General features: G+C 43.2%; 97 protein-coding genes, 4 tRNA genes and 1 other RNA gene (1 of these 102 running past the window's edge). 43 read left to right on the top strand and 59 right to left on the bottom strand.

What is annotated here, in order from left to right; all coding sequences use genetic code 11:
* The 30 genes from AC19MV_RS07560 to gmk all read right to left on the bottom strand — a co-directional run.
* Nucleotides 1–126 carry the beginning of a hypothetical protein gene (locus AC19MV_RS07560; protein WP_498306751.1) on the bottom strand. 645 nt of this gene lie to the left of the window's left edge, so the window shows 126 of its 771 coding nt (coding positions 1–126); its start codon is at nt 124–126; its stop codon lies beyond the left edge, outside the window.
* Nucleotides 127–156: 30 nt separating this feature from the next.
* Nucleotides 157–1383: a beta-ketoacyl-ACP synthase gene (locus tag AC19MV_RS07555; RefSeq protein ID WP_498306749.1), complete on the bottom strand. Its 1227-nt coding sequence runs from the start codon at nt 1381–1383 to the stop codon at nt 157–159.
* Complete coding sequence (locus AC19MV_RS07550) at nt 1380–2105, bottom strand: 3-ketoacyl-ACP reductase FabG2 (protein WP_498306748.1); 726 nt, start codon at nt 2103–2105, stop codon at nt 1380–1382. Before AC19MV_RS07550 ends, AC19MV_RS07555 begins: the two co-directional genes overlap by 4 nt.
* 29 nt (nt 2106–2134) lie before the next feature.
* Entirely contained in the window at nt 2135–2635 is a 501-nt protein-coding gene (locus AC19MV_RS07545) for a hotdog family protein (RefSeq protein WP_432400493.1), read from the bottom strand.
* A 4-nt stretch (nt 2636–2639) separates the two neighbouring features.
* A complete protein-coding gene (locus AC19MV_RS07540) occupies nt 2640–3872 on the bottom strand; it encodes a beta-ketoacyl-[acyl-carrier-protein] synthase family protein (protein ID WP_498306747.1) in 1233 nt (410 codons plus the stop codon).
* Between the two features lie 26 nt (nt 3873–3898).
* Nucleotides 3899–4498, bottom strand: a complete 600-nt coding sequence (locus AC19MV_RS07535) for a DUF3261 domain-containing protein (protein ID WP_498306745.1) — start codon at nt 4496–4498, stop codon at nt 3899–3901.
* Entirely contained in the window at nt 4488–5750 is a 1263-nt protein-coding gene (locus AC19MV_RS07530) for an NAD(P)/FAD-dependent oxidoreductase (RefSeq protein ID WP_498306743.1), read from the bottom strand. The genes AC19MV_RS07535 and AC19MV_RS07530 overlap by 11 nt, the downstream gene beginning before the upstream one ends.
* Nucleotides 5751–8150 (bottom strand): MMPL family transporter, encoded by a 2400-nt coding sequence (locus AC19MV_RS07525; protein WP_498306741.1) that lies wholly within the window; start codon nt 8148–8150, stop codon nt 5751–5753. It abuts the gene before it with no gap.
* On the bottom strand, nt 8150–8980 hold the full coding sequence (locus tag AC19MV_RS07520) for an outer membrane lipoprotein carrier protein LolA (protein ID WP_498306739.1): 831 nt from the start codon (nt 8978–8980) through the stop codon (nt 8150–8152). Before AC19MV_RS07520 ends, AC19MV_RS07525 begins: the two co-directional genes overlap by 1 nt.
* On the bottom strand, nt 8971–9411 hold the full coding sequence (locus tag AC19MV_RS07515) for an acyl-CoA thioesterase (protein ID WP_498306737.1): 441 nt from the start codon (nt 9409–9411) through the stop codon (nt 8971–8973). Before AC19MV_RS07515 ends, AC19MV_RS07520 begins: the two co-directional genes overlap by 10 nt.
* Complete coding sequence (locus tag AC19MV_RS07510; RefSeq protein WP_498306735.1) at nt 9412–10971, bottom strand: HAL/PAL/TAL family ammonia-lyase; 1560 nt, start codon at nt 10969–10971, stop codon at nt 9412–9414. It abuts the gene before it with no gap.
* Nucleotides 10972–10975: 4 nt separating this feature from the next.
* Nucleotides 10976–12766 (bottom strand): glycosyltransferase family 2 protein, encoded by a 1791-nt coding sequence (locus AC19MV_RS07505; protein WP_498306733.1) that lies wholly within the window; start codon nt 12764–12766, stop codon nt 10976–10978.
* On the bottom strand, nt 12763–13149 hold the full coding sequence (locus tag AC19MV_RS07500; protein WP_498306731.1) for an ApeI family dehydratase: 387 nt from the start codon (nt 13147–13149) through the stop codon (nt 12763–12765). Before AC19MV_RS07500 ends, AC19MV_RS07505 begins: the two co-directional genes overlap by 4 nt.
* The gene (locus AC19MV_RS07495; protein ID WP_498306730.1) at nt 13142–14509 is read right to left on the bottom strand and encodes an AMP-binding protein; all 1368 of its coding nucleotides are present in this window, start codon (nt 14507–14509) and stop codon (nt 13142–13144) included. Before AC19MV_RS07495 ends, AC19MV_RS07500 begins: the two co-directional genes overlap by 8 nt.
* Nucleotides 14502–15053, bottom strand: a complete 552-nt coding sequence (locus tag AC19MV_RS07490; RefSeq protein ID WP_498306728.1) for a COG4648 family protein — start codon at nt 15051–15053, stop codon at nt 14502–14504. Before AC19MV_RS07490 ends, AC19MV_RS07495 begins: the two co-directional genes overlap by 8 nt.
* Complete coding sequence (locus AC19MV_RS07485) at nt 15053–15301, bottom strand: acyl carrier protein (protein ID WP_188957476.1); 249 nt, start codon at nt 15299–15301, stop codon at nt 15053–15055. The genes AC19MV_RS07490 and AC19MV_RS07485 overlap by 1 nt, the downstream gene beginning before the upstream one ends.
* An 8-nt stretch (nt 15302–15309) precedes the next feature.
* A complete protein-coding gene (locus AC19MV_RS07480) occupies nt 15310–15564 on the bottom strand; it encodes a phosphopantetheine-binding protein (RefSeq protein ID WP_160051926.1) in 255 nt (84 codons plus the stop codon).
* The gene (locus AC19MV_RS07475; RefSeq protein WP_432400469.1) at nt 15542–16435 is read right to left on the bottom strand and encodes a lysophospholipid acyltransferase family protein; all 894 of its coding nucleotides are present in this window, start codon (nt 16433–16435) and stop codon (nt 15542–15544) included. The genes AC19MV_RS07480 and AC19MV_RS07475 overlap by 23 nt, the downstream gene beginning before the upstream one ends.
* Nucleotides 16428–17159, bottom strand: a complete 732-nt coding sequence (locus tag AC19MV_RS07470) for a beta-ketoacyl synthase chain length factor (RefSeq protein ID WP_498306726.1) — start codon at nt 17157–17159, stop codon at nt 16428–16430. The genes AC19MV_RS07475 and AC19MV_RS07470 overlap by 8 nt, the downstream gene beginning before the upstream one ends.
* 244 nt (nt 17160–17403) lie before the next feature.
* Nucleotides 17404–18300 (bottom strand): DUF3014 domain-containing protein, encoded by an 897-nt coding sequence (locus tag AC19MV_RS07465; RefSeq protein ID WP_498306724.1) that lies wholly within the window; start codon nt 18298–18300, stop codon nt 17404–17406.
* A 143-nt stretch (nt 18301–18443) separates the two neighbouring features.
* Nucleotides 18444–20519, bottom strand: a complete 2076-nt coding sequence (recG, locus tag AC19MV_RS07460; protein ID WP_498306722.1) for an ATP-dependent DNA helicase RecG — start codon at nt 20517–20519, stop codon at nt 18444–18446.
* Nucleotides 20520–20650: 131 nt separating this feature from the next.
* Nucleotides 20651–21250 (bottom strand): response regulator transcription factor, encoded by a 600-nt coding sequence (locus AC19MV_RS07455; RefSeq protein WP_498306720.1) that lies wholly within the window; start codon nt 21248–21250, stop codon nt 20651–20653.
* Complete coding sequence (locus AC19MV_RS07450; protein ID WP_498306718.1) at nt 21247–22338, bottom strand: sensor histidine kinase; 1092 nt, start codon at nt 22336–22338, stop codon at nt 21247–21249. Before AC19MV_RS07450 ends, AC19MV_RS07455 begins: the two co-directional genes overlap by 4 nt.
* 57 nt (nt 22339–22395) lie before the next feature.
* Nucleotides 22396–23076 carry a tetratricopeptide repeat protein gene (locus AC19MV_RS07445; protein ID WP_498306717.1) on the bottom strand — a complete coding sequence of 227 codons (681 nt, stop codon included), beginning with the start codon at nt 23074–23076 and terminating at the stop codon, nt 22396–22398.
* A 192-nt stretch (nt 23077–23268) separates the two neighbouring features.
* Complete coding sequence (locus tag AC19MV_RS07440; RefSeq protein WP_432400455.1) at nt 23269–24198, bottom strand: calcium/sodium antiporter; 930 nt, start codon at nt 24196–24198, stop codon at nt 23269–23271.
* 142 nt (nt 24199–24340) lie between these two features.
* Nucleotides 24341–25996: an AMP-binding protein gene (locus AC19MV_RS07435; protein WP_432400453.1), complete on the bottom strand. Its 1656-nt coding sequence runs from the start codon at nt 25994–25996 to the stop codon at nt 24341–24343.
* 411 nt (nt 25997–26407) lie between these two features.
* Nucleotides 26408–26791 carry a RidA family protein gene (locus AC19MV_RS07430; protein WP_432400451.1) on the bottom strand — a complete coding sequence of 128 codons (384 nt, stop codon included), beginning with the start codon at nt 26789–26791 and terminating at the stop codon, nt 26408–26410.
* A 29-nt stretch (nt 26792–26820) separates the two neighbouring features.
* Nucleotides 26821–28929 carry a bifunctional GTP diphosphokinase/guanosine-3',5'-bis pyrophosphate 3'-pyrophosphohydrolase gene (gene spoT, locus AC19MV_RS07425; protein WP_498306716.1) on the bottom strand — a complete coding sequence of 703 codons (2109 nt, stop codon included), beginning with the start codon at nt 28927–28929 and terminating at the stop codon, nt 26821–26823.
* 13 nt (nt 28930–28942) lie between these two features.
* Entirely contained in the window at nt 28943–29221 is a 279-nt protein-coding gene (rpoZ, locus tag AC19MV_RS07420) for a DNA-directed RNA polymerase subunit omega (protein ID WP_188957460.1), read from the bottom strand.
* 60 nt (nt 29222–29281) lie between these two features.
* Nucleotides 29282–29905, bottom strand: coding sequence for a guanylate kinase (gmk, locus tag AC19MV_RS07415; RefSeq protein ID WP_432400447.1), 624 nt, complete (start codon nt 29903–29905; stop codon nt 29282–29284).
* 368 nt (nt 29906–30273) lie between these two features.
* Here gmk and AC19MV_RS07410 point away from each other — a divergent pair, with 368 nt between their 5' ends.
* From AC19MV_RS07410 to yjjG, 3 genes are all read left to right on the top strand, one after another.
* Nucleotides 30274–31566 (top strand): hypothetical protein, encoded by a 1293-nt coding sequence (locus AC19MV_RS07410; RefSeq protein WP_498306714.1) that lies wholly within the window; start codon nt 30274–30276, stop codon nt 31564–31566.
* Nucleotides 31567–31679: 113 nt separating this feature from the next.
* Nucleotides 31680–32747, top strand: coding sequence for a phosphotransferase enzyme family protein (locus AC19MV_RS07405; protein WP_498306712.1), 1068 nt, complete (start codon nt 31680–31682; stop codon nt 32745–32747).
* Between the two features lie 160 nt (nt 32748–32907).
* Nucleotides 32908–33600: a pyrimidine 5'-nucleotidase gene (yjjG, locus tag AC19MV_RS07400; protein ID WP_498306710.1), complete on the top strand. Its 693-nt coding sequence runs from the start codon at nt 32908–32910 to the stop codon at nt 33598–33600.
* A gap of 117 nt (nt 33601–33717) precedes the next feature.
* Here the strand turns inward: yjjG and AC19MV_RS07395 are convergent, their stop codons facing one another.
* Nucleotides 33718–36312 carry a penicillin-binding protein 1A gene (locus tag AC19MV_RS07395; protein ID WP_432400439.1) on the bottom strand — a complete coding sequence of 865 codons (2595 nt, stop codon included), beginning with the start codon at nt 36310–36312 and terminating at the stop codon, nt 33718–33720.
* Between the two features lie 188 nt (nt 36313–36500).
* Between AC19MV_RS07395 and AC19MV_RS07390 the strand changes: the two genes are divergently transcribed.
* The 9 genes from AC19MV_RS07390 to AC19MV_RS07350 all read left to right on the top strand — a co-directional run bounded on the left by AC19MV_RS07390 (nt 36501) and on the right by AC19MV_RS07350 (nt 45612).
* Nucleotides 36501–37580 carry a pilus assembly protein PilM gene (locus AC19MV_RS07390; protein WP_432400437.1) on the top strand — a complete coding sequence of 360 codons (1080 nt, stop codon included), beginning with the start codon at nt 36501–36503 and terminating at the stop codon, nt 37578–37580.
* The gene (locus tag AC19MV_RS07385) at nt 37568–38152 is read left to right on the top strand and encodes a PilN domain-containing protein (RefSeq protein ID WP_498298240.1); all 585 of its coding nucleotides are present in this window, start codon (nt 37568–37570) and stop codon (nt 38150–38152) included. Before AC19MV_RS07390 ends, AC19MV_RS07385 begins: the two co-directional genes overlap by 13 nt.
* The gene (locus AC19MV_RS07380) at nt 38149–38763 is read left to right on the top strand and encodes a type IV pilus inner membrane component PilO (RefSeq protein WP_432400433.1); all 615 of its coding nucleotides are present in this window, start codon (nt 38149–38151) and stop codon (nt 38761–38763) included. Before AC19MV_RS07385 ends, AC19MV_RS07380 begins: the two co-directional genes overlap by 4 nt.
* On the top strand, nt 38763–39281 hold the full coding sequence (locus tag AC19MV_RS07375; protein ID WP_432400431.1) for a pilus assembly protein PilP: 519 nt from the start codon (nt 38763–38765) through the stop codon (nt 39279–39281). The genes AC19MV_RS07380 and AC19MV_RS07375 overlap by 1 nt, the downstream gene beginning before the upstream one ends.
* 21 nt (nt 39282–39302) lie before the next feature.
* Nucleotides 39303–41348 carry a type IV pilus secretin PilQ gene (locus AC19MV_RS07370; RefSeq protein ID WP_498306708.1) on the top strand — a complete coding sequence of 682 codons (2046 nt, stop codon included), beginning with the start codon at nt 39303–39305 and terminating at the stop codon, nt 41346–41348.
* Between the two features lie 281 nt (nt 41349–41629).
* A complete protein-coding gene (aroK, locus tag AC19MV_RS07365) occupies nt 41630–42145 on the top strand; it encodes a shikimate kinase AroK (RefSeq protein WP_011635865.1) in 516 nt (171 codons plus the stop codon).
* A gap of 9 nt (nt 42146–42154) precedes the next feature.
* Nucleotides 42155–43231: a 3-dehydroquinate synthase gene (gene aroB, locus AC19MV_RS07360; RefSeq protein ID WP_498298246.1), complete on the top strand. Its 1077-nt coding sequence runs from the start codon at nt 42155–42157 to the stop codon at nt 43229–43231.
* A gap of 19 nt (nt 43232–43250) precedes the next feature.
* A complete protein-coding gene (locus AC19MV_RS07355; RefSeq protein ID WP_498306706.1) occupies nt 43251–44645 on the top strand; it encodes an ATP-binding protein in 1395 nt (464 codons plus the stop codon).
* A gap of 130 nt (nt 44646–44775) precedes the next feature.
* Nucleotides 44776–45612: a Dam family site-specific DNA-(adenine-N6)-methyltransferase gene (locus tag AC19MV_RS07350; RefSeq protein WP_498306704.1), complete on the top strand. Its 837-nt coding sequence runs from the start codon at nt 44776–44778 to the stop codon at nt 45610–45612.
* A 26-nt stretch (nt 45613–45638) separates the two neighbouring features.
* Here AC19MV_RS07350 and AC19MV_RS07345 read toward each other — a convergent pair whose 3' ends face one another.
* Both AC19MV_RS07345 and AC19MV_RS07340 read right to left on the bottom strand, forming a co-directional pair.
* Nucleotides 45639–45818: a DUF2970 domain-containing protein gene (locus tag AC19MV_RS07345; RefSeq protein ID WP_432400421.1), complete on the bottom strand. Its 180-nt coding sequence runs from the start codon at nt 45816–45818 to the stop codon at nt 45639–45641.
* A 5-nt stretch (nt 45819–45823) separates the two neighbouring features.
* The gene (locus AC19MV_RS07340; RefSeq protein ID WP_498298252.1) at nt 45824–46195 is read right to left on the bottom strand and encodes a hypothetical protein; all 372 of its coding nucleotides are present in this window, start codon (nt 46193–46195) and stop codon (nt 45824–45826) included.
* Nucleotides 46196–46616: 421 nt separating this feature from the next.
* On the opposite strand from AC19MV_RS07340, the gene rpe reads away from it, so the two are divergent.
* From rpe to trpS, 3 genes are read left to right on the top strand one after another with little or no spacing between them, the layout of a single operon-like run.
* The gene (gene rpe, locus AC19MV_RS07335; protein WP_432400417.1) at nt 46617–47285 is read left to right on the top strand and encodes a ribulose-phosphate 3-epimerase; all 669 of its coding nucleotides are present in this window, start codon (nt 46617–46619) and stop codon (nt 47283–47285) included.
* 31 nt (nt 47286–47316) lie between these two features.
* A complete protein-coding gene (locus AC19MV_RS07330) occupies nt 47317–48009 on the top strand; it encodes a phosphoglycolate phosphatase (protein ID WP_498306702.1) in 693 nt (230 codons plus the stop codon).
* Between the two features lie 37 nt (nt 48010–48046).
* Nucleotides 48047–49045 carry a tryptophan--tRNA ligase gene (trpS, locus tag AC19MV_RS07325; RefSeq protein WP_432400413.1) on the top strand — a complete coding sequence of 333 codons (999 nt, stop codon included), beginning with the start codon at nt 48047–48049 and terminating at the stop codon, nt 49043–49045.
* Between the two features lie 109 nt (nt 49046–49154).
* Here trpS and AC19MV_RS07320 read toward each other — a convergent pair whose 3' ends face one another.
* From AC19MV_RS07320 to AC19MV_RS07305, 4 genes are all read right to left on the bottom strand, one after another.
* Nucleotides 49155–49724, bottom strand: coding sequence for a BON domain-containing protein (locus AC19MV_RS07320; protein WP_498306700.1), 570 nt, complete (start codon nt 49722–49724; stop codon nt 49155–49157).
* The gene (locus AC19MV_RS07315) at nt 49724–50317 is read right to left on the bottom strand and encodes a phosphoheptose isomerase (protein ID WP_124017505.1); all 594 of its coding nucleotides are present in this window, start codon (nt 50315–50317) and stop codon (nt 49724–49726) included. The genes AC19MV_RS07320 and AC19MV_RS07315 overlap by 1 nt, the downstream gene beginning before the upstream one ends.
* 126 nt (nt 50318–50443) lie before the next feature.
* Nucleotides 50444–50770 carry a YraN family protein gene (locus AC19MV_RS07310; RefSeq protein ID WP_498298262.1) on the bottom strand — a complete coding sequence of 109 codons (327 nt, stop codon included), beginning with the start codon at nt 50768–50770 and terminating at the stop codon, nt 50444–50446.
* Nucleotides 50767–52599: a penicillin-binding protein activator gene (locus tag AC19MV_RS07305; protein WP_432400407.1), complete on the bottom strand. Its 1833-nt coding sequence runs from the start codon at nt 52597–52599 to the stop codon at nt 50767–50769. Before AC19MV_RS07305 ends, AC19MV_RS07310 begins: the two co-directional genes overlap by 4 nt.
* 89 nt (nt 52600–52688) lie before the next feature.
* On the opposite strand from AC19MV_RS07305, the gene rsmI reads away from it, so the two are divergent.
* From rsmI to AC19MV_RS07290, 3 genes are all read left to right on the top strand, one after another.
* A complete protein-coding gene (rsmI, locus tag AC19MV_RS07300) occupies nt 52689–53531 on the top strand; it encodes a 16S rRNA (cytidine(1402)-2'-O)-methyltransferase (RefSeq protein WP_432400405.1) in 843 nt (280 codons plus the stop codon).
* 54 nt (nt 53532–53585) lie between these two features.
* Nucleotides 53586–53954: RNase P RNA component class A (rnpB, locus tag AC19MV_RS07295), an RNA gene on the top strand.
* Between the two features lie 536 nt (nt 53955–54490).
* The gene (locus tag AC19MV_RS07290) at nt 54491–56626 is read left to right on the top strand and encodes a TonB-dependent siderophore receptor (protein WP_498306698.1); all 2136 of its coding nucleotides are present in this window, start codon (nt 54491–54493) and stop codon (nt 56624–56626) included.
* A 108-nt stretch (nt 56627–56734) separates the two neighbouring features.
* Here the strand turns inward: AC19MV_RS07290 and AC19MV_RS07285 are convergent, their stop codons facing one another.
* From AC19MV_RS07285 to AC19MV_RS07275, 3 genes are all read right to left on the bottom strand, one after another.
* The gene (locus tag AC19MV_RS07285; protein WP_498306696.1) at nt 56735–58870 is read right to left on the bottom strand and encodes a TonB-dependent receptor; all 2136 of its coding nucleotides are present in this window, start codon (nt 58868–58870) and stop codon (nt 56735–56737) included.
* A gap of 167 nt (nt 58871–59037) precedes the next feature.
* On the bottom strand, nt 59038–60684 hold the full coding sequence (locus AC19MV_RS07280) for a ShlB/FhaC/HecB family hemolysin secretion/activation protein (RefSeq protein WP_498306694.1): 1647 nt from the start codon (nt 60682–60684) through the stop codon (nt 59038–59040).
* A 491-nt stretch (nt 60685–61175) separates the two neighbouring features.
* On the bottom strand, nt 61176–62396 hold the full coding sequence (locus tag AC19MV_RS07275; RefSeq protein ID WP_498298270.1) for a threonine/serine exporter family protein: 1221 nt from the start codon (nt 62394–62396) through the stop codon (nt 61176–61178).
* 173 nt (nt 62397–62569) lie between these two features.
* Here AC19MV_RS07275 and AC19MV_RS07270 point away from each other — a divergent pair, with 173 nt between their 5' ends.
* The 3 genes from AC19MV_RS07270 (at nt 62570) to AC19MV_RS07260 (ending at nt 66223) form a co-directional block, all read left to right on the top strand.
* On the top strand, nt 62570–62965 hold the full coding sequence (locus tag AC19MV_RS07270; RefSeq protein ID WP_498306693.1) for an MAPEG family protein: 396 nt from the start codon (nt 62570–62572) through the stop codon (nt 62963–62965).
* A gap of 200 nt (nt 62966–63165) precedes the next feature.
* Nucleotides 63166–65469 (top strand): YgiQ family radical SAM protein, encoded by a 2304-nt coding sequence (locus tag AC19MV_RS07265; protein WP_498306691.1) that lies wholly within the window; start codon nt 63166–63168, stop codon nt 65467–65469.
* A 151-nt stretch (nt 65470–65620) separates the two neighbouring features.
* Nucleotides 65621–66223, top strand: coding sequence for a hypothetical protein (locus AC19MV_RS07260; RefSeq protein ID WP_498298276.1), 603 nt, complete (start codon nt 65621–65623; stop codon nt 66221–66223).
* Between the two features lie 363 nt (nt 66224–66586).
* Here AC19MV_RS07260 and AC19MV_RS07255 read toward each other — a convergent pair whose 3' ends face one another.
* A complete protein-coding gene (locus AC19MV_RS07255; RefSeq protein ID WP_498306689.1) occupies nt 66587–66835 on the bottom strand; it encodes a hypothetical protein in 249 nt (82 codons plus the stop codon).
* 75 nt (nt 66836–66910) lie between these two features.
* Here AC19MV_RS07255 and AC19MV_RS07250 point away from each other — a divergent pair, with 75 nt between their 5' ends.
* Entirely contained in the window at nt 66911–67510 is a 600-nt protein-coding gene (locus AC19MV_RS07250; RefSeq protein WP_498306687.1) for a pentapeptide repeat-containing protein, read from the top strand.
* Between the two features lie 527 nt (nt 67511–68037).
* On the opposite strand, the gene AC19MV_RS07245 is transcribed toward AC19MV_RS07250, so the two are convergent.
* Both AC19MV_RS07245 and AC19MV_RS07240 read right to left on the bottom strand, forming a co-directional pair.
* Nucleotides 68038–68619, bottom strand: coding sequence for a YSC84-related protein (locus tag AC19MV_RS07245; RefSeq protein WP_432400391.1), 582 nt, complete (start codon nt 68617–68619; stop codon nt 68038–68040).
* A gap of 176 nt (nt 68620–68795) precedes the next feature.
* Nucleotides 68796–69197 (bottom strand): nitrous oxide-stimulated promoter family protein, encoded by a 402-nt coding sequence (locus AC19MV_RS07240; protein WP_498306686.1) that lies wholly within the window; start codon nt 69195–69197, stop codon nt 68796–68798.
* A gap of 366 nt (nt 69198–69563) precedes the next feature.
* Here AC19MV_RS07240 and AC19MV_RS07235 point away from each other — a divergent pair, with 366 nt between their 5' ends.
* From AC19MV_RS07235 to AC19MV_RS07205, 7 genes are all read left to right on the top strand, one after another.
* On the top strand, nt 69564–70496 hold the full coding sequence (locus AC19MV_RS07235) for a hypothetical protein (protein ID WP_498306684.1): 933 nt from the start codon (nt 69564–69566) through the stop codon (nt 70494–70496).
* Between the two features lie 144 nt (nt 70497–70640).
* Complete coding sequence (locus AC19MV_RS07230) at nt 70641–70982, top strand: hypothetical protein (RefSeq protein WP_498306682.1); 342 nt, start codon at nt 70641–70643, stop codon at nt 70980–70982.
* Nucleotides 70972–72441, top strand: coding sequence for a protein adenylyltransferase SelO (locus tag AC19MV_RS07225; RefSeq protein ID WP_498306681.1), 1470 nt, complete (start codon nt 70972–70974; stop codon nt 72439–72441). The genes AC19MV_RS07230 and AC19MV_RS07225 overlap by 11 nt, the downstream gene beginning before the upstream one ends.
* Nucleotides 72442–72467: 26 nt before the next feature.
* Nucleotides 72468–72788 carry a DUF3630 family protein gene (locus tag AC19MV_RS07220; protein ID WP_498306679.1) on the top strand — a complete coding sequence of 107 codons (321 nt, stop codon included), beginning with the start codon at nt 72468–72470 and terminating at the stop codon, nt 72786–72788.
* Nucleotides 72781–73782 carry a serine/threonine protein kinase gene (locus AC19MV_RS07215; protein ID WP_432400385.1) on the top strand — a complete coding sequence of 334 codons (1002 nt, stop codon included), beginning with the start codon at nt 72781–72783 and terminating at the stop codon, nt 73780–73782. Before AC19MV_RS07220 ends, AC19MV_RS07215 begins: the two co-directional genes overlap by 8 nt.
* Nucleotides 73783–73922: 140 nt before the next feature.
* Nucleotides 73923–74540, top strand: a complete 618-nt coding sequence (locus AC19MV_RS07210) for a thiol:disulfide interchange protein DsbA/DsbL (protein ID WP_432400384.1) — start codon at nt 73923–73925, stop codon at nt 74538–74540.
* A 513-nt stretch (nt 74541–75053) separates the two neighbouring features.
* Complete coding sequence (locus AC19MV_RS07205; protein WP_188959125.1) at nt 75054–75266, top strand: DUF1107 family protein; 213 nt, start codon at nt 75054–75056, stop codon at nt 75264–75266.
* Between the two features lie 10 nt (nt 75267–75276).
* On the opposite strand, the gene AC19MV_RS07200 is transcribed toward AC19MV_RS07205, so the two are convergent.
* A complete protein-coding gene (locus AC19MV_RS07200; protein WP_432400383.1) occupies nt 75277–75498 on the bottom strand; it encodes a cell division protein ZapB in 222 nt (73 codons plus the stop codon).
* Nucleotides 75499–75670: 172 nt separating this feature from the next.
* Here AC19MV_RS07200 and AC19MV_RS07195 point away from each other — a divergent pair, with 172 nt between their 5' ends.
* Both AC19MV_RS07195 and AC19MV_RS07190 read left to right on the top strand, forming a co-directional pair.
* Complete coding sequence (locus tag AC19MV_RS07195) at nt 75671–76024, top strand: RidA family protein (RefSeq protein WP_498306677.1); 354 nt, start codon at nt 75671–75673, stop codon at nt 76022–76024.
* 256 nt (nt 76025–76280) lie between these two features.
* Nucleotides 76281–77372 carry a branched-chain amino acid aminotransferase gene (locus tag AC19MV_RS07190; protein WP_498306675.1) on the top strand — a complete coding sequence of 364 codons (1092 nt, stop codon included), beginning with the start codon at nt 76281–76283 and terminating at the stop codon, nt 77370–77372.
* Nucleotides 77373–77430: 58 nt separating this feature from the next.
* Here AC19MV_RS07190 and AC19MV_RS07185 read toward each other — a convergent pair whose 3' ends face one another.
* The 5 genes from AC19MV_RS07185 to AC19MV_RS07165 form a co-directional block, all read right to left on the bottom strand.
* On the bottom strand, nt 77431–81903 hold the full coding sequence (locus tag AC19MV_RS07185) for an EAL domain-containing protein (protein ID WP_498306673.1): 4473 nt from the start codon (nt 81901–81903) through the stop codon (nt 77431–77433).
* Between the two features lie 241 nt (nt 81904–82144).
* Nucleotides 82145–83050: a 1-acylglycerol-3-phosphate O-acyltransferase, YihG family gene (gene yihG, locus AC19MV_RS07180; RefSeq protein WP_498306671.1), complete on the bottom strand. Its 906-nt coding sequence runs from the start codon at nt 83048–83050 to the stop codon at nt 82145–82147.
* Nucleotides 83051–83056: 6 nt separating this feature from the next.
* Nucleotides 83057–83953, bottom strand: a complete 897-nt coding sequence (gene yihG, locus AC19MV_RS07175; protein ID WP_498306670.1) for a 1-acylglycerol-3-phosphate O-acyltransferase, YihG family — start codon at nt 83951–83953, stop codon at nt 83057–83059.
* A gap of 80 nt (nt 83954–84033) precedes the next feature.
* A complete protein-coding gene (locus AC19MV_RS07170) occupies nt 84034–85557 on the bottom strand; it encodes a YifB family Mg chelatase-like AAA ATPase (RefSeq protein ID WP_498306669.1) in 1524 nt (507 codons plus the stop codon).
* Between the two features lie 88 nt (nt 85558–85645).
* On the bottom strand, nt 85646–85792 hold the full coding sequence (locus AC19MV_RS07165) for a hypothetical protein (RefSeq protein WP_498306668.1): 147 nt from the start codon (nt 85790–85792) through the stop codon (nt 85646–85648).
* A 233-nt stretch (nt 85793–86025) separates the two neighbouring features.
* Here AC19MV_RS07165 and paeA point away from each other — a divergent pair, with 233 nt between their 5' ends.
* Entirely contained in the window at nt 86026–87333 is a 1308-nt protein-coding gene (paeA, locus tag AC19MV_RS07160) for a polyamine export protein PaeA (RefSeq protein WP_498306667.1), read from the top strand.
* Nucleotides 87334–87370: 37 nt separating this feature from the next.
* On the opposite strand, the gene ilvY is transcribed toward paeA, so the two are convergent.
* Entirely contained in the window at nt 87371–88243 is an 873-nt protein-coding gene (ilvY, locus tag AC19MV_RS07155; RefSeq protein ID WP_498306665.1) for an HTH-type transcriptional activator IlvY, read from the bottom strand.
* 189 nt (nt 88244–88432) lie between these two features.
* Between ilvY and ilvC the strand changes: the two genes are divergently transcribed.
* From ilvC to AC19MV_RS07125, 6 genes are all read left to right on the top strand, one after another.
* Nucleotides 88433–89914 (top strand): ketol-acid reductoisomerase, encoded by a 1482-nt coding sequence (gene ilvC, locus AC19MV_RS07150; protein WP_498306664.1) that lies wholly within the window; start codon nt 88433–88435, stop codon nt 89912–89914.
* Between the two features lie 578 nt (nt 89915–90492).
* A complete protein-coding gene (gene ilvG / locus AC19MV_RS07145; protein WP_498306662.1) occupies nt 90493–92178 on the top strand; it encodes an acetolactate synthase 2 catalytic subunit in 1686 nt (561 codons plus the stop codon).
* Entirely contained in the window at nt 92175–92432 is a 258-nt protein-coding gene (ilvM, locus tag AC19MV_RS07140) for an acetolactate synthase 2 small subunit (protein ID WP_432400371.1), read from the top strand. Before ilvG ends, ilvM begins: the two co-directional genes overlap by 4 nt.
* A 79-nt stretch (nt 92433–92511) precedes the next feature.
* Nucleotides 92512–94371: a dihydroxy-acid dehydratase gene (gene ilvD, locus AC19MV_RS07135; protein WP_498298303.1), complete on the top strand. Its 1860-nt coding sequence runs from the start codon at nt 92512–92514 to the stop codon at nt 94369–94371.
* Between the two features lies 1 nt (nt 94372).
* Nucleotides 94373–95938, top strand: coding sequence for a threonine ammonia-lyase, biosynthetic (gene ilvA, locus AC19MV_RS07130; RefSeq protein ID WP_432400369.1), 1566 nt, complete (start codon nt 94373–94375; stop codon nt 95936–95938).
* 522 nt (nt 95939–96460) lie between these two features.
* Nucleotides 96461–97603 carry a pyridoxal-phosphate-dependent aminotransferase family protein gene (locus AC19MV_RS07125; RefSeq protein WP_498298305.1) on the top strand — a complete coding sequence of 381 codons (1143 nt, stop codon included), beginning with the start codon at nt 96461–96463 and terminating at the stop codon, nt 97601–97603.
* A 102-nt stretch (nt 97604–97705) separates the two neighbouring features.
* Here AC19MV_RS07125 and ubiK read toward each other — a convergent pair whose 3' ends face one another.
* Nucleotides 97706–97954 (bottom strand): ubiquinone biosynthesis accessory factor UbiK, encoded by a 249-nt coding sequence (ubiK, locus tag AC19MV_RS07120; protein WP_432400367.1) that lies wholly within the window; start codon nt 97952–97954, stop codon nt 97706–97708.
* A gap of 140 nt (nt 97955–98094) precedes the next feature.
* Between ubiK and rep the strand changes: the two genes are divergently transcribed.
* Complete coding sequence (gene rep / locus AC19MV_RS07115) at nt 98095–100107, top strand: DNA helicase Rep (RefSeq protein WP_432400366.1); 2013 nt, start codon at nt 98095–98097, stop codon at nt 100105–100107.
* A gap of 92 nt (nt 100108–100199) precedes the next feature.
* Here rep and AC19MV_RS07110 read toward each other — a convergent pair whose 3' ends face one another.
* Nucleotides 100200–102824: a diguanylate cyclase domain-containing protein gene (locus tag AC19MV_RS07110; RefSeq protein ID WP_498306661.1), complete on the bottom strand. Its 2625-nt coding sequence runs from the start codon at nt 102822–102824 to the stop codon at nt 100200–100202.
* Between the two features lie 252 nt (nt 102825–103076).
* Between AC19MV_RS07110 and AC19MV_RS07105 the strand changes: the two genes are divergently transcribed.
* The 4 genes from AC19MV_RS07105 to AC19MV_RS07090 all read left to right on the top strand — a co-directional run bounded on the left by AC19MV_RS07105 (nt 103077) and on the right by AC19MV_RS07090 (nt 103515).
* Nucleotides 103077–103153: transfer RNA gene (locus AC19MV_RS07105), tRNA-Arg, on the top strand.
* Nucleotides 103154–103203: 50 nt separating this feature from the next.
* A tRNA-His gene (locus tag AC19MV_RS07100) sits at nt 103204–103279 on the top strand.
* Nucleotides 103280–103300: 21 nt separating this feature from the next.
* Nucleotides 103301–103377 (top strand) — tRNA-Pro (locus tag AC19MV_RS07095).
* 61 nt (nt 103378–103438) lie between these two features.
* Nucleotides 103439–103515, top strand: a tRNA-Pro gene (locus AC19MV_RS07090).
* A gap of 272 nt (nt 103516–103787) precedes the next feature.
* On the opposite strand, the gene AC19MV_RS07085 is transcribed toward AC19MV_RS07090, so the two are convergent.
* The 7 genes from AC19MV_RS07085 to AC19MV_RS07055 all read right to left on the bottom strand — a co-directional run.
* Nucleotides 103788–105710, bottom strand: a complete 1923-nt coding sequence (locus AC19MV_RS07085; RefSeq protein ID WP_498306659.1) for a bifunctional diguanylate cyclase/phosphodiesterase — start codon at nt 105708–105710, stop codon at nt 103788–103790.
* Between the two features lie 7 nt (nt 105711–105717).
* Nucleotides 105718–106368 carry a transglutaminase-like cysteine peptidase gene (locus AC19MV_RS07080; RefSeq protein WP_432400363.1) on the bottom strand — a complete coding sequence of 217 codons (651 nt, stop codon included), beginning with the start codon at nt 106366–106368 and terminating at the stop codon, nt 105718–105720.
* An 85-nt stretch (nt 106369–106453) separates the two neighbouring features.
* Nucleotides 106454–107059: an OmpA family protein gene (locus tag AC19MV_RS07075; protein WP_498306658.1), complete on the bottom strand. Its 606-nt coding sequence runs from the start codon at nt 107057–107059 to the stop codon at nt 106454–106456.
* Nucleotides 107059–108411 carry a TolC family outer membrane protein gene (locus AC19MV_RS07070; RefSeq protein WP_498306962.1) on the bottom strand — a complete coding sequence of 451 codons (1353 nt, stop codon included), beginning with the start codon at nt 108409–108411 and terminating at the stop codon, nt 107059–107061. Before AC19MV_RS07070 ends, AC19MV_RS07075 begins: the two co-directional genes overlap by 1 nt.
* 78 nt (nt 108412–108489) lie before the next feature.
* Nucleotides 108490–109872, bottom strand: a complete 1383-nt coding sequence (locus tag AC19MV_RS07065) for an HlyD family type I secretion periplasmic adaptor subunit (RefSeq protein WP_498306656.1) — start codon at nt 109870–109872, stop codon at nt 108490–108492.
* Nucleotides 109869–112046 carry a type I secretion system permease/ATPase gene (locus AC19MV_RS07060; protein ID WP_498306654.1) on the bottom strand — a complete coding sequence of 726 codons (2178 nt, stop codon included), beginning with the start codon at nt 112044–112046 and terminating at the stop codon, nt 109869–109871. Before AC19MV_RS07060 ends, AC19MV_RS07065 begins: the two co-directional genes overlap by 4 nt.
* Before the next feature lie 85 nt (nt 112047–112131).
* A partial coding sequence (locus AC19MV_RS07055) for a beta strand repeat-containing protein (protein ID WP_498306652.1) occupies nt 112132–115343 on the bottom strand: 3212 nt, incomplete at its 5' end.

Raw genomic sequence — 115343 nt, 5'->3', positions numbered from 1 at the left:
CGCCTGATATTGCTGTTCTTGTACGATGGGTTCTTGTGCGCTGACTAACGGGGTGAATAACGAACTCAATAATCCTACGGCCATCAGTAATCCGCTGATTGCCATGTTGCTTACATTTTTTGTCATGCTATGTCCTTTTATCATGTGAGTTATTTCTTAGTTCCAGCGTTTAAAAATCAGTGAAGTATTGATGCCACCAAAGGCAAAGTTGTTGCTCATGATGTATTGGGTATCAAGTTGGCGAATATCGCCTTTGATATAATCCAACTTGCCGCATTCAGGGTCAATTTCATTGAGGTTTAATGTTGGTGCAAACCAGCCTTCATTCATCATTTGGATACTGGTCCATGCTTCGAGTGAGCCACAGGCGCCAAGCGTGTGGCCGGTATAGCTTTTAAGTGATGAAATCGGCGTATTTGCACCAAAAACAGCATGCGTTGCTGCGGTTTCGGCAATGTCACCGCGGTCTGTAGCAGTACCGTGCGCGCTGATGTAACCAATGTCTTGCGGCGACAGCTTAGCGTCTTTTAACGCTAAACGTATGGCCACTTCCATTGTGTGTGCATTGGGTTGAGTCACATGTTGGCCGTCAGAGTTGGTGCCAAAGCCAACAAGCTCAGCATAGATTGTTGCCCCGCGAGCTTGAGCGTGTTCTAACTCTTCGAGTATTAACGTACAGGCTCCTTCTCCTATGACTAAACCATCACGCTGACTGTCAAATGGGCGTGGGGTTTGTTCGGGAGTATCATTTTGAGTGCTGGTAGCAAATAAGGTATCAAATACCACCGCTTCTGTTGGGCATAGCTCTTCACCGCCGCCGGCTAACATAATGGTTTGCATACCATATTTAATCGCTTCGTAAGCATAACCTATGCCCTGGCTGGCAGAGGTGCAGGCACTGCTTGTGGTATGAATACGACCTTGTAAGCCAAAAAACACCCCAATATTTACCGCCGTAGTGTGGGCCATCATTTTGATATAGCTGGTGGCGGTCAGTCCCGACATTTCACCGGTTTTAAGCATGTCACCAAAGCCCATAATCGGTTCAGTACTGCCGGTAGATGAGCCATAAGCGACTCCTACCTGGCCTGAGCTCAATACCGGGTCATTTAACAACCCTGCGTCTTCTAACGCCAGCTCGCTTGCGCGGGTTGCCATGAGTGACACCCGGCCCATTGAACGGATTTTTTTACGTGAGTAATGCGATGGTACTGTAAAGTCACGCACGGGCGCCGCGAGGCGAGTGTTTAAGTCAGGATAGCGATCCCACTCGTCCATGCGAATAACACAATTATGCTTGGCTAATAAACTGGCTTTAATCTGTTGCCAGTCCTGACCGAGAGCAGAAATACCGCCCATACCTGTGACGACTACGCGCTTCATATCATGCCTCCATTGACCGAAATCACTTGGCGGGTGATGTATGCAGCATCATCAGACAATAAAAAGTTTGCCAGACCGGCTATTTCATTGGGTTTCCCCATGCGTTTCATTGGTACCATTTGGTTGACTAAATCGGTTGGGAAATCACTCACCATGTCGGTTTCGATTAACCCTGGAGCAATGCAATTCACGGTGATTTTGCGTTTGGCTAACTCAAGTGACAATGCTTTTGTTGCACCAATAATGCCTGCTTTAGAGGCGCTGTAATTGACTTGGCCGCGATTACCGGCAATACCCGAAACCGATGCGAGGGTAATAATGCGTCCACCTTTACGGGCTTGTACCATTGGCATGATGGTTGGGTGTATCACATTGTAAAAACCGTCTAAATTGGTGTGGATAACACTGTCCCATTCGTTTTCGGTCATGGCGGGGAAGGCGGTATCACGGTTTATGCCGGCATTTAAAATAACCCCGTAATAAGCACCATGCTCGGCAATATCGGCTTCAATAGCTTGCTTTGCGGCAGGACGATCGCCGATATCAAACTGCAATACAGAGACATTGACGCCAAGGTTGGTGAGTATTTGCTGCACTTCAGCCGCAGCGTTATGGTTGCTGTGAAAGTGCAGCGCAATATCAAAACCATTTTCGGCTAATTTAATGGCAATGGCCTTGCCGATCCCCCGGCTTGAGCCGGTAATTAATACTCTGTTAGTCACAAGTCTCTCCATGATGTGCTGTTTTATTATTATGAGTTGCTAGGTTCTGTTTGGTTTTCGTTAATATAGGCTTGAGTGTTTAGTGGTTGAAACACATTGACGTTTGCCGAGGCGACCACATGGTTTTGATGAAATATTTGGCAATCAAATACCGCTAAACCAGAAGGCTCTTGATAAAGGCGGCTCACCTTGGTGTGATAGGTTTGCCCAAGGATAAAATGGCCTATGTGCATCTGTAATTTACGGCTTCCCAGTAAAAAACCGACGCGTACTTTGTCACCCTTTAACTTGGCTTCAACGCCTGCTAATGCTGCAATGCTCTGCGCCATGTATTCAATGCCGACGTAATTGGGCACACCATTGATTGTGTTGTCAAAGTAAGCGCTTGCTTCGCTAATATGGATAGCCGTAAGCAGAGTGTCGGGTTGATGTTCGAGTAGCTTATCAATCAAAATCATTGGCGCTCGATGCGGCACAAACTCGCTGATATCGTGGCCTAATAGCGTGGCGTCAGCAATAAGGGTCGACATGGTTTTAGGCATCCTTTTTACAAAAAATAACGCTGGCGTTGCTGCCACCAAAGGCAAATGAGTTACTCATAATGTAGTTGAGTGACTTTGCTGGTTGTGAATTAGGTAGCGGTGAATTGGCGTGCTGTGAAGCGTTGGCGCTCACTAAGGGTATGCTTGGGTCGTTATTGTCAGCGTGACCGTCCCATATATGAGGGGGCAACTGTTGAAGATAATTATGTGGGCTGAGCAGTAAATAACAAAATGCTACCTCAATGGCGCCAGCAGCACCCAAAGTGTGGCCTGTTAAGGGTTTGGTTGAGCTACACGGCGGTAATGCTGGGCTAAATACCTTGGTGATTGCGCGTGATTCCATGGCATCGTTTTTTGGGGTGGCAGTGCCGTGCAAATTAACATAATCGATTTGTTCTGGCTGAATATTTGCCGCGGCTAATGCGCTATTCATGGCTGCAATGGCGCCTAAGCCTTCAGGATGCGGCGCTGAAATATGGTGGGCATCAGCAGATTCGCCTATGCCCGCGAGCATGACGTCGCTTTGGCCACGCGTTAAGGTAAATAGCGCAGCGCCCTCACCAATATTAATGCCGTCGCGGTTTAGGCTAAACGGATTACAATGTGCTTTAGCAATAGACTCTAGCGAATTAAATCCATTTACGGTTAATTGGCATAAACTGTCGACGCCGCCGACGATAACCATGTCACACAAGTTTGCGAGCAGTAATCGTTGTGCGCTGGCAAACACTTTGGCACTTGATGAACACGCGGTCGACACAGTGTAGCAAGGGCCTTCGAGTTCAAATAACTGCTTGAGGTAGTCGCTAGTGCTGCCCAGTTCTTGTTGTGAGTAATGGTAACTCGGTGGAAAGTGACCATGTTCGAGTTGATAGGCTAATGCCGCTTCACCTTTGGAAATTCCCGATGTACTCGTGCCTAATACTACGCCAATTCTATCAGCTCCATACCTGGCTTTTGCCTCGTTTACTGTATGAGTTATTTGCATTGCTGCAGTGTTAAGTAAACGATTATTTCGGCAAGCAAACAACTGTAAATGCTCGGGAATATCAATAAGGCTGTCATCATTTACGCTACCGACAATCGTTGGGCCGCTAAACAATAAATCATCACGGTATTGCATGGCACTGGTGTCGCCATTGACCAAGCGCTGCAACACTGTTTCAGGCGAGTTGCCTAACGGCGTACAAAGTCCGATATGGGTTATTGCTATTCGGTTATTCATATTGTGTGCTCAGTCTTTGTCATTGGTTACTCGAGTGGCGTGATGTGCAACAAAATGTCGGCTGATTTGATGGTGACGCTAATATTTGCTTGCCACGGGTTGAGATCACTATAGCTGATACTGATCTGCTCGCCATCGGCATCGATTAACTGTTTGCATAATGCACTTGCGCAAGGTGTATCCAGCAACTGAGCACCTGAGAGTTGTTTATTGACTTGCTCCGAAGACCAGTAGACAAGCTGCATGATGGCCATTAAGTACTCAGCATTAAAGGCATCGCCTAACAAGTTACTTTGCTCACTTTGCAAGGTGTGGCCATCGTACACCAGGGTAAACAATGCCTGGCCTAAAGGCGCGAGCCCCACTAAGGTCATACGCTGTGAGGTGAGCTCTAATTGAGTCAGTAATTCATGATTATCTTGGCCGCGGTTCATGCTGATCATTTGGCTTAGACTGATCTCGCTTTGGGTATTTAGGGGCGTCACGGTGGGCGCTAGGCAATATTGAGCCTGACTGGTTATCGCCATACAGGTTTGTCGGGTAAATTGTTGGCTACAACTTGCCAATGCGCACAGCAAAAACACTGCGCCAATCACCCCGATAGCACGACTATGATTAAGCAACATCTAACTCCCGACATAACTCAACGATGGTATTAAGGCGACGCTCTGATTCTTTAACAAAAGGATTTTTAGTGTCCCATGCGTAGCCTGCCAAAATAGAGCAAATCATTTGTTTAATATTGTTGTTCGCCTGTTGATAAAAAATCACATCTTGAAAACGGCCGTCATACCAGGCTTGAACATAAGTTCTAAAGGTATTAACCCCAAGCATTAACGGCTCAGCGTAATCCGCTTGCCAATCGACAGTTTCGCCTTTGAGCTGCTTATCAAGAGTTGCGCACGCCATGGCGGCCGACTGCATTGCAATAGTGACCCCAGATGAAAATACTGGGTCAAGAAACTCACCCGCATTACCCAATAAAGCAAACTTGTTTGTGGCAAGTGTGGTCACATTGGCCGAGTAACCCTGGAGCGTTGCACAGGGTTGCACTACTTTAGCATTAACAAGTAAACGCTTTAAATCGGGTTCCTGCGCAATAATAGTCAGCAACTGTTGCTCCAGGCTACCACTTAAATGCGCTAATAAATGGGGCTCGCCGACAACACCAATAGAGCAGCGGTTATTGCTAAAGGGAATGAGCCAATACCAAATGTCTTTATGTTCGGGATGAACACTGATGAGGATTTTATTGCGATCAAATTCGCTGTCGCTAATGTTATCTTCAATATGGGTAAAGATAGCGCTGCGTGACGGTAAATTTGATGGTCGTTCAAGGTTTAATAACCGGGGCAATACTCGGCCAAAGCCGCTGGCATCGACAATAAACTTGGCATTGATTTGGTAATGCTGACCTTGTTCATTAGTAATTTGCAGTGTGGGCTCAGCGCTTATATCGACCGAATCAACCTGATGACCAAAGCGAATGTCGACGCCCTGGCTGATGGCGGTGTCGGCCAGTAATTTATCAAATTGGCCGCGCTGAACTTGAAACGTGGTGCCCGGGCCTGGAGTGAACTTATCGGTAAAGTCGAATGTGGTGTAACGGCCTTGATGACGAAATGCGGCGCCATTTTTAAATTGAAAGCCAGCCTGATTAACCGCATCTAGCATACCGGCTTGTTCAATAAATTGCATACAGCAAGGCAGTAAACTCTCACCGATAGAAAAGCGCGGGAACTGTTGCTTCTCAACCACCACAACCTTATGACCTTGTTGGCGTAATAAGCTGGCAGCTATCGCGCCAGAGGGGCCGGCACCAATAATGGCGACGTCGACGTCCATGTTGCTGAGTGTGCTTGTTTGACTGCTTAACATTTACAGTGACTTCCTTGTAAAAAATGAGATAAACGGCGCTAATAGAAAAGCAAAACTGATGCCAAATAAAAGCGTTAGGCCGAAAAAGTGAATCGCATGGGTTTGGCTCAGTGCCAGTAAACCAAAGGCTAATAAGGTTGAGCAGGCCGACATAAATATTGCCATCATCACCCCATGGTTGGTGTGCTTGGCTTCGGCAAAAAATAAGCTGTAATCAATACCAATACCCAGCACTAAAATAAAGGCTAAGGCATGAAATAAGCTAATGCTTGAGCCAACTAAGCCCAAACAAGCCAAAGTAAGTAACACGGCAAATGCCGGTACCGCAACAATGGCAAGCGCCAGTTTAATGCCATATTTAATGCTAAAAACAATACTGGCAAGCGCAAACACCCACATTAACAACTGAAACGTCAGTTGGCGATACTGGCCCATAATGTTGGATATATCGCCAACCTTATCAATCACTCTGACTTGCCCTAAAGGCCAACTCTGGTTTGTGAGTCGCTGGGTTAACGAGGGCAGAGAATGAATGCCACCTAGTAATACAATTGCACCAAATTGTGTCGTATTGTCAGCGCTTGCAACATCACCCAACCACAAGGCTTTTAAGTCATCATTGGCGTGCTTAAGCACAGTTTGAGGTGTGAGCCATGCTGAGTTAGCCAGATTAAGCTCGGCCATTAAACTGGCCTTTATGCTGTCATCTAGGCCCATTTGCTCAATGATTTCAGCCAGGTGTTGTTGGTAAAGCTGTTGCTGTAGCTGGTAGTGATGCTGCTGACGTACCATGCTCGGCATAAAGCGGCTGATGCTAACCGCTTGATCTATTTCATTGTTTGAAATAGCGGTCTCTAATACTGGGGTTAGTTGCTCAAGTGTTTGCAGTAAGTCTTGTTCATTGGCGCTACTGACTAAAATAAATTGGTTATCTGTGCCGCCGCTGAGCAATTGTCTCAGCTGGTTTTCTTCAGTGGTTATCGCCTCTGGGCTCTGCTGCAATTGACGAATGTCATCGTTGGCGGTGAGTTGCGATACCCCGAAAAACAGCATCATTAACACACCAACAGGCAGCAGCATTAATACGACTTTTTGTACCGGTTTTGTTGGGATAAATACGCGGTATAGCCAGCTTAAATAAGCGTGAGCAAACCCAAGCCCTCGAGTCTGTTTTAGTGACTGATTACCCAAAAGCGGAAATATTAAAAGCAAGGTGAGATACGCGCCAATTAAGCCCGCTGCGCAAAATACCGCGACTTGTTGCATCCCTGGGAAAGGCGTAAAACCAATGGCGATAAATGCACTTGCGCTGGTGGCTAATGCGAGTGTTAGCGCAGGGAAAATACGTTTGATGGTGTCAGTGGCTGTGTCATTAGGGTGTGCTTGTTTTTCGCAATAAAAATGAAAGCTGTAATCAATGGCCACGCCAATTAAGCTGGTGCCAAACACCAATGTCAGTAAATGCAATTCACCAAATAGACTTAGGGTGGCGACAAAAGCAAACACGACGCCAGTGGTTAAGGTGAGTACCGCGGCTACTAATGGCATCACTGAGCGAAATGCCAATAACACCAATAATACAATGCCCAGCATGGAGATTAAGCCGATTCTGCTGATCTCTTGTTTGGCTGATTCGGTTGCGGCGATAGCATGAAACAATGCCCCAGCCTTGAGAACGCGGATTTGCGGATACTGTTGAGTTATCTGACTAAAAGCAGATTGTAGTGCAAGCATTTGTTGTTGCTGAGCAGTAGGGCTAAACGCGCTGTCACGACCTTTGGCCATAACAATTGCGGCGACTCCGCTATCCGTATCGGTGAGTAAAATACCCTGTTGGCTACGAAGTTTGCTATTCGGTGACAGCGCCAACAAGTTTGCTGGAAACAATAACAGCGGGTCGCTCGCTAACAGTTGGCTGTTAGCAAAACCAAAGGCGCTATACAGCTGGCTTTGCGCGGCGGCCAATAACTCATGCCAGTTATCTGTTTCTAGCGCATGTGTTTGCTCGAGAGTGAGTAAACTAAAGCGATGCTCAAAATACACTTTGGCTAACTCTTCTAACAGATTATCAGCGCCGCTTCGAATGGCGATAAACGGTTGTGATGACTGGCTTTGTAATGAGGTTATTACCTGCTGAGCCGCACTAATGGCCTGGTTGTCGTTCTCTGCTATCAGTGCAATATATACTTGATTCGCCAGCCTCTTTTCGACGGTATCTAATGCTGTTTCGGTGAGTTTGTCTTGTTGTAAATGTGGCAGCATGGCCAAAATATCAGTTTGGATCCGCGCGCCTTGCTGCCATTGCCAAGCGCCGCTAATTAACATGGCAAGCAGCAATAACAACCATACCGCAAAGCGGCTTTTGGCTGAGGTTAATGCATTAAACGGGTTGCGAGGCATTACTGAGCTAACTCACTGTTTAGGCTAAATAGTGCAAGTTCGCTGTCGCTAAGCGGGCCATGTTCAGTATTGGTAAATTGTATATAGGTGTAGTCGCTGATATCCGTTTGCTGGCTGGTCATGATGAGTGAGCGAATGTGAGTGTCACCACTGAGGGTAATGTTACCCATAGCAGCATGCACTTGCGGATCTTTTGCTTGTAAGCCGAGTTGCCATAGCTCGCCCGTTTTTTCTTCGACCATAAATAACGCAAAGTCAGCGTGTAGCGCTTCAATGTCGCCTGCCATTATGGCCTGCAATAAACGTGGCAGTTGCTGCGCGATAGGATTGCCGCTGGCTGCTGCGCTGAGTCGTTGCACTTTTCCCTGACTGTTTTGCTGAATTAACTGCTGACCTTTAAGCACCATTAAACTGTTAAAGGGTTTAAGTTGTTGCCAAACTAAGCCTTGTGTAGGGCTGAAAATAAACCGACCCTGGCTTTGCAATGGTTTTTTGAGCACCGCTAAATGGCGTTGTTGTATGAACTGTCCGCGGGTATCGGCTTGTAAATTCAGTTGCTGCGCTAACGCCTTAAGGGCTGAAGAGCTAGCCGGTTGTTGGTACAAACTGTTAATTTGCGCTAATTGAGCCTTTGTCAGTTGAGCCTCATCCTCTTGAGCCTTATCGTCAGTATGGGCTTGTGTAGATGAACTCTGTGACTGCGCACTTTCAATATTGTTGTCAGCATTGTTATCAGCAGCTACGGGTGCCGGGTTTGCGCTTACATTGGCAACTAGAGTGCTCCAGCAAAGTAGGAGACTTGTTAGCAATAGCGCCTTAATTACTGGCATAAGGCTTGGCTCTCATCTAATAACGGACGAATTTTTTGCTGAAACACCTCTGGCGTTACAAAGCATAACTCCTGAGTGGCAATCTCTACTGCAGCTTGAATGGTATAACCTTTGGTTATACGTGCATTGGTTTGGGCATCGACAATTTGGTAGTTAATTCGCAAACGGTTTTCCCACTCAACAATGGCGGCAATCACTTTGACTTTTTGATCAAAGGTGCTGCTTTTAACATATTTAACCTGTACGTCGACAATCGGCCAGGCATAGCCTGATTCCAGCATAGTGCGATAGTTATAACCGAGTTTATCGAGTAATAGACAGCGTACAACTTCAAAATAGCGCAGGTAATTACCGTGCCAAGTAATGCCCATGGAGTCGACATCGTGAAACGGGATCACCATTTCCATTTCGGTCAGCAGTAAACCTTTCATTTAGCACACCTCCCATTGACCGAGTTGAATTTTTTCAACCGTTTGGCGCAGTACTGATTCTAAAGGACGGTCTTCAGTGAGCAGCTCGCAATCGTTGCTCACTTGCTCAAGGGTTTTAGCGAGCGACGGGGTTAATGACTGCGGATCTAACTCTTGCTGTATCACCCGCAGTTGGATCCCCTGGCTCATGGCTAATAAGGCCGCTGCTGCCACTTGTTCTGTTAGTTGTAGTACGCGCATGCAATCTCGCGCGGCAATGGTGCCCATGCTGACTTTGTCTTGATTATGGCACTCTGTAGAGCGCGAAAACACACTGGCAGGCATGGTGTTTTTTAATGCTTCAGCAGTCCAGGCCGACACGCCGATTTGTACCGCTTTAAAGCCGTGATTAATGGCGCGGCGCTCACCCGTTGCTGCCGATAAATTAGCCGGTAAACCATTATTAAATTTCGGGTCCATCACTAATGCCATTTGGCGATCAATTAAATCGGCTATATTGGCCACGGCGTTTTTCATCGCATCCATAGCAAAGGCTATATGCCCGCCATAAAAGTGGCCGCCATGAAGTATGTGTTCGCCTTCAGCATCCACAATCGGGTTGTCGTTGGCACTGTTGAGTTCGGTTTCAATAAACTGGCGCATAAACGGCAGAGCATCTTGTAACACCCCGATAATATGCGGTGCACAGCGGATTGAGTAACGGTCTTGTAGACGGTCGGAATTACGCGGATGAGTGCGATGGTTTAAGTCTTCACGGATCCAACTGGCAATTTGGTTTTGCCCTGGGTGAGGTTTGGCGGCAAATAAAATCTCGTCAAAATGGTTAGCATTACCTTTAAGGGTTAACGACGCCATCGCAGTTATACGACTTGATAAACGGCTCAAATATTGCGATCTGTCATAGGCTAAACACGCCAGTGCTGTCATGACGGCAGTGCCGTTCATTAATGCGAGGCCTTCTTTAGGGCGCAACCTCAATGGCATCATGCCAAGTTGTAAATACACATCTTTAGTGGCTTGGCGTTTACCTTGGTACATGACCTCGCGCTCGCCCACTAATACTGCAGCAAGGTAAGACAATGGCGTTAAATCACCACTGGCACCAACCGAGCCTTCCTGGGGAATGATGGGGGTAATGTCGTTGTTTAATAGCCACTCAATACGTTGCAATAATAGATAACTCACCCCAGATTTACCCACAGCCAATGAGTTTAGGCGGCATGCCATAATGGCGCGTGATTGCATTGGGCTAAAACTATCGCCTAAGCCACAGCCATGAAAACGGGTTAAATGCAGTGGTAATTCGTGGACTAAATCTAAGCTTACATTGACGGTGCAAGAGTCACCATAGCCGGTGGTGACGCCATAAACTACGCCCTCTTCATGTAACAAACTGTCAATGAAACGAGCGCCTTTTTGAATATATTCAACGTAGTCAGCGGTGTCAGTGAGCTTAACTTGGGCGCCTTTGGCGACAGCAACAATTTGTTCAAGGCTGAGATAGTGTTGACCAAAATGCACAGTGTTATCGGTAGCGTCTGTTGAAGATGTGTGGCTCATGAGATTATCTGTCCTGACTGGGTAATGGGGTTGCGCTTGAGTGTGAATGCTGGTTATTACGGATGACCAGCTCGTCTTTGCGCCAAAAATCGAAAAAGTTAAACCACTGCATCGGCGCGAGTTGCGCAAAATGGGCTAAACGCTGGCTATATTGGCTCATGGCAGCCGTTAAGCGTGCAGTTCTGCCTGAGCGAGGGCCTTTGAGCGTGTCACTTAAGTGCTCAACATGGACTTGATAACGGCCATGTTGGCGAATACAAAATAACGTATAAACCGGACAATCTAATAAACTGGCCAAAATAAATGGCCCTTGCGGGAAAGCAGCGTCCTGGCCTAAAAAAGGTAAATAAGTCACGCGACCCTGGCTACTTGATGAGGTGCGGTCGGCTGCAATTACCACTATTTCGCCCTGATCAATTTTTTGTTGTAACAACATCGCAGTGCTGGGGTCGAGCTCATTTACATGGATTAAATTCAGGCTACTTTGCGGATTAAGTTGCTGCATGACTTTATTAAAGTTCTCAGCATGTTGGGTCAGAACCATCACATTTACTTTGACTTTTTGCTGGTGGATGGAGATAGCGCGGCACAGTTCCATATTGCCTAAATGCGACACAATCAATACCGCACCGCGCCCCGTTTCCACTTGTTCAGCCAGAATGTGACGGTCGTTAAAGTCGACTTGCGCTAAGTTAATTCTGTCGCACCAGGCATCTATTCGGTCGAGAGCGGCATTACCAAAAGCAAAAAAATGCCTAAGGCTGTCACGCCAACCTACTGGACGGTTTAACTGTGGATGATTGGGCTGTTGCTGTTGTACTCGGTGTAAAAAATCTAATGATGCATCACGAGCCGTTTTACCAGTAAGGAAAAAGTAACAAATCACCGGATACATAATAGCGCGGCACAACCAATGTCCACCAAGGCGATAGCATTGGGCTAAAAATTTAATACCCCAAAAGCTGCCGCGCTCGGTCATGGCAGACCAATGCTTAGTTGTAGCTTGAGTTGACTGGTTTTCTTGATTAGGCTGGTTTGAACCTTGTGTTGTTGAGTCATTTTTTGCTAAATGTGGTTTAGCGATAATGCCTGGCAAGCGGGCTAACATGCCGAAAAACAGCTTGGTGTGCATCCAACTAATACGCACATTGTCTCTTACGCCTTGGAAGTGGCTAATGCCATCTTCTGGGTAAATGACTTTGGTTGGCACATGCACCACGGGCGTACCTTGCCAGTACAGTTTCACCATGACTTCAATGTCAAAGTCCATGCGCTCACCCAGCGCCTGTTGGCTAAACAGCTGCTCGGTAGGCGCAAGCGGATACACTCTAAAACCACACATAGAATCTTGAATATCAAAGCTGAGAGTTTCTACCCACACCCAAAAATGGGTAATGTAACGGCCATATAAGCGACCTTTGGGCACCGACTCATCATATTGCGGTTGGCCTGAAATCAACGCGCGAGGATGTTGCTCGCTGGTGGATATCATCAAGGGTATGTCGGCTAAATTATGTTGGCCGTCGGCATCAACTTGCAATGCATGGCTAAAGCCATCGCGGTGCGCTTGGCGTAAGCCGCTCATTACCGCGGCGCCTTTACCTCGATTGTAAGGATGTTGAATTAAAGTCACCCAGCTAAACTTATCCGCTAATGCTTGGAGCACGTAACGGGTTTGATCGTCACTGCCGTCGTCGACCAAATAACAAGGCAACTGGTATTGAGCCAAATCGGTTAAGGTTTTTTCTATCGCGATATGGTGGTTGTAATTGGGGATCACTAACGCCAGTGTCATGAGTCACTCTCAGTATTCATGTCGGTATTAATGGCGGTGTTAAAGGCAATTCGACCAGAAGCAAAACGTTTGTCGCCATCACGGTAACTGAAAATCAGTTTCGACTTGTGTGCTTGATGTTCAATGACTAAATCAACGTAGGTGTTAGGCAAGATTAGTTGCTGAAATTTAAGCACTTCGAGTGTGGCGACATTGGCACTATAGCCAAAGACGTTACAGCCTAGTTTTACAGCCCAATCCAGCTGTGTCACACCCGGCAAAACGGCCTGTTCAGGGAAGTGGCCATCAAAAAAAGCCAAGTCGCCACTAATGAACAAGCGCCAATGGCATTGTTCACCTTCGACATGTTGATGAATAATTTGCGGTAATTCGGATTTAATCATGAATAAATAAAGCTGCTATATCGGCTGAAGTGCGTTTACCCTGGCTGTTAAGCGGCAAGGTTTTAGGGTAGCGCCAACGCTTAGGCAAAGTGATGCGCTCAAATTGGCTGAGTAAGTGATTCTTTAATGCGGTGTTAATCGCTAACTTACCTTCATCTTTGAGTGTTTGTCTGCCCAGTTCATTTAAGCATACGGCCGCGCCGAGCATGGTACGTGGTTGCTCTAATACGGTGACGGCCGCGTCGCTGACAAACGGGTGTGTTTGTAATAGATGCTCTAACTGCGCGAGTGATAAGCGCTTTTCTTCTATTTTGACAATACGATCTAAACGGTGCAGTAAACGAAATTGGCCATTTTCAACCAACTCGATTTTGTCATCACACTTTACCCAAGTATCTGGGCTTTCTAAATAAACCGACTGCAACATTAACGCGCCGTCTTGCGGATCTGCATCAACGTTAACTTGCTCAAACGGTTGCCATGTTTGCAATGCTTGGTGTTGGCGACGATAGGCGATACCGCCGGTTTCGGTGCTGCCAAATACTTCAATGGGTAATTGTTTAAAGCATTGTTTTACCGCTTGCGCCGCCTCAAAATTTAACGGTCCACCTGAACTGAAAATTAAACTGGGAATCCGCTGTTGTGGCTGATTATCTAAGGCATCTGGCAAGCGTGTTAACTGCGCTGGACTGCTAATGAGACACAGGTTTGGCATGATGGCGAGGTAATAACTTAGGGTTTCAGGAAAGTCGATTTGTTCGCTTAAAAATGCGCGACTGGCAGCTAACGGCCATAAAATTTTAAACAATAAGCCATAAATGTGTTGATGCGATACCGTTGATACCACAGAGCAATGCGGCAAGTGCTGGGCAAAGGTATGTTCTAAAATACTGACTTCGGCATCCAGTTGATTAAGGGTTTTTGTAATGGCTTTGGGCTGACCGCTACTGCCTGAGGTAAATAAAATTAACTCACCTAGGCTTTCGGCTTGTGGCCATTGTGCCGCAGGCAAGCTGAGTTCTTTTTTGAGGACGATAAACTCGCGCACTTCGCATAATGGTTTGTCAGCAATAATGGCGTCAAACTCGTGATTGAGTTCGCTTAACGTGCCGCGCTGGGTATTGGAAGGCAATATGACCTGCTTACCTGCGAGCAAAGCCGCGCATAAGCCCGCAGCAAATAAATCACTCTTTTGCGCAGCCAGTAACCATCGCTTTGCATCGCTTTGACTGAGCTGTTTGTGTAAGTGAGTGACGTGGGCACAAAACAGCGCTCCCGTCATAATGTCATGATGGTCAAAGCTAATCAGCTGCTGAGCAGCAGGGCCATCGGTTAACCAGTTAAGCAAAAGTTTAGTCATGTTTTTTCAGCCAAAACCTGCGATAAATCCATTCACCACTGAGTAGCATGCCTATCAGAAAATAAGCTATCAGTCCGTTATAAAGCGTCCACATTTCAATGCTGCTAGCTATTGCTGTGTAGGCTGCTATGGCGCCATTGACAACAAATAGCCCGCACCATAACTTGGTAATAGTGCGTAAATATTCAATTGCTGAGTCTGGTAAATCAGGCTCTGTTATACGTGCTAAGCGTTCAATCATACTGGGGCCATGCATGAGCGAATAACTAAATAACCCCAATAAACTCATATTGATGACTACTGGGTAATACAATAACCAGTCATTACGCTGAGCAATAAAGCTTGCCCCAGTTAAGCCAATCCCCACGATTAATGGTAATACCATTGCACGCACTTGTTGCTTAGTGACGAGCATACGCGTTAACAGCAGTACACACAGCAATAGTGCGATATACCCAGGTGGCAAATACTGTAATCCAAAATACACAGCTAACGGGTAAGCAACAATCACTAGCGTGGTAATAACTTGCAGGATCAGCCGCATTAGCTTTGCATTAACCCTTCAATAGCGTTGACTACGTCATTAACGGTACGAACGGTTTTAAACGCTTCGGGTTGAATTTTCTTACCCGTGAGTTGTTGCAATTTAATCACCAAATCTACGGCATCGATACTGTCTAAATCCAACTCTTCATACAATGATGCTTCTAAGCTGATGTCAGCTGGGTCTATTTCAAACTCGTCCACTAAAATGGTGCTGAGCATGGCAAAAATTTGATCTCGGTTTTGCATGCTGGCTCCTAAACACGTTGTGATTCAATGAAGCTAGCTAAGCTAGCAACGCTGAAAAAGTGTGCTTTAGTTGCGTCAGAATTGGCTTCAATTTTGACGTCGAATTCTTTTTTTATCGCTAGACCCAGTTCTAGCGCGTCAATAGAATCTAAACCTAGGCCTTCACCAAATAGCGCTGCATCAGTATCGATATCATCAATGGTGACATCTTCTAGGTCTAAGCTGTCAATGATCAGCTGTTTAATTTGGTTGTGTAAGTTCATTATTTTGTTTCTTATCAGTATGGCTATCAATAGGGTTTGATAGGCTGTTTAAATAAAACTGTTGCAAGTCTCGGGTAAGTTGCCGAGCCATTTTTGCTTCGTTACCTTGGGTAATCTTATAGTCATGGTGCAGTACGCGGCTACCGATTTCAACTGACATATTGATGGTTTGTCGTGGTATTTGGTACCAGGCTTGTTGTTTTGTGAGCCCTGGAACATCAGTGCGTAAAACTACAGGTAAAATATCACTTTGGGTACGGATGGCAATATTTGCCGCCCCACGCGCAAACGGGTTGATAACACTGCCGACCAGTGTGCGGGTACCTTCAGGAAAAATCACTAAATTTGTCGTGTTAGTTAATACTTGCTTACAATCTTGCAGTAATAATTTAGCACTGCGATTAGGAATATAACCGACACTGGAGAGTACACCTCTTATAAATGGATTACGCCATAAACCTTGTTTTACAATACAGCCAGCGTTGGGCATTAAGCTAATTAATACCACTACATCAACCAAGGTCGGGTGATTAGCAATAACGATATGGCCTTGAACGTGTTGTAACAAATGCAAGTTTTTAGTGCTGACATTAATGACGCCAGCACCACTTAACATGGCAACAAAACCTCTAAACATTAAACTCACAGTACGTTGTACCCTTGCGGTACGCGCTTGTGGCGTTCCTGGCCAATAGCGCAATATTGGCAATATGGTTAATGAGCTGAGTAAACCACCTAAACCAAATGCGGCATAACACAGTACCCCAGCTATCCATCTTGGGATATACCTCAGCCCCGTTAGCTTGGTTGCTACAGGTTGAGTGGTATTAAGATGATTGGCGGGTTGTGCCGAATGCGGTGAGTTAACCATGATGCTCTAGCGACCAATACCAATGACATAAATATCCTTGGATATTTTTTGCGATTGCGATGTGGTGTATAAGCTCACTTAGGCTGATGTTATGAGGTTTTTGCGCGTTAAGCGGGCGATCAGAGAGCGTTAACGTAACACCCTTTTTGGTATCAATATGAGCGGGTGCGAGGTACAGACCAAACGCGATAGGCAATTCAACTTCATGAATAAATTCGCTGTAAACCGGCGGAACAGGGTCATCGCCAAAGATCATCAAAACAGGGGTAGGGTCTTGGGCCAGTTGAGCATAGGTTTCAATTAAGGCTTGCGGCAGGGTTTGTTCGCCTGCAGCGATAGAGGTTGAAGCGGCGGTGTTATGATTGACAATGCCAAAGATACCGCTGGCAGTATTATGCACCGATTGACTAAAGGCTATAGGTGATAATGCTTGTTGTTGAGTAATGTCTTTAAGTAGGCCTAGCGTTCGTGTGAGCTCGCCGTGACGAGAAGAAAACACACTGCGAGTTTGCGCGGCGACCTGACAATCATGTGCGGCTGATAGCATCATTTTAGTTAAACGGCTAAATCGACGACGCTGCATGGCTGGAATATGCGGTAAGGCAGGGGAGGCTTGGTTTGCGGAAATCGTGGTGTTTGGCAATTGCCAATGCTGCCAACTTTCAATGGTTTGAAAGTCTGGTGACCATGCGCCCCATGAGAGAAGTTTAAATGTTAAGTGCACTACTTTGCCTCGATATCCGCCTAGCTATCCTTATCTAAGTATTAACCATCATCAGCTAATAGCTGAGCATGTGTTAACGGCGCTAATTGTACACCCAACAAGGGTTGTTTAAGAAGTCACACAATAGAAAAAACGATGTTTAGACTATTTGTTAAGCGTATTGTTAAAAAATTGTTCAAAAAAATAGCGCAGCTAATTTAGCCGCGCTATTACAAAGGGTTTTTTACTTTATCTCCAATAAATATTATTGTGCTGGAAAGCTAGCCTGTAGCTTTTTGACCGCAGCTTTAATTTTACGAGTATTTTCTGGCCCCATACGAATTAGTAGCTTTTGCGCATTCGGCAGCGCTTCTAGGTTAGGATCGGCATAGTGATAGTTCACTGTAACAGAAGATAATTCAATTGGGTCTTCAATAATTGGCGCATCAGCAACCATCGTAAACACTGCTCGCATACGCTTATCAAAATCAACGTCACTGTAACCTAATTCGGTAAAGGCTTCGGTAAACAAAGGTTTAAGTTCAGTATAAGTGGTGACTAAATCTTTTTCGTTCAAACCTGCAACAAAGTCTGCATATAAATCATAACGATGGTAACTGTCTGGATTTAAAAATATTTTATTGGTGATTTCGCTAACAGAAAACTCTGTTTCTGGGCCCTTTAATGGACTGGCTTTACGCACCAACTCACCTTGAGCGAGGTTATCAACAAACACTACAAATTGGCGAGCAATGTCTTTTTTCAAAATCATTGGCGCAATTTTCATTCCGTTAGCGATGGCTAAGGTTTTACTTTCGATAAAGTCATCTGACTCAATTAGCGCCGGTAATGGCTCAACGGCTACAGGTGTTGTCCCAGTCGTTTCAGGCTCGCCTGAAGGCACAACGTCATCCTCTGTCGTGGTGGCAGCTTGTTGCGGTTCTTCAATGGGAGTTTGTTCAATCGGCGTTTCGGGTAATGCTTCTGGTAGCTCAACCGGTGTCATTACAACAGGATCAAACTCTTCACTGTTGTCACTGGTAAAATAAAAATAGCTACTGGCAGCAAGCAACGCGATAACCGCAATAGCAATAAAGGCTATATTGGTACCTGATTTTTCATCAGTTTGAGGGGTAATTCTATCTTCTTCATTAACTTGCATTTCAATTCCTTGGCGTGTTTGCTATCGATATAAATATCTAGATGGAGTCGAAAAATACTGCGTCATACCATTTTGCAATATTCAACAGCGTTGTCTAGTGGTAACTGGTGATAATCGACAATAATTCATTTTTAGATCAAGCTTTATGCTTGGACGTATTGTTGGCGATCGCCTAACCATCGCTGAATGATGGCATCGATGTTTTGCGGCGCTTGCTGATTTATATGAACCGCTAACTTTTGGGTCGGGGCAATGAGGTGCTGGTCACGAATTAAATCGGCAATTTTAAGATCGGCCAATCCTGTTTGTTTCGTGCCAAGGACTTCACCAGGGCCTCTAATTTCTAAGTCTTTTTGTGCAATAACAAAACCATCATTACTGTCTCTTAGCACGCCTAAACGCTTAGTGGCGGTTTGTGACAAAGGTGCTTTGTAAAGTAATACACAATGGCTGGCTACTGAGCCACGTCCTACTCGCCCTCTAAGCTGGTGTAATTGAGCAAGGCCTAAACGTTCTGGATTTTCAATAATCATTAAGCTGGCATTGGGCACGTCAACGCCGACTTCTATGACGGTGGTGGCCACCAATAAGTTCAACTCGCCTGACTTAAACTGCGCCATGATGGCTTGTTTTTCAGCGCTTTTCAGTCGGCCATGGACCAAACCCACCTTTAACTCGGGCAATGCGATACTCAGTTCTGCTGCAGTGTCTTCTGCCGCTTGGCATTCTAATACTTCAGATTCTTCAATTAAGGTGCATACCCAATAAATTTGGCGGTTATCGTTTATGGCGGCATGTCTGACGCGTTCAATGATTTGCTCTCGACGCGTATCGGCAATGGCCACCGTGGTGACAGGTGTTCGCCCTGGCGGGAGTTCATCAATAATCGACGTATCGAGATCGGCATAAGCTGTCATGGCAAGAGTCCGCGGTATTGGCGTAGCTGTCATGATTAATTGATGCGGATGAAAACCCTGACTGATGCCTTTTTCACGTAATCCGAGCCGTTGGTGCACGCCAAAACGATGCTGCTCATCAATGATGATTAAGGCCAATTTATTAAAGACAACGGCTTGTTGAAAAATGGCATGAGTGCCAATAACCATTTGTGCTGCGCCAGAGGCAATGTCTTCAAGTGATTGAGCTCTGGCTTTGCCTTTAAGTTTGCCTGCTAACCAGCCTACTTTGAGGCCTAAAGGTTCAAACCATGTGGCAAAGTTAGCTGCGTGTTGTTCGGCCAATAATTCAGTGGGTGCCATCATCGCCACTTGATAACCATTTTCTATTGCTTGCAGTGCCGCTAAGGCTGCTACTAAGGTTTTTCCCGAGCCAACATCGCCTTGAACTAGGCGCATCATTGGCCTTGGGTGTTGGAGATCTTGGTTGATTTCAGCAACCACTCTTTGCTGCGCACCTGTAGGCGAGAAGGGAAGTTGAGTTAAAAAGGGTTGTAACAGTTGTCCTGTGGCTGGCATGGCAATGGCAGCGTCTTGATTGCTGCGTTGGCGTAGTTGCAACATGCTCAGGTTATGCGCGAGCAGTTCTTCTTGAATCAACCGTTGTTGAGCCGGGTGCTGGCCTTGCTCTAATTCATATGGCGATACTGAACTCGATGGACGGTGCAATATATGGAGTGCATCGCGCAGGCTAATATTATTGGGCTGCAAATTTGCTGGGAGTAACTCAGGTAAACCGCCGTTATCTAACATGATTAATGCTTGTTCGGTCAGTTTTATCCAACTGGCTTGTTTAACCCCTTCGGTAGTGGGGTAAATCGGTGTCAGTGTATCGCTGAGTGTGATGGTCTCTCCTGCATGGATTATTTGATATTCTGGATGGACAATTTCTTTGTGGTGATTGCCGCGACGGATCTCGCCGTAAGCTCGAATAATCGCACCATGTTCCATTGCATTTCGTTGTGCCATCGAAAAATTAAAAAAGCGCAGGCTCATCATACCGCTATGGTCGCGGACATTGCACACTAACATGCGCCGCTTGCCTTGCATGATTTGAGTCGATTGAATTTCAGCTTCGATGGTACCGTAAGTGCCAGGCGGTAATGCTGCAATGGGATGAATTTGAGTGCGGTCTTCGTAACGCAGCGGCAAATGAAACAGTACGTCTTGTACTGTCTTAATACTTAACTTGGCGAGTTTCTCAGCGACCTTTTTAGCAACGCCTTTAAGGTCAGTGATTGGAACAAGATCCAGTCGTAGCAAATTTTGCGCACCTACATTGATGATTAAGATATAAAAACAATTGTGATTTCAGGCTGTAAAACCATAATCACTGTAATTATATACATGTGTTTAAGGTATCTTAGCAGAGTTTGCTAACAAGGCAATATGCTTTACAACCAGCCCTTTTGTTTCGCTATTCTCGCAGCATCAATGCGATTGCTGGCGCTAAGCTTATTAATGGCTTCAGATAAGTAGTTACGCACAGTGCCTTCAGCAATAAAAAGTTGGGCGGCAATATCGGCAGTAGACAGCCCTTCGCTGGCTAGGCGTAACGCTCGACGCTCTTTGTCATTAAGCGGGTCTATTTCACCGATGGCGCTAAACGCTAATTCAGGATCGATGATACGTTTGCCTGCCATCACTTGTTTAATGGTGCTGATAAGCTCATCCGACGGCGCATCTTTAAGTAGAAAACCACTGACGCCATACTCTAAGGCCCGCTTGATGTAACCCGCTCGGCCAAAGGTGGTTAAGATAATCACCTTGGTTTTACTGCTTTGCTGCTGTAACCATTGGCTTAATTCTAAACCTGATTTACCGGGCATTTCTATGTCTGTTAACAATAAATCATAATGTTGATTTTTAAGCATTGCCATGGCTTTATCGCCGTCTTCCACCTCGGTGATATTGATATTATCTGCGGCGAGAGTCAGTAAGGCTGCCAGTGCGCCACGGACCATGGCTTGATCTTCTGCGAGTAAAATATTCATGTTGTCTCTGTTAGTGGCAAAGTAATGGTGACGATAAATTGCGGGCTCAATTGATACTGTACATCGGCGTGTAAAATGGCGGCGCGCTCTTTTATTCCTTTCAGTCCGTTGCCTTCAGTAAAGGCATTAATCGCCGCGTTTTCGATATAGTTTACTAGCAGGCTTGTTGGCTGTGTGTGGATTGAAATCGTGCAATGGTCAGCTTTGCTGTGCTTAATGGTGTTGTTGACCAATTCGGTTAGCATTAGACACAGTTGCGATTCGGTGAGGTTATTTAATGTTGGCCATTGCCCCTCAATAGTCACCGCGACAGATTTGTCTCTTAGTGTTTGTGCTAGCGTATTAATGGTCTGGCTTAAGCCTTGGTGTTTGTAATTTGTCACGGTTTGGCGAATTTGACTTAAACAGTCGCGTGTTATTTGGCTCACTTGATTGATTTGTTGCTGAGCCATGTCAGTTTTACCTGCTGCAATGAGTTTATCGGCAAGTTCTGCTTTTAAGGCGATAGCGGCTAAATGGTGCCCCATGACATCGTGCAAGTCACGTGCTATACGTTCGCGCTCTAGAGCGGTTGCCAGGTGAGAAATTTCATCTTTAGACTGTTGCTGTTGGCGTTTTATGCGTTGGCGATTTTGCTCAATCACTCCAAATATACCCACACCCAGACAAATTCCCATGCCATATAAGGTAAAAAAGTAACCTGAGTAGCCTATGCTGATATTGAGGGTTAAAAGTAGAAGGCTAAGCGCGATAAAACTCAATATTGCCGTACGAAGTGAATAAAAAAAGCCAATAAAAAAACAGCTAAAACTGAATAATGATATGGCGCCACTGCTGACGAATGACGATCCAATAGAGATGATAATCATGAGTGCGATGGGTTTAATAGCTTGCTGTTTAGTGCCGTTGTAAGCCCAAAAATAGGCCGCAATAAATGGCACGAGTAATACGACCGCAACTGAAATCTTTAGCCATTGACCAGCCATAAAATACAATGGAATAAAATAAAACCCAAGATTAATGAGGTATATCCATGCAGTTTTTTGTTCATAACTCTTGTGATTATTGTTTGTTAAGTCTGATGTCATGATGCCTCCTAGCGCAGTTAATCATAGAGGAACTGCGCATTAACTCAAGTGTTGGCATTATTGCTTAACGGCTTGCTGACTGAGTAAAAATTTAGCCCAGCCATATTGCGGGTCAATATCTAATGCTAGTTGCCAGTCTTGCATCGCACCAGCCAGATCACCTTGCTCTTGCTTGGCTAATCCTCTCCATGTGTAGGCTTCTGAGTGACCCCAACAAATTGTTTCACAAGGCTGCTCATATTGTGTAATCGCCTTGCTGGCTAAGGTTTGCGCTTTATTAATCCCGCCGCCAAATACGCTGGGGGTATAAAATGCATTGATTGCTTTTACCAAACTTACCCGTGGATTATTGGGGGCAAGCTTGGTTGCTTGTTGCAATAATAGCGCTGTTTTCATGCCGTATTCGGCGCCCTTGCTATTATCAAGGGCTATTTGCATTCCATACACCGCGGCGAGTAATGCTTGAGAGTCTGCTGAGGCTTGTTGTGTTAACAGGGCTTCTAAGGTGTCTTGTGCTTGGGTTAACGACTTGGCCGTAAGGGGGCGCTGGCCGATAATGTTGGCTGTCACAGCTAAACGATAATTTGCATAGGCATGTTCATAATCATGGCTGTTTTCGCTTAATTGAGTGAGCTGAGTGACATCCATTGTATTGGCAGCGTTATCGATTTCATTGATATCAGCAAATGCATTGTGACTGGCTAAGGTAAGGCTTGTAATAAGTAGTAAGGTTTTCATGGTTATCTCCTGGTTAACCCAACCAAGATGAGGCTGGGATAGGTCTAGTATGGAGAAACGCAGATGTGAATATCAGGCACAAAGGTCATCAAAACAGGGTGACAAATGTCATATTGTTGTGCAAATAAAAAAGGCCAACATTACTGTTGACCTTATTTGATTTATTCAATAGACGTCAAATAAGTGAATTGATTACACCACTTGCATGACTAAATAGCTGGTATAGCCTAGGTATCCCGCGAGTAATACGCCGCCTTCGCGGCGGCCAATGCGTAAGCCACTCCAGGCAAAAGGTAGGACCATAAAGGCGAAAATGAGCATCGCGATAAAGTCTATTTCATTAAAGCCAGCAGCAGACACCGGATGAATTAATGCGGTCGCACCTAAAATACCGAGCACGTTAAAAATATTCGAGCCCACAACGTTACCAATAGCAATGTCGCTTTGACCTTTTAACGCAGCCATCACTGAGGTGACTAGCTCAGGCATACTGGTGCCTATCGCCACAATCGTTAAGCCAATGATGACTTCACTAATACCAAATTGTTTGGCTAAATCGACTGCGCCGTCGACAAATAGAATCCCTCCACCCACAAGCATGGCTATGCCTACAGCTATCAGTAATACTGAAATGAATGGTTTTTGTGGGCTAGTATCTACGTCTAAATCTTCTGGATTATTTTTGGAACTGATATAGCTAAAGCCTAAATAACCAAGGAGTAAGCTAAATAAAATGGCACCGTCTATAAAGCTAACATCGCCATCGAGTAATAAAAACCACACTAAAACAGATGCGGCAATCATGATAGGAATGTCACGTTTAACCATTTGTGATTGCACGGTAATAGGGCGTATCAGCGCAGTTATCGCTAGAATAAGGCCAATGTTGACGATGTTAGAGCCCACGACGTTACCCAGTGCAATACCTGGATTACCGGCAAGAGCTGATTTTACGCTAACAGCGAGTTCAGGAGCGCTAGTACCAAAGGCAACAATGGTTAAACCAATGATAAGCGGGGCAATACCTAAACGCAGTGCAACAGCACTAGCACCACGCACTAATGCCTCAGCGCCAAAGGTTAAAATAATAAAACCGCCAATAATGGATAACGCAATTAACATGATTATGTCTGCCTTGTAAGGGTAAGCGGCGCTACATTAGCACTGCCTATTTAATAGCGCGTATATTGACAGAATATGTCAAAAAAATACACGCTATTAGCGTGTATTTTTTTAGTCTATAAATGCAAAAAATCATTGCAAATTACAACTCATCTTCCCAGCGAATTTTTGCTCCGCGAACACCGTCGACTTTCGCGCTAAATGCTTTTTCAAGCACGTGACGTTTAATTTTAAGCGTTGGGGTTAACACATCATTTTCGATGGTCCATTCATCATTTACAACAACAATAGCATCAACATGTTCATGTGACTCTAAATGTGGATTAACGCTGTCGAGAGTGGCTTTTAATGATGTTCTGACTTCTTCGCGAGGTTGCAGTTTTGAACCTTCAGATAGTTGGACTAACGCTATAGGGTGCGGTAAACCGGAACCAATAACACAAATCAATTCAACGTGTGAGTCTTGAGCTAACTTACGCTCAATTGGCACTGGCGCAACATACTTGCCTTTCGAGGTTTTAAAGTTGTCTTTAACTCGGCCGGTGATTTCGATATAACCGTCTTCGTCAATCTCACATAAGTCGCCGGTATGGAAAAACCCATCTTCGGTAAAGGCAGCAGCAGTAGCTTCTTCTTGAAGGTAATAGCCACTCATCAACCCCGGGCTTTTAACTAACAGTTCACCTTGTTCGGTTCTGCGTACTAGACTACCTTCAACTGGGCGGCCTACTGTACCAATTTTATTGGCATTAAATGGATAATTGATAATCGAGTAAGCGCTGTTTTCTGTCATGCCCCAGGCTTCACAAATATTCAGGCCGATGGAGTGGTACCATTGTATTAATGATGGTGGAATAGGCGCTGAACCCGAGCCATTCAAGCGAGACTGATCTAAGCCCAATCCTTTTTTGATTTTGCGCTTAACAATGCTGCTAATAATGGGCAGCTTAAGTAATGTTTTAAGTTTTTTCTCACCAATTTTATTAATAATATTGAGTTGGAATACGGTCCATAAACGCGGCACTGAGAAAAACACTGTCGGGCGGCAACGTTGAATATCATCAACAAATGAATCAAGACCTTCGACAAAAGAAACTGTAGAGCCTGAATAATACGATGAGCCTTCAATTGCGACTCGCTCAGTAATATGCGCAAGCGGTAAGTAAGACAGCAGACGATCTGTGGTATTGGTTTTTAAGTCGCGAACTACAGCTTCACATGCCCAAGCGTAGCTAGCAAATGTTTGAATGGCGCCTTTAGGTTTGCCCGTTGAACCTGAGGTATAAATTAGGGTCATCACCTGGTCAGTTGTTGGCAGAGGCTCATCAACTAATGGTTGCCCAAGTGTTAACAGCTGCTCCCAATGGTATTGGGCTGGCATTGTTTCATAAGGCATCGCCAAGCGTAGGATTTCGCCTCCAATAGCGGCTTCTTGTTCTGCCCAGTGATCGAGTTTGCCGGTAAATACAGCCTTAACTCCGCTATGCTCAACAACATAACGAATGGTTTCAGCATTAGCTGTCGGGTAAATAGGTACACTAATATAGCCACCGTACATTAGTGCTAAATCGACAATGAACCACTCGGCGCAGTTTTTAGACAGCACGGCAACCTTGTCGCCACGCTCTAATCCTAAGTGACGAAGAGAGCCCGCAATTTGCTGCACTTTTTGTTGAACTTCGCGCCATGTTAAATCTACATATTTGCCGCCAACTGGCTGACGAAGGTAAACACTATCACCTTGTGTTTCTACCCAATGAGACAACATCTCAACAGGAGTTTTAATTAAATTTTCCATAGGCACTTCCATATTCTTTATTGTTATTTTGGCTTTCTTACTGGTCATATTAATGAGCTGAATCGTTCTAACGTCTCAAGCTTGGTTAATCTAAAGCGACTTTGTTTTGGAGGATCGCGCTTTAGCATTTAATATCACACTCTGCCTTCTAGCCTTCGTCTTGGTTAACGCTAATTGTAATTCCCCAGCATGACCAAACAGTTAATGCGTTTGATATTAGTCAGTTTAGTATGGCCATTTTTGTGCGCTGGCGCAAACAGTTTGCACAGTATGTGTGCAGAGTCACGCTGTAATTACGTTATCAGAATCTGTTGAATAAACAATAGGTATTGAGCAATTACTCTACAGTGAAAAGCCACAGGCAATAAAAAAGGCGCCTAAGGCGCCTTAAAAAATAGCAGTAAATTCTGATTAAATTTCCATAATGCCATCCATTTCAACCAATGACCCTTTAGGTAGTTCTCTAACGCCAATGGCAGCACGCGCAGGGTAAGGTTGTTGGAAATAACGACTCATTATTTCGTTTACAGTCGCAAAATGAGATAAATCAGTTAAGAAGATATTTAACTTAACGATATCACTCATTTTTCCACCGGCAGCATCACATACAGCGGTTAAATTTTCGAACACTTGTACAACTTGTTCTGCAAAATCATCGCTTACCATGGTCATGGTTTTTGGGTCTAACGGAATCTGACCTGAAAGATAAACGGTACTGCCGACTTTAACTGCTTGAGAATAAGTGCCAATAGCTTGTGGTGCTTTGTCGGTTGCGATGATAATTTTTTCAGCCATGTTGTGTCCCCTTTAATGGTTATCTGTAGTTAGCGGTTTCTTGACGTTCGTAGCACTTCAGGTAAAACACGTATTCTGCGCATGACGTTGGCAAGATGGACACGATCTTTAACTGAAATACGTAAGTTAATCAAATACACACGGCCATCGCGTTCTTCGGTACTGAGGTTATGAATATTGGAACCAGCAGAGGCAATAATCGACGTAATTTTCGCGAGAGCACCTTGATGATTTACAATTTCAACACGAAGATTAGCTTGGTATTCAGCACCTTCTACGTTGTCCCAGTGCACTGAAATGTACTTGTCTGGTTCACCTTGATAGCCACGTATATTGGCACAGCTTTCCATATGAACAACCAGACCTTTGCCTGGGCTCACATGAGCAATCACTGCATCACCTGGGATAGGGCGACAACAATTGGCGTAAGTGACCAACATACCTTCAGCACCACGGATTGGCATTTGAGGTTTTTCTTTGTTGTTATCATGCGAATCAAACTGCTCGCCAACTAAACGCTGGGCAATCACAATGCTCATGGCATTGCCTAAGCCAATATCGGCTAGCAGTGAGTCTAGAGATGTGTGTTTGGTTTCTTTTATGACTTTTGCGAGCAATTCGGCAGGTATGGTTTCTAGCTTGGTATCACCCAAAGCATGATTTAATAACCGTCTACCGAGTGCTATTGCGTTATCACCTTTAAGGCTTTTTAATACCTGACGAATTTTACCACGCGCTTTACCTGTTACCACAAAGTTAAGCCATGCAGCGTTGGGTCTTGCACCTTTAGCGGTAATAATTTCAACCGTTTGCCCTGAAATAAGCGGTTGGCTTAATGGGTATGCCTGGCGATTAACGCGTGCGCCAACACAGGTGTTGCCAACATCGGTATGAACTTCATAAGCAAAATCGACTGGGGTTGAATTCACCGGTAACTCTAAGATGCGACCTTCTGGGGTAAAGACGTAGATTTCTTCTGGGAATAATTCGGTTTTAACGTTTTCAACAAACTCAAATGAGCTACTCGCACTTTGCTGTAACTCGAGCAAGCTTTGCATCCACTTGTGAGCGCGAACTTGAGTGGTGTTTTGTTTTGTCGCATCGGTATTATTTTTATACATCCAATGCGCAGCGACCCCTTTGTCGGCCATTTGGTCCATTTCTTCGGTGCGGATTTGCACTTCAACTGGAACAGCATGCGGGCCAAATAATGAGGTATGTAACGATTGATAGCCATTGGCTTTCGGAATGGCGATATAATCTTTAAAGCGGCCAGGGCGAGGCTTGTAAAGGCCATGCATTGCACCGAGCACACGGTAGCTGGTATCAATAGAATCGACAATAACTCTAAACGCGTAGATGTCCATAACCTCTTGAAACTGAAGCTCTTTACTGCGCATCTTACGGTAAATAGAATAGAGGTTTTTTTCGCGACCTTTGACTTTAGCGGGAATTCCGGTTTCTTCAAGACGAGATTCGATAGCCGATTCAATACTGTTGATCAGCTCTTTGCGATTACCTCGTGCTGCTTTTACCACATCGCGTATGACCCGATGTCGCATAGGGTAATAGGCTTGAAAACCTAAATCTTCAAGTTCGATCTTGATATTGTGAATACCTAATCGGTTAGCTATCGGCGCGTAAATTTCTAAGGTTTCACGAGCAATACGACGACGCTTGTCTGGACGAAGAGCCCCTAGTGTGCGCATATTATGAGTGCGGTCAGCCAATTTAATCAGGATAACTCGAATATCTTGAGTCATGGCCATCATCATTTTGCGGAAGTTTTCCGCTTGGGCTTCTTTTTTGTCGCGAAACTTAATTTTGTCTAGCTTAGATACACCTTCGACTAATTCTGCAACCGTAATACCAAACAGCTCAGTTAACTCTTCTTTGGTGACGGGGGTGTCTTCAATGGTGTCGTGGAGCAAGGCAGCCATAAGCGACTCGTGATCGAGACGCATGTCTGCCAAGATGCGGCTAACCGCAACTGGATGGGTAATATAAGGCTCGCCACTTGTGCGCATTTGCCCTTCGTGGGCATCACGCGCAACCAAATAGGCCTGCTTGAGTAATTCTACTTGTTCCGGCTCTAAATAGCTGGACGCTGACTCTTTTAGACCTTCAAACAGATACAAGTGGCGCTACTCCTTATAAAACGCGGCCTTCTGCAATGGCTGCGACAGCGGCAATTTCAGCAGCTTCACGTTCACGAACAGTTTGGCGCTCATCAGCATCTAAAGTGTTTGAGGTGACTAAACCTAATTCGATTTCACGTAAAGCGATAACCGTTGGTTTATCATTCATCTCATCAACCATAGGGTCTTTACCTTGCACAGCGATTTGGCGTGCGCGACGCGCTGCAACCAGGATCATATCAAAACGGTTGCCGATTTTGTTTACGGCGTCTTCTACAGTTACGCGAGCCATGTGTTGAAACTCCAGTGTTATCTATGGGAAAAAATGACGCAAAATTGTACACTATGACAATTAATCTGCCAAGAGATCAACAAGCATATCATTGTGGGTATGCTGCTGACTAGCACAGGTTAGCCTTTGGCTGCGAATAATCGCGGTTAAATCTGCCAACGCACTCTCAAAGTCATCATTCACAATCACGAATTCATATTGTGAAAAGTGCGACATTTCTGATACTGCCTGCGCCATACGTGAGTCGATGACGTCTTGGCTGTCTTGACCTCGACCCGTTAAGCGGCGTTCAAGCTCGGCTTTTGATGGCGGTAAAATAAACACCCCAATAGCATCAGGCATGAGCGTTTTAACTTGTTCGCCACCTTGCCAGTCGATATCTAAAAATACGTCGATACCTTTTGCTAGCGTTTGTTCTATTACGGTTTTTGATGTGCCGTAATAATTACCAAAAACTTCAGCCCACTCAATAAAAGCATCTTGTGCGATTAATGCTTTAAATTGCTCAACATCGACAAAATGGTAATGTTGGCCGTTTACTTCGCCTGGGCGAGGTTGGCGAGTGGTATGCGACACAGAAACCTGTTTATCGCTGGGTTTATCTTTTAACAGTGCCGAGATAAGAGACGATTTACCTGCGCCGCTAGGGGCTGACACAATAAAAAGATTTCCACGAGTGCTCATAAATTGGGTTTCTCATCCGAATATTCATTAAGAAAGCTTAATATTATACTCGTTAATAGTAAGGTTATGCTAGCGCTATAAACCTTTAGAATTACGTCTAGTAAGTGTGATGCAATAATTGAAATATTGGCATGGGTACTAAGATATGATTTCAATAAAATAATTGCTTAAAACACACGTTGGGTCTGGCTTTATAGGATAAATTCTGTAGGCTTTGCGCTATTGTGTGAAATGACTAGTTGTTGTGTCTTATTTGTCGCGTTTTCCAGCATTGTATCTGTTGTTTTTGTGGCATTGCATAAGGTTAATTCACTGTATTTATGATGTTTTGTATATCCCAACTCAGTAAACCAATATAGGAATGTTTGATGTTAGTAAAAACCCTGCTGTGCCGCGAAGGTCGTGACACGGGTCTAAGGTTAATGGCCATAGTATTTGCGGCATTTGCGTTGTTGAGTATGACAACCATAGTCTTTCCTGCAAGTGTCATCATTTTGATATTCACCTTAATGTCATTACCTGTAGTGGGTTTGTCTGCAATGCGTCGTTTATTTGATGCAAATAAAACCCGTAAATTGATTGTTGTGTGTTTATTACCTGTATTACTTTTTGGTCTATCGGCCTATTTTATGGCGCCATTTGGTGCGTTAGCAGGTTTATTTTTATTCGGTTTGGCTTGTGGCGCTTATTTGAGTTTTTTACCGAGCAAAAATCAAATCCAGTATGTACTAGGTTATTACGGCCCAGATATGGTTATGGGGTCTGTTCCTAGTGCTATGCATCGCCGTCAAGATCCAGTGATGAAAGGCCAAGCGTTAATTACGCCATCCTCAACGGATGCACCTATTAATGCATTTGAACATGTGTCACATGACCATGCGGAGCAACATAATAACGTTGTGCAGGCGGTTGCCGCGAGCCATTCAGTCGTTGAGGATGACACTCAAAACGTGATGACGAATACTGACACCATGCACGATGAGCCATATATGCATGGTCATGTTGACGATGAACCCGACGGCGATATGTTTTCAACTAACCGTGAACGCAGCCATCAGCCATTATATGTAGATGAAGACGCATTAAAATCAGGGTCCATTACTGAGTTGGCTAAATCGTGGATTAATGTGGCAAAGTCGCATCAGGTAAAGTTGATTCTGGCGGGTAAAATTTTAGCGGGTATAGCGGTTGTTTGTTTAGTCATTTACCTTGTGATGCTAGTGGTCAATGCTTTTTCTAATTCAGATGATGAAGGCGAGTCACAAATGACTCAAGGCGTCATTGAGCCTATGAGCATGACCCGGCAAATGGTTAAACTGCCCGACGGTTTTTGGCTTGCTCTTGAAGGTGATGTGCTTATTTTGCGCTGGTTGGGTGATGCCGGTGATGCACAGAACTTATGGCGTTTAGCCAGCGCTGTGGGAGATAAAACCTGCGCAAATCTTGAATTTAATGATGGCAGTCAATTTAGACCCATGACAGTCGACTTAGTGGCTGATGGTGCGACAGAAGCCCGATTTACCCCGCTAGATAAAAGTGTCATGGTGAATCATGTGGCATTGCGTGGGAATTTCAAATTGTGTGGCTATGAATTCAGCCTTAAAGGCAGCCAAGCAGCATTAATGCAAAACGCGCAGTTTGAGTCATTATTGAGTCAATAGTGTGTAGTGTTATTGTTTGTATGCCACCGCTTGAGAAGCCTCAGTACTAAGTGTCCAAAGCGTTGAGTAAGGTAGGGCTAATAATCGATGGCAATCTCAGATGGAGTGTTTGATTGATTGAGTTTATTAGGCAAGTTGTGTTGCCTCAATTTGGTATTGATGCGGCTAGTGCAACCATTAGCCGCCTTGGTAATGGCCATATTAACCACACCTTTTTGGTGACCGATTCGGTTAGCAAAATAGTGCTACAACGAATCAATACGTCAGTTTTTACCTTGCCAGATGTCGTAGTGAATAATGCCGCTAAAATTAGTCGGCATTTATCATCGAAGCGTCAAAATAATCAGTATTCGTTACATGTTGTGAGTCCCGTGGTAACAAGCTCTGGCGCGCTTGGGCTCAACTTAGATGAGCAAGGTTTTTGGCGCGCGATTGATTACATCGATTATAGCCATACTATTGAAGTGGTGACTCAGGCGCAGCAAGCAGAAGTGGCCGCTTATGCTTTTGGTCATTTTGCAGCAGTGCTCAGCGATATGCCCTCCGATAGCATTGTTGATGTTATCCCCAACTTTTTAAATCTACCTCTGCGTATCAATCAATTAACTCATGCGGTGACAGGTGATCCCCATAGCAGATTATCAGTGTGTCAAAAATGGGCTGATTTCGTGTTGTCGCAAACAGACATTTTGCTAATGTTGGCTGACTTTGAAGCAAAGTTGCCTAAGCGAATATGCCACAATGATACCAAAATCAATAATATGCTCTTTGATAAACGCGATATGTCTAGCCTGGCTATTATTGACTTAGATACTTGTATGTCTGGTTATTTAATGTATGACTTTGGCGATATGGTGCGGGCATTTTGTTCTCCAGAACCCGAAGACTCAACCGCACTTAATCATGTTTACGCTCGGCCTGAGATTATTATCAGTGCTACAAATGCCTATGTAAAAGCGCTAAACACAATTATTACCCCGTTAGAAAAGCAGAGCTTGTGGTTGGGTATTAAGGTGATGGCCTTAATGCTGGGTACACGTTTTTTAACTGACTATTTAAATGGGGATGTTTATTTTACTATTGCACACCCACAACATAATCTAGACCGCGCAATAAACCAGTTAACTATCTATCAAAGCCTAATTAAACAAGAGCCGCAATTAATGCCTTTATTTAGTTAACCTCAGCTTGGGGTAGAATGTTAGATATAGAGCTCTAAATGTCAAAACTTGGTCGATTCGATAGCAAACTAAAGGGCAATTTGATAGCCGTTTATTAGCCCGAGATGAGGTTAGTTCACTCAAGTTAGCTTTTATGTCATAGAAAAATAAGGTTGTTTTGATGTCTACTTTACTAAATAAGTATAAATGGATTTTATTTGACGCAGATGAAACGTTATTTCATTTTGATGCTTTTGCAGGATTGAAATTAATGTTTTCGCGTTTTGATATTGAATTTAATGCTAACGATTTTACGCTTTACCAGCAAGTTAACAAACCACTTTGGGTAGAATATCAAAACGGTTTAATTACCGCTGCGCATTTGCAACATACACGTTTTAATGAATGGGCAAGTAAGTTATCTGTGACGCCTCAACATTTAAATAGCCAGTTTTTAGCGGCAATGGCTGATATTTGTCAGCCGTTACCTGGTGCGCGCGAGTTAGTCGATTCATTAACCGGTAGAGTCAATTTAGGTATTATCACGAATGGCTTTACCGAATTGCAAAGTATCCGCTTAAGCCGCACCGGGTTTCAAGATGCGTTTAGTCCAGTGGTTATTTCTGAACAACTTGGTAAAGCAAAACCAGATGTTGCCATCTTTAATCATGCATTTAGCTTAATGGGTGAGCCAGAGAAGCACCAGATACTGATGGTGGGTGATAACCTGCATTCAGACATCTTAGGGGGTAATAATGCCGGTATTGATACCTGTTGGTTGAATCATCATGGTGCCGCGGTGAGTGATGATATTGCGCCGAGTTATCAAGTGAGTAATTTGACTGAATTACACCAATTGTTGCATTCAAATTAAACTGTTCGTTAATCATTATTTAAGGCCAATGAGTGCGCCGCTTGAAGATAGTGATATTAAGAAAATAAAAAAGCCATTCGACTGAATGGCTTTTTTATTGGGGTCATTTACAATGACTTATTGGAATAAATCTTCTGCAACATTGTCGATAAAGATATCGCCATTTAGTTGGGTATCTGGGACGTACTCTTTAGGTTCGGTCCCTTCGACAAAATATTCAAACTCGGTTGTATGATCTGTTTTGCGAGTTAATTTACCTGTCGCTAAATCTATCCGTGCAGACACGATTCCCTTTGGTGGAATAACCGCATGTTCAGTTGTGCCAGCAAGCGCTTTATTCATAAAGTCATTCCAGCCTGGACCTGCTGTTTTGGCTCCTGCTTCACCACCTGAAATCTGGTCTGGCTCGCCGTTTGCTACCCAGCTTGAGCGACCTAGCTGACGGCCGTGGTCATCAAAACCAACCCAGAATGTTGCGGTTAAAGTTGGATTGAAACCACTAAACCATGTGTCTCTCGCTTCGTTTGTTGTCCCGGTTTTACCTGCGATATCGTGACGTTTAATCAGTTTCGCGGCGCGCCATGCCGTGCCGTTCCAACCGGTTCCGTGGCTCCAGTCACCACCACCCCAAATAACACTCTTCAGCGCTTCAGTAATTAAGAATGCGGTTTGCTCTGAAACCACCTTTTTAGCAAAGCGTGCATTAGGATTACTACAGACGTTTTCTTCTGCGCTCATTAATGCTGTTTGTGTTTCTAACTTATCAGTCTCTTGAGTCGCAAAGGGTTGCTCTATTTCCGGTTGAGACAACTCATCAGCCATGGCCGCAAACGGGTCTTCAACTTCGACTGCCACTTGCGCAGTATCTTGAGGCATATCGCATGCAATAGCAGGTATGGTTTGCTCAATCATATTGTCATAACCATCAGTAACATGGTCAATAAAATACGGTTCAACCAAATAGCCACCATTTGCAAATACGTTAAAGGCGGTAGCGACCTGTAGAGGCGTTACCGATGGCGAGCCTAACGCTAAAGATTCATTGCGAGGTAAGTCATTAGGATCAAAGCCAAATTTAATCAGCTCTTTAATCGTGTTATCTAATCCGGCATGACGCATTGCGCGAACAGACATCACGTTGATTGATTGTGCTAATCCGACACGTAAACGCGTAGGGCCGCCATAAATATCAGGTGAATTTTTAGGGCGCCATGCAGTGCCTTGACGAGTATCAGGCTTGTTAATAGGCGCATTGTTAATAAGCGTTGCCAAGGTGTAATCTTTTTCAAGCGCGGCAGCATAAATAAACGGTTTAATGTTTGAACCCAGCTGACGTTTGGCTTGTGTTACACGGTTAAACTGGCTTTGGCTAAAGCTAAAACCACCGACCAATGTTTTGATTGCGCCGTTATGCGGCTCAAGTGAGACCGTTGCGCTAGAGACCAATGGAATTTGCGATAGTTGCCAATGTTTACCGTTGTTGCGGATCCAAACTTGTTGGCCCGCGGTGAGAATGTCGCTTGCTTGTTTTGGTGGCAGACCTTGGCGTTTGTCGCTAATAAATTTGCGCGCCCATTTTAAGCCTTTCCATTCTAAGGTGATGAGCTGGCCATCACTATCTAATACCTGTGCTTGTTGTTCACTGACATTCATGACGGCAGCAGGAATAATGCCTTGCATTGATGCTGTACGTTTTAAGGTATCAATAATCTCATCACGTTGTAATGGACTATCAGTCCATAACTCGGCTGCAGCACCACGGTAGCCGTGGCGTTGATCGTAGGCGAAAACATTATCGCGTAAAGATTCTTGGGCCATTAACTGCAAGTCAGATGAAATGGTGGTGTATACGTTATAACCGTTAGTGTAAGCGGCTTCTTCACCGAATTTTTGGATCATGTAATCACGCGCCATCTCAGAGACATATGGTGCGTATAAGTCAATTTCTGCGCCATGATATTTAGCCGTTGATGGACTGTTTATGGCTTCTTCATATTCGGCTTGGGTAATATTACGTTTTTCTAGCATGCGGCTTAACACCCAATTGCGGCGTGTCATAGCGCGTTCTGGGTTTCGTATTGGGTTTGCAGCCGATGGCGCCTGAGGGAGGCCTGCTATCATTGCCATTTCTGGTAGTGATAATTGGTTTAACTCTTTGCCGTAGTACACTTGCGCTGCAGCACCTACGCCATAAGCACGGTTACCTAAAAATGAACGGTTTAAATAAAGGGCTAAAATTTCTTTTTTCGATAATGCTTTTTCAATTTTTAAAGCTAAAAAGATTTCTTTTACTTTACGTATATACGTTTTTTCATTCGATAAAAAGAAACCTCGGGCAACCTGTTGCGTAATCGTACTCGCCCCTTGGCTTTTTTTACCTGTGGTAATCAAAATGGTTGCAGCACGGATAATCCCAATAGGATCAATACCTCTGTGTTCAAAAAAACGGGCATCTTCGGTATCAAGTACCGCATTAATTAATTGCACTGGTACGTCATCATACTCAACTGGAATACGGCGCTTCTCGCCAAACTGAGAAATCAGTTTGCCGTCTTGGCTGTATATTCGCAGTGGAGTTTGTAATTGGACCGTTTTTAATGAATTAACATCGGGCAAATCGGGCAGCACATAGAAGTAAGCCGCAGCAATAGCAGCGATTCCTAAAAGTGATAGGCTAAAAAAGGCAATCAATAAACGTTTAAACCACTTCACTCGATAATTCCAAGAAAAAACAAAAATAGTAGTGCTAGTATATAAGCCACAGTGTTTTTGGTGAAGTAAAACATGATCTAGTTAAAATAGTATTTGTAAAATGTCGAAACATTTTATACAAATACTTATAACGAGTTGATTATGTGCTAATCTCTTACAAAATAATAATAGAATTGTGATGACGGACTATGCTTTCTAAACTATGGAAGCGTCAAGCACCTCAGATGGTTGGGATTGATATTGGGTCTCATGAAATAAAAGCCATTTTGTTGAGCAAGACTGCGGATGGATATAAAATTCAAAATCATGCGTCAGTTCCTGTTAGAAAGGGAGCTGTAGTCGATCATGATATTCGTGATTCTGAAGCTGTACTGGAGTCGCTGCGACAGATTAAGCGTATTTTACCTAAGTCGGTAAAATTTGCTGCGGTAGCAGTATCAGGATCTGCTGTAATGACCAAAGTCATCTATATGGATGCAGCGTTAAACGAAGAAGAGATGGAAGCTCAGATTGAAATTGAAGCTGACAACCTTATTCCTTATTCGCTTGATGAGGTCAGTATTGATTTTGAACGACTGAGTGCCAACGTCACCGACCCAACAAAAGTCGATGTGTTATTAAGTGCATGTCGAAGCGAAAATATTGACTCTCGAGTAGACGCATTAGATGCCGTTGAGCTGGATGTTAAAGTTGTCGATGTCGAAGCTTATGCATTAGGCCGTTCAGCGGAGTTAATTTATGGCCAATTGCCTGAAGGTGCAAAACAAAAGTCTATTGCAATGGTAGATATTGGCGCCAATATGACAACGTTCTCAGTTGTTGAAAAAGGTGAGACCACGTTTATTCGTGAGCAAGCTTTTGGTGGTGAATTGTTTACGCAATCTATTCTATCGTTTTATGGCATGCCACATGATGAAGCCGAACGTGCCAAAGTGACAGGACAACTACCTCGAAATTATATGTTCGAAGTATTATCTCCTTTTCAAACCCAATTGTTACAACAAATAAAGCGTACCCTTCAAATTTACTGTACCGCTAGCGGCCGTGAAAAAGTCGACTACATTGTGTTATGTGGTGGCACGGCAAAATTAGAAGGAATGGCGGAGCTACTAACAAATGAATTAGGTGCTCTCACCATTGTCGCCGATCCTTTTCAAGGCTGTTTACACGCAGACGATGTCATGAAAAGCCAACTTCAACCTACTATGAGTAAGTATATGGTGGCATGTGGTCTTGCGCTAAGGAGTTATGCTCAATGGCGAACATAAACCTATTACCTTGGCGTGAAGAAGCCAGAGAAAAACAAAAGCGTGATTATATTGGTGTGTTAGCGCTTGTTTTTTTAGTGACATCACTATTGGTCTATTTGTTTCTAAGCTTTTTAGAAGTCGTGGCGGATGATCAGCGTCAGCGTAATGCTTATTTGCAATCTGAAATTGATTTGTTAGATACGCAAATTGCTGAAATCAGGAAAATCACTGAACGTAAGCAAGATATTGAACGTCGCACCGAGATTATTCTTAATTTACAACAATCACGTAATTTGCCCACTCATGTTTTAGATGAATTAGTGCGAATAGTGCCGCCAGGGATTTACCTTTCGAGCATTGAAAAGAAAGGCAGTATATTGTGGATAGAAGGCCGTAGTGAGTCAAACAATAACGTGGCCAATATGATGCGGAAGGTGAAAACATCTTCTTATCTAAACGATCCTAATATGCAATCAATCGTGACACAAAACGAAGAATTAAGGCAGTTACAAAGCTTTAAGTTACGTGTCACGATCCGTGATGATTCTCAGGCAACTGCTGTCGATACCAGCCAAGGAGCGAGAAAATGAATCTCGACCTAGATCAATTTAATGATATCGATTTTGAGAACATTGGTGGTTGGCCTAAATTAGTTAAAGTGGTGTTTGCCGCGTTTTTATCGCTTTGTGTTATTGGGGGCAGTTATTATTTATTTATTGCCGACTCAATTGATATTATGGAAGCTGAACAAGCTAAAGAAATTCAATTGCGTGAGGATTTTGAAACTAAATACCGTTTAGCTGCCAACCTTAAACTGTACCGTGAACAGCTAGTGGTAATGGAAGCTCAGTTTGCAGAATTATTAAAAATGCTGCCTTCTGAAAACGAAATGCCAGGTCTACTCGATGACTTAACCTTTGTTGCTACAGATGCTGGGTTACGCATAAACAGCTTAGATTGGGATAATGAAATCGAACGTGATTTTTATATCGAATTCCCAATTAAAATGGCCGTAGAAGGCGATTATCATGAAATTGGCAATATGGTAAGCGGTGTGGCAAAACTGCCTCGTATTGTTAGTTTGCACGACTTTGTTATTAAGCGAAACGATGCTGGCGAGTTATCCATGGATATTCTGGCTAAAACGTATCGCTTTAAAGAAGGTGCTGAATTAACACCTGCAAATAAGGGGATAAAATAATGAAATTATTACCTCTTTTTGTAGTTATGGTGTTTTTATTAACAGGTTGTATTGGCGATCGTAGTGATTTAGAGCTATTTGTTACTACTACTAAGGCGCAACATGTCGCACGTATTCCGCCTTTAAAAGAGACACCAAAGTTTGAACATTTTGCATATCAAGCAGAACTTATGCGTAGTCCTTTTGTTCCGCCTTCAAGGGAATTAACAGAAGAAGTTATCGATACGTCTAAAGACTGTTTACAACCTGACTTAAAACGTCGAAAAGGGCGCTTAGAAACCTACGCACTCGACAATTTAAGAATGCGCGGAACACTGAGTGAAGACGGTACAATTTGGGCTTTAGTTGAATCAACTGATGCCAATGTTTATCGTTTAGGTGTAGGTGAATATTTAGGGCTTTATCATGGCCGAATTGCTAAAGTAACTCCGCAATTTATCGAAATTATAGAATTAATCCCTGATGGTTCAGGTTGCTGGGCAGAAAGATCCAGTAACTTAGAACTTTCAGGAAAATAACGTGCGAAGGATGAGGGAATAATGGAATCTTCTGCCGCGATGAAAAAAGCAATAACAAACTCATCATTTTGTAGAGCGCTTATCGGTGCAGTATTAATCGTTGGTATTGTGCCAAACGCATTAGCTGCTAATCGTCTTATTGACGTAAAATATCATTCTATGGTGGATCACCAATTAGAATTAGAATTGGTTTTTGAATCAGAAGTGACATCGCCTACGGTCGATCTTTCTGCTGAACCTGCAGAAATTATGCTTAATTTTGCAGACACAATATCTAATTTAAATAAAGGCGTCATACCGGTCGATAGTGTGGGTGTTGAAAAACTTACCGCCCAGCAACAAGGTGGTGATCTGCAAATTATTGTTGCCTTAAATAAGGTTAAACCTTACCAAGGTAAAATTGTAGGTAATAGCTATCGATTAACGATTAACGACGATGTCGCTGGTCCAGATCAAGCTAATAACCCTTTTGTGAATGGTATTAAAAGTATTGATTTTCGCCGCAATAAAACCGGTGGCGGAGAAATATTATTTAATTTAAGTAATCGTTCAGTTGCTGCCAATGTTGAGCAGGTAGGATCTAAACTCGAAATCAAACTATACAATACTGATATAGGTAACGACTTACTGTATGTCATGGATGTACAAGATTTCGCTACGCCAGTGAGCAGCTTTGAGACCTTTAAAGACGATTTAACTGCGCGGGTAATGGTTGATATTAATGGTAACTATGATTACAACTATCGCCAAGATGGTGATGTATTTAAAGTGAGCATTGATAAAGTTGAGCGAGTGTCTGTTGCCAAAGAAGCTAAAAAATATAATGGACGTTCATTATCGTTAAACTTCCAAAATATTTCTGTGCGCACAGTGCTGCAGATTATTGCTGATTATAACAACTTTAACTTAGTGACCAGTGACACGGTTGAGGGAGAGATTACTTTACGTTTAGATGATGTGCCTTGGGATCAAGCGTTAGATCTAATCTTGCAAACCAAAGGTCTAGATAAACGCATTGAAGGTAATATTTTAATGGTTGCGCCTAGTGAAGAACTGGCGATCCGTGAAAGTAATGACCTTAAAAATAAACAAGAAGTCAAAGAGTTAGCGCCTCTGTATTCAGAGTATTTACAAATTAATTATGCAAAAGCTATCGATATTGCAGAATTACTTAAAACCACAGACTCAACATTATTATCTAATCGCGGCAGTGTGGCGGTAGATGAGCGTACTAATACTTTATTGGTTAAAGACACGACTGAGATTTTAGAAAATATACATCGTCTAATCGAAGTGCTTGATATCCCCATCAAGCAAGTGTTAATTGAAGCGCGCATGGTGACGGTAAAAGATGATGTCAGTGAAGACTTAGGTGTTCGTTGGGGTATTACTGATCAACAAGGCTCTGATGGCACATCTGGAACGCTTGAAGGCGCAGCAAGTATTGCCGGTGGCGTTATTCCAAGTATCAGTGACCGCTTAAATGTCAACTTACCTTCAGCCGCGACTTCAGCATCGAGCATTGCATTCCATGTTGCGAAATTGGCTGACGGCACGGTACTTGATTTTGAATTGAGCGCCTTAGAGCAAGAAAACAAAGGTGAAATTATTGCCAGCCCTCGAATTACGACGTCAAATCAGAAGTCGGCATATATTGAGCAAGGTGTTGAGATCCCGTATGTTGAATCTGCCTCGAGCGGTGCAACTACTGTAAGCTTTAAAAAAGCGGTATTGTCACTGCGTGTAACGCCTCAAATTACACCGGATGACCGTGTTATCCTAGATCTTGAAATAACTCAAGACTCACAAGGTACAACCGTCTCTACCGGCACAGGTGATGCCGTGGCAATTGATACCCAGCGGATTGGCACTCAAGTGCTCGTCAATAATGGTGAAACAATTGTACTTGGTGGTATTTATCAACAAAATCTCATTAGTAGTGTAAACAAAGTGCCTATTTTAGGTGATATTCCGTTGGTTGGTTTTTTGTTTAGAAACACATCAGATTCTAATGAGCGTCAAGAGCTATTGATATTTGTTACTCCGAAAATCGTAACAGAGAAATAGTAAGCTAAATCAACATGATTTACGTATGTTGAGTATCAAGAAACCAGCTACTTGTAGCTGGTTTTTTATTGTAAATTGTCCAGCTTTAATAAGCTGGAAATCGCGGTGTTTTATGGCGTAAATGAATTAAATCAGTTTAAATAGCGCCGATGGCTTGCAAGTAATAGCCCTTAACTGAGATAATCCTCCGTCAAGTCTCATTAGAGCAAGGTTAAATTATAGGTCGGCTTGAGTTTAAGTCGATAAGGCATTCTTCCATATAAGATTCAGACGTATACGAAATGGCTGAAAAACGCAATATTTTTCTGGTAGGCCCTATGGGCGCAGGTAAAAGCACAATTGGTCGCCATCTGGCGCAAATGCTGCATTTAGATTTCCACGATTCAGATCACGAGATTGAACAACGTACCGGTGCAGATATTGCCTGGGTGTTTGATGTTGAAGGTGAGGAAGGCTTCCGTAGACGTGAAGCTCAAGTCATCGGTGATCTTTCAGAAAGGCAAGGTATCGTTCTCGCAACAGGTGGTGGTTCTGTTCAGAGTAAAGATATCCGCAATTATCTTTCTGCTCGAGGTATAGTTGTTTACTTAGAAACAACGATAGACAAGCAAGTTGCGCGCACTCAGCGTGATAAGCGTCGTCCGTTGTTACAAGTAGATGATCCACGTGAAGTGCTCGAAAGCTTAGCTGAGATCCGTAATCCTTTGTATGAAGAGATTGCAGATGTCATCGTTAAGACTGACGAACAAAGCGCGAAGATCGTCGCTAACCAAATTATCGAGCAACTTGGCTTTTAGGTAAAACGCATGCAACAGATTCAGGTTCAATTAGGTGATAGAAGTTACCCCATTTACATTGGCCAGAATTTGATGAATGACAGCGAGATTTTTACTCGCTACCTACAACATAAAAAAGCCCTAATTGTTTCAAACGATACCATTGCTCCGTTGTACCTTAAACAGGTACAACAAGCGATGAGCGTTTGCACATCTATTGAAACAGTTATTTTGCCAGACGGCGAAAAATATAAAGATTTACAACACCTCGACTTAATTTTTAGTGGATTACTCGAACATAACTTTGCTCGAGATTCAGTATTAGTTGCCTTAGGCGGTGGTGTGGTTGGTGATATGACAGGCTTTGCCGCGGCATGTTATCAGCGAGGCATCGATTTTATTCAAGTCCCGACAACATTACTCTCACAAGTTGATTCATCTGTAGGGGGGAAAACTGCGGTTAACCATCCTCTTGGTAAGAACATGATTGGTTCTTTTTACCAACCTAAATCAGTCATTATTGATACGTTATGTTTACAGACATTACCGGCAAAGGAATTTGCAGCAGGTATGGCTGAAGTGATCAAATATGGCATCATTTGGGATGCAGATTTCTTTCAATGGCTGGAACAGAATGTAGAGCCATTAAAAGCACTTGATACCGATGCATTAACTTATGCAATAGCAAAATGTTGCCAAATTAAAGCTGACGTTGTCGAACAAGATGAAACTGAACAAGGCGTACGAGCATTGCTCAATCTTGGTCATACCTTTGGTCATGCAATCGAAGCTGAAATGGGCTATGGAGTATGGTTACATGGTGAAGCTGTGGCTGCAGGCACCATTCTTGCTGCTCAAACGGCTCAAGAGTTAAACTTACTCGATGAAGTTTATGTGGAGAGAATTACTCTGCTCATGCAAGCTTTCGATTTGCCAATTAAAGCACCTAAATCAATGGATTTTGAACGCTTTATTAAGCATATGCGTCGTGATAAGAAAGTGTTAGGCGGAAAAATTCGCTTAATATTACCGACTCAAATCGGTCACGCTGATGTTTTCTCTGATGTCAGTGAAGACTTACTCAAACAGGTTATTAACCGCGCGTAAACTCAAGTGTGGTGATTCTTTGACTGCTTCAGGACTTTTATTACTACCCACTCAAGAAGCGCTAGTTCAGCGTTTACAACATATTGCCAGTTACAGTGAACAATTACTGGTGTTATGTGGCGATAAAGGTGCAGGAAAGTCTACGCTTGTTGCCGCATTGGCGAGTGAGTTAGATGACTATAATTCAGCTCTTGTTGTGTGCCCTCAGCATGCTGACAGCGCTGAAATACGTCGTAAAATACTGGTGCAATTAATTTCAGCCCCCATTTTTGATGACGAACGTCCCTTAATGGATACTGTGCTTAGGATCCAATCAAGTCTAGATAAACCGCTACACATTATTATTGATGATGCTCATTTGCTGCCAAAAGATATTTGGGCAGAATGTATTCTATTGAGCCAAATTCGCTGTGCCGGTAAACCTGTTGCTGTCACGATGACGATTGAGCCTAGTTTCTGGCGTAGCTTAACAGCGGATATTGCGGATAAAACCCGAGCTCTTTTACTACAAGTCAATATAGAGCCGCTCCCCATTTCTGAGCGCGACGGTTTATATCAAAGCTTATTACTACGTAGCCAAAAAACTCCCTTTATACCTCGTGAAATAATTCATAAACAACTCGAAAAACAGTTAGGCACTCCTAAAGAAGTCGTTGATTTGTTGATGCTAGCGTTAGAGTCCCCTGAAGACATGCAAAAACCAAAATCTATGTTGGTTAAGTTTGCGATTTCCACTGTAGTGGTATTATGTTTACTGGTGAGTGGCTGGCTTATTAATAACCACTTCTCGGCAGTAGACGTATCAAAACCCTCACTTGAATTAACGGCAACGCAGGCAGAGAGTAGAAAGCAAGCTCATTCATTCTTGGTGGAATATGGCGAACTTAAGTTAGCGCCTTACTTTACGCAACGTTATTTAGCACAGACTAAACAAATTGCTAATCAGCAAGCTGATTTGCTGATTAAACAACAAGTCGAAGCGAAACAAACGGACATAGAACTTAATGTTGATCCAGATGTTGTGCCTATCGACAATCATACCGATGTAGAGGTTTATTCTTCGCTAGAAGGGTTGTCTTTCCAGGGTAAGCTCCCCAAAGCGCAACCCCAAGCGGTTAGCCAGCCTCAACAGATTGTAGAGCGTGATAAGACGCCGCATAAAATCAAAGGCTTTACGCTTCAGCTCGCTAGCGTTAATGATAAGTCTTCATTGTCGCCTATTTTGACTAAGTTAGCTCAAGAGCCGCATGTGTATATTATGAGTTACAAACAACGATTTGTGATTTTTCTCGGAGATTTTGATACCTCCTCTGCAGCAGAAGCTAAATCGAAGCAAATTCAAACTCAATATCGCTTAGCGGCCCCCTGGGTAAGAAAATGGGCCGATCTAACCGATTATCAACGGGTAGACTAATCCTTCATGGATTTTTAGCTCGATTCAATAATGTGCATCTTCTGGTTATTTAATCGATTTTACCCGATGATAATTGCCACTAAACAGAGTACAATCTTCAGCTTTAATTTTGCTGGCATAGTTCCTATTCATGATAAAAAAGCATAGAGCCTTTCTAAAGTGGGCGGGCGGAAAATACAAACTCGTTGATGAGCTAGCAAAGCACCTTCCTGCAGGAAACCGCCTGATTGAACCCTTTGTGGGCGCGGGGTCGGTTTTTCTTAATACTGATTATGAGCACTACTTGTTGTGCGATATCAATCAAGATTTAATCAATCTGTATAACATTGTTAAACAGCAGCCAGATGCTTATATTCAAGCGGCTAAGGCAATGTTTGTTGATGATATGAATAATAGCGAAGCTTATTATCGAGTCCGTACAGAGTTTAATGCCACGCTCGATCCGTTTATTCGTTCGGTGTACTTTTTGTATATGAACCGTCATGGTTTTAATGGTCTATGTCGTTATAACCGTAAAGGTGGCTTTAACGTGCCATTCGGCTCTTATAAAAAGCCGTATTTTCCTGAAGCCGAAATTCGTCATTTTTCTATAAAGGCGAAAAAAGCGACCTTTAAGTGTATTAGTTATGAGCAAGCCTTTGAATTAGCGAATGCGGGTGATGTGATTTATTGTGACCCGCCATATGCACCTTTATCAACCACAGCCAGTTTTACGACTTATGCAGGCCCGGGTTTTAGTTTGGATGATCAAGCGCTGCTCGCGCGTCATTCAAGACATATTGCGCACGAACGTAATATCCCAGTATTAATCAGTAATCATGATATTCCGCTGACTCGTGAGTTATATCGCGGTGCGGCTTTTTCGACTATTTCAGTACAAAGAAATATTAGCCCAAAAGGCAGTTCACGCAATAAAGTCGATGAAATAATGGCGCTATACGATCACCATTATCGTCATGATGATTAGCGATTAAATTTGTGGGAATGGTACAGTTAACTCAATACCTGATTAACGATCAAGACTAAGGTTAACACTAAGCCTATCGCTAAAATGATGCCCATGATAATAAAAGGCAGTGGGGATTGTGACTTGAAGTCTTTTTGTCGATTGCGCTCTGTTTGCACCCCAAAAAAGGCTGCAACAGTACTACTGAAAACTTGCCATAAAGACATGCTATTTATATCTGCTTAGGGCTGCTAGAGGTAGGCATATCTTGGAGCGGTTTATCTTTATGTCCGTGGATCAGCTCTAGCAAATCGATAAAATGAAATTGGCTAGAACGACTATTGCCAGTTACCCAATTTCCCCAACTGACGTTATCTGATTGTTGTGCGCAACGGTTGGCAGGATGACTGCTTGGTAAACTGGCATTGTAGCTGTTGCTACTATCACATACACACGCTTTAGTGCTTGCTGTTTCCGCTTCACTTGCCATCATGACTTGGCTAATGAGCAGCACACAAGCTGAAGTTGCAAATACAGCATAAACCGGTGTTGGTAAAAATTTACCATCACGACCAGAAATTTTGCTTAATAATTGCTTAACCATAAGGTATACCCTATCCGTGGTTTATGCTCGGCGCCTGAATATGTGTTGCAATAAACTCAAGCGAAGCTAATAGTTGCTAATAGTTTATGTGGCGACGGAGTATTCAGTCTTTAAAATCTAATCAATCGTATTCATGTGTTGCATTGAGTGCCGATAATCAACCCCGCACTTCATGTTTTATTGTTTGTTACTTTATAAGCTGTATTTTCTATTGCTCTGACATAATAAGTAACATTTTTTATTATAGCAAAATAGCTTAGTTATTGAACACTGCTTTATGAGTAAAAAGCAACAAATCCGACTTCTGCTCTATTTTTTGACAAATATCCGTCACTCTAGGGCTTTTTTAGCTTTTCAACCTAGAGGCTTGTCGCTGCAAAGGGTAAAATGTCGTCACTTTGATCTGCCAATAGAGAAGATTATGCGCCCATTTTTAATAGCACCATCGATTTTGTCTGCCGATTTCGCCCGTTTAGGTGATGATGTTAAAGCCGTATTAGATGCCGGTACAGACGTGGTCCACTTTGACGTAATGGATAATCATTATGTTCCTAACCTAACAATTGGACCCATGGTTTGTACTGCTTTACGCAATTATGGGATCACAGCAGATATTGATGTGCATCTTATGGTTAAGCCGGTCGACCGTATCATTCCTGACTTTGCTAAAGCGGGAGCATCAATTATTACCTTCCATCCTGAAGCATCTGAACATATCGACCGTACATTACAACTGATTAAAGAGTCAGGTTGTAAAGCGGGCTTAGTGTTTAATCCGGCGACGCCACTGCATTATCTTGACCATGTTATGGACAAATTAGATGTCATTTTGTTGATGTCAGTTAACCCTGGTTTTGGTGGTCAGTCATTTATTCCACATACACTCGACAAGCTTCGCCAAGTTCGTGCGCTTATTGATGCCAGTGGCTTTGATATTCGTTTAGAAGTGGATGGCGGTGTTAAAGTTGACAATATCGCAGAGATTGCCGCAGCGGGTGCCGATATGTTTGTCGCCGGTTCAGCTATTTTCAATCAACCAGATTACAAAGTCGTAGTTGATCAAATGCGTGCTGAATTAGCCAAAGTGTAATCCATACAGGTAAACCAAAGTGAGGTTGTCGATGAATCAATGGACAAATATTCAAGCCATAGCGTTTGATTTAGATGGGACATTAATTGATAGTGTCCCGGATTTAACCGCCGCGACTAACGCCACTTTGGTTGAATGTCATTTACCCTCGGTATCAGAAGAGTTAGTCCGCAGTTGGGTAGGCAATGGTGCACAAGTGCTGATGCAAAGAGCGTTAAGCTATGCCTCTTCAACGGCACAAGATAGCGCTGAATTACAAACACAGTTAACACAGGTTATGCCACGCTTTATGCATCATTATGGTGAGCACTTACAGCAGCACAGCCGGTTGTACTCAGATGTACTCATCGTATTGCAACAATTAAAGCAAGCGGGTTATAAACTGGCCGTAGTGACCAATAAACCGTACCGTTTTACCGTGCCATTACTCAGTGCGTTTGGTCTCGATGGATTGTTTTCTGAGGTATTAGGTGGCGACTCGCTGGCTAAAATGAAACCCGATCCAATGCCTTTGCAGCATTTATTACAGCAATGGCAATTAAATACCACACAATTACTGATGGTGGGTGACTCAAAGAATGATATTTTAGCGGCCAAAGCGGCAAATGTCATGTCGATTGGCTTGACCTACGGCTATAACTACGGCGAAGATATCGGCTTAAGTGAACCTAATGCGGTATGCGAAAACTTTGCCGACATAGCGCAATACTTACTTTCTCAATAATTTGAATTTTATAAGATAATCTGGAGCAATAAAACACATGACCAAACCCATAGTTCTCAGCGGTGCACAGCCATCAGGCGAATTAACCATAGGTAATTATATGGGCGCACTACGTCAATGGGTTGCCATGCAAGATAGCCATGATTGCTTATACTGCGTCGTAGATTTACATGCCATAACGGTTCGTCAAGATCCGCAAAAACTGCGTGAGGCCTGTTTAGACACCTTAGCGCTTTATCTTGCTTGTGGTGTTGACCCTAAAAAAAGCACTGTGTTTATTCAATCACAAGTACCACAGCACACCCAATTAGGTTGGGCGTTAAACTGTTACACCCAAATGGGTGAGTTAAATCGCATGACACAGTTTAAAGACAAGTCGCAAAAGCACGCCAATAACATCAATGTTGGTTTATACGGTTACCCAGTATTAATGGCAGCGGACATTTTGCTTTATCAAGCCAATGAAATCCCCGTCGGCCAAGACCAAAAGCAACACTTAGAGCTAACACGCGATATTGCTACTCGTTTCAATAACGCATACGGCGACACGTTTACCATTCCTGAGCCGTTCATTCCTGAGCATGGCGCTAAGGTGATGTCGCTGCAAGACCCGTTGAAAAAAATGTCCAAGTCAGATGACAACCGCAATAACGTGATTGGGCTACTTGAAGATCCTAAAGCGATTTTAAAGAAAGTGAAAAAAGCCATGACTGACAGCGAAGAGCCGCCAGTTGTGCGTTTTGATATGGAGCAAAAGCCTGGTGTGTCTAACCTATTGAGTTTAATGTCTGGCTGTACAGGGCAATCAATTGCGTCATTAGAAGCTGAGTTTGAAGGCAAAATGTATGGTCATTTGAAAGTGGCCACCGGTGAAGCTGTTGTTGGCATGTTAGAGCCATTACAAGCCCGCTTTAAAGAATACCGTGCAGATGATGCATTCTTAAGACAAGTCATGGCAGAAGGCGCTGAAAAAGCCCGAGCTCGTGCAGAAGTGACCATTAAAAAGGTTTACGACAAAATTGGTTTGATTGTATAAACCAAGTCGATAACCACCCAAAGCCAGTGATGATTCACTGGTTTTTTTTATCCATAAAAAAGCCATCGATAGTCGATGGCTTTTCAATAATGGCATAGCATAGCTGAGGTTAAAGTTCTGTGTACTCAAACACCTTAACTACTTTACGTACACCTGCAGTGTTGCGCGCAATCTCAACCGCTAAATCAGCTTGTTTACGGTCAATTAACCCAAGTAAAAATACTTCGCCATTTTCGGTAACCACTTTAATGCGGGTAATGTCGAGCGACTTTTCGTTTAGCATGCGCCCTTTTACTTTGGTGGTTACCCAAGTGTCATTACTGCGCGTGGTAAAAGAGGTTGGCGTACCAATACGGATTTGATTATGTATCTTGCCGCCAATTTGTAAGTCTTGCACAACGCTAATCGCTTTATCGCGCAGCATTGAGTTTGGCGCCTGGCCAATCATCAATACATTATTATTCATTACAACAGCAGCGATATTGGTTTGATTATTCAAGTCATCGTATTTAGACAAGGCGCTCGCAATCGTAAAGTCAGCATTGGTGTCGCTGATTTGCGTACTCATGCTACGTTCATCATTTGCCATTTTAGCACCGCTCACAGCACCAACCATAACGGCACCAGCACACCCTTGAAGCAGTAATGCAAATACAGAGACGACGAATAATCTATTCATTATGCCTGCTCATCCTGTGGGAATAAGGTGCGGTCGATGTTATCGCACAAGCAATGAATGACCAGTAAGTGCACTTCTTGAATACGTGCAGTCACATTTGATGGTACACGGATTTCCACGTCACCCGCGCTCATTAAGCCTGCCATTGCACCACCGTCTTTACCGGTTAAGGCAACAATGGTCATATCGCGGCTTAAAGCTGCTTCCATTGCTTTGATGATGTTGCCAGAGTTACCACTGGTTGAAATGGCCAGTAAAATATCACCTGGTTGACCTAAGGCTAAAATTTGCTTAGAAAAAATCTCATCGTAGCTGTAATCGTTAGCAATAGCGGTAATGGTGGATGTGTCGCAGCTTAATGCAATAGCCGGTAACGGCGGACGCTCAATTTCATAACGGTTCAGTAATTCTGCTGAAAAATGTTGCGCATCGCCAGCACTACCACCATTACCGCAAGATAGAATTTTATTGCCGCCAAGAAGACATTGCACCATCATCTCTGCTGCTTTTTCAATTGACTCAGGTAGCGCTTCAGCAGCATCAATTTTGGTCTGAATTGATTCGGTGAAACTATCTTTAATACGTTCTAACATGCAACAATCCTTACGATAAATAATCTCTACCCATATCGGTGACAAGCTTTTAATACGCTAATCAATCCGCGCCGGCAATGTGGATGTATGATGCCACAAAACCAAGTGATGGTAATCAGTTGTGGCTTAAAAACAGCCTTGTAGCCAGTTTATTTCATTAATACTCATCGCAATAACATCAAAGCGACAAGGTGGATTTACTTTTTGTCGTTGTAGGTAATGATCTGCTGCTAAACGAATGCGAGTGATTTGTTTAGCGGTCAGTGCATTAATGGCGCCGCCAAATTGGTTTGACGCCCTAAATTTCACCTCAACAAACACCCACACGTCTTGTTGGCGCATCACTAAATCAATTTCACCAAACGGATAACGTACGTTAGCCTCTACAAACGTCAGACCTTGTTGTTCAAGATAAGTTCTGGCGCGTTGCTCTGCTAACTGGCCGCGATTCATAGCGGTTTGAGTTGCCCTTGAGTGTATTTGCCCCACGATAACTGGCGATCAATCACCCCATTAGACTTCACCGACAATGCACCGCTACGGCCCATAAATTGATAGCCCGGGAATGCACGCATTTGAGCTAAGCGATTGACTAGCTCAAGTGAGTCAAATCCCATCACATAGAGCCGTTTTTGGCTGTTGTTCCAAGAGCTCCATAACTCAGACACCATTTGCGTTTCGCTGCTTGGACGCATTAACCACGGTATATCACTTATCATCAAGTTATTAAGATCTTGAGCCGCCTGGGTTGACTCGGTTTCTAAACGACTGCGACTGGTGGTGTATAACGCAACAGGCTCCGAGAACACACTAAAGTTAACATCTAAAAATGGTTTTAATAACGCCAAGTCTTGTGAACCTGAAATCATGTAAATGGCATCAATATCTTGGCGAGAACGAAAATCCGACTCTAAGCGGCTGCCTAATAAATCTTTCATTCGACTAATACGTGCCTGGCTGTCGTTTACGCCCAATGCTTCTTGTACCGCAACTTTAATTTGGTCGCCCGGATCATAATAATGCACTTCGGCATTGTCGCTGGTTAACGTAAGCCAGGTTTGCTTAAAGCTTTCTGCCATGCGTTTACCAATCGGGTCGTTACTGGCCAATAAAAGCGGTAACTTCACACCGTCACTAAACAGTTTATGTGCTGCGTCACTGGCTTCTTGTGCTGGAGACAGCGAAAAATAAAACTGATTTGGCTGCGGATTAAAATGTTCTGTCTGATTTAAATAGAGCTGTGGAATCGAGCCCTTTTGCTTATCATTTAGTTTTTGCAGCTCTTCTACTTCATTAGGGAGCAAAGGCCCAATAATGAACTCAGCCCCTTGGGTGACTGCGTCATTATAAGCGGCAACAACACCGAGCTGAGTATCGTAAAAATTAACGGCAACATTACTGTCATATTCAGACAAGTAACTGGCGATAATCCCTTGACGGATAGGTTCGGCAACAGCGGCTCGCGGACCGGTTAATGGCAGTAATACCGCAATGTTCTGTGGTCTAAATGGCTTGGCACTTAAGGCTTTTTCAAGATCGGCTGGCAACTTAATGGCTGCTGGGTGATATGGGTTATTGCGTTGCCATTCACCTAAATAACGCACTAACTGAGTGGGTTCAACGGCATAATGTTTAGCGATATACGTTAACTGTAACCAGCCTGCAAAAATAGGATTTGACGGGTCGCGCATAAACGACTGTACCGTTTCTTCTTGCAGTGGCTGCAATATCGACCAAATGACATTGTTGACCGCGGTGGTTTCTGATTTAGGTAAGTAGTTACTCAGTAAACTCAGTTGCTTAACCTGATCAATCGATTGTTGGGTGTTTTTATACAACTTGGCTTTATATTGGTGATAACTTGCCATCTGCCAACGAGGAAGCTGCCAATGTGGAGGATATTGCAATACCTCTAATGCGGCTTCAGGGCTTGTTGTTTTTTCTGTAATGCGAGCACGCAAGTAAATATGTTCAGCTTGAAGCGTCGGCACATTCACCATCGACTTTTGCATCGAGGTTAAAATACTGGTGGCTGAATTAACGTTACCGTTATTAATGTAAGCATGAGCTGCCAGTAATAAATAACGGTCACGTTTTTCTGGTAAACTGCTATTTTTGGCTTCGGTTAAGTAGATTTTAGCCGGATGTTCGGCGGCAACCAACGATGTGCTTATTTCAACATACTCTCTTTGCTTTCGCTGTTGCTCGGTAGCACAACCTACCAATAAGACAGAGAAAATCATCGCGCACACTAATTTTGTTGTATTCAGTCTTTTTAACACTTGGCTTCACTCTGTTAAGATACTGGCACTAGTTTAACCTGCTCTTACGCTGGGCGAAAGTATCAGGTAGATTCATTATCGAGGTAATTATGGACCAAATGGTCGCGCTGTATATTGTTCCCACCCCTATAGGTAATTTAGGCGACATCAGCGCTCGTGCATTAGAGGTGTTGCAGCAAGTCGATTTAATCGCTTGTGAAGACACCAGGCACAGCGGAAAACTGCTGAGTCACTTTGGTATTGAAACCCGTAAAACAGCATTACATGACCATAATGAGCGTGACCGTGCTCAATGGATTGTTGAGCAACTTAATCAAGGCAAATCGATAGCGTTGATTTCAGATGCGGGCACTCCGCTTATTTCGGACCCTGGATATCATTTGGTTAATCATGTTCGCCAAGCTGGTCATCGCGTGGTGCCATTACCCGGAGCATGTGCCGCTATTACGGCGCTAAGCGCATCAGGCTTACCTTCCGATCGATTTAGCTTTGAAGGCTTTTTACCTTCAAAAGAAAAAGCCCGTATCGATAAGCTTGAAATGCTAAAAGAAGATCCTCGCACTTTAATCTTCTATGAATCGCCGCACCGGATTGTATACAGTTTAAACGCTATTGCACAAGTATTAGGCGACGATAGGCAAGTGGTGATGGCGCGCGAAGTGACTAAAACCTTTGAAACCTTTTTAACGGGCACCGCCGCAGAAGTACTGGCCATGGTAGAAGCGGATGACAATCAGCAAAAAGGTGAAATTGTCTTAATGTGTCATGGTTTTGCTTTATCTGATGAAGAGGGCATTCCTGCGGTTGCAGTCGCGACGTTAAAACTATTAAGCGAAGAATTACCGCTTAAAAAAGCGGCCGCTATCGCAGCGCAAATTCACGGATTGAAGAAAAACGCCTTGTATAAATACGGCCTAGAGTTGGATTTATAACAGTGGGCGTTTTTTAGCATTGGTTTGTCGGCTTGCTTACGTTATAATCCGCGCCGAGTTGGCCAGACAGTTGCCGCGTACTTAGGTACGGGGAGGAAAGTCCGGGCTTCAAAGAGCAGGGTACCAGGTAACGCCTGGGCGGTGTGAACCGACGACAAGTGCAACAGAGAGGAGACCGCCATTTTGGCTTCGGCTAAAAATGGTAAGGGTGAAAGGGTGCGGTAAGAGCGCACCGTGCGGCTAGCAATAGTTCGTAGCAAGGTAAACTCTACCCGAAGCAAGACCAAATAGGGTTCCATTACTTTAAATAGTATATGCGCTGCTCGCGTAGGAACCGGGTAGGTTGCTTGAGCCTGTGAGCGATTGCAGGCCTAGATGAATAACTGTCCACGACAGGACCCGGCTTATCGGCCAACTCACCTCTTTATATGAAAGGCCTCGCAGTAATGCGAGGCCTTTTGTTATTTATGGGCTACAGCCTGAAGAATCGTAACAACAAATAACTGTCCACTCCGTGCTCAACTAGGGGGTGGCGGCTTATCGGTCAACGCACCTCTTTATAAAGAAAGGCCTCGCAGTAATGCGAGGCCTTTTGTTATTTATGGGCTACAGCCTGAAGAATCGTAACAACAAATAACTGTCCACTCCGTGCTCAACTAGGGGATGGCGGCTTATCGGTCAACGCACCTCTTTATAAAGAAAGGCCTCGCAGTAATGCGAGGCCTTTTGTTATTTATGGGCTACAGCCTGAAAAATCGTAACAACAAATAACTGTCCACTTCGAGCTCAACTAGGGCATATCGGCCAACGCATCTCTTTATATTTATTCGCAAAAACCTCATCAATTATTACGTTTAATTAACAAGCATCACAAATGTAAATTATCAAAATGATAATAGTTGTCATTAGCGTTTGGTGCTATATTGCCGCCAAATTTTAGTGTTGTCGTTGAGAGTGTTATGCAATTTAATATGGTTAATCTTGGGTTGTTCAGCCTACTGTTACCTGTAATGAGTGTCAGTGCTAATGAGCCTGTTACTCCTACCGAGTCAGCAGAATCAATCGAAAAAATTACTGTAATGGGCCGTGCGCAAACCTTTTATCGAGAGTCTTCTAGCTCAGTAGGCACTAAAGTTGAAACCGATATGATGGATTTGCCGCAATCGGTACAAGTGCTAAATGAACAGCTGATTGTTGACCAGGCCGCTCGTGAAATTACCGATTTATATCGTTCTATCGCAGGGGTAAGTGCTTATAGTTACTCTGGCGTAACTTTTCGTGGTTTTCGTGATGATAGCAACGTGTTTTATGACGGTGTACGTGGTGACCCATTCTCTGGTTTTGGGGTGCCACAGTTATTCAACGTTGAACGTGTCGAAGTATTAAAAGGCCCTGCGGCAGCGCTATACGGCGGTGGAGAACCAGGGGGCATGATTAATTATGTCACCAAAAAACCAAGCTTTGAGCAAGACACTGAAGTGACATTTACCGCGGGTAACGACGACAGAGTGGGTGGCTCGATTGATTCTAAAGGCGGCTTAACCGATAACATCGCTTATCGTTTAGGTGGTTTTTATGAGCAAAAAGACAGTTTTCGTAATAATGCCGATTCCGAAAATACCGAATTAACGGGCGGATTGTTATTCCAACTTAATGATGACACTGCATTAACCACCACCATTGACTTCATCAAACAAGATTTGGGTGGTAGCCGCTTACGTGGTGTGCCAGTTGATGATAACGGTAATTTTTTAGTCGACCCAAGTTACAACGCCAATGAAGCATCTGATTACCAAGATTTAGAGGCCACAGTATTACAAGCACAATTACAGCACTTTTTTAGTGATAACTTTAGTGTTGATACTACAGTGCGATATGTTGATAACGAGCGTGTTCAAGGTTATCACGAGTCGCAAGGTTGGGTTGATGTTAATGGCGACGGTGAAGCCAACGTTGATGATGAAACCATTAAACGTGAATATCGAAAGCAATACCGCGCGAATCAAGAAGTGAGTGTCACCACCGATTTTGTTTATCGCCTAGATAGCACAATTAAACAAACGGTATTGTTTGGTGCAGATTACCATCATGTAGACAGCGATTATGATTATTGGCGTGCTCGTTATGAGGCTGATGGTGTCGCAAATCTGAATATATTTGATTTAAATTATGGTGAAAGCGATCCAGCAGATTACACCTTAACAGATCAAAATCGTGATGGTGAAAAAACCGAGCGCATGGGTTTTTATGCTCAAGACCAAATAAACCTAACAGATAACTGGTTGTTGCTGGTTGGCCTACGTTACGATCATTTTAATGATTATGACAAAGAGAGCGGTTTTGAATTTAGCGACGATCATGTGTCGCCACGTGCTGGAGTTGTGTATAAATACTCGTCAGATACCTCATTTTATGTGAACTACTCTGAAAGCTTTAACCCCACCTCTATTGGCGATCAAGAAGATGCCAGTGCAGATGGCGGTTTGGCCCCAGAAATCGGTGAGCAAGTGGAGATAGGGGTTAAAAACCAGTGGTTTGATGGCAGCGTGATGACCACATTAGCAGCGTATCAAATCACTAAAAAAGATGTGGCCATGAGCAATCCTGACGACACCGGTGTCGACGATGGCATTGCGGCACTCGTTAGCTTAGGCGAGGTTGAAAGCAAAGGGCTTGAGTTTACCTTAGTGGGCGACATTACTGCCGACTGGACCATTATGGCCAATTACGCCTATAACGACGCACATGTAACCCAGGGCGATGTAGGAGACACATATGCTGACGGCAGCAAATTTGTCAATGCGCCGCGACATCAAGCGGGTTTATGGACCCGGTATGATATCGACAGTTTGCAGTCGGCAATTGCTTTTGGTGCTGATTACGTCAGTGAGCAGGTTAGTGATGACGATCAAATAGTCAAGCCTTACACTGTGTTCGACATGAGCTGGACCACGACATGGCAACAAACCCAGTTTCAGCTGAATGTGAAAAATCTATTTGATAAAGAATATGCTATTAGTGGATTCTCAGAGCGTAATGGCCACTTCCCTGGTGCGCCAAGAGAAGTGGTCTTGCAGGTGTCACATCACTTTTAGTTCGATATTGAAATTTACACAGCTTGTTTAATAACGAAAATATTTTGGGAGTGAATTTAATTTCACTCCCATTTTTATTCATGCTGTAAAATATTTATATGATAACGATTAAAAACTGGCTTTTACGCCAAGATTAATAGTCGTACCTAAGGATTTTGTGTTGTAACCACCGTATGTATAAGCTTGCGAGCGTGCAGAAAAGTAATCTTCATTAAGTAAATTTTCTACCCCAAGCGAAAGCTGCCATTGGTTAAGCTGATAACTACTTGATAGGTTCACTACGCTGTAATGCTCTATTGGACCTTGAGCGCCTACATATTGGTCATTAATTTTTTCAAAGCGATTACGATCGCCAACATAAATATAATTAATGCCCAAATTGATTTCGTCGTTTGCTTGCCAATTTACATAGCTTGTAAATTTGGGCGCCGATATTGTGCTGCCATCAAGGTACACATCTGCTTCTGTGTCTTTACCTTCAATCCAGCTATAGCTTAAGCCTGTGCTGATATCTTCGGTTACGCTATAGTCAAACTGTGCTTCATACCCCCATATTTTCTGGGGGGCTCGCACGGGTAAATACACACCTGTGGTCGCATCAAAACTGTTACTGGTGCCTAGTTCAGATTGGCTACGATAGGCGGCAACTTCATAACGTAAGTCACCCATTTGACCCGAAACCCCTACTTCGTAGTTATCAACAATCGATGCCTCTGTGCGGATCAAATTGATGTCATTGACTGTTGCAGTCCTTAATAGTCGACCTAAATCCGAAATATCTGCGCCTTGAGAAAAACTCATAAACGGACTAAATGCATTGTTTAAATTATAACGAAGTCCAATGTTGTAGGTCGTTGAGTCATAAGCTAAATCACCACCCGCGACGTCAAAAGGCACTGAGCAAGTGCTTTCTGTGCTACATAATTTTAAGGTTTGGTAATCATCAACGGTTAAGTCAACACTGTCTTGTCGAATACCGGCTTTGATTATCCAATCTTCAGCGATGACAAATTTTGTTTGTAAATAAAAGGCCAAATTTTTCATGTCCATCTCTGGCACCCAAATTCGGCCATCTTCTAGCGGTTGTGAGCTGATGTCCTCGAGTGCATCAAGTCCATAAATAAACGTCGACTCAATATTATCCCAATCTACTTGGCTGACGAAGTTAACTCGCATGCCCTTTTTTTCTGACTTGATTAATGACTGTCCACCGGTATAGCCTTCACTCAAATTTGCTAGTGCTGTTGAATAAAAAAACATATTTTCTATTTTTTGTACGTAACCATCTAAGGTTAATTGAGTGTTGTTAAAAATGTCTTGGTCTACATATTTCAGCATCAAGTTGTGATTACCACGTGGACCTTGTGGTACACCTTGTTTAGCGATGCCAGTGGTATTTTTAATCGCGTAGGTTTTAAAGCCTGAGTTGACGCTGCCAATCACATCGATTAAGTCCGCGTCTTGTTGAGCTTCATAGTAGTTGTAAGTTAATTTAATCGACTTATCGTCATCAAATTGGTAACCGAGTTTAGTAAAAAAGTTATTCGATTCGGTTTCTGATAAACCATAAACTAAGCCAATAATGTCACCTTCAGCGTCACGTTCAACCCCTGTTTTTTCCGTAATAGCACTAAACACATAACTAAAATCGTCAAGGGTTCCATCGATTGAGGTATCAACTCTGTATCCCGCACTGTCTTGCAACTTGACGGCGCTAAATTTACTCGAAACCCCCACTTTGACTCGTGCTTTATCCTCGCTAGCGTGTTTTGTGATGTAGTTAATTATCCCGCCTGATGCGCCATTACCGTAGATGGAAGTAGAGCCTTTAATCACCTCAATTCGTTCAATAACGCCAGCATCGATAGAGCTGATATCTAATTGACCATTACGCAGCGGTGTGGACTGTGGTACTCCGTCGATGAGGACTAATGCTGCACGACCGCGTAAGTTTTGCCCTGAGTTACTTGAAGTACCAGTACTAGGTGCCAGTCCGGGCACCCGAAAAGCCAATAGGTTTTGTAGTTCAGTGGTAATTAGCATATCTTGTGATAAAGCTTGCTGGTCAATTAACGTCACTGATGAAGGGACTTCATCTATTCGCTCGGCCAAACGGCTACCCGTAACGATCATTCTTTCCATTGATGTTACGGGTTGAATCTCATCTGCAGCAACATAGGTGGGTAAGGCAAGTAAACAAAGCGCGTAACGTGTAGCGGTCGAAAGTTGAGTCAGTTTAAACATCACTTATAATCCATTAGTGTAAAAATCCTGGTGATGATATTAGTTATCATTTGTATTTGCATATAATTTACAAATACAATCAGATCTTTACAAATTAGCTCATGATTAAATGGCTATGATTGAGATGAAAGTGTGCAACTGGCTTTATCGTAGCGTTACTAACAGAATTAAAAATGTTCTTTAACCTGGAAGCGAAATTCCCATGAATTAATGTCGTTACCCGATGTCATTGGCATGGCAATATCAATGTGGGCAACGTTGCCGTAACTCGATTTTGATGAGTATAATCTTGCACCTATACCAATGCTACCAATAGGGCCGCTGACTTCATTTTGCTGATCTGGGCCGCCAGAAGCTTGACCTATATCGGCAAACAGTGCCCAGCCTAATTCTGCTAATTGATATAAATTGATATTAGGGTAATAACGGATTTCGCTGGTAAATAACCATTGATTATCACCATGTTGATAATCGTTAGGATAACCTCGTACACCCGTCTCGTCTCCTAACGCAAAGGTTTGGTCGAGGTAGTTATTGTGTGATGTAGCGACTCTAGCTTTAGAGTAGGCAGTCCATTTAGGGTTTATTTGATGGAAGTATTCTGCCGATAAACCCACATTATAAAAGTCTTGTTGACCTGTTTGTATGTCAGTTCTGCCAGTTAAACTCATTAGCAGTAATTGATTATCTTGCTGCCAACCACGGGTGGTCAATACATTTAAGTGATAACCCAGCGCTGAACTGTCGGCAACATCATTGGTTTCTAGGCCAAGGGTGACCACATGGCGCCAGCCTAGGTTAAAGTCTTCGTTGTTATTGATTAAGTGAATGTTATTGAGCACGGTGTACTGGTCTTGTAAGTATTCGTAACTTAGCCACGGGTAAATAAAATCGCGGTCTAACGGCAGTGGTGAATCAGGATAGATATCAAGGTTATTAAACAGGTGCTGTTCTTGTGTTACGCCAACACTGATGCGCTGTAAGTAATCGGCTTGTCTATCGACTAACCTGCCAAAACCGATATTGGCATAATCGATAATATGCTCAAATTCGTAAATGTCTTTGCCATTTTGTCTAATGGTGTCAATGCGAGTGTCGGTTGACCACGCTGCGCCATACATATCTTTGGTGTCTAAGGCGTAAAAGGGTTTATTAAAGGCTAGCGCAGAGGCCTGGCCGTCGCTGTTATCATAAAAATCAACGGCAATATTGCCATGTTTAACCCATCTCACTGGCGCATCAAAGGCAAATTTATAACCGGTTCTGTCGGCACTTGATTGGTATTTTATTTTGGTTTGTACGCCTAAACCCAGTAAGTTATCTTCTTTAATCCCGAACGAGTATTTGGTATCGCCACCGTTTTTACTCAAACTTACCGTGGGCAATAGCGACCAGTTGTCCCAGGTCTCTACTAATACTACGTCTTCAACATTGTCTTCGGCGAGCGGGTCTTTGCGCGCGATATTAATTTCGGCATCGCGAATATAAGGCTCATAACGCAGTAGACGTTGCGCTTCATGGAGATCTTTTTCGGTGATTTTATCGCCTTCTTCAAAACTTAAGCTATTGAGAATGGTCGATTCTTGGGTGTTGATGTGTAAGTAATTAGCCCAACGATGGAGAAAAATAGCGTCAGGGGCTGACTCATCAAAAATAGGGTGGCTGACAATGACGATACTAGCGACCTTGTCGACATCATGTTTGTTCACTGTCGATACAGCGGGTGGGTTTTCCACCGGCTCATCATTAGCGCTGGCGCTAGTGTGAGAGAGCAAAATGACGAAAAAACCGGCTGCCATTACAGATCTTGGCATAAATTCGTCCTCAATATTATTTTTGTTATATGTCACGGACACGTAAAACGTTAAATTAGTGTAAGTAAAATGAGGCGTTTGCGTTATCGCTTGCCTTAATAACACACTTGAATGAGACAATAGTCAATGATTAATGCCATTGCGCGTGAGTAAATGATCTCTCAGCGAGAATTTAAAAGGGCTTAAACAAGGCGTATGACTGAATAAATAGTTGTTCTCTTTCGAAGTCATGCAACGCAGTGTAAGCCCTTTTAAAACTCGCCTGAAAGGAATGCCCCAGCGGCTTTTGCTTTGCGTTCTCGCTATTTGAAAGGGAACAACCATTACTACATAGCGACGCCTTAATCAAAAACCGCTGGATGCATTCTGAGTGGTCACTTATTAATGCGGAATGGTATAACGTATGTTTTTATATTCAACGCAAAAGAAAAGGGCTGCACATTATGCAGCCCTTGTATTTGCAGTCTTTCGATAACAACGATGAATAAGATTTACAATGAACGGCGCGGCGGTACTACAACGTTTGCAAAAATCAGCCCCGCAATTAACGACATAAAAATCAGAAAAATTTGCGAGCCTAAATGTGCTTGGTTAAGCATAGTTTCACCGGAGATAAGGGCGTTTAAACCAATGTAGGTTTTACTGCCAGGCACCAAAATAACAATCCCTTGCAGTAAGGCTATCGATACCGGAGCTTTCATCCAACGTGCATATAAGTTGGAGTAAATACCAACGGCCAATGCACCAACAAAAATACCAATGGATTCACCTAAATAAATCCCCCCAAGCATTGCCGAGAAAAAGGCCACAATACCGGCAAACACGCCCCATGGAGAGTCTTTAAGGCGCGCTTTAAAAATAATCACCAATGACATCGACAATAATGGCACCGCAGACCATATAGCCCAGCGAGGTAAGGGGATAGGGTCAATATAGGTGACATCACCAAATATCGCTTTACCAATGGTCATGCCGAGTACCGCACCAAAATACAGTTTAAATAACTGCATTACCGCATCCATAATACGTGCTGTACCAGAGATTAAATCGCGCGCCGCCAGTTCTGCTAAACCTAAGGTAAGGGCTAAGCCCGGCACAAAAATAATGATCCCCGATAAAATGGTCACTGGCAAATTAATGCTCGGGTCAAATTGCGAGATGGCCGTGGCTAAAATTGCGCACATTACTGCTGCCATAGGTTCGAGCATTTCAGCTATGCGCTTTGAGCGTTCGGCCCAAAATACCAAGCTATAAACTAATAAGCCTAGAATGGCAGACCAAAAAACATCATGCCAACCGGTGCCCATTAACATAGCAAACGCCCCAGCACTTGAGCCAAAGGCTAGCAGTGTCAGTTTATGGCCATAAGGGTTAGGTTTGTTGGCAATTTCTTCTAGACGCTCCAGTGCTTCTTGTAAGGTGCGCTGGCCTGAACTGAGCTCTTCAACTAATTCAAAAGTTCGTGCCAATGAGCCCAAATCAAGTTCGCCAGGTTTAACTCGCGCTACGTGGTTATACTCTTGCTCAGTGTCATGTTGCAGTACAAAAGTCATCGAAGTGGGCGATATTAAAAAATAACCTTCAATGCCTAGCGTGCTACATACTGTTTGCAGGTGGGATTCTAAGCGATACGCCGGCGTACCAAACTTATGCAGGTACTTTCCTAACTTAATGATAAATCTGCGTTTTTCTAAAAAATCCTGATTATCCACTGGGCAGTAGTCACTCTTATTGAAGTATTGAGGTTATTTTGGCGCGAATATTAACCGATAAGGTCGTGTGTTTATAGCCAAACTGATTCAAAATGTGGTTTTAGCTTATATTAGCATTGTGATATTAAATGCTGATGTCAAAATAATAATATAGTCGAATTAAGGATTAAGGCATGACATTAATGATTTCGGGATTATACGCAGGGTTAACTGCACTATTGTTACTTGGGTTAGCTTATAAAGTGGTTAAGCTACGTCGATTGAATAAAATTGGCATTGGTGATGGCGGTAACCAGGAGTTATCACTTGCCATTCGCGCACACGGCAACTTAGTTGAAAACGCTCCAGTAGTCATGGTGTTATTGGTGTTAGCTGAGCTTAACGGTATGCCAGATTATCTTTTACACATATTTGGAACCGTGTGGATAGTGGCGCGCTTATTACATGCTATTGGGCTTAACCAGGGCAAAGGTGGACTTCATTTTGGCCGTTTTTGGGGTGTATTAATGACCTGGCTAGTACTATTAAGTTTAGCCGTTGCTAATATTGGCTTCTTTTTAGGTCTGTAGCTGTCTAATACGTGGTGATACGCGCTTATCACCACTTTTTATAAGGTTAATTATTGATAAAATATTTCACTTTTGCTGCTTTTTTAGTCACACTTAGTGCCACTGTACTGCTATAATCCGCGTCCGTTAAATTCAGCTTTAGGCTGAGATTATCATCGGATCAGTGAGACTGATTTTCCCCATTTATGTAGGTCATATACATGCAAGTTGAGTCAACGTTATTTAATTATCCAAAGTTTTGGGCGCATAGCTTCGGAACAGCACCTTTTTTACCCATGTCTCGCAAAGAGATGGATATTTTAGGCTGGGATAGTTGCGATATTATTGTCGTAACAGGCGATGCGTATGTGGACCATCCAAGTTTTGGTATGGCGGTGATTGGGCGGATGTTAGAGGCCCAAGGTTACCGTGTGGGGATTATTTCTCAGCCTGATTGGTCAAATAAAGAAGACTTTATGCAGCTTGGCCGTCCTAACCTGTTTTTTGGGGTGACAGCTGGCAACATGGATTCAATGATTAACCGCTACACAGCAGACCGCAAGTTACGTCATGACGACGCTTACACCGCTGGTGATATTGGCGGCAAGCGCCCAGATCGTGCCGTAACCGTATACACCCAGCGCTGTAAAGAAGCCTTTAAAGAAGTGCCTGTTGTCATTGGTGGTATTGAAGCCAGTTTGCGCCGTATTGCTCATTATGATTATTGGTCTGATAAAGTGCGTCGCAGTGTGATTTTTGACGCCAAAGCCGATATTTTAATTTACGGCAACGCCGAGCGTCCATTAATGGAAGTGGCTCGTCGTATTGCTGCAGGTGAAGCGATTAGCGACATTGACGATGTTCGTGGTACGGCTGTGATGCGTAAAGACCCTATGCCGGGTTGGCGTGGTATGGATTCGCGTAAAATAGACCAACTGCATAAAATTGAACCCTTGCCGAGTCCTTATGGTGCTGACGATGTGGGTTGTAGTAATTTATCTGGGCCAACAGACAACAAAATTTTTGATAACGATGCGCCAAAGCCCATTAGTATTCAGCCACCTCGTCCTAAGCCATGGGAAAAAACCTATGTGCTATTGCCTGCTTACGACAAAGTCAGCGAAGATAAATATTTGTATGCGCATGCCTCGCGTATTTTGCACCAAGAGCAAAATCCAGGTTGTGCTCGCGCGCTGTTTCAACCGCATGATGCAAACCGTGGTGTATGGGTAAACCCGCCTGCGTGGCCATTAAACACTGACGAGATGGACGCGGTATTCGACTTGCCTTATCAGCGTATTCCGCATCCGATGTATGGCAAAGAAAAAATCCCTGCTTACGATATGATTAAGACTTCAATCAATATCATGCGTGGGTGTTTTGGTGGCTGTTCATTCTGTTCGATTACCGAACATGAAGGGCGTATTATTCAAAGTCGCTCGCAAGAGTCGATTATTAAAGAAATTAAAGACATTCAAGAAAAAGTGCCTGGGTTTACCGGCGTTATTTCTGACCTAGGCGGCCCAACAGCTAACATGTACCGTTTAGGTTGTACTAGCGAAAAAGCGGAAAAAACCTGTCGTCGTTTGTCGTGCGTATTCCCATCGATTTGTGGCCATTTAGGCACAGACCATAAACACACCATCGACTTATACAAAGCAGCACGTGAAGTACCAGGCATTAAAAAAGTATTAATCGCTTCGGGTGTTCGTTACGATTTGGCTATCGAAAACCCAGAATATATTAGAGAGTTAGCTAAACATCATGTGGGTGGTTATTTAAAAATCGCCCCTGAACATACCGAAGAAGGCCCACTCAGTAAAATGATGAAGCCAGGTATGGGAACCTATGACAAGTTTAAAGAACTGTTTGATAAGTTTTCTAAGGAAGCCGGTAAAGAGCAATTCTTAATTCCGTATTTTATTTCGGCACATCCAGGCACCACAGATGAAGATATGGTTAACCTTGCGCTATGGTTAAAAGGACAGAAGTTTAAACTTGACCAAGTACAGAACTTTTATCCATCGCCAATGGCTAACGCCACGACCATTTATCATACCGAACTTAACTCATTGAAAAACGTTAAGCATGATAGTGAACAAGTGACAGTACCGAAAAAAGGTCGCCAACGTAAATTGCATAAATTCTTATTACGTTATCATGATCCTGCAGGCTGGCCGATGATCCGTGAAGCCTTAGTGGCGATGGGCAAAGAGTCGCTTATTGGTAATGGGCCAAATCATTTAGTGCCACCAGAAACTCGTAATGAGCAAAGTAAAGTGAAGTGGGGCCAAAAGCCTGCTGCTAAAGCTAAAGACCAAGGTGGTCAAAAAGCCATGACTCGTTTTTCTGCTGATCAATTTGAAGACCGCAAAGGCGCGTCAAAAGCAGATAAAACCAAAGCCAAACCCGCAGGACAAAAATCTAAAGCAGCGGTAAAAAGCACTGGCCAGCCAGCAAACGCCACAGGGGCTAAACGTCCGGCCAAAACCGGTTGGGCAACCAAGTCTAAATACGCGAAATAGTCAGTTAGCTTTATCGCGCGATAAACACTAAACCCGCATTTATGCGGGTTTAGTGTATCTACTATCCCGAGTTGAGGTTATCTAGTCCTCCATACGTAAAGCGTGTACTCTGTGTGCAAGAATAAATATCAATAAGCAAAGGATCAGCATCATGGCTAAAACGAGTACATTACGTGGTTACTTCACTAGCGCATTAGTATGTAGCGCGGCATTAATTGCCTTCCCAAGTAACGCGGCTAACTCAGTGCAGCAACAACAGTTTTTTGAAGCAATAACTGCTCTTTGTGGCCAAGCCTTTGCCGGTAAAATTACTGCTGGTGGCAGTGAAGATGATGGCTTTAGTGGCAAAACACTGATTATGCATGTGCGCGAATGTAACGATAAGCAGTTAAAAATTCCATTTCATGTCGGCGAAGATCATTCACGTACTTGGGTCATCACCCAAACCGACACGGGCTTACAGTTAAAACACGACCATCGCCATAAAGACGGCTCTGAAGACAAGGTCACTATGTACGGTGGCGACACTCGCGATGTCGGTACCGCCAATATGCAATCGTTTCCAGTGGATGATGAGTCGATAGTCAATTTTAAACAAAATGGTCTAGATCAATCGGTCACCAATGTGTGGCAGATGATGATTGAAGCACATACGTTTACTTATCGTTTAACACGCGAAAATCGTGATTTTAAAGTGGAATTTGATTTAACCAAACCTGTTGCGTTACCACCAGTACCATGGGGACATAAGTAAACTCCATTAGGTACGTCTTCCCGGCAATGCTTTGAGCCGGGACCCAGGTGTTAGTTTTTGTTGTTTTGCTTATGGCCTGCGGCCACTAACGTCGTGGCGCTTCGCCCACATCAGAGTATGGATAAACGTTACTCTGGTTCAAATAAACTCCATTAGTTACGTCTTCCCGGCAATGCTTTGAGCCGGGATCCAGGTGTTTGTTTTTGTTGTTTTGCTTTATGGCCTGCGGCCACTAACGTCGTGGCGCTTCGCCCACACCAGAGTATGAATAAACGTTACTCTGGTTCAAGTAAACTCCATTAGTTAAGTCTTCCCAGCAATGCTTTTGAGCCGGGATCCAGGTGTTATTTTTTGTTATTTTACTTATGGTCTGCGGCCACTAACGCTTAAGATCGCAAGGTTCCACCCTGCACGGGCCAAAAGGGGATCAACAGCAATCCCCTCTTGGATCACCTGTGCCGTTCCGGCAACATTTTCGCTTTTTAACCAAACAACAGCAGCGAAAAAATTGCGACGGAAAATTATCGAGCTTTTTACCGTGTTTGTAGCCTGCTTCAGCCACCTCTTTATGGTAAAGAATGAAAATGCTAACGCTTCAGATGGGGCGTCCATTCCATCACATTGACTATCTTGTTTACTCGAACTACCTGATGTACTGTCTAAAAAAGTGTTGGTGGATGGGAAATCATGAAAGTGTTAGTTGATGATGAGAGTTATCTAGATATTTTGTTTGAAAAACATCTTGGCTCGCATAAACACTTTAATCATATCGAATTTGAGGACTGTCAGTTTGTAGACTGTGATTTCTCCGAAACTCAGTTCAAAAATTGTAAATTCCTTAATTGTATATTTGAACGATGTAATTTCAGCTTGGTTGACCTTTCTAATTCAAAGCTGTTTGAAGTTAGGTTTCAAGATAGCAAATTAATCGGTGTTGATTGGGCGAAAGCTGAATGGGCTATATACCACTTAGATTTTGAACTTAACTTTACGCGTTGTATTTTGAATGACTCATCATTTTTTGGGCTTAAATTGCACGAGTTAGTCTTGGATGAATGTAAGTTACATGATGTTGACTTTCGCGAGGGTGACTTTACTAATTCATCAATGACTTATTGTAACTTTAGGCATAGTTTATTTATGAGAACAAATTTACAAGGGGTCGATTTCAGTGACTCAGAAGAATACGTTATTGATGTGTTTGAAAATAATGTGAAAAAGGCACGATTTTCAAGGAGCGAAGCACTGAGTCTATTGGACAGTTTAGGTGTTGAACTCGTTGACTGAAAGTCTGACTGACGTTTAAGACGAGTTTCGAACGCTTAGTGGAATTAACATAGTTAACCAACACAATTGATTTAATATTCAATACTTTACTCGCTGTACGCTTATAGTACTAGATGTATGCCTCTTGTATTAGAGGCACTTCTTATTTTGAATCATGTTGTTTAAATCTTTATTGATATTTTACCTCCAGACACGCAAGAGGTTAGATCGAAGAGAGATAATGACAGGTGTAGATGAGTCAGCGAGTGTCCAAAACAGGGATGTTTTGGTTAAGCCCACATGGAGGTGCTTGCGGCGTCTCGCTTAATCATCTTCACGGAGCCTGCTGCAGGCAATAAGTAATAATGAATTTGGGGTTTTAAAGAAGCAACCCAATACCAATAAGGTCAGATTAAGCAAGTATGTGAGCTGCCTTTTTACAAAAGAGCTAGCAAGACGAATTAACTCACCTAAAACAATTCAGGCTGCCAATGGCAGCCTGAATGCTCTGTAAGCTACGAGTACAAAGTCGTAGTATGAGTTAGTTACTACTTACTATCAAACGTAAACGATTGACCTGCTAAGGCTGCTTCAAACATCAATCCGCCTTTAGCTGCGGTGAAAATAGCCATACCATTAATGTATTTAGCAGCCGCATTATGGTTGCTGCCCGCTTGACCTGCGCCTGCTGAATTACCCGTGGTGCCAACTTGGGCACTAGCACCTAAATTAATTGCCACAGCTGAAGCTTGGGCGCTAAATTCAAAACTACCACTGGTAAATTCGTTATAGGCTTTAGCGTCTTTAAAAAAGATAATTTCGCTATAGGCTTGGCCGCCTAATTGAAAACCAATCGATAACTGCGTAAGGGTTGAGTCACCCATGTGGCTACCAGCTTGATAGACTCGGCCATTGCCATAAGCGGCACCAATACCTATGCCGCCTTTAGCAACGGTAGGGAAAATAGCATAACCATAAGCTGAATTAAAAAAGTGCTGCGTTTCAGTGGCTTTTTTAAAGTTATTTTCGGCTTCTACATAGGTGTTGTCATTTGCGAAGCTAGGTAATGAAAACGCTAAGCTAAATAACACTAATATGCTTGAAAAAAATAGATTTGTTGGACGTTGCATAAATCACCTCATTGACATCATTGTCACTCTATATCCATCTAGATTACCAATACCGATAGATAGGCGCGAGTTAATTAACGTTTATACTTGCGCACAGGTAGACTGAGATCAAACAAACCCTATTCTCATGTGTTGTAGGTGCAATTGGTTGCAATCGCATCCAGATGCATAAGCGGCTATATGATGGACTCATTTTGACGCTTGCGCTCATGACGGTTTGATACGCCTTCTGGCGGTAAGCCTGGAGCGGGCTTGCGTTCAGCAAGTAAATGTTTAATGGCCATAATTGGGTGGGGTAATAACATTCTTGGGCCTGCAAAAAGCATAATCTCACGAGCTTTTTGTTTCATGTGAGGCTTGTAGCAATGTACCGGACATTTATTGCAGGTTGGTTTATCTTGGCCATATGGGCAGCGGTCTAGGCGGGTATTGGCATAACTTAAAAATTCACAACATTGCTCGCACACACCGTGCGATGGTTTCATCGGGTGGTGCGCTTTACAGTAAATAGTGACCATGGCTTCAATGGTGCGAAATTCAAACAGTAACTGGCCTGTGAGTAATTCTGTGTCGCTCATGGTAATACCTTAGTAAATTAGTCTGGTATTGTGAGTTTATGCGGCAAAATAACCGCTGACAAATTCGCATTCGCTAATTATGAATTCAAACACAAAACTAAGGTTGAGTGTGTTATTGATCGCAAAAATGGCTTAAATGATCAGTGATTTGGCGGTAATGGATAGCTTGTTACAGTTTAAAGTGGATAAACACTTGATTTTATAGCACAGATTGAAATAATAATGACTGGTGCTTAAAAAATAATCGCACTCGAATATTCACAGCGAAAAAATGATATTAATATCGTAAAAATGGCTCACAACCCATGAGTGTGAGTAACATGGAATCCATGCGTGTTTGCGCATAACCAGCAAGGTGGACGCCTAATGCTAATAAAGATCTTTTTAGTTGTCATATTGGTTGTAATTGCCATGTATCTATACAGGCGCACCCAAGTAGTGGCAAAACAAGAATTAGACAAAAGTACCCGTACAACCAAAGTATCTGAAGCGCAATCAGAGGTCGCTTCGCACGCAGATACCGCGCAATCAGACTCAGTAGAGGCACCCGCAGCGGTTACCGACAGTAGTGAAGTTGACACGACAATCAACCAAGACAATGACACACCAATTGAACCAGAAATCTCTCCGGCGGAGAGTGTTGAAGTGCCAGCGGTTAAGCCTGAGATGGCTGAACCACATGAAGCCAAAGATGTCGCGCCTGCTGTAGCGCAAGCAACTCAGGCAGAAGTCACTGAGCCTGAAGCTATTGTGACTGAAGCTATTGCAACTGAAGAGATAGACACTGAAAAAGCAGAAGATTTTAAAACAGCTCAGCTTAATAAAGACGAAGCGCCAACTGCAGAACCTCAAGTAAAAGCAGATGAAAGCCAGGGGCATCAATTAAGCTTAGCAACAGTGAAAGGGGAGTGGGCCAGCGACAGCTTTGTGCAGTTAGTTGCAGCAGCAAACACCGCAAGTGATGCACAAGGTCAGCATGATGCGCTAGCGAACGTGATTAACCATTGCTATAAAATGCGTAAGCAAAGTGATTATTGCCAATACGGCGCTGCACTTAAGTTGGCTTACCTCGACTTATTCCGTGTTGTATATCAACAACACGTTGCGAATGATAATGCCCAAGATATTAAAGCTCCTGCGTTTATGCAATTATCGACATTGTTGAATGATATTGGCGAGTTTGGGCAAGCGATTAGTGTCTGCCAACAGGCGATTGAATATCACTTAACCGACGGCACCGTCACCGGATTTGAAGGCCGGATTAATCGAATTGAGAAAGCGCAAGCAAAGGCAGGCTAACTCAGTTAATACAGGGTGATGGATATCGGGTATGATAGCCATAAAGGAAGCGGACCTCGGTCCGCTTTTTTGTATTTTGTGTCCGTGAATGAATGTGAATAATGGATGCTGGTGGCTGACAGAATAAAGGTTTGGGTGACAGTGATGACTTCTTTAATAAGCAAATTACTTCTTGCTGCAATTGGGTTAAGTGTTGTGATGGGGTGCACGCGCACACCAGAATGGACACTCTTTTACGTTGCTGATAATCCGCAAAATGCCGAAATGGCGATAGCATCAGCCAACATGGTGCAAACCGAGTTCATTTTAGGTTATTACGATACGCTCGAGCAATGCCAAGCAAAAGGTTCCGGCATGTTACGTTTGCAAGGTTCATCAATGCCCGCTGCGCAAGCCTTTGTGTGCGCGCAACAATGCCAAGTAGACGACAACAAGCAACTGAATTGCCAACGCCAAGTGTTGGGAGGCGCGTTGGATGCGCTTTAAGCAAGACTTTTTTGAACAATTAGACGGCTTTTATTCGCAAGTCTATCCGCAGGGGATTCAAAATCCCCACTGGCTCGGCTGGAGCGATGACGCCGCTAAACTGATTGGTTTAGACAAACCAAATGATGATTTATTAATGCAGCTTTCGGCAAATGCTGCTGCGCCTGGTGCCAGTTATTATGCTCAAGTTTACAGTGGTCATCAGTTTGGCGGATATACCCCAAAATTAGGTGATGGTCGCTCGATTATTTTAGGTGAAGCGGTGGGGCCAAATGGTGCGTGGGATGTCGCCTTAAAAGGTGGCGGCCCAACGCCGTATTCGCGCCAAGGTGATGGCCGAGCCGTCATGCGCTCTGCAGTGCGCGAGTTTTTAGTGTCAGAGGCTCTGGCGGCATTATCTGTCCCTACAAGCCGAGCATTAGCGGTCATTGGGTCTGATTTACCGGTATGGCGCGAAAGCCAAGAGACCGCAGCGATAACCGTACGTTTAGCTAAAAGCCATATTCGTTTTGGCCATTTTGAATATTTTTGTTACAGCGAAAAAGGTGCGCCAGACAAGCTAACCCAATTGCTTAATTTTGCCATTACTCAGCATTTTCCTCATTTAACAACCGATATCGCAGGCTACAAACAATGGTTTGTCGAGGTGGTGCAATCAACAGCAAAAATGATCGCCCATTGGCAAGCTGTTGGATTTGCTCATGGGGTCATGAATACCGATAACATGTCGATTTTAGGCGATACGTTCGACTTTGGCCCGTTTGCATTTTTAGATACCTTCAAAGAAGACTTTATCTGTAATCATTCAGATCACGAGGGTCGCTATGCTTTTGGTCAGCAACCTGGTATCGGCTTATGGAATCTAAAACGCCTAGCGCAAGCGCTGACTCCGATTATTCCGTCGGATGATTTAATCGCAGCGTTAAATACTTATCAGCCGAGTTTAGTGAGCCAATATGTGAGTTTAATGCGGGCAAAATTGGGTTTTGGCTCTGGCCACAGCGTAGAGCGTGATGCGCAAACCGAGTTAGAGAAACAAGACTTACAGTTAATTAGCCAATTTACGGTGTTATTAGAAAATAACCAGTTGGACTATAGCAACAGCTTGCGCCAAATAGGCCAGATAGACATAAGCAGTCAGCACAGTTCACTTCGCGATAACATGGTTAATGTGAACGAATTTGACCGTTGGTTTCAAACTTATCAAGCCCGGGTTGGTTCAGTTGCCGATGTTACTGCCTGGCAAGGTGAGCGTAATCAGCACAATCCAAAATATATTCTACGTAATTACCTCGCCCAAGAAGCGATTATCGACATTGAAGAAAAAGGCGATAACAGCAAGCTGCTTCAATTGCAGCAACTATTAACCCGCCCGTATGATGAACAGCCCGAAATGGATGATTATGCCAAACGACCACCAGACTGGGGCCAAGGCTTAATTATGTCTTGCAGCAGTTAGTTGAATTATTTTATCTGAGTCTTTTTATGAAATTATTGTCTGCTAAATTTGATCCCGACGCCTTGAGTATTATTATTCAAGCTGACGTTGATTTTGAGCAATTTGAATTGTTTGCCGAACCCTTAGCGACCGCATTAGATTGCGATATTCGCGAACGCCAGTGGGGCGCTGACAGACACCAATGGCTGCTGAATTTTGAAGGTTGCCCGGTGTGGTTACACTATGAATTTTACGGTGATATTTGCTGGTTATCGGTCGATAACGCCAATGATGTCGACGTATTAGGCTTTTTAGTCAGCTTGCTTACGCCGCATATTAAAACCACCCAAGAAGGTTTACATGGATAATAGCAGTGCAGAGTTTCACTTTCAGGCATTAACGCCAGACCTTATTTTAGATGCGATTGAAAGCATTGGAATATTTCCTGAAACCGGTTTGTTAGCATTAAACAGCTATGAAAACCGGGTTTATCAGTTCCGTTGTGACCAAGGTTTACGTTATGTGGTTAAGTTTTATCGTCCACAACGTTGGAGTGATGCGCAAATCCAAGAAGAGCATGACTATGCATTGGCCTTAGCGGCTGAAGATATTCCTATCGCAGTGCCTGTTGTCATTGAAACTCGGACATTGTTTGAGTTTAAGGGATACCGCTTTGCTTTATTCCCCTCCATTGGTGGCCGTGCATTTGAAGTTGATAATGACGAGCAGCTTGAGTCTGTAGGGCGCTTTATTGGCCGAATTCATCAATATGCCAGTAAGCAGCCTTTTGTACATCGCGAGCCGTTAACCCCTGAAATTTTAGGCGATGACGCTTATCGTTATTTGCGCGATAGCGGTATTGTTTCCTCGGGAATGCACGATGCGTTTTTTACTGTGGTAGAGCAAGTGCTGACAAAAGCGAAACAGATTTGGCAGCAATATAACGTTGAGACGATTCGTTTACACGGTGATTTGCATCCTGGTAATATTTTGTGGACACCCGACGGGCCAGGTTTTGTCGATTTAGATGATGCAAGGCAAGGACCCGCGGTACAAGATATTTGGATGATGCTGACTGGCGACAGAGCACAACAATTATTACAACTCGACATTTTGATTGAGGCTTATCAAGAGTTCTGTGATTTTGACACCAAACAATTGGCGTTAATCGAGCCGTTAAGAGCGTTTAGAATGATCCATTACAACGCATGGCTAACCAAACGTTGGCAAGATCCTGCGTTTCCGATGAACTTTCCCTGGTTTGCTGACATCAAATATTGGGAACAACAAACCTTGGCGTTTAAAGAGCAACTGGCGGCATTAAACGAGGCGCCTTTGAGTCTCAGCAGCTTTAATAGTTGATTAACATTGATTCATAATCACTACAGGATGTATTTAGTTACAAATACAATCAGGTAGCGATTGAGTTACTGCCTAGCGCTAGACTATGATAGTACCAGCGATTTTTTATTAGTATATTTTGCCTATTGAAAGGAAGTGAGATGAAAAAAGCATTATTGATGGCCGCAGCACTACTACTCGCGCCAATGGCGGCGATGGCTGCAGATTATAAAGAAGGTGTTCATTACACTGTGATTAATGAAGGCCCTGAATCAGCCAAGCCAGAAATCACTGAGTTTTTCTCTTTCTATTGTCCACATTGTTTTAACTTTGCTAAAACGGTTGTGCCAAAGATTGAAGCTAACTTGCCTGAAGGCGTGGCGTTTAACCAGTCTCACGTTGATTTCATTGGCCGTGAAATGGGCGTAGAAATGTCACGCGCCTTTGCGGTTGCGAAGCAGTTAAATGTTGAAGAAAAAATTGAACCTGCATTATTTAGTGCTATCCATGATAAGCGTCAGCAGTTTACCCGTGCGGATGACATCAGAGCGTTATTTATTGCCAATGGCGTAGATGCTAAAGCCTATGATGCAGCAGCAAGTTCATTTATGGTGAATGCTCAGATGTCAAAAATGAAACGTGATACTGAAAATTCAAAAATTTCTGGTGTGCCAACGCTGGTTGTTAATGGTAAATACCGTGTAGAAACAAGCTCTATCAAGTCTTATGATGAGCTTATTGATATTGCATTTTATTTATCAACGATGAATAAAAAGTAAGTTAAATCATGGCGACTTTAGCGCTATGATTGAGCTGAAGTGCGGTATGCGAAGAGGAGCTTAGGCTCCTTTTTTGTTGTCTAAAGATTGGATGGCATGACAATAACTGAGGGATTACAGGCAAAAAAAAACCGTATATCTATAAAAGACAATACGGTGATGAGTCAAATGACTCTTTTTTACCCTGAGTAACGTCAAGGATATTAGCATGGCGTCAAAATATTGGCAAGTGGCATTATATTGTCGCAACCATTATCGTGTGATTTGTCAGACTATTTGAAAACGTAAAGTTAATGAAACTCTTACTAAAACGTGTTGTCCAATCTTCTGGCTGGTATTAATGCTGTCTATTTATTCAGCAGCTAAGAGATAACAGTCCGTTTTAGTGCGATACAACTACAGCCAAACGGGTTCATTGTATCGCACGCTAATCTCACTATACCGCAAGGTTATTTAGCCCTAATGTCGGTTAATGACAACGTATTATGTGTATTTGCTCTAGGAGGAGACACGATGAGAACGTTCCCTGTTTATGCGCCCAAGTTAATTGTTAAGCATGCTAGGATCTTTCTGAGTGGCGTGATTTGGGTAAAAGATTTAGGTTTACTCGAGTTTGAAAAAGGACGTTTTTTGCAAACAAAAAAAAGCCTGCCAAAAGTGAGGCAGGCGATCAGCGAATTAAATGCCCTGATTGAGGCGCAATCTACGCCGCAGCAATCAGTTTAAAAAGACTCGCTTACATTTCGTTATTCAATAAACCAACAAGGCCGTTGACCTTATCGCTCCAAGAGTTGAGGTCTTGCTGCAATTGTTGGTTTTTTTGTGTCAATTCTTCTTGCTGTTGCACTAATGCTTGGTTCTTTTGCTTCTCTTCATCAAGCTCCATTTTTAATAGCTCGATATTTTCAAGAGTTGCCTGGATTTTGGTTTCCAGTTGGGACAATAATTCAAGGCTCATGGGGAGTCCTATACGTTTCTGGATGGAACCCCGATTCTAGCAGTGACAAGGCCTATAGGAATAGCCTTTAAAACTAAGTGGCTAAAATATGTTCAATAAATCAGTCGATATTGTACTTTATCTAAGATCGCGCTATTTTCATCGACTCACTTAGACATTAAAAGCGCATTTTATGACAATTACCAGATTGGATGTGGGCACGCGGATGAGCAGTATTGTTATTCATAACAATACTGTTTATTTGTGTGGCCAAGTAGCTAAAGATAAATATAGCGACATTACCACGCAAACTATCACCATGCTCGAAGAGGTCGATGGGTTATTATTGCAAGCGGGAAGTCGTCGTGAAAATATTTTATCTGCCACCCTTTACCTCAAAGACATGGCTGATTACGATGCGATGAACTTGGTCTGGGACAATTGGGTGCCAACAGGTCATGCGCCAGCGAGAGCTTGTGTACAAGCCGCGATTGCAGAACCAGAATATTTAGTCGAAGTGTCTATTGTTGCCGCTATTGTAAAATAAACCGATAAGTTAATGTCAATAACCTGAACTCGGGATACTTTGATATTAAGTATTTTATTTCTATCTCTTATCTCTAGTTCAGGTTAAATAGATAGAATAGACTGATGCACTGACAGTTTGTCTGTTGCAATATGAATAAATATATTGATGCTTGTTACGTTCAATTGACGTATTTTGATTTAGGATCTAGGGCTGTGACTTGACATTAATCTCTAGCCTCCATAGTCTGCAAGCTCAGTTTTTAAGGTGGTATGCAATGGACATAAAATATAATTTAAAATCAGCGTCAGAGCGCCGCACAGAACCGTTTAAGCCAGAAGGTGATGTCGGTTTTGGCAAGCTTCGAACTGACCACATGTTTCTAATGGATTATCGTGATGGTCAATGGTGCGATCCGCGCATTGTCCCTTATGGGCCGTTTGAAATGGCACCTGGTGCAATGTCGTTGCATTATGGGCAATCTATTTTTGAAGGCGCGAAAGCCTTTATGCACGAAGACGGCGAGATTTATACTTTCCGTTTAAATAAAAATGCTGAGCGCATGAACCGTTCTGCCGATATTGTGTGTATTCCCAATATTGATGAAGCGATGCAGGTTAAGGCGATTAATGCACTTATTGACGCTGACCGTTTGTGGTTCCCGCAACAAGAAGGCGCATGCTTATATATTCGCCCGTTTATTTTTGCAACCGAAGACCGTTTATCTGTGAGCCCAAGCCAGCAGTATACTTTTTGTGTCATGCTAAGCCCGTCTGGTGCTTACTATGCGTCGGGTGTTAATAATGGCATTCGTTTATTAATAAGCACTAAGTATCACCGTGCAGTGTCTGGTGGAACAGGGGCTTCGAAAGCATCTGGTAACTATGCTGCTTCTCTTCGTGCTGGTAAAGCCGCGGCAGAACATGGTGCATCGCAAGTATTGTATTTAGATTCAACCAACACCCAAATTGAAGAAGCGGGTGCAATGAACCACTTCCATATTTTAAAAGATGGCACTGTGATTATTCCTACCTTCACTGATACCATTTTAAAATCAATTACCTCACAGTCCATTATGGAACTTGGAGATATGTTGGGTTGTGAAATCAGGCAAGAAACGGTGATGTTAGATAAGTTTATTGCTGATATTGAAGCGGGTGAAATTATTGAAGCGGGTGGTTTTGGTACTGCAGCTGTTGTATCACCTGTTAGCTCATATATCTTCGAAGATGGTCGCATCGTGACTGTTGGCGACGGTAAGGTTGGCCCAAATATTAAGCGTATTTATAAGCTGTTTACTGAGTTACAAAAAGGCCATGTAGCTGCACCACAAGGCTGGGTTAAACGTGTAGAGCGAGTTGCTCCTTAGTTTAAGCTAAAGCTGCAGACAAAATAAAAGCTCCCTAGGGAGCTTTTATTTTGTCTGCTTAAAGCTGTTTATCTTTGGTCAGCAGCGCTAAACAATCGCTTGCAGTAAGTGGTTTACTGAGGAGGAACCCTTGTACTTGGTCACAACCACCATTGCGTAAAAACTCAAGCTGTTCTTGGGTTTCTACACCCTCAGCCACCACTTTCAGTTCAAGACTGTGGGCTAAGGTAATAATCGCGCTGGTGATCGCGGCATCATCTGGGTCTTCAGTGATATCACGGACAAACTCACGATCGATTTTTAAAGTATCAATCGGAAAGCGTTTCAAATAACTCAAGCTTGAATAACCAGTACCAAAGTCATCAATGGCAATGGTTAAGCCTAATGCTTTGAGTTTCGATAATACCGCCACAGAATCTTGTGGATTACCCATAATCATCGACTCAGTCAGTTCAAGCTCTAATGCTTCGGCTGCTAATCCTGAGACGGCAAGGGCTACTTCAATGATTGAAATAATGTCGGCTTTTAACTGTCTTGCTGATAAGTTGACGGCCACCGAGATATGCTCAAAACCTTGTTGATGCCACAATGCCAGTTGGCCACAGGCTTGGTTTATGGCCCAGTTGCCGATGGGGTTAATTAAACCTGTCTCTTCAGCTAATGGAATAAATTCTACAGGTGAAATAGAGCCAAGCTCAGGGCTTTCCCAGCGTAATAATGCTTCTAATCCAATAATCCGTTCGGTTTTAACGTCATATTTAGGTTGATAGACTAAGTAAAACTCGTTTTCTTGTAGGGCTTTTTTCAAGCCCGCTTCTAATTGAACATGACGTGTCGCGTATTGATTGAGCTCTTTTGTATAGAACTGGAAATTATTGCGGCCCAATGACTTAGCATGATACATGGCGGTATCGGCATACTTAATTAATGATGTCGTGTCCTCTGCATCTTCAGGATACAAACTAATTCCAATTGAGGGTGAAATAGTCAGGACTTTATCATCCAATAAAAAGGGAGTTTGGAAAGCGTGTAATACTTTTTCGGCAATAATGGTCGCCGCTTTGGTTTTAGCAACACCCTCTAAAATAATGGTAAATTCATCGCCACCTAAACGGGCGACGGTATCGCCATCACGCACTGCATTTTGTAAGCGGTGTGCAACCGCTTTAAGCAGTAAGTCGCCCACATGATGACCCATTGAATCATTAATGTGTTTAAAGCGGTCAAGGTCTAAAAATAGTAATGCGACCATGCTTTCGGCGCGATGCGCTTTGGTGACAGCCTGGTTTAATCTGTCTTGAAATAACGTGCGGTTCGGTAAGCCTGTTAATGGATCAAAGTTCGCCAGTACGCGAAGATCTTCTTCTGCTTTTTTGCGCGCAGTAATGTCGGTAAATACCGCAACAAAGTGGCTTGTTTCACCTTTATTATCGATAACTTGATTGATCTCTAACCAGGCCAGAATGCCACGACGGTCGCGGGTTCTTATGTTAATTTCGCCAGCCCAGTGCTTGTGTCTTAATAGTTGGGTTTCTACTGAGTTATAAAACTCACGCGATTGTTTACCCATGGTTAAAAACAAAAAGTGTTTACCGACAACATCGCGATGTTTAAAGCCGGTTATACGACTAAATGCCGGGTTTACCGAACGGACTTGATAGTCTAACTCGCCAACGACAACGGCTTCGTTCATGCTAAATAATACTTGCGATGACAGTTTGAGTTCATTTTCGGTCAGTTTACGGCTGGTAATGTCTTTGTGGGTACCGGCCATTCTGAGGGGCACATTATTAATATCACGTTCTACAATTTGGCCTCTGTCTAATAGCCAAGCCCATGTTCCTGGTTGCGTTTCTACGCGATATTCAGCTTCAAAGAATTCACTTTCGCCATTAAGGTGTTCGTTTAATAGTTTTTGTACACGGGGACGATCTTCTGGGTGAATGCTTTTAATCAGTAACTGATCTTTTAACGAAAAATTCATCGGTTCGACCATATTGGTCCGATACACTTTATCGTCTTTAATATTCCAGTCCCACATGCCGTCGCCTGAGGCCCAAAGTGCTAATTTAAGTCGCTCTTCAGAGGCCCGAATACTGCTATCAAATTCACGCTGTTTAGTGTGCTTTTTACGTCTTGCAGCAACAATCCAAATAATGAGTAGTAAGCCAATGGTCACGTAAGCTGCATAAGCCATATGAGTCATATAAATTGGCGGGACCACTGATACACGGACATTGAGGGTGTATTGACTGTATTGGTTTGTTCCCAGTGCGTGACGAACGATCAGCGTATATTCGCCCGGTGAGAGGTTGGTATAAGAAATTTGATTGCCTTGAGACAATGTTCGCCAATCAGTGTCAAAGCCGTCGAGTTTATAACTAAAACGGCTAAGTCCTGGATAACTAAAGTTAAGCGAACCAATTTCAAAGCTGATGAGCTGCTTTTCAAATGGCATTACAATATCTGGCGCATGGCTTAAATCGCGGACTGGATATTGAGTTTCACCAATGGTGTATTTGGTGAGTGCTAGCTTGTTTTCAGCTCTGTAATTTGGAATTGTGCTGGGGTTAAACTGGTTGAGACCATGAATACCACCAAACCATAATGTGCCGTTAGTATCTTTAAATTTGGAGGCACCATTAAACTCATTGGCCTGTAAGCCTTCAAATTTATTATACGAAATAAAGCTATTGTTACTTGGGGTAAAGCGCGAAATACCGGAGTTAGTGCTTAACCATATGTCATGTTTTTCGTCTTCTAACATGGCATAAACAGTATTACTGCTGTGATCGGCATTGACGTCCATGCGCTCAAATTTAAAGCTACCGTATTCGATGGTCAGCTTGTCGATACCACCATGTGTAGCGATCCAAAAATCACCGTTGTCGGTCAATAAAAAATCTCTGACACGATTATCACTGAGGCTATAAATATTCTCTGGGTCATGCCTTAAAAATTCTAGTTTTTGCTCTTCAGGTGATAATCGGACAACGCCCCCCATGGTGCCTAACCATAAGTCGCCTTGGCTAAAATGCAGTTTAATTATTTGATATTTAAACGGTGAAAAGTCGGCCTGAAAGCCAAAATTATAGGCCATCATCCGATGGGTATGTTCAGAGATAAAATATAAGCCTAGCGAGCTTGCTATCCATAAGCGGTCTTTATCGTCAAAGGCTAAGCTACGAAATTTGGTATCGGCATGAAACTGCTCATTTGCAGGCTGAACTTGTACGAGAGTGTTGTTGCTGTCCAGGGTAAATAAACCAAGGTTGGTCGCAAACCATAAAACATCCTGCTTATCTTGAGCAATGTCATGCACTATCAATGATAATTGTTCTGTAGGTATCGATAAAGCTTCTGCAAATAAATGATTAATATAATGATATTGATTATCTTGCGAGGTGAGATATTTTACTCCCGCGCCATCTGTGCCAATCCATAGACGTTGTTGTTTATCACGAAAAATACTACGCACCATATTGGCCATGCCGGGTGAGTCGGTTTGGTAGTCGTAATAATGGGTAAAATATTGATGGCTTAGGTTGAGTTTATCGATACCGGAGTAACCGCTGCCTATCCAAAGGGTGCCGCTCGAATCGAGTAATAGCGTTTGTAACGTATTGGCGCTGATGGTGTTTAGGGCTTGTGGATTGTGCTTATATATCGTGCTGTGCCACTGGCCATCTTTAAAGTCGAGTTGAAAAAGCCCCGTATTATTGCCAATAGCAAAGATTTGGTTGGCATTAACAACGATAAAATCTGTAATTTTGCGGTTGTCACCGTAACTGTTGTCGCGCGACCATATTAAATCTTTTTGGTGGGTATCGAGATTGTAGCGCCAGATTTGATTGTCGATAGCCAACCAAACGGAATAAATAGAACTTGAATGGATTTGGTTAACGACCATTGAAGTCGGGATATCAAGGCGAATAATGGTGTTGCTGTCTACTGCAAACGTGCCATTGGCTTGAGTGCCAACCACAATGTATTTGTTATCAACGTTTGCAAGGCTGACAATATCTGGGGTGATATTATTGCCCAAGCTAACCGGAATGATTTTTTCAGTTTTTAGCGACAATAAATACAAGCCAGCACGTGTACCAATCCATAATGTGTCGCCAATAACCGCTAATTTGGTTATTTGCAGTTCGCCTAAGCCTTGTTTCTGCTTAAATTGCTGAAACTCGCCAGTGTGTAAATTAAAGCGATTGAGTCCATTATCAAATGTGCTGACCCACAAATCTCCGTCAGGCGATTGCAAAATATCGGTAATAAAATTGCCAGAAATACTTTTGTTATTGTCAGCTTGTTTGAGATACAGCTCAAAATCGACGCCGTTATAGCTGTGTAAACCGTCTTGCGTGCCAATCCACATCATGCCTGCACTGTCCATAAACAGGCGTGTTATTGAATTTTGGTTGAGTTTGCCATCAGTGTCGAAGTGTTCAAATTTAACTTCGGCGAGACCTTTGTAGGCATTATCTTGTTGCGCAGAAACAGGCACTGAAAATATCAGTGTAAGTAACATTATCCAGTATGTTAAATGCGTGAATGCGCGAAAATTCAAATCTCACCTATATAAGTTATGTTAGCAATATGGCGTAAAAATGGCCTACTTAGCTTAACAGGAAAATACTTATTAAGCCTCGAATTTTCAGTGACTAAGCTTTTACTTAAATGGAGCATGCAATTAGATTAATGGATATGGCTAAAAGCTAACAGTCTTATGCCTCTTTGCCGTGTAAAAAAGCGCGAGTCCATTGGGTTGGCTACTTTTGTTGATGACGTTGGATCTCATCATCAATCAGTTGATCCTTTTCGATCCACAACTGATTTAACCAACGCTGGAAAGTGACTCGGGTATCTGCATTAGCAAAATAGTCATTTGAATCTACATGAGGGGCAGGCAACACTTCAACGCGCATGATCACTTTTTTGGTTCGGCCATGCATCACATTGCTTAATACTTTTTCTGGTGTGTCAGGGTAAACCAACGTGATGTTGAGTAAATTAGTAAATTGCTCACCCATAGCAGATAAGGTAAATGCGATACCGCTGGCCTTAGGGCGCAATAAATGTCGATAAGGAGAGTTTTGGCGTACGCGCTTTTCTTCGGTAAAGCGGCTACCTTCAGCATAATTAATAATAGAGGTGGGTGAATCTTTAAAGCGCTCGCATGCCTTACGAGTGGTTTCAAGATCCTTGCCTCTTAATTTAGGGTTTTTCTTGAGTTTAGCTGGACTGGTACGGTCCATAAACGGCATGTCGAGCGCCCAACATCCTAAGCCCATAATCGGCACATACAAGAGTTCTTTTTTGAGAAAAAACTTCAACATAGGGATGTGATTACGCAGCACATAGGTTTGAGCCGCGATATCAAACCCACTGACATGATTACTGATAATTAAATACCAGCCATTAGGGTCGAGTTTTTCAAGGCCTGAAATTTCCCACTCTATGTTTGATATCAAATATAAAATTCCGCCGTTACACGTCGCCCAGGCCCACATAAAACGGTTCATTATTTTGGTTAGCACTCTGCGTACAGCCTTAAAGGGCAGTAACAACTTAATAATACCGCCCACAGTTAACAGTGAGCTCCATAAGCAGGTGTTAATAATTAACAACGTGAGGCTGAGAGTAAACAGCACAGGACCAGGTAAAAACGTCAACATATATAGTTATGCCTTTTGCTTTGGTTCGTCAGCAAGCCTTTGCAGTTGCTGGTCTTTATTGACCCAAATTTGATTAAGTTGTTCTTGAAAATCAATTTTGAACTCACGATCTTTAAGGTAGTCGCCGCGCATATTTTGCGGAATATCGCTAATACTAACATGCACGTGGACTTCATTGAGCGCACCACAAATATACTGCCAGTAGCTGGGGACCTGGTCGGGATAATAAATAGTGACATCGACGAGTTTATTAATGTGTTCGCCCATTGCAGAGAGTGCGAATGCCATACCGCCTGCTTTAGGTTTTAACAGATGCTTAAAAGTGGATTGTTGTTTGTCATGTTTGGCCTGAGTGAAGCGAGTGCCTTCAACAAAATTCATAATACTGACTGGCTTGGTTTTAAACTTTTCACATGCTTTGCGGGTAATTTCAATATCTTTACCTTTAAGCTTTGGATTTTTACGCAGTTGGGCTGAGCTATAACGGCGCATAAATGGAAAGTCTAATGCCCACCAAGCTAAACCAAGAATAGGGACATAAATCAATTCTTGTTTAAGGAAAAACTTTAAAAAAGGAATTTTACGGTTAAACACGCGCTGCAAAATTAGGATGTCGACCCAAGACTGATGGTTAGCGATGACCATGTACCATTCTTGTTCTGAAAACTGCTGATCGCCAGAAACGTGAATGCGCATTGGGTGAAAAATAGCTTCGACTACGGTGTTGACGCTGATCCATGCTGTTGCACAGTTATCAAGAATGTAGCTACAGCTTTTTTGAAAAATGCCAATCGGAATAAGCTTAAAAACACTAAACACTAAAATGGGAATAGTCCAAAAAATGGTATTCAGTAAATAGCATATGAATGCTATGCAGCCTTTGATTTTTGAAAACAACGACATTTGTCTCTCCTATTAAACGGAGAGCTATGTTACTCGTAGTCGCTGGATTGCTCAATAAATACAACCGTTAAAAATGGACTTTATTGCTGGTTCAACTTTGCAAGTAGGCGATCCATTGCTCGGTAACCAAGGGCTTGAGCGATGTGACTACGCTCGATGGTGATCGATTGTTGTAAGTCGGCAATGGTGCGCGACACTCGCTGAATGCGATGAAAACTGCGAACAGACAAGCCTAAACTCACTACGCTTTGCTCTAAAAACTCTAAATCTTGCTGGTTAATTTGGCTGTCTTGCTTGAGCTGTTTTGGGGTTAACTCACTATTGAGTACTCCAGCTCGAGCCAGTTGTTTTTCACGTGCTTGCTTAACACGCTTAGCTATTTCAACGCTAGTTTCACCCGGTTGATGCTTTTTTGTTAGGGTGCCAGAGGGCAGCTTAGGTACATCGACGGTTAAATCAAATCGGTCTAAAAATGGCCCAGACAGACGCGATAAATAGCGCTGAATTTGATCTGGGGTTGAACGGGAACGTTCGGTATCACCACAGGGACTAGGATTCATGGCGGCGATGAGTTGAAAACGGCTTGAAAAAGTGAGCTTTGCGGCCGCTCGTGAGATTTCCACTTGGCCAGTTTCTAATGGCTCGCGCAAACAGTCGAGGACCTTACGAGGAAATTCGGCAATTTCATCTAAAAACAATATCCCTCGATGAGCCAACGATATCTCCCCAGGTTTTGGGTGGCTGCCACCACCTATTAACGCGATTGACGAGCAAGTATGGTGTGGCGAACGAAAAGGGCGGTTAAGGAAATTTTGCGGTTTGACGTGTAAGCCAGCAACTGAGTGAATGGCCGCCACTTCGATAGCTTCATCGTATGTGAGCGGTGGTAATAATGGTATAATTCTGTTGGCGAGCATGCTTTTTCCGGTACCTGGTGGTCCAAGAAAAAGCAGGTTGTGATTTCCTGCTGCGGCAATTTCTAGCCCTTGCTTAGCTTGATATTGGCCAATGACATCACTCATGCATAATGAATTGTCTGTTGGCTGAAGTTCTTCAATCCATTCTGGCTGGGTGTCGAGTAAAGGCAGTTGCGCTTGTCCATGTAAAAACGCGGCTAAATTTTGTAAATGGGCGACAAAATAACTTTGGTGATACCCCACTAATTCAGCTTCGTGACGATTATCGATAGGCATAAAAAAATGATGCTGATCGTTGCGCGCAGCAATAATGGCTGGCAGTAAGCCGGTACAAGAACGAATTTGCCCTGACAATGCAAGTTCACCCACAAATTCACATTGTTGTAGTGCTTTGGCTGGGACTTGGTTTGACGCGGCTAAAATACCAATAGCGATAGGTAAGTCATAGCGGCCGCCTTGCTTGGGTAAGTCTGCTGGTGCGAGATTAACGGTAATGCGCCGCTGAGGAAATTCGAATCCGGCATTGATCAAGGCACTTCTTACCCGCTCTTTGGCTTCTTTGACTGAAGCTTCAGGTAAGCCAACTAGGTTAAATGCAGGTAAACCATTACTTAAATGAACTTCTACGGTGACTTTAGGTGCTTCAACACCACAACTTGCTCGGGTAAATACACAGGCTATCGCCATGAACAAATCCTTTTGTTTGAATAATATACAAATGAAGGGGTGAGTACAGTCTAGCAGCGCTGGCTGTTTTTGCTGATTTTATGGTGAGTCAGTCGGTATAATGAGACAAAATATAATCAATTATGTTAACTAAACCTTGGTTATCTTGTTGGCTTTTGAGTAGAATACGCGCGCTATTAAACGGGAACTTAACACGACCGTGACACGATGATAAAAAGTCAACAAAATCGCTCATTTTTCCCTTAAAACAGCTATTTTACCTTAGCGAAAATAGCGAATGATGATGACCTTAATTTTGATAGAAATCCTCGATGTAGTCCTCTTGGTATTAACGTCATGACATCATCCTAATATTGGCCCAAACCGAATTTTTGTCCCTTTGTTATTCAACAAAGTTAACTGCTTTATTAGCGAGAATCGCTACCCCATTATGACTTAGTGCTCAGCGGCCTAAGCTAAAGAGAATGTATGACTATTACTGATAGTTTCTTGATTATATTGTGCCTAATCGGCATAAGTTGTTTTTTTTCGATGTCCGAAATAGCCTTGGCTGCATCACGTAAAATACGTTTGCAAACCATGGCGGATGAAGGCGATGTACGGGCCAAAAAAGTGCTTAAGTTACAGGCTCATCCTGGGAGCTTTTTTACCGTGGTGCAAATTGGCTTAAACGCCGTTGCCATTATGGGCGGTATTGTCGGTGAGTCGGCATTTCGTCCGTACTTCGAGCAATTGTTAATCCCCATATTAGGTGACGAGTGGGGCTTACAATTGAGCTTTGCCTGTTCTTTTATCACCGTTACATCATTATTTATTTTATTTGCAGACCTAATGCCAAAGCGTATTGCGATGGTGATCCCAGAGCAAGTGGCAGTGACGTTTGTGATGCCAATTGTGTTTTGTATTACGGTACTAAAACCGTTTGTGTGGATTTTTAACGGTTTAGCAAATGCGATTTTTAAGCTGTTGCAAGTGCCTACCGCGCGTAATGACCAGATTACCCACGATGATATATACGCCATGATGAGTGCGGGCACTGAAGCAGGCATGATGGATAAAGGCGAGCAACAAATGATGGAAAACGTGTTTGAAATGCAGTCTGTGTCGGTGACCTCTGCAATGACAGCGCGCGAAAGTTTAGTGTACTTTTTATTGCAAGACACAGAAGAAGACATTAAACAAAAAATTGCTAAAAACCCGCACAATAAATTTTTAGTGTGTGATGGTCAGTTAGACATGATTAAAGGGTTTGTTGACGCAAAAGAGTTATTAATTCGAGTCATTAATGGCGAAAACATTACCCTTAAAGGCAGCACACTGGTGCACAACTGTTTAATTATTCCTGATACGTTAACCTTGTCGGAATCGATGGAATATTTTAAAAATAGCCGTGCTGATTTTGCCGTGGTCATGAACGAATACGCGTTAGTGGTCGGGATTGTGACCACCAACGATTTACAAAGTGCGGTAATGGGAGCCTGGTCTTTACATGAAAGCGAAGAACAAATTGTAGCCCGCGATGGTAATTCTTGGCTAGTCGATGGCGTAACGCCGATTACCGATGTGATGCGTGCATTTAATATTGAAGTGTTTCCACAAAACCAAAACTACGAGACCATTGCCGGTTTTATGATGTATATGCTGCGTAAAATACCTAAGCGCACCGATTTTGTTAACTATGCCGGTTATAAGTTTGAGGTGGTCGACATTGACTCATATAAAGTCGACCAACTCTTGGTGACCCGTTTAGAAATCGATTCACCACCCATGCCATAGGTTTTGTTAAAAGTGGTACGCTGATAAAAAAGCCGCATCAAATGATCTCAAGAAACGCACTAATGATGGGATCATTGGTGCGTTTTTCTTTGCAGCAACAACCTAATTCAAAGGCGGAAATATCAACCGGTGACGTTAATGTTTGTATCCGCTCGCGAACCGGGCTGTTATGGATCACGGCATCCGGACTAATACCCACTCCACAACCTAACGCAACCATAGACACGATGGCTTCCTGGCCAGACACTTGTGCATAGATATTGGGTTTAATCCCCATTTGTTTGAACCATTGATCAATACGTTTTCTGCCCGGACCATGGTCTGGCACGATATAGGGCAACTTTGCCCAGTCGATAGTTCCCTGAGATACCCATTGTTGTACTTGGCAATGCATGGTTGGCGCGATGACTGAGATTGGTACTTTGTCGATAGGGGTAAAATGTAAAGTATCGGGGAACACTTCAGGTAAGGCGATAATGGCGATATCCGCGCGATTTTTTTGAATTTGAGTTACCGCATTGGCAGGATCGCCAGTGGTGAGCTTAATATCGACATGGGGATGATCGCGTCTAAATCGGTCTAGCAACGCGGGTAGGTGACTGTAAGCTGCGGTCACCGAGCAATATAAGTTGAGATTGCCGCGTAAAAACTGCTGATTAGGGTCGATACGGCTTCGCAGTTGGCTCCATTCTGCTAATGTTTGTTCTGCAAAGCGCTTAAATTCTAAACCCGCATGGGTAATGGTGACGCTACGATTGTCACGTTCAAATAATTTGCTGCCAACTTCATCTTCTAAGCGCTGTAATGCACGGCTCAGCGTCGATGGGCTCACATGTGATTGCTCTGCTGTTTTAGCAAAATGCAGGCTATCACACAGATGTAAGTACAAGTTAAGAGAGCGAATGTCCATAAATAGAGCTTCCGTAAACAGAGATTATTTAATCACAATAGCAACGTTGCATTTTGTGCAACATCACATGCCGAATATATCATTTTAAGCAATGAGATGGATAGGCTATAGTCAATTCAATCGCAAAGTTTGAGTATGCATCAAACGCAGTTTGCGTCCCAAATATCAAAATTTTAAAGGTGGTATCAGATGGCTAACTATTTTAACTCTCTGAATTTACGTCAACAACTAGCTCAATTAGCACAATGCCGCTTTATGGACCGCACTGAATTCAGTGACGGTTGCCAATACATTAAAGATTGGAACATCGTGATTTTAGGTTGTGGTGCACAAGGCCTTAACCAAGGCTTGAACATGCGTGACTCGGGCCTAAACATTTCTTTTGCCCTACGCCCACAAGCCATTACTGAAAAGCGTGCCTCTTGGCAAAAAGCGACCGATAACGGGTTTAAAGTCGGGACATTTGAAGAGCTTGTTCCTGCTGCTGACCTCGTGCTTAACTTAACGCCAGACAAGCAGCATACCAATGTTGTTAATGCGGTTATGCCGTTAATGAAACAAGGTTCTACGCTAGCATATTCACATGGTTTCAACATTGTTGAAGAAGGTATGCAAGTGCGTTCAGACATTACTGTCATTATGGTTGCACCAAAGTGCCCAGCGACAGAAGTGCGTGAAGAATATAAGCGTGGATTTGGTGTGCCAACACTGATTGCTGTTCACCCAGAAAACGATCCAAAAGGCGATGGCTTAGCGATTGCTAAAGCGTATGCTAGTGCGACTGGCGGCGACCGTGCCGGCGTATTGATGTCATCGTTTGTTGCTGAAGTTAAGTCTGACTTAATGGGCGAGCAAACAATCTTATGCGGTATGTTACAAACCGGTGCCATCTTAGGTTACGAGAAAATGATTGCTGACGGTGTTGAGCCTGCTTATGCCGGTAAACTTATTCAACAAGGTTGGGAAACGGTGACCGAAGCGCTTAAGCATGGCGGCATTACCAACATGATGGATCGCTTATCTAACCCAGCTAAAATCAAAGCATTTGATATGGCTGAAGAGCTAAAAGACATCCTTAAGCCGTTATTTGAAAAACACATGGACGACATCATCAGCGGTGAGTTTTCTCGCACTATGATGGACGACTGGGCCAATGATGACGCTAACTTGCTACGTTGGAGAGCTGAAACCAACGAAACCGCATTCGAAAACGCGCCAACAACGTCTGAGCACATTGATGAGCAAACGTATTTCGACAAAGGTATTTTCTTAGTGGCGATGATCAAAGCCGGTGTGGAATTAGCCTTTGATACTATGGTTGCCGCAGGGATTGTTGAAGAGTCGGCTTATTATGAGTCGCTACACGAAACGCCATTAATTGCGAATACCATTGCACGTAAGCGTTTATACGAAATGAACGTGGTTATCTCTGATACAGCGGAATACGGTTGTTACTTATTCAACCATGCTGCAGTACCAATGCTACGTGATTACGTTAAGTCTATGTCTTCTGAATATTTAGGCGCTGGATTGGCAAGTGACTCAAATGGTGTTGATAACCAACGTCTAATTGAAGTTAATGAGCAGATCCGTCACACAGATGTTGAGTATATCGGTGCAGAATTGCGCGGTTACATGACAGACATGAAGCGTATTGTTGAAGCGGGCTAATTACTTGCGTACTTAATTGATGTTGTACCTGTTCAGTGTTTTTAGCTAAAAATATAGTTCCGTTGTCGGACAGGCATCAATCGAAACGACCCAATGCTATTGGTTGGGTCGCTGAAAAAACAAATTGTTAGAGTGAGTTCTCGGATTATTTTTAATCGAACTCATGAGTTAAGTTTTTGTTGTTGTTTGCATTGTCTCGGCAGGGAAGCTGAATTTTTTTTACATAGACGATTTTTTAGTTGTGCTTGGTAAATCTTTTATGGTACTTGTTAGATATACCGTAACGTTTATTGAACATAACCGAACGAAAAAATATTAGAAACTTAGGATACAGTCTACAAAATGCTAAATCATGCAGCCATGCTCATTCTCGCGATTATTACCGTAGTGATTATTAAGTCACAGCGGGGGTGGCGTTTGGCAACTAGACTGACCTAAGAGTCAAACAGTTAGCAAAAACCCCCGCTCCGAAAGGACCGGGGGTTTTTTAGTTTCTAGGCTAAGTAACCTGAGTTAGGGTTAAGTAAAAAATTACACAGTAGAGCAAGCATAATCATTGACGAAGTAGAGATGAAAATATGGAAGCAGGACAGAAAATGCGCGGCGCGGATGCAGTTATCAAAGTATTAGCAGCACATGGTGTTACCACAGTGTTTGGTTATCCTGGTGGGGCGATTATGCCCATTTATGATGCCCTCTACGGCAGCCCTGTAGAGCACTTGCTTAGCCGTCATGAACAAGGCGCCGCTTTTGCCGCTGTAGGTTATGCAAGAGCAAGCGGTAAAACTGGAGTGTGTTTTGCAACATCTGGCCCTGGAGCGACCAACTTAATTACTTCGTTAGCTGATGCCTTGCTTGATTCTGTTCCACTGGTGGCGATTACGGGTCAAGTCTCGACCAGCGTCATTGGTACTGATGCTTTTCAAGAAATCGATGTGTTAGGTATGTCTTTGTCGTGTACCAAGCACAGTTTTATGGTCACCGACATCAATGAGTTAATCCCTACGTTATACCGTGCTTTTGAAATTGCCGCAGAAGGCCGACCCGGTCCTGTTTTAGTTGATATCCCAAAAGATATCCAAATTGCTGAGCTTGAATACAAAACTCCGTTGCAAAGTGTTGCCGACGAACTGACTCCAACAATAACCGCACTAGACGCAGCTGCAGCGTTACTGACCCAAGCAAGTAAGCCAATCTTATACGTGGGTGGTGGTGTGGGTATGGCAGGAGCCGTTGCTCATTTACGTGAGTTTATCGATGTGAGTGGCATTCCTTCTGTTGCGACCTTAAAAGGCCTGGGCAGTGTTGCTCATGGAACCAAAGGTTATTTAGGCATGCTGGGTATGCACGGGGGCAAAGGCGCTAATTTAGCAGTACAAGAGTGTGATTTACTCATTGTGGTTGGCGCGCGCTTTGATGACCGTGTTACCGGGCGTTTAGCCAGCTTTGCCAGTAACGCCAAAGTATTGCATCTTGATATCGACGCAGCTGAAATAGGTAAATTACGCCAGCCAGATGTGGCTATCGCCGCTGAGCTTCGTCAAGTATTACCCGCGTTAACCGAAGCGGTAAAAGGCAAAATGGCCATTAGCCAGTGGCAAGCCGAAGTTGAAGAGCTGTCGCGTAAGCATCAATGGGATTATCAACATCCTGGCGATTTAATTTATGCACCTGCGATGTTGCGCCGCTTAGCGAATAAGTTACCAGAAGACAGTGTGGTTGCATGCGATGTGGGTCAACATCAAATGTGGGTCGCACAACATATGTGGTTCCGTCGTCCTGAAGATCATTTGTCTAGCGCCGGCCTTGGCACCATGGGATTTGGTTTACCTGCAGCGATTGGTGCTCAAGTGGCTCGTCCAGATGCCACTGTGGTCACAGTATCCGGTGATGGCTCGTTTATGATGAATGTCCAAGAATTAACAACCATTAAGCGCCGTAAGCTACCGGTAAAAATTTTACTGATCGACAATCAAAAGCTCGGCATGGTTAAGCAGTGGCAACAGTTGTTTTTTGAAGAACGCTACAGCGAAACCGATTTATCTGATAACCCAAACTTTGTATTAATGGCGTCGGCTTTTGATATCCCTGGTCGCACTATTAATCATGCTGATCAAGTAGAGCAAGCGTTAGATGAAATGCTTAACAGCAGTGGACCTTACATGTTGCACGTCTCGATTGATGATGCCTTTAACGTTTGGCCATTAGTTCCACCCGGAGCTAGTAACAGTGACATGATGGATCAAATGGAGAAGCAAACATGATGCATAATCTTGAAATAACCGTTCAACAACGTCCAGAAGTGCTAGAACGTGTGTTGCGTGTCACTCGCCATCGTGGATTTAAAGTGACCAAAATGCATGTCAGCATCAATGAAGATGCGAGTATGGCTATTGATTTATGGGTTGAAGCCGAACGTGCCATTGAACTGCTAAGCAACCAACTAGATAAGCTAATAGATGTAACACATTGCAAAGTGATGCCAGCGGTGTCTCTTGGGCAAGCAGCTAACAGTTAAGCTTTCGCGATATATTATTTTTGAGCGTTATTTGTGACTAAATAAGTAACGCGCACCACATTACACAAGGATATTTGCAATGCCAAAATTACGTTCAGCAACCAGTACCGAAGGCCGCAACATGGCAGGCGCCCGTGCACTATGGCGAGCCACTGGCGTAAAAGAAACCGATTTTGGTAAGCCAATTATTGCGATTGCCAACTCATTTACCCAATTCGTTCCAGGACATGTGCATTTAAAAGACATGGGCGCGCTAGTGGCTAGCGCCATTGAGGAAGTCGGTGGCATCGCCAAAGAATTTAACACCATTGCTGTCGATGACGGTATCGCGATGGGGCACGGCGGCATGCTTTACAGTTTGCCTTCTCGTGAGCTTATTGCCGACAGCGTTGAGTATATGGTGAATGCGCATTGTGCCGATGCGTTAGTGTGTATTTCAAACTGCGACAAAATTACCCCAGGCATGTTAATGGCGGCGCTACGGTTAAATATTCCGGTGGTATTTGTGTCCGGTGGACCAATGGAAGCGGGTAAAACCAAGCTGTCGGATAAAATTATCAAGCTTGATTTAGTCGATGCCATGGTAGCGGGTGCCGACACCAATGTGAGTGATGAAGACAGTAAGCAGATTGAGCGAAGTGCTTGCCCTACTTGTGGTTCGTGCTCTGGCATGTTCACCGCTAACTCGATGAACTGTTTAACAGAAGCGCTAGGATTATCATTACCCGGTAATGGTTCAATGTTGGCGACACACGCGGATCGCCGTGAACTGTTTTTAGAAGCAGGTCGCCGGGTTATGAAGTTAGCTGAACGTTATTACAAGCACGACGATGAAACTGCATTGCCGCGTAATATTGCTTCATTTAAATCATTCGAAAACGCTATGGTATTAGATGTTGCCATGGGCGGTTCATCTAATACAGTGTTGCATTTAGTGGCTGCCGCGCAAGAGGCTGAAATTGATTTTACGATGGCAGATATTGATCGCATATCGCGCCTAGTGCCTCATTTATGTAAGGTTGCACCATCAACGCCTAAATACCATATGGAAGATGTCCACCGTGCTGGTGGCGTAATGGGCATATTAGGTGAGTTAGATCGTGCAGGGCTAATCCATAACGACGTACCGCATGTCGCTGCAGACAATGGTGGCGATTTAAAATCAGTGTTAGCAAAGTACGATATCAAACAAACGAACGACCCTGCCGTCATTCGTTTCTTTAGCGCAGGCCCTGCCGGTATTCCCACCCAAAAAGCCTTTAGCCAAGATTGCCGTTGGGACAGCGTGGATGACGACCGTGAAAATGGCTGTATTCGCTCACGTGAGTTTGCCTTTAGTCAAGAAGGCGGCTTAGCCGTATTGTCTGGTAACGTTGCGGTTGACGGTTGTATCGTGAAAACGGCAGGTGTTGATGAGTCTAATTTAACCTTTGTGGGCAGCGCCCGAGTGTACGAAAGCCAAGATGATGCTGTTGCGGGGATTTTAGGTGGTGAAGTGGTCGCTGGTGACGTAGTGGTTATTCGTTATGAAGGCCCTAAAGGCGGCCCAGGCATGCAAGAAATGCTTTACCCCACCACTTACCTTAAATCGCGTGGTTTAGGCACTCAATGCGCATTGATCACCGACGGTCGTTTCTCTGGTGGTACATCAGGTTTGTCTATTGGGCATGTTTCACCAGAGGCGGCATCAGGTGGCACAATTGCACTCATTGAAAACGGCGATCAAATTGCGATCGACATCCCTAAGCGCGCAATTCAATTGAATGTCAGCGACGAAGAATTAGCGCGTCGTCGCCAAGCTATGGATGCAAAAGGCCCGCTGGGTTGGAAACCGGTATCACGTGAACGTTATGTGTCATTAGCCTTAAAAGCCTATGCGTTATTAGCGACCAGTGCAGACAAAGGTGCCGTTCGCGATCGTACCAAACTGGAGGGGTAGTATGTTGGCTTTGGCGTCTCAAACTCAATTAGATCTAGCGCATTATTACTTACAGAAAATTTTGCTGTCGTCTGTATACGATGTCGCGAAAGTGACGCCGCTGTCGAGCATGAATAAACTGTCAGCTCGCTTTGGTTGTCAGGTGTATTTAAAACGTGAAGACATGCAGCCAGTACATTCATTTAAACTGCGCGGTGCATACAATCGTATCGCTGCGCTTACGCAAGAAGAATGCGACAGAGGCGTCGTGTGTGCATCTGCAGGTAATCATGCTCAAGGTGTGGCGATGTCGGCGGCCAGCCGCGGGATAGATGCGGTTATTGTGATGCCAAGTACCACACCAGACATCAAAATTGATGCCGTACGTCGCTTGGGCGGCAATGTTGTATTGCATGGACAGGCGTTCGATCAGGCCAACGATTTTGCTAAAAACTTGTCGGCCACCGAAGGACGCGTCTATATCGCACCGTTTGACGATGAAGCGGTTATTGCCGGTCAGGGCACTATTGCCCTGGAGATGGTGCAGCAACAACGTGATATTGAAGTGGTATTTGTGCCTGTGGGCGGTGGCGGGTTAATTGCGGGGATTGCTGCCTATTACAAAGCGGTCATGCCACAAGTCAAAATTATTGGGGTCGAGCCTGAAGATGCTGCGTGTTTAAAAGCGGCATTAGAAGCAGATGAGCCAGTCACGTTAGCTCAAGTGGGCTTATTTGCCGACGGTGTAGCGGTGAAACGTATTGGCACAGAGCCTTTTAGGCTTGCACGTGAATATGTCGACGAAGTCGTAACCGTAACTTCAGATGAAATTTGCGCCGCCGTGAAAGATATTTTTGAAGATACCCGTGCGATAGCTGAACCCGCTGGCGCATTGTCAATTGCAGGCCTTAAAAAGTATATGAGTTTGCATGGCGACAGTAGTGACGCGCCGAAGAAGGTCGCAGCCATTTTGAGTGGAGCTAATGTGAACTTTCACAGTTTACGTTATGTGTCAGAGCGCTGTGAACTTGGTGAGCAAAAAGAAGCGGTATTAGCGGTAAAAGTGCCAGAAAAACCCGGCAGCTTTTTACGCTTTTGTGAACTACTTGAAAAGCGCCCGATGACCGAGTTTAACTACCGGTTTAGCAGTCGCGATATGGCGGTGGTGTTTGCCGGTATTCGTTTAACCGGTGGTCAAGCCGAGCTGGCTGATATTATCGCTAAACTCGAGTTAGAAGGCTTTGAAGTACAAGATTTATCTCAAGATGAAACCGCTAAATTACATGTTCGCTATATGGTCGGTGGGCATCCACTTGAACCGTTAGAAGAGCGCTTATTTAGTTTTGAATTTCCTGAGCATCCTGGAGCATTGTTGAAGTTTTTAACCACGCTGCAAAGTAAGTGGAATATCAGCTTATTCCATTATCGTAATCATGGCGCGGCGTTTGGTCGTGTGCTGGCGGGTTTTGAAGTGCCGGCAAAAGATGATGCCGCTTTTGCACAGTTTTTAACAGACCTAGACTTTGTCTATCAAGAAGAAACTCACAGCCCGGCTTACAAGTTATTTTTAAATAGAGCTAAGAGCTAAATATATTACAAGTTACATAACGCTAATCAGTTACTTAACGCTAAATAAATATCACATTGAGGTGATTTAGAGCCTCAATGTGATATTGTCAGGGCGCCTAAAACGAAAATATATTCGTAGGCAATAACCCACACCGCCAAAGTGTGATGTCATTAGTACATCATATGATTGTGACGGGTTGCTTATATATACCCAATCAACCTGGAGAGGCTCGATTTCAGCAAGAGTTTACACGCGTTTAGGCAAGGCATTGATTGCGGGTAATGGTTATTCCCTTTCAAAAATCAATAACGCAGCATAAACGCGTGTAAAACTTGCCCTTTGGGAGTTTCACCGTGTTCCCACTACGTTGTTGCGTTAATTTATAAGGTACCTACATTACCGCATTAACGCGCCTAGTATTGAAAACACGGTGAAGCTCTGAAACACGTATCTTCAAGTTGATTGGGTATATAGGGTAAATTTTTCCATATGCGTGTAGCTTTACACATGCATATACGACCTCATTTTAAGGAGACATTGATGTTACCCGTACCAACTATTCCAGCTTTTATGCCACCGCGCCGTACCCTAATGGGACCTGGTCCATCTGATGTGTATCCTGAAGTGCTTGCTGCACAGTCGAGACCAACTATTGGCCACTTAGATCCGCTTTTTGTCGGTATGATGGATGAGCTAAAAAGCCTTATTCAGTATGCCTTTCAAACCAAAAACGAAATGACCTTAGCCGTATCAGCACCTGGTAGTGCCGGCATGGAAACCTGCTTTGTTAACTTGGTTGAACCCGGTGAAAAAGTCATTGTTTGCCGCAATGGCGTGTTTGGTGAGCGCATGCGCCAAAATGTTGAGCGTGTCGGCGGTATTGCCGTTGTGGTCGACAATGAATGGGGCGAGCCAGTGTGTCCTGACAAAGTTGAAGCTGCACTTGTGGCAAATCCAGATGCGAAGTTTTTAGCCTTTGTCCATGCTGAAACCTCAACAGGTGCATTGTCTGATGCGAAAACACTGTGCACATTAGCGCAATTACACGATTGTATTAGCATTGTTGATGCCGTTACATCATTAGGTGGTGTTGAGTTGCTGGTGGATGAATGGGGCATTGATGCTATTTATTCCGGTAGCCAAAAATGTTTGTCATGTGTGCCAGGTTTATCACCAGTATCATTTTCACCTAAAGCCGTCGCTAAATTAAAAGCACGTACCACCCAGGTGCAAAGCTGGTTTTTGGACCAAACCTTAGTGATGGGTTATTGGGGTAATAGCAGTGGCGCTAAGCGCAGCTATCATCACACTGCACCTGTGAATGCACTTTATGCGCTGCATGAGTCACTGCGTTTACTGGCCAATGAAGGACTAGAAAATGCCTGGGCAAGGCACCGTAAAATGCACCTGTTATTGCGTGATGGTTTAACCCAACTAGGGTTTAAATTCGTGGTAGACGAAGCGTCAAGATTGCCACAATTAAACGCGGTGTATATTCCCGAAGGTGTGGATGATGCAGCAGTGCGTAAACATCTGTTAGAAGAATATAACCTTGAGATTGGTGCCGGCTTAGGAGCATTAGCAGGTAAAGCATGGCGTATCGGCTTAATGGGCTTTGGCGCACGTCGTGAAAATGTAGCCTTGTGTTTACGCGCCTTAGAAGAGTCTCTTGCTCAAAAATAAATAGCGAGTTCAGGCAAGCTAATATATAAATAAAAAATGACGCTAATTAGCGTCATTTTTTATGGTCAACAGAGTCAGTACGATACTTTGGTATTGCAACAGTTAGTCAGCAAACTTCTTTTCTAATTCATTGACTTGTGCTTGCAATGCTTCAAGCTTTTCACGTGTTTTAAGTAATACATGTTGTTGTACTTCAAATTCTTCGCGCGATACCACGTCCAGTTTCATCAGTTGGTTTTGCAATATCTGTTTGCTGCGTTCTTCAAACTCACCGGCAAATTGCTTAACACCGCTAGGTAAGTTGTCGCTAAGTTGTTTTGCGAGCTCTTCAATTTTCTTTGGATTAATCATTATGATCCCCTACTGATATATTGAGCTAATTGTAACCGAGGTGAGCGTATTTCCAAAACCAAAGTGTGATTTTCGTTAACCGTCATCAGTTGATTCTGCTATGATCCGCCTTCGTTTAGTTTAGTGAGGCAGTGTGATTAATGAAACTCAATCCAGGGCAAAATGAAGCCGTACATTATGTCTCGGGTCCGTGCTTAGTGCTTGCGGGTGCTGGCAGCGGTAAAACACGTGTAATCATTAATAAAATCGCTTACTTGGTCGAAAAGTGCGGTTACAAAGCACGTAATATTGCCGCGGTGACATTTACAAACAAAGCTGCCCGAGAAATGAAAGAGCGTGTCGCGCAGTCAATGGGCCGTAAAGAAGCGCGTGGACTGTGGATTTCGACTTTCCATACCTTGGGATTAGAGATCATTAAGCGTGAGCATAAAGTGCTTGGCTTAAAAGCAGGCTTTTCATTATTTGATGACCAAGACACCTTCGCCTTATTAAAAGAGCTGACTCAAGATGAGTTAGACGAAGACAAAGATTTAATTAAAGCCCTTGCCTCGGCCATTTCAAATTGGAAAGGTGGTTTGATTATTCCTCAGCAAGCGCGCAGCTTAGCAAAGGATGAACAAGGGCAATTGTTTGCCATGTTGTACCAACGTTATGCGCAGCATATGAAATCTTATAACGCGCTCGATTTTGATGATCTTATTTTAATCCCGACCTTATTGCTACGAATGAACGAGGAAGTCCGTACCCGCTGGCAAACTCGGATTCAATACTTGCTGGTGGATGAGTATCAAGACACCAACACCAGTCAATATGAATTAGTGAAACTGTTAGTGGGCGAACGTGCCCGGTTTACCGTGGTGGGAGATGACGATCAGTCAATCTATTCGTGGCGCGGTGCCAAACCACAAAACCTAGTATTATTAGGCACTGACTTTCCGAAATTAAAACTGATTAAGTTGGAGCAAAATTATCGTTCTAGCCAACGTATTTTGCGCGCTGCCAATATATTGATTGCCAACAATCCCCATGTTTATGATAAGGCGCTTTTTAGTGAACTTGCTTATGGTGAACCGCTTAGGGTATTAATTGCCGCTAACGAGGAGCAAGAAGCCGAACGTGTTGTCGCTGAAATTATTCGTCATAAGTTTGTTGGCCGTACTCAATTTGGCGATTATGCCATTTTATATCGGGGTAATCATCAATCGCGCTTATTAGAACGTGCGCTTATGACTAACCGTATTCCTTATAAACTGAGTGGTGGCACCTCGTTTTTCTCTCGGGCAGAAATTAAAGACATTATGGCGTACCTGCGCCTGGTGGTTAACCCTGACGATGATAACGCATTCTTGCGTGTGGTTAACTTACCTAAGCGCGGTATTGGTCCTGCAACCCTGGAGCGATTGGGTAACTTTGCCAACCAAAAGCATATTTCATTATTTGAAGCCATTTTTGATGTGGAACTTAATCATCATTTAGCGCCTGCTGCGGTTAACTCTCTTTATCAATTTGGCAAATTTATTGTTGATACGGGTGAGCTTGCCACTCGAGGTGAGCCTGTCGAAGCCATTAAGCAGCTTATTCGTAAAATTAATTATGAAGATTATTTATACGAAACCAGCACCAGTGCGAAAGCGGCAGAGATGCGCATGAAGAATATCTCAGAGCTGTATCGCTGGGTGACTGAAATGCTTGAGGGCGACGAACTTGATGAAGCCATGACATTACCCGAAGTTGTGACCCGATTAACGCTACGCGACATGATGGAACGTAATAGTGAAGATGAGGGCGGCGATCAGGTGCAGTTAATGACCTTGCACGCATCGAAGGGGCTTGAGTATCCGTTTGTGTTTATGGTGGGCGTAGAAGAGCGTATTTTACCGCATCAATCGAGTATTGATGAAGATAACGTCGATGAAGAAAGACGCTTAGCTTATGTAGGAATTACAAGGGCGCAGCGTGAGTTGTGGTTTGTGATATGCCGTGAGCGTCGTCAATTTGGTGAAACTATGCGCTGCGAGCCAAGCCGTTTTTTACTTGAGTTACCCCAAGATGATTTAATTTGGGAAAATCGCAAACCAGTACAAACAGAACAACAGCGGGTTGAAACCAGCAAGAGTCATATTGCTAACATACGTGATATGTTTAAAAAGTAATCTCAAATCAAAGCAATATCAAACTAAAGTAATCACATATCAAAGAATATTAAAGCAAAGCCTTTTTGAGTATCGAGTCGGGATTTTAGCGATCACGCGCAGGACTTATAAGGCTTTTTTTTTTCGTTAAATAATTTACTAATAGCCCGACCTTGGCCGCGCATATAGCCGAGTTCTAAAAACTGCCGCACTTGCTGCTGCGTGTCGACAGTGGTGGCATACATTTCAAACTCGAGTGTTTGTGCTGTGAGTTGATAGGCTTTAACTAATTGTAATTGTTTATCATTTAATAAGTGTTTACTGATGTCATTATCGAGTTTCAACGCTTTTATGGGCAAAAAGCTTAGGCAGCTTAATGAGCTGTATCCTGTTCCATATCCATCAATACCAATTTGAACGCCTAATTGAGAGATAAGGTCGAAACCATTGATGTGGTTTTCGGTGTCTTGAACTAAGGCTTTTTCGTTAAAAAACAACATGAGTTTACTGAGTTCAATATTGCTGTTTTTAATGGTGTTTTTGAGGTTGCGTAAGACAAACTTGTTTTTAATATGTTGGCTACTAATTGACAAGTGCAGAGTGACATTTGGTTGATACTGCTGTTTTAACCACTGATATTGATTGCTCAAGTGAGTAAAAATATAACCGTCTAAGTTCAATGTCAGTTGATATTGTGCCGCTAAACGTTTCATCTTAGCGTGTTCAATGATGCCGTGCTCAGGATGTTGCCATTCAACATGTGGTTCAATGGCAATAATTTCACCAGTAGTAAAATCGACGACTTCCACGTAGTGAATATCAAACTCTTGCCGTTCAAGTGCCTTTTTAAAATCAATTTCAAGTTCGTGCTGCAGCTTTGACTGCGCACTCAGCTGATCATCAAAAATAACGTAACAACCCTTGCCATTGGCTTTTGCTTGGTACATGGCGGCATCAGCATCGCGTAGTATCGATTCGCTGGTGACAAGCTTATTACGGCCGCTAAAGGCGATACCAATACTGGCACCAGAAATAAATTCTTGTTTGGCCAAAGTATAGGGCATCGATAAAGCTTGCAGTATCCGATCGCTTACTTCGACGGCATCATCTGTAGAATGAATGGCATCCAGTAAAATAACAAACTCATCTCCGCCCATTCTGGCCAATGTATCATTGTCGCGTACACATGATTTTATGCGCTGCGCCGTTTCGATTAAGAAGCGATCACCTTCTAAATGGCCAAATGAGTCGTTAATCAGTTTAAAGCGGTCTAAATCGATAAATAACAGTGCGAACTGATCTAAGCCATGGCGACGTAAGTGCTTTAATGCTTGAGACAATCGTTCCATTAAATAGCTGCGATTGGGTAAACCTGTGAGTCCGTCGTGCTGCGCATCGTGTACCAGCTGATCTTCAATTTTGCGGCGTTGAAGTATTTCTTGCTGCAAATTATTGTTGAGTTCAGCCAACGCGCGAGTCCGCTCGACCACTTTATCTTCTAACAGCTCGTAACTACTTTTTAACGACTCTACGGCTTGTTTGCGTTCGATGGCGTTGGCAATATGTTGTGAAACAAAAGTCAGTAGTTCTAAATCTTTTGATTGATAGATGTGTTCATCATCTAGGCTGTAAATGGTTAATGCACCTGCCACATCGCCATTAATCAGCAGTGGAATACCAATCCATTGGTGCATTCTTTGAGTTTTATTGAGCTCTGGCGATTTAGAATAAATTTCGCCCATCGTGACCATGTTAGCAATGTCTTTGGCCGACAATAATCGCGGTAACTTATGACGTAAAATGTATTCGGTTAAACCATCCTGCATGGGACGTGATGCTGGATACTGGGCGGTCATTTGCGAAACATAAAATGGAAACGACAGCATGTTGTTATCATCAATTAATGAGATAAAACAATTATGCGCTGGAATTAATTGGCTGATAATCGCGTGCAGGCGAAGATAGAAGTCTTGTTGCGGCACATTCGATGCAGATAAATCAGCGATTTCGAATAAGGTTTTTTGCAGCTTTTCGGCTTTAACGCGTTCTTGAACTTCAATGGTGACTTTGTTGTAAGCTTGACTGAGCTCTTTGGTTCGTTCAGTAATGGCTTGCTCGAGTTGTTCATGATGTTCTAGTCGTTCCATCACACCTGAGATATGGTGGCAAATAAAACCCATTAATTCTAATTCTAATTCACCGTAGGTGTTATCTTCGTTATAGCTCTGAACCACTAACACGCCAGTGACTACATCTTGATTTCTAATGGGGACGCCAAGCCATTGATGGCAAGGTGACCCTAAACTTTTAATGTCGCCACTGGCGATTAACGCATTAAATTTATTATCGTCGCAAAGCAACGGCTCACCATTACGCAGTACATAGCCTGTCAATCCACTATTGAGTAAAGAGGATATTTCTTGATCTGGGTAAAGCTCCGTTGGATGCGAGTCTTGCTGGTCAGCAAAAAAGGGTAAACTGGTTAACCCGGTTTTGAGATCTCTAGAGGCTATAAAAAAGTTTTCTGCTGGGATGAGTTGTTGAAGATGTAAATGGACACGTTGATAGAAATCATCCAGTGATGCCACCTGGGTTGCGATATTAGAAATACCTAACAGTGCATTTTGAATAATTTCAGAACGCTTATATTTTTTAGCCAAACGCTTTAAACGAGCAATCCTTTTTTGTAGGTGCTCGACACGCGGAGATGTTGTTGGGTGACTAATTTTGGTATCCATATCCCGAGCAGGTGTTATCCTATTAATAATGTGAACAAATATTTTTGAACAATCATTATAATTACCATAAATACAAATGTGATCCAAGCGAAATAAATGTAAGTATAAAGTTAATAATTATGAGTAATGAGTCAAAAAGCACAAATAGTTTGCGTAAATGACTCAAAACTTAATCAGTCAGTTAAAAAAAGTAAATCAGGGCTAGACGTGAGAGTGTTTTATCCCTACTATATGCGTCGCTAACCAAGGCGAGCGCCCATAGCTCAGCTGGATAGAGCGTACCCCTCCGGAGGGTAAGGCCGAAGGTTCGAATCCTTCTGGGCGCACCATTCGGCAAGTACGTGATGTCGTAATTGGTTAGTAGAATTGAAAGTCAATGGTGATTGTAGCTCAGTTGGTAGAGTCCCGGATTGTGATTCCGGTTGTCGTGGGTTCGAGCCCCATCAGTCACCCCATTCAATTCAATGTTTTATTTTCGGTGATTAGCGCAGCCCGGTAGCGCATCTCGTTTGGGACGAGAGGGTCAGAGGTTCGAATCCTCTATCACCGACCACATTGTTAAAATGAGTTAAGAGTTAGTTAACTTGTTGATCGTAAAAGTTTGAAATAAATTTCGGTGATTAGCGCAGCCCGGTAGCGCATCTCGTTTGGGACGAGAGGGTCAGAGGTTCGAATCCTCTATCACCGACCAATTTAACAAAAAAGCCACTCATTAGAGTGGCTTTTTTGTTTTCAGATTTTCATTCCAATCTTTGCTTTTTTATACCCATTTACCTATCGCGACATAACACTCCTGGCTTACTGCTTACTGCTTACTGCTTACTGCTTACTGCTTACTGCTTACTGCTCATGGGAGAGTACGATACAGTTTTTTTTATTATAAAAACTCATACAAGTACGAATTCAAAGCCATAAAAAAACCACTCCGAAGAGTGGTTTGTTGATAGGTTCCGTCGCTCGGCGTTATAGCTTTACATTAACCGGTGGCGAGATAAAGCCTTGGTAGGCATCGACCCTAAGCTCTGTAAAGCGGCTGAGCTGTTGTTTCTCTTGAATACCAGTGACAATGACTTGGATGTCTAAGCCTTTAGCGACGTTAACTAATGCTCGGCATAATTCACTGTTATGCTGGTTGTCTTCAATATAAGCAAATGATTGATCAAGTTTGACGTAATGCGGCCTTAAGCTTTGTAAGTAAGCCATTGAGCCAAATTGACGACCAAAGTGATCGATACCAAAGTGCGCGCCACTGTCTCGAATGACTTTACACAAGTTTTCACATGCTTCTAAATCGCTGTATACGCTAGCTTCTGGAATTTCAAAGCAAATACGTTCAGGATATTTATTCGCGCGCAGAAACTGCTTTAACCATGCATGGAACTCAAAATCGCTAATACTTTGATTGGTTAAGTTAATGGCGACTCTTTCGTAGTTACGCTCAAGTAATCTATGTTCATTTACTGTCTCTATTAGACACCGATCGAGCATGGTTCCCAGAGACAATAGTTCAACATAAGGCATAAATTGGCCTGCATGAAGCGTAGTATTGGCGATTTGTAACTGACAATATAATTCGCGCTGACAGACTTCATCTTTGGCGCTTAGTTGAATTGGCTGCCAGCGGAACTCAAACTTTTTATGTTGAATCGCATAACCTAAGTTTGTTCGCCACTCTTCACGAGTAAACAATTGCTGCTGGGTATTTTCAAACCAATGGAAGACTTTGGCATCTTTGATAGATTGTTGCAGCGCGTTATCTGCTTGAGCCATCATATCGGATACTGTCATTTGCCCTAAACGTTCGGCCACACCGATATTAAACTGCTCATTAGGTTTGCAGCCTGCTTTCGATATTTCCTTGTTTACTGTGCGTATGAGGCTTTGTAAGTACTTAGTTAGCTGGTCGTGTTCACAGTCTTCTACCAAAAATGCAAATTCATAAGCGGCTATGCGTGCGATGACCGAGTGAGCAATTTCATCTTGATGATATTGTAATTTTTCTGACAGGATACGAATGGTTTCATCACGGACTTGGAAGCCATACTTACTGTGTACATCTTCTAGCCAGTCCATTTTGACTAAATACAGCGCGCCGGTACTTGGTTCGCTTAACCAACCGTTAATGCGGCTCACCATGTATTGTCGATTGGGAAGACCTGAAACCTGATCAACGAGGTTTTTCTTACGTAATGCTGAGACTTCTTCGTCAAGTGAATTGAAAACTTGTTTCAGCTGTGCAGACATACTATTAAATGCGTTAACCAGTTCTTTGAGCTCTTTGGTTTTGGGTGCTGGCATGTCTGGGCCAAACTGGCGATCTGAAATTTGTTTTGCATGGACAGACAAGGTGTTTAATGGTTTTAAAATCCAGCTTAATCCCACTCTGGCAAACACAATGGCAATTAAAAATAAGATAGAAAAAAGAATGACAATATCAGTAATAATGCGCCATAACTCTTGGTAACCAAAACCTGGATGAGCCGTGATTTCTAAGGTAGCAAGCTGCAGCCAGCCTGACGTTATTGTTGTTTGTTTGTTGATACTCTTAAACAGATTTAAATTGATAAACCATTGCGGTACATTACTCACTCTTACCGAATTATTCCAAACCTGTTGCTTGCCGTCGACAAGCCAGATGAGTTTGATCTGCTGATAGTAGCCGCCTTCAAAGATGACATTGACTAAAGTCTCTGCGCCAGCAGTATCGCCTGACTCCAATACCGGAGTCAGCATTAATCCTAAAGAGTTACTGGCATTATTAAGATCAGACTCCATCTGTTTGGTTAAAAAACCTTGGGTTTCTGAAAATTGTACGTAGGCCACACTTGCAATAGTTAACAAGAAAAGTGCAAAAAGTAACGCATAGATCTGCCTGAACAGGGTCATGTTGTCACTACTCCATGTTGAGTTTTGGTCGGCGTAAGCGGTCTACGCCTAATCTAAGTTTAAGGTCAGTCCATTTTTCAAGGCGTGATGATGAGCCAGCTAACACTCCTCGACCTTTTTCTTTGTTTAACCATAATTGTTTACCATTAAAACTGTATACAGGCAGAAGATCTCTTCTTTGTGTCGCAGGTTTGATGGTTTTGTCTAAATTATCTAATACCAGTGGTATTGAATTAGGTTGTTCGTAATAAGCTAATACCATGTGGTATTGGTTTAACGTTGTGGCTTTTACCATGGTGATCCGCATTTTGTCTTCCGATACGCCAAGCTGGAGTAAGGTAAAGTACTTTGCGATAGAAAAATCTTCACAGTCGCCGCCATTAACACCAATAAACTCCATAGGGGATGCCCAGTAGTTTGAGTCGCCCCATAGTGTTTGGTCGTCGATAAACCTAAATAAATTGAAAAAGTGATTTACCTTCTTCAATTTATCGATATCACTTAATTGCTGTGCATCATCAATAATTTTAAACCATGCATTAGCGCGAAGTGCCGCTCTGTCGCCGTAACGCTTCGTTAATGCAGATACAATTTGCTGCTGATTTAACTCTTGAGTTGGCGCTGCAAACAAACATGAAACTAAAAGGGCCGATGTCACAATTACACTGTGGCAGACCCTTTTATAAAACGATGCAGTGACATGTGTGTCTTTACGACTCAATGATCAATATCCTGTTTAACGATTATTCATTCTCATCGTCAACAGTATAGATATTCCATCTCATCTTTGACATTGTATCTTCGCCAGATATTGTCGAGATAACACGTCTATTACGCTCTTCTGCTTCAGGTGTGCCACTGGTATCAATTGGTTTGTCAAAACTATAACCAACCGCTGACATGCGCTCAGGGCTAATACCAAAAGTATTCTCGAGTACATCGATGACTGATTTTGCACGCTTTTGAGACAAAGCTAAATTGAGTTCATAACTGCCTCTTAAGCTAGTATGACCTTCGATAACCACTTTTGTCGTCGGGTACTTTTTCATCAGCTTAGCGATTTTTTCTATTTGGTCATAATACTGTGACTCAATGACTTCAGAGTTATTCGCAAAAAAGATGTTTAGCTCTTGGGTCTCATTGATATCGTTAACCTGACCACAACCATAATTATCAACTTCAGCGCCTAATAGCGTTCCTGCACAGTTTTCACGTGCAGTGATAACACCATCTTTGTCCATGTCTGTTAAGTCGAAGTTTTGCTTTGTTGGTTTATTAAGCTCAACAATATCGTTCATTGCACAGCCAGTGGCGGTCAACATAGCGAGTAGAATCATTAAGTATTTCATTATTGAACCCCTCCCTCATACGAGCGTTCACCGCGCCATTCTTCAGGGCGTGTGACTCTCAGTGAGTCAAGCAAACTGCCAGTAGCATTTAACACTCTGTAGCGAGCTGCAATTTCGTCATATTCAGTTTGTAGGTAGTCTTTACGCGCTTCAAATAACTCGTTTTCAGTGTCGAGTAAATCGAGAAGAGTACGCTGACCTAAATTAAACTGTTGCACATAAGCGACTTGCGTTTGCTTTGCTGCGACAACGTGTTCACGAATATATTGCTTTTGTGGTGCAAGCATTTCGTAGGCGTTCCAGGCTAAAGAAATACCCTCAACAACTTGACGATATGCGCGTTGTTGAATTTCTTTGGCTTCATTAATTTTGTACGCAGTCTCTCTATCGCGTGCTAAATCTTTTCCGCCTGAAAATAAGTTGTATTTAACGCGAACCATGGCCACTAAATCATTACTATGACCATTAACATTTTGGCTGCTCAATGCGCTATAACCGTCTTCACCATCAACGTCATTATTCCAGTTACCGTTAAGCTCTAGACTTAACTGTGGGAAATAATTTGCCTTAGCAGAACTACGCTCATATTTTGCGGCGTTGATATCACCTTCAGCAGACTTAAGGATTGGATGGTTGCTTTTGGCTTGCATCACACCTTTATTCAAGTCTGCTGGGAGCATATCTGCATCTGGTACTGGCAAAATAAGATCTTCTGGTTCTGACTCAACAATTCGAATAAATGCAGCTTTAGCATCTTCTAAATTATTTTTCGCAGAAACCACATTCGCATTAGCTCGTGCTAAACGACCGGTAATTTGCGACAAGTCCGCAATTGAACCTAATCCTGAGTCAGTACGTTCTTTAATTTGATCATAAATAGCTTTATGGCTTTCTAGGTTTTTTTCTGACAGCGTTAACACTTGCTGGCTACGAATGTAGTCTAAATACACTTTAGATACATTTAATGCCATGTCTTCTGCTGCAGCAAATAATGCCCATTGATCTGCGGTGGTTTCGTTCGAATAGCGATCAACTTCGCTACTGGTATAAAAGCCATCAAATAACATTTGTTTGATGCTAAAACCGGCTTCACCACGTTCTAAATCAATTTTGCCATCGTTATCAACGTCGCCTTGTCCTGCTTTGCGACGACTTGATGGGCTATCAGTTTGCTCCCAGCCGTATCCCGCTGTCAGATCGACAGTTGGCATATACCCGGCAGATGCCTGGTTAACTTGCTCTTCACGTGCTTTAAAGCGGTTAAACGCAATCCGTAAATCTGGATTGGTGTCTAGCGTATGCGCAACAGCTTGTTCAAGTGATTGACTTGAGGCTGCGGGTGCAATCAGCATAGACAAAGCAAGTGCAACAGCACTGATCTTTGCGTGCTGATTTTTTATAGTGCTCATTTAAAACCCTCCTGGTTCTTCTTAGCGCTCTCTAAGGGCGGTATCTTTCGCTCTTAAAATTGGATTCAAAATGTACTCAAGTATTGATTTTTTCCCAGTGATAACGTCCACCGAAGTGAGCATTCCTGGGATTATTGGCATCTCTGTGCCATCGTCTTTTAGTAAACTCGATTGTTCTGTTCTTACTTTTATAATGTAAAAACTATTACCTTCTTCATCTTGTGATGTATCGGCACTAATATGTTCTACTGTACCTTTAAGGCCACCATATCGAGTAAAGTCATATGCTGTTACTTTAACTATAGCGGGTAATCCAGGGTGTAAGAAAGCAATATCTTTTGGTGTAATTTTAGTTTCTATCAGTAGTTTATCTTCTGATGGCACAATCTCAATGATTTGTTCACCCGGCTGCACAACTCCACCTAAAGTATTAAAGTAGATTTTTTTAATTGTGCCAATGACAGGCGAAGAGATTACCGCTCTGCTGACTTTATCAAATGCACCAATTTGTGCCTGATTCATACGTGATAATTTTGTTTGTAACTCGTTTAATTGCGCCCGTAAGTCGGTGGTATAAACAAATACAGCATCACGACGTTTCAAAATCGCCTCATCCATTGCAGCTTTGACTTTAGGCCTTAAGAGGCGTAATGACTGCAGTTCACCCTGGATATCATTTACCGTACGTTCAAGTTTTAATAACTCGACTTCTGGCACAATCCCTTTTCGAGCAAGCGGTTTAGTTAATTCAAGCTCACGGCTAACCAGTTGGTAACTTTTCGTGAGAGTATTAATTTTTGATGCTAAATCTTCAATTTCTTGCTGACGCTGCTGGATTTGGCGCACTAATATTTCGAGTTGATTGTTTAAGTTATCTAAACGCAGTGAGTATTCTTCTTGTTGGCGTTTTACTAATGCAGGCTCGGCTTCTATTGTCTCTCCAGGGAAAACCAATTCCTGTTTGGTAATTTTAACTTGTTGGCGCCAGTCAGAGGACATATCTGAAATCACAATGCTGTCTAACTCTGCTCGCATGCGGATTATGTTGGTTTGCAGTCCATATACTTCTTGTTCTTGTTGGCCAAAATCAGACCTAAAACGTGTATCATCGATTCGCGCTAATGGTTGACCTTTAGTAACCATCAAGCCTTCTTGAACATAGATTTCTTGAAGTATTCCGCCATCTAAGCTCTGAATGATTTGGATTTGCGAAGAAGGAATAACCTTGCCTTGACCTGTTGTGACTTGGTCTAATTCAGAAAAATATGCCCAAACAACAAAGCAGACCATCATAGCGGCTAATGACCAAATAATGAGGCGATGTCCTGTCGGGGCATCGGTCATAATGGCGCCATATACGTCGTCAACCATCTCTAAATCTTCTGCCGTTAGATGTTTGCTCATGCGTTTTGCTCTCCAGCCATTGCACCAGAGTTAAGCATGGCTAGTACTTCATCTTTAGGGCCGTCAGCCATCACATGGCCTTTATCTAATACAATAATACGATCAACTAAATTAAGCAGGTGCATTTTGTGCGTAATTAAGAGCAAGGTTCTGTCACGGCTAACAAGTTGCATAGAGCGAATAAATTGCTTCTCTGCGCGTGCATCTAAACTGGCTGTGGGTTCATCCATGAGCAATATAGACGGATCATTAAGTGTCGCTCTGGCTAAGGCTACGGTTTGTCGTTGGCCTCGGCTTAATGCTAAACCACCTTCTCCCACTTGTTGATCAAGTCCTTCCGACTCTAAATTGGTGAACATGCCTACGCCTGAAAGCTGAATGGCTCTCATTAATTGATGTTCAGTCACTTGGCGCGACCCGAATAAAATATTGTCGCGGATACTTCCGTGAAATAGGGTGACATCTTGTGGCAGATAACCAAAGTTACGTCTTAAATCACTCGGATGAATTTGTCCTGAGTCTAAACCATCATATCGAAGGCTACCTTGAGTCGGCTTATATAAGCCGAGTAGCAGTTTTGCTAAGGTACTTTTACCGGAACCATTGCGTCCGATAATGGCAATTCGTTCACCTGGTTTAATACGCAGTGATAAGGGGTGTAAGCTCGGCTTTTCTGTGCCAGGAAAATTAAAACTGATATTATCGGCTTCGATTTTTCCCATAATACGTTCTTTGCTGACGAGATGGCCTTTATCTTCAAACTCATCTTCTTCTTCCATGATGGCATCAAGTTGACGTAACGAACTGATGGTATGATTCCCACGAGAAATAAGACCTGCTAATTGGGCCATTGGGGCAATTGCCCGGCTTGATAGCATGACAGCAGCAATAATGCCGCCCATGGATATTTCGTTATCAGCTAAACGATATACGCCCAAAATCACAACCAGCACTACTGTCACTTGCACCATAAAATTGGCAACATGGGCTACATGATTAGAGAGCTTTTTACTTTTTAATTGCCAGTTAGCGGTATGGCCAATCATTTGCTGCCAGCTTTTCTGCACTAAGCCTTCAGCACCGTTTGCCTTAATTGATTCAAGCGCGGTTAAACTTTCAATTAAGTGGCCATGCTTTAAGCTTGAAAAACGATTACTTTCTTCAATGGCTTGCTTTAATTTAGGTTGTAGGTAGAGGGTCACTGCGATAATGACAATACTGCTAAAAACTGGAATGAGTGCTAAATCACCCGCCACAATGTAAATGATGATGACAAAGAGCAAGGCAAAAGGTAAATCGACCAGTGCAGTGATTGTTGCTGAGGTTAAAAACTCTCTAATACTGTCAAACTCACCGAGTTGCCTTGCCATTCCGCCTACACTTGGGGAGCGTTTTGACAGCGGAATACCAATGGCTTTAGCAAATAATTTTGAGGAAACGATAATGTCGACTTTTTTGCCGGCAATATCGATTAAATAACTGCGTAATTGACGCATAATAAAATCGAAAAGATATGCAATCCCGGCACCAATAGCCAACACCCAAAGTGATTCAAACGCTAAATTGGGCACCACTTTGTCATAAACGTTCATGATAAACAGTGGTGAGACTAATGCGAATAGGTTAACCAATACTGATGCAATAAGTGCATCTCTATAAATAGGGGCGGAGTCTTTAATGCTTTGCATTAACCAGTGAGTGCTGTTGTCATGTAAATGAACATCGAAACTTTTATCGCCACGATAATCTTGTTTGACCAGAAATAAGTAACCCACATATAAGGACTCTAGTTCCTCTAGCGTTAGGTTATCTTCGCCACCAGTTTCAGGTAATTGAATAACAACTTTGTCATTTTCTAAATCAATCTCTCTTAACACACAGGCTTTTTTATCTTTGAACAATAAAATGCATGGCAATAGTATGTCTGATATTTGATTTAGATCTTTACGTGATAATTTGGCCGACAAGCCTGCTCTAGCTGCAGCTTGTGGTACTAATTCGGGTGAAATAACTGAGCCTGACAGCGGTAAACCCGCAGCCAAAGAATCAATAGAGCAAGGGCTGCCAAAGTGTTCTGTCAGCAATACTAAGCAATCGAGTAGCGGATCAACCGTTACCCGTTGTGAAGCAGAAATCGTCCACTGCTCGCTTGTTTTAGACGCAGTTATAGGCACCTAATAAGAGTCCTTAATTTATTATTGTTAGAAATAACAAGTGATGCGTCACATATTACTATGTGACGCAGTCAATGTGTTGTTATTAAGGAATAATATTTCCACTGTACTGGTCATAAAGATCGACAGGGGTGGTTCCTGGTGATGGTGCAGGGGTTTGTGCTGGTGTATCAACAATGAGTGCGCCATCATTTAGCAACCCATTAATAATAACACCATCAGTCGTAGCGCCATATTGCTGCGACAGGTCTACACCATCTAATACTATCACTTGGTCTACCGTACCATCTTTATTAGCATCAATAGAGATTGTGGTATTACCATTGCTGAACGAGAAGTCCAGGTAATCATCGAGATTACCATTCTGCTCATCTTGCAATAAATCGCTGATATGAAGTGTATCGTTGTTCACTTCAAAATCTTTAATGGTATCAGTCCCAATGTCACCTTTAGACCATACAAAGGTGTCACTGCCTAATCCACCGATTAGCGTGTCATTGCCTAATCCGCCGATAAGCACGTCATTACCTTCGCCGCCATAGATAGTATCATTGCCACCTTGACCAAATAAGATATCGTCACCAATACCGCCATCTAAAATGTCGTTACCGTCATTGGTGTTATTGATATTAAATTCATTCACATGATCACGGATGTAATCGTGAACGGCTTTAACGTCAATATCAGCAACGTTTTGGCCTGTTTTATCGGCGACATAGGTTTGTAATGCAACGTAACCTTGCTCAGATGAACCACTAAATTTAACCAGGTCACCGAAGATAATATCGTCACCTTGATTACCGATTGTATTATCATCACCTTGAGATTGGAATGTCTCAGAGCCTGTGATAACACTTGATAGATCAGACACATCGATAGAAGCTCGGACGAAGCCGTCTGTATCATATAGTTTTAGGTTGGCTTCATTAACCGTAGTATTACCGTTAGCACTAGCTAAACTGATTGCTTCAACTTCAGACACTGCGGCAAGCAAGTTAAATGCATGCTGCGCTTGAGCGGTTGTATTTGTACCATTGTCTGTAAAGCTTTTAACAGTATTATTAGTGTTAAAGCTTAATTGGCCAATTTTAGCTCCTGTGTATGGTGAATACACAGCACCACTAGCGTTGACAATAACTTGACCATCTATGCTGCTGATGACGTTGCCTTTAACATAGTTATTAGAAGTCAACAAACTACTTAAGGTTTGATAACTACTGGTCGCTACATCATAACTCATTAATACTGTTGAAGTATTTGTGTCAACTGTTTGTGCATTTGGTGAACCATCAGTAATGAAGTAAGAAATATTATTTCCAACATTATTTAGAACAGTGCTGCTAGTAAACCAATTTATTGCAGACTCAAAACCTGCTTCATAGTTAGTGGAACCACTGGCGCTCATTTTTGCTAATTCAGTCAGTAGTTTTTGCACTGCATCCGGTTCGTCCATGTTTACCGATACAGTGTAATTTGAACCAGATGCAAAATTAGTCAGCAACACATTTACTGTACCGCTGTGCGAGCCCGTCGCGCTATTAGCCAGTGAATCAAAAACGGCTTCTAGTTGAGTCTTCGCTTCAGCGATAACGCCAGACATACTGCCTGACGTATCAAAGATAAATGCGATATTGTAGTTCTCACCGGCAACAATCTGTAAGCCTTGTTGATCGCTGATAATAATATCGTTATTAACGGTACCTTTAATCACATCATTACCTGGATTACCAGTGTACTTCTCGTAAACAGTGCCAGTATCAGATTCGCCAACAATGTTTATCGTCACTGTAGCTGTATCCGTGGCGCCGTATAGATCAGTAACAGTGTAAGTAAAGGTATCTGTAGCTAGTTGACCTGCTGTTAAGGCTTCAAATGAACCATTAGTGTCATAAGAATAAGTACCATCACTGTGGATAGTTAATAATGCACCACTAGGTAATATCACAACTTGTCCATCAGCTACAGCAGTGCCATTCACATCAGTTAGTGCAAAGGTATTTCCTTGTGCATCTGAGTCGTTATTGAGTAACCCTTGGTTTGCATTGGAGATAGTTAACACGCCATCTTCAGAGACCAGGTAGGTACCCATAATGGCAGGGCCGGCAGCGGTAATACTCGTCAAGAAGTAATCCGAAGAATCACTTAATGCTGGGCCACCATTTGTTTCACTAATGGTTTTAGTCGCCTCAAAGACTAACTGATCAAAGACAATGTTTCCGGTATCGATAGTGAATGTTCCAGAGTCACCTGAAAGCGTTTTAAATGTTTCACTCGCAACCAATTGACCATTGTAGTAAGCCTTCCAAACGCCTTGCTCACCGTTATTTTCATTGGTAAACATGTTTGAAACGCTGAACGTTGCCTGATTCACTAAACCATTAAAATCAATCACGATAGATTCAGATGTGCCTGAAGCAGAGTCGTATTCTATTTGGCCAATAATTTTGTCATTTACACGAGGGGAGCCTGACACGCCTAGCTTCCCTGTACCACTTTCAATATTTACTACACCCATAGAGCCATCAGCATTACGAGCTGATATGGTCATTTTGTTTTCACCGTTTGACTGCGGGATAGCCCAATTACTGCTAGAACCTGTCGTTACTGTGTATGACGAACCAGGGATATCATCATTGGCATCAACGTTGTTAATTATTGCGGTGTCTGTGACTGCTATAGATTCATTCCCAGCTGCATCAGTTTGAGATATCTCAACAGTAATTTGTTCACCTGCAGTTGGTACATCAGCAGTCCATGTAATCTCACCATTGTTATAACTGAAAGCAACATTAGGTATAGAACCATCCAAATTAACTAATTGGCCATTTTCTAATTTCAGGTCAAATGACACTTCGATGCCATTAACTGTTGTCGATATTGAAACAAATCCGCCAGCAGTAAGATCTGCATGATCTGCCTCAGCTTTAATTTGTATTCCACTGCCATTAGCTAATATTTCATTATTATTTAACCAGCCATCTCCAGGAGTGCCGTCATCAACGATGATAATTGATAATGCCGAAGGAGCAGTTTTATCGATCCCTTCTTTATCTGTCGCGATAATCGATGGGTTACCTGCAGCGTCAGTGACTTGAGCTGTGACGTTCACTTCTGTTGCGTCTGCAGTCACAGGAACTTCAACAGCGTAACCATTGGTTAGCATTGCTTGTGTCACGGTGACCGTCGCTAATACGTTTCCACTGCCATCGGTCACGACGAGAGTGTCGCCGATCTGGGTGCCAGTCGCTAACGTGACAGTTGCGGTCACGGTGCCGTCAGCACCAATTTCGCTGGCGT

The sequence above is a fragment of the Shewanella sp. MF05913 genome (assembly GCF_059758095.1).
The sequence above is the reverse complement of the archived record's forward strand: the minus strand, read 5'-3'. Positions and strand labels throughout refer to the sequence as shown.

Excerpts from the sequence above, each read along its gene's own strand:
- rep (WP_432400366.1), top strand. The coding sequence starts at position 98,095 with ATGAAACTCAATCCAGGGCAAAATGAAGCCGTACATTATGTCTCGGGT.
- AC19MV_RS07240 (WP_498306686.1), bottom strand. The coding sequence starts at position 69,197 with ATGAGCGACACAGAATTACTCACAGGCCAGTTACTGTTTGAATTTCGC.
- rsmI (WP_432400405.1), top strand. The coding sequence starts at position 52,689 with ATGGACCAAATGGTCGCGCTGTATATTGTTCCCACCCCTATAGGTAAT.
- AC19MV_RS07495 (WP_498306730.1), bottom strand. The coding sequence starts at position 14,509 with ATGACTAAACTTTTGCTTAACTGGTTAACCGATGGCCCTGCTGCTCAG.
- AC19MV_RS07430 (WP_432400451.1), bottom strand. The coding sequence starts at position 26,791 with ATGGCTGAAAAAATTATCATCGCAACCGACAAAGCACCACAAGCTATT.
- AC19MV_RS07215 (WP_432400385.1), top strand. The coding sequence starts at position 72,781 with ATGGATAATAGCAGTGCAGAGTTTCACTTTCAGGCATTAACGCCAGAC.
- AC19MV_RS07170 (WP_498306669.1), bottom strand. The coding sequence starts at position 85,557 with ATGGCGATAGCCTGTGTATTTACCCGAGCAAGTTGTGGTGTTGAAGCA.
- AC19MV_RS07245 (WP_432400391.1), bottom strand. The coding sequence starts at position 68,619 with ATGCAACGTCCAACAAATCTATTTTTTTCAAGCATATTAGTGTTATTT.
- AC19MV_RS07450 (WP_498306718.1), bottom strand. The coding sequence starts at position 22,338 with ATGACATCAGACTTAACAAACAATAATCACAAGAGTTATGAACAAAAA.
- rpe (WP_432400417.1), top strand. The coding sequence starts at position 46,617 with ATGCGCCCATTTTTAATAGCACCATCGATTTTGTCTGCCGATTTCGCC.
- ilvA (WP_432400369.1), top strand. The coding sequence starts at position 94,373 with ATGTTGGCTTTGGCGTCTCAAACTCAATTAGATCTAGCGCATTATTAC.
- AC19MV_RS07075 (WP_498306658.1), bottom strand. The coding sequence starts at position 107,059 with ATGAAATACTTAATGATTCTACTCGCTATGTTGACCGCCACTGGCTGT.
- AC19MV_RS07490 (WP_498306728.1), bottom strand. The coding sequence starts at position 15,053 with ATGCGGCTGATCCTGCAAGTTATTACCACGCTAGTGATTGTTGCTTAC.
- AC19MV_RS07540 (WP_498306747.1), bottom strand. The coding sequence starts at position 3,872 with ATGAATAACCGAATAGCAATAACCCATATCGGACTTTGTACGCCGTTA.
- AC19MV_RS07340 (WP_498298252.1), bottom strand. The coding sequence starts at position 46,195 with ATGGTTAAGCAATTATTAAGCAAAATTTCTGGTCGTGATGGTAAATTT.
- AC19MV_RS07465 (WP_498306724.1), bottom strand. The coding sequence starts at position 18,300 with ATGCAAGTTAATGAAGAAGATAGAATTACCCCTCAAACTGATGAAAAA.
- AC19MV_RS07065 (WP_498306656.1), bottom strand. The coding sequence starts at position 109,872 with ATGAGCAAACATCTAACGGCAGAAGATTTAGAGATGGTTGACGACGTA.
- AC19MV_RS07225 (WP_498306681.1), top strand. The coding sequence starts at position 70,972 with ATGCGCTTTAAGCAAGACTTTTTTGAACAATTAGACGGCTTTTATTCG.
- AC19MV_RS07290 (WP_498306698.1), top strand. The coding sequence starts at position 54,491 with ATGCAATTTAATATGGTTAATCTTGGGTTGTTCAGCCTACTGTTACCT.
- rpoZ (WP_188957460.1), bottom strand. The coding sequence starts at position 29,221 with ATGGCTCGCGTAACTGTAGAAGACGCCGTAAACAAAATCGGCAACCGT.
- AC19MV_RS07235 (WP_498306684.1), top strand. The coding sequence starts at position 69,564 with ATGCTAATAAAGATCTTTTTAGTTGTCATATTGGTTGTAATTGCCATG.
- AC19MV_RS07345 (WP_432400421.1), bottom strand. The coding sequence starts at position 45,818 with ATGTCTTTATGGCAAGTTTTCAGTAGTACTGTTGCAGCCTTTTTTGGG.
- AC19MV_RS07285 (WP_498306696.1), bottom strand. The coding sequence starts at position 58,870 with ATGTTTAAACTGACTCAACTTTCGACCGCTACACGTTACGCGCTTTGT.
- AC19MV_RS07500 (WP_498306731.1), bottom strand. The coding sequence starts at position 13,149 with ATGATTAAATCCGAATTACCGCAAATTATTCATCAACATGTCGAAGGT.
- AC19MV_RS07520 (WP_498306739.1), bottom strand. The coding sequence starts at position 8,980 with ATGCCAGTAATTAAGGCGCTATTGCTAACAAGTCTCCTACTTTGCTGG.
- AC19MV_RS07510 (WP_498306735.1), bottom strand. The coding sequence starts at position 10,971 with ATGAGCCACACATCTTCAACAGACGCTACCGATAACACTGTGCATTTT.
- AC19MV_RS07390 (WP_432400437.1), top strand. The coding sequence starts at position 36,501 with ATGCTTTCTAAACTATGGAAGCGTCAAGCACCTCAGATGGTTGGGATT.
- ilvM (WP_432400371.1), top strand. The coding sequence starts at position 92,175 with ATGATGCATAATCTTGAAATAACCGTTCAACAACGTCCAGAAGTGCTA.
- AC19MV_RS07185 (WP_498306673.1), bottom strand. The coding sequence starts at position 81,903 with ATGTTACTTACACTGATATTTTCAGTGCCTGTTTCTGCGCAACAAGAT.
- AC19MV_RS07085 (WP_498306659.1), bottom strand. The coding sequence starts at position 105,710 with ATGACCCTGTTCAGGCAGATCTATGCGTTACTTTTTGCACTTTTCTTG.
- ilvD (WP_498298303.1), top strand. The coding sequence starts at position 92,512 with ATGCCAAAATTACGTTCAGCAACCAGTACCGAAGGCCGCAACATGGCA.
- yihG (WP_498306671.1), bottom strand. The coding sequence starts at position 83,050 with ATGTTGACGTTTTTACCTGGTCCTGTGCTGTTTACTCTCAGCCTCACG.
- AC19MV_RS07545 (WP_432400493.1), bottom strand. The coding sequence starts at position 2,635 with ATGTCGACCCTTATTGCTGACGCCACGCTATTAGGCCACGATATCAGC.
- AC19MV_RS07195 (WP_498306677.1), top strand. The coding sequence starts at position 75,671 with ATGACAATTACCAGATTGGATGTGGGCACGCGGATGAGCAGTATTGTT.
- ubiK (WP_432400367.1), bottom strand. The coding sequence starts at position 97,954 with ATGATTAATCCAAAGAAAATTGAAGAGCTCGCAAAACAACTTAGCGAC.
- AC19MV_RS07525 (WP_498306741.1), bottom strand. The coding sequence starts at position 8,150 with ATGCCTCGCAACCCGTTTAATGCATTAACCTCAGCCAAAAGCCGCTTT.
- AC19MV_RS07385 (WP_498298240.1), top strand. The coding sequence starts at position 37,568 with ATGGCGAACATAAACCTATTACCTTGGCGTGAAGAAGCCAGAGAAAAA.
- AC19MV_RS07270 (WP_498306693.1), top strand. The coding sequence starts at position 62,570 with ATGACATTAATGATTTCGGGATTATACGCAGGGTTAACTGCACTATTG.
- ilvG (WP_498306662.1), top strand. The coding sequence starts at position 90,493 with ATGGAAGCAGGACAGAAAATGCGCGGCGCGGATGCAGTTATCAAAGTA.
- AC19MV_RS07485 (WP_188957476.1), bottom strand. The coding sequence starts at position 15,301 with ATGCAAAACCGAGATCAAATTTTTGCCATGCTCAGCACCATTTTAGTG.
- AC19MV_RS07265 (WP_498306691.1), top strand. The coding sequence starts at position 63,166 with ATGCAAGTTGAGTCAACGTTATTTAATTATCCAAAGTTTTGGGCGCAT.
- AC19MV_RS07125 (WP_498298305.1), top strand. The coding sequence starts at position 96,461 with ATGTTACCCGTACCAACTATTCCAGCTTTTATGCCACCGCGCCGTACC.
- AC19MV_RS07165 (WP_498306668.1), bottom strand. The coding sequence starts at position 85,792 with ATGAGCGATTTTGTTGACTTTTTATCATCGTGTCACGGTCGTGTTAAG.
- yihG (WP_498306670.1), bottom strand. The coding sequence starts at position 83,953 with ATGTCGTTGTTTTCAAAAATCAAAGGCTGCATAGCATTCATATGCTAT.
- gmk (WP_432400447.1), bottom strand. The coding sequence starts at position 29,905 with ATGAGCACTCGTGGAAATCTTTTTATTGTGTCAGCCCCTAGCGGCGCA.
- AC19MV_RS07310 (WP_498298262.1), bottom strand. The coding sequence starts at position 50,770 with ATGAATCGCGGCCAGTTAGCAGAGCAACGCGCCAGAACTTATCTTGAA.
- AC19MV_RS07190 (WP_498306675.1), top strand. The coding sequence starts at position 76,281 with ATGGACATAAAATATAATTTAAAATCAGCGTCAGAGCGCCGCACAGAA.
- AC19MV_RS07210 (WP_432400384.1), top strand. The coding sequence starts at position 73,923 with ATGAAAAAAGCATTATTGATGGCCGCAGCACTACTACTCGCGCCAATG.
- AC19MV_RS07220 (WP_498306679.1), top strand. The coding sequence starts at position 72,468 with ATGAAATTATTGTCTGCTAAATTTGATCCCGACGCCTTGAGTATTATT.
- ilvC (WP_498306664.1), top strand. The coding sequence starts at position 88,433 with ATGGCTAACTATTTTAACTCTCTGAATTTACGTCAACAACTAGCTCAA.
- AC19MV_RS07260 (WP_498298276.1), top strand. The coding sequence starts at position 65,621 with ATGGCTAAAACGAGTACATTACGTGGTTACTTCACTAGCGCATTAGTA.
- AC19MV_RS07350 (WP_498306704.1), top strand. The coding sequence starts at position 44,776 with ATGATAAAAAAGCATAGAGCCTTTCTAAAGTGGGCGGGCGGAAAATAC.
- trpS (WP_432400413.1), top strand. The coding sequence starts at position 48,047 with ATGACCAAACCCATAGTTCTCAGCGGTGCACAGCCATCAGGCGAATTA.
- AC19MV_RS07320 (WP_498306700.1), bottom strand. The coding sequence starts at position 49,724 with ATGAATAGATTATTCGTCGTCTCTGTATTTGCATTACTGCTTCAAGGG.
- AC19MV_RS07505 (WP_498306733.1), bottom strand. The coding sequence starts at position 12,766 with ATGACACTGGCGTTAGTGATCCCCAATTACAACCACCATATCGCGATA.
- AC19MV_RS07315 (WP_124017505.1), bottom strand. The coding sequence starts at position 50,317 with ATGTTAGAACGTATTAAAGATAGTTTCACCGAATCAATTCAGACCAAA.
- paeA (WP_498306667.1), top strand. The coding sequence starts at position 86,026 with ATGACTATTACTGATAGTTTCTTGATTATATTGTGCCTAATCGGCATA.
- AC19MV_RS07475 (WP_432400469.1), bottom strand. The coding sequence starts at position 16,435 with ATGGTTAACTCACCGCATTCGGCACAACCCGCCAATCATCTTAATACC.
- aroB (WP_498298246.1), top strand. The coding sequence starts at position 42,155 with ATGCAACAGATTCAGGTTCAATTAGGTGATAGAAGTTACCCCATTTAC.
- AC19MV_RS07515 (WP_498306737.1), bottom strand. The coding sequence starts at position 9,411 with ATGAAAGGTTTACTGCTGACCGAAATGGAAATGGTGATCCCGTTTCAC.
- AC19MV_RS07375 (WP_432400431.1), top strand. The coding sequence starts at position 38,763 with ATGAAATTATTACCTCTTTTTGTAGTTATGGTGTTTTTATTAACAGGT.
- AC19MV_RS07255 (WP_498306689.1), bottom strand. The coding sequence starts at position 66,835 with ATGGACGCCCCATCTGAAGCGTTAGCATTTTCATTCTTTACCATAAAG.
- AC19MV_RS07370 (WP_498306708.1), top strand. The coding sequence starts at position 39,303 with ATGGAATCTTCTGCCGCGATGAAAAAAGCAATAACAAACTCATCATTT.
- AC19MV_RS07070 (WP_498306962.1), bottom strand. The coding sequence starts at position 108,411 with ATGCTGATTGCACCCGCAGCCTCAAGTCAATCACTTGAACAAGCTGTT.
- AC19MV_RS07380 (WP_432400433.1), top strand. The coding sequence starts at position 38,149 with ATGAATCTCGACCTAGATCAATTTAATGATATCGATTTTGAGAACATT.
- AC19MV_RS07435 (WP_432400453.1), bottom strand. The coding sequence starts at position 25,996 with ATGGAAAATTTAATTAAAACTCCTGTTGAGATGTTGTCTCATTGGGTA.
- AC19MV_RS07410 (WP_498306714.1), top strand. The coding sequence starts at position 30,274 with ATGTTAGTAAAAACCCTGCTGTGCCGCGAAGGTCGTGACACGGGTCTA.
- AC19MV_RS07445 (WP_498306717.1), bottom strand. The coding sequence starts at position 23,076 with ATGAAAACCTTACTACTTATTACAAGCCTTACCTTAGCCAGTCACAAT.
- yjjG (WP_498306710.1), top strand. The coding sequence starts at position 32,908 with ATGTCTACTTTACTAAATAAGTATAAATGGATTTTATTTGACGCAGAT.
- AC19MV_RS07330 (WP_498306702.1), top strand. The coding sequence starts at position 47,317 with ATGAATCAATGGACAAATATTCAAGCCATAGCGTTTGATTTAGATGGG.
- AC19MV_RS07530 (WP_498306743.1), bottom strand. The coding sequence starts at position 5,750 with ATGTTAAGCAGTCAAACAAGCACACTCAGCAACATGGACGTCGACGTC.
- AC19MV_RS07205 (WP_188959125.1), top strand. The coding sequence starts at position 75,054 with ATGAGAACGTTCCCTGTTTATGCGCCCAAGTTAATTGTTAAGCATGCT.
- AC19MV_RS07535 (WP_498306745.1), bottom strand. The coding sequence starts at position 4,498 with ATGTTGCTTAATCATAGTCGTGCTATCGGGGTGATTGGCGCAGTGTTT.
- AC19MV_RS07455 (WP_498306720.1), bottom strand. The coding sequence starts at position 21,250 with ATGAATATTTTACTCGCAGAAGATCAAGCCATGGTCCGTGGCGCACTG.
- ilvY (WP_498306665.1), bottom strand. The coding sequence starts at position 88,243 with ATGGACATTCGCTCTCTTAACTTGTACTTACATCTGTGTGATAGCCTG.
- AC19MV_RS07250 (WP_498306687.1), top strand. The coding sequence starts at position 66,911 with ATGAAAGTGTTAGTTGATGATGAGAGTTATCTAGATATTTTGTTTGAA.
- AC19MV_RS07555 (WP_498306749.1), bottom strand. The coding sequence starts at position 1,383 with ATGAAGCGCGTAGTCGTCACAGGTATGGGCGGTATTTCTGCTCTCGGT.
- AC19MV_RS07110 (WP_498306661.1), bottom strand. The coding sequence starts at position 102,824 with ATGGATACCAAAATTAGTCACCCAACAACATCTCCGCGTGTCGAGCAC.
- AC19MV_RS07440 (WP_432400455.1), bottom strand. The coding sequence starts at position 24,198 with ATGTTAATTGCGTTATCCATTATTGGCGGTTTTATTATTTTAACCTTT.
- AC19MV_RS07280 (WP_498306694.1), bottom strand. The coding sequence starts at position 60,684 with ATGCCAAGATCTGTAATGGCAGCCGGTTTTTTCGTCATTTTGCTCTCT.
- AC19MV_RS07200 (WP_432400383.1), bottom strand. The coding sequence starts at position 75,498 with ATGAGCCTTGAATTATTGTCCCAACTGGAAACCAAAATCCAGGCAACT.
- AC19MV_RS07480 (WP_160051926.1), bottom strand. The coding sequence starts at position 15,564 with ATGAACTTACACAACCAAATTAAACAGCTGATCATTGACAGCTTAGAC.
- aroK (WP_011635865.1), top strand. The coding sequence starts at position 41,630 with ATGGCTGAAAAACGCAATATTTTTCTGGTAGGCCCTATGGGCGCAGGT.
- AC19MV_RS07230 (WP_498306682.1), top strand. The coding sequence starts at position 70,641 with ATGACTTCTTTAATAAGCAAATTACTTCTTGCTGCAATTGGGTTAAGT.